Raw genomic sequence first — 113,977 nt, 5'->3', positions numbered from 1 at the left:
TCGCGGCGCTGCTAATGACGTTCTTCTTTACCCAGATGCGGCCCATGATCGACGCGGGCCACCTCTACCTCGCCTGCCCGCCGCTGTATCGCCTGACGCAAGGCGCCAAACGCGTCTATTGTCTGGACGAGGCCGAGCGCGACGCATGGATGGAAAAAGGTCTGGGCGGCAAAGGCAAGATCGACGTGTCCCGCTTTAAGGGTCTGGGTGAGATGGACGCCAAGGACCTGAAAGAAACCACGATGGACCCCGCGTCCCGGAAATTGATCCGGGTCACCATCGACGAGGACGAACCCGGCGAGACCGGCGACCTAGTCGAGCGTCTGATGGGCAAAAAACCCGAACTGCGGTTCCAATACATTCAGGAGAACGCGCGATTTGTGGAGGAGTTGGATGTTTGAAACGAGCTTCAGCCGATAATAGATTTCCCCCACAAAAAAAGATGAACGCCAAGGAAGAAATCCGAGCAATCAATCGCACGATAGCAGTTTTTAGTACGTGTTGGGCATTGACTGTAATCTGGGTCTTGTTCTTTCCTCACCTATTTCCAACTACCGGCATCTCGCTATCCAAAGCGTACATCTTTATCTTTGCTTGGTGGCCAGCGGCGTTGTTGCTGTATCTAATAAAAAAGAGTGTGTACAAACGCCAATGAGGCAAACGCTTTCGCACATCAGAAAGGACTAACGTGGCGAAACCTGCGACCTTGCTGAGCGCCTGATGGGCAAAAAAACCGAACTGCGGTTCCAATACATTCAAGAGAACGCGCGGTTTGTGGAGGAGTTGGATGTTTGAGGAAGAAATCTAGTTCTTTCTCAATGGGTGCTGGGTAACTCTGAGTTCTGAATTTGCTCGCCTATCCAGTCGGGTATACCTGACTAGGTCGTGTTGACAAAAGGGCCAAACAGATCATTTTCTGAAAGCTACAAACCACGATATGAAACTCAATCGGTGCAAGGCCTTTCCGCCAAATGGAGCGGTGCAGAGTTCAAATCCCAATACATGGCGCGCAAAAGCTTACTGTTTCATATTTTTGCAAACACTTACGGAATCGGCGGGTACGCCTTCAATGTCGGTTTGGCAGAAGACGATCGTATCGTGGCCATTGAGGCGAGTTGGACTGGAAATCACTGAAGTAGCTGTATGTTCTCAGCGCTGCCCAAAACGCTTCGCGCCCGCCTTAAGGGGCGGGTCGAGCGCGTGCTTGATGCTTTGCATCAAGCATTGTGTGAATAGTTTAGTACGTCTCCACTATCCGTAGGCCGGGCTTCAGCCCGGCATCACCGACACCCCGTCCAACCACTCCGCAATCTGCCCGACTGGCCCCTCCCACCCGGGCTCCATGAACAGAAAATGCGCGTGGTTCTCGACCGGCAGAAACGTCGCGCGGTCTCCGTAGAGCTTCGCCAACGCGCGGCAGGTGTTGGGGTTCACGGCCCGATCCTCGGTGCCCGAGACGATCAGAACCGGGCAGTCGACCTTGTCGATATCGACCTTCATCGCATGCTGATCGTCGAACATCCAAAAGAACATCTCGAACATCACCCGGCCGCTTTCCGGGCCAAGCTGGTCGAACACCTCATGCCGCTGCGCCTCGGGCATTTTGTTGAGTGCAAAGGGCGCCATCAGATCGAAATCGACCCGCATGGGCTGTTTCCAGAACGCCCCGCCCTCCATCAACGCGCGCGGCACAGCGCGTTCGTCGTCGGTTTCGGGCAGCGTGCCCCATGGCGCGTTCGGATTGATCAGAACGATGGCGCTGGCCAAGCCGCGCGCTGCCAATTGCTGCGCCACTACGCCTGCGATGGCGTGACCCAGCAACACCGGTTTGCTGTCCAGCCCCTGCACGAACTCTGCAATGTCGTTGGCATAATCGGTGACGCTGACGTCGGTCAGACCCGGATCGGGTTCGGCCTTGGGGTCGCCGCCATGGTACCGCAGAGCAGGCGTGTGCACGGTCCAGCCCCGGTCGCGGAAGAACCCCGCATAATCGGCCATACACCACGGTCCGGCAAAGGCTCCGTGGATCAGAACAATCTCTTTGGTCATGGAAACGCCCCCTCACCTGCCTTCACTATGAGAGATGAGGGAGCGGATCGGCAAGAGGCTTACAGCGCCGCTTTGAACAGCGCTGTCAGGTTGTCCTCGGTCAGTTCAATCGGATTGCCGCCGCAAGAGGGGTCGATGATCGCCCCCTTGACCAGTTCGGGGATTGCCGCATCGGTCACTTTCATATCCGAGAGTTTGCGGGGGATACCCAGCGAGTCATTAAACTCCTGCACAAAGGCGCGGAACCCGTCAAAGCCTCCATCGATGCCCAGATAGGCCGCGGCCTGCTGGAACCGGTCGGCGATGGCGGGGGCGTTGAACTCTAGCACCGCGGGCATACAGACCGCGTTGGTCGTCCCGTGATGGGTGTTGAACACCGCGCCAATCGGGTGGCTCATCGCGTGGATCGCGCCGAGGCCTTTCTGAAACGCCGTAGCACCCATCGCTGCCGCGCTCATCATTTGCGCCCGCGCTTCGATATCGGTGCCATCGGTATAGGCGCGCGGCAGGTAGTCCTTGACCAGCCGCATCCCCTCGAGCGCGATGCCGTGTGACATCGGGTGGTAATGCGGGCTGGAGAACGCCTCGACACAATGCGCAAATGCGTCCAGACCAGTGCCAGCGGTGATGAATTTCGGCATTCCCACGGTCAGTTCCGGGTCACAGATCACCACGGTTGGCAGTACCTTAGGGTGAAAGATAATCTTTTTCGCGTGGGTTTCCGAATTGGTGATGACGCTGGCGCGCCCCACCTCTGACCCGGTGCCAGCGGTGGTCGGAACCGCAATGATCGGAGCAATGACATCGGCATCGGCGCGGGTCCACCAGTCGCCAATATCTTCGAAATCCCAGACCGGGCGCGTCTGACCGGCCATGAAGGCCACCATCTTACCCAGATCCAGCCCCGAGCCACCGCCAAATGCGATCACCCCGTCATGATCGCCTGCCCGATACGCCGCAACGCCAGCCTCAAGGTTCTTCTCATTAGGGTTCGGGTCCACTTCGCTAAACAGGCCACGCCCCAGACCCGCAGCCTCAAGAATATCCAGCGTCGCCGAGGTGATCGGCAGATCAGCCAGCCCCTTGTCCGTGACCAGAAGAGGGCGTTTCATTCCGGCCGCAGCGCAGGCTTCGGGCAGTTCCTTGATGCGGCCAGCGCCGAATTTGATCGCGGTCGGATAGGACCAGTTTCCAGACAGGCTCATGATGTCACCTTCTTCAGATGGTAGGATTTGGGGCGGGTAAGGTTATGATAGCCGATGACAGAAAGACCACCGCCACGCCCGGTATTCTTGCAACCGGTCCAGCACAGGCCCGGATCCAGATAATCGGCGCGGTTCATGAAGACGGTGCCAGTTTCAATCTGGTCACCGACCCGCGCGGCCCGGTCCACGTCGCGGGTCCAGAGGCTGGCGGTCAGGCCAAACTCGCTGTCATTCATCAGCGCGATGGCTTCGTCATCCGACGACACTTTCATGATACCAACTACGGGGCCGAAACTCTCATCCCGCATCACCCGCATGTCGTGTGTGACATTGGTCAGGATTTGCGGGGTCAGATATGCCCCCCCATCATCCTCGGGGAAAGTGTCGATATGGGTAACTGCGCCATCCGCGACTGCCTCGGCAATCTGCGCGCGGACCTCATCGGCAAAGCGTATATTGGCCATCGGTCCAATCGTCGTCTCTGCATCCAGCGGATTGCCCAGCTTATAGCCCTGAACAATCTCAACCGCTTTGGCAACGAACGCATCATACAGGCTTTCGTGCACATAAATCCGCTCAATCCCGCAGCAGCACTGGCCCGCGTTGAACATCGCACCGTCGATCAGCGTATCAACAGCTGCGTCCAGATCGGCGTCGTCCATGACATAGCCTGGATCCTTGCCGCCCAACTCGGTACCGACCCCGGTGAATGTGCCCGCCGCCGCACGTTCCATCGCCTGACCACCACCGACCGAGCCAGTGAAGTTCACGAAATCAAACGCATTTCCAGCGATCAAATCGTTAGTCACATCATGACTCAGGAACACATTCTGGAACACATCCTCAGGAACACCTGCCGAATGGAAAGCCTGCGTCATCCGCTCACCCACCAACAAGGTCTGGGTCGCGTGTTTCAGCACCACGGTATTGCCCGCAATCAACGCCGGGGCCACCGTATTGATCGCAGTCATGTACGGGTAGTTCCAGGGCGCCACGACAAAGACAACCCCATGCGGAATGCGTTTGATATAGCGCCTGAAGATCTCATCCTCGCCCACCGCAATATCGGCCAGTGCACCCTGCGCGATCTCGGCCATATGGCAGGCGCGCTCGTTGAACCCGCCGAACTCTCCGCCGTAGCGCACTGGGCGCCCCATCATATGGGCCAATTCGAGCACGATTTCGTCATTCATCGCACCAACAGCGGCGACACCCGCCATCACAAGATCAATTCGCTCTTGTAATGGGCGTGCTGCCCAGGCTGTTTGCGCTTCCCTGGCCCGCGCAGCCACCTCAAACGCTGCTTCGCGCGATAAGGTTTCGCGCTCAGCATAAACCGATCCATCGATCGGCGAGATGCATTTCAACATCTGCCCCATCTCCATTCCATCCTCTAAAAAGCAGAATCTCCTGCTTTATCTGGCCAACACAAACCTCGGGGGCCGTCATTGATGCGCCATTGGTTCAAGCACCAATAGCGGCAGGCAAGGCCCCCAACTTCGTCCACCCTCAGGCCCTTTCGAACCCGCGGGCAATTTCCCAATCAGTAACCACGCTTTCGAATTCCTCGATTTCCACCTCGGCGGCGCGCGCATAGTGATCAACAACTTCGTCCCCCATAGCGGCCCGCAACATGGTTGAGCCAAGCAGGGCATCCCGCGCAGCGGGCAGGTTCCCGGGGATCATGCCGGACTCGCTCTGATACGCATCGCCTTTGGTTGGTGGCTCAAGCTCCAACCCTTCCTTGATGCCCGCGATACCCGCCGCCAACATACCAGCAATCGCCAGATACGGGTTCATATCCGAGCCCGGAATACGGCATTCCACGCGAACCGATTTGGTTCCATCACCACACAGTCGGAAACCGGCGGTGCGGTTGTCGACCGACCAGATGATCCGCGTCGGCGCAAAACTTCCTTTTTGGAAACGCTTGTAGCTGTTGATGTAGGGGGCCATGAAACACGTATAATCGGCAGCGTATTTCAACAACCCGGCCATATAGCTTTTCATTACTGCCGACATGCCGAGCGGATCTTTTTCGTCGAAAAAGATTGGCCTTCCCTCAGACCACAGCGACTGATGCACATGGGATGAACTACCAACCTTGTCATGATGCCATTTCGGCAGGAACGTGGCCGCATGCCCGTGCTGCCAGGCGATTTCCTTCACCGCATTCTTGGCGATCGAGTGATACTCGGCCGTTTCCATGGCGGCGGCGTATTTGATGTTCAACTCTTCTTGACCGGTCTCGGCCTCGCCCTTCGTATTCTCGACCGGGATGCCCGCGTTCCACAAATGATTGCGGATGGGACGCATCACATGCTCTTCCTTGGTGGTCTGCAGGATATGATAATCCTCATTATAGCCCGAGATCGGCGCCAGATCGCGAAAGCCTTCCTTGCGGATCTGGTCAAAGCTCTTCTCAAACAAAAAGAACTCCAACTCGGTGGCGCACATCGCGTCGTAACCCATGGCTTTCAGGCATTTGACCTGTTTCTTCAGGATCGACCGGGGCGCGTGCGGGATCTCTTCATGCGTGTGGTGATCCAGAACATCGCACATCACCATCACCGTGCCCTCAAGCCACGGCACCGGGCGCAAAGTGCTGAGATCAGGTTTCATGACGTAATCGCCATAGCCCCGCTCCCAGCTGGTCGAGGCATATCCGTCAGGCGTGCCCATTTCCAGATCTGTCGCCAACAGATAATTGCAGCAATGGGTCTCTTGCCAAGCGCCTGCCACAAAGTGACCGGCATGAAACCGTTTGCCCATCAGCCGCCCCTGCATGTCCACCATGCAAACAAGAACGGTGTCTACTTCACCTGCTTCAACCTTGGTTTTGAGGTCCGCCAACACAACATCATGACCCATCATGTTCATCCTTCATCACAATCGGGCCCACCGCGCCCCTGTTCCCATCGACGGCCGTTAGTCTTCGGCCGCTTCTTTCTCCATTTCCATAACCAGCCGCGTTTCCAGAACCTGTCCGCTTTTGTAGAGGATCGGATAGGCGATGGCCGCAATATGGCCGTGCAGATCGCGCATAGCGCGCAGTGCCTCCAGATGCAGATCGCTGGACTGGAAACTTTCCGTTTGACCACGCTCCAGCCGCTTTAGATGCGCCTTGCGGCTGTCGCGGGACATCCTTTTGATCTCGGCCTTGTCCAGAACAAGACGGCGGGCACAGTCGACGTCATCTACTAACAAAACGTGTCGCGCCAGCGAAAAACTTTCCTGAATGGTGGCGTGTAAATCCTTGAGTTCTTTCCACCCCTGGGCGGAAAACTCGGCCCTTTCCATGTGTTTAATCTTTGCTGAACGCGTCATTCTGTTCGACACGACATCTCCAGCGGCCTCGAGCCGAATAGCGTATTCCACCAGACCACGGGCGGCTTTGATCTGAGACTTGCTCATATTCTGCCGCGGCAACCGCGCGACAAAGCGTCGGATTTCCGTCAACTGGGCGTTTACCATTTCATCCTGCTGCGACAGGGCAGCAATGGTATCAATGTCGTCACGCTCATAGATATCCAGCACCGGGCGGAACATGCGTTCGACCTGAGTGACCATCTGCAACAATTCGTGGCGCACCGAGGACATCGCAACATCAGGGCCTGTGGCACTGGGGTCGCCTAGCGGATTAAGAGCACCCGAGAACTGATCTGCCACACCAGATTCAGGGTCGGTCTCGGGCATGAGCAAAGCCATCGGCGCTTCCATCCGGGTGACGAATCCGGTTGCCAGCAGAAACACCACTAGGTTGAAACCGATATGGGCAAAGATCAACGATTGCCCCGGTCCGCTGATCATCAATGCGGCATGGGTCCCGGTGACGTTGACAGCAAACAGCATCACAAGCGCCGCACTGCCGCGCAGCAACAAGTTGGCTATCGGTATCCGGCGGGCCGAAACGATCTGGTCGCGCGTCAACCAGATCGGAATAAAGGCCGAGCCCAAATTGGCCCCCAATACCAACGACAAACCCGCCGCGAATGGGATTGCCCCGATCTGTACCAGCGTCACGCACATCAGGATTGTCGCAACCGAGCTGTGCATGACAAAGGCAAGCACAGCCCCAACGATGAAGGCACTGAAATAGTCGCTTTCAAGATAGCCCGCGATGGCCGGCAAAAAGGCGCTTTCGCGGATCGGATCGACAGCATCGCGCAAAAATTGCAGTGATACCAAAATGAAGGCCACACCCAGAACAATCCGCCCCATCAGGCGAACATTTGCCCGATCGGATTTGAGGTAGAGCCACCCGCCCAGCGCCAGCAACACCGGCTGCAACCATCCCAAATCATAAGACAGTATCTGAATGACCAGAGCCGATCCCAGATCGGCCCCCAAAACCCCCGCCAGGGCGATGCCAAAACTGACCATTCCGGCCGCCGCAAACCCTGTCAGCAAAACCGCCACGGCGGCTGAACTTTGCAGGATCGTGGCCAGAACCATACCCGCGCCACCGGCGACAAAACTGTTTGAATGTCGGGTCAAAAGCGATTGAAATAGCGCGCCAAATCGCCGCTCAATCCCCGTACGAACCAAGCGAACGGCGAAAAGCAGCAACATGGTTGCGGCAAAAATCTCGATCAGAAAACCAGCGATGGCCATGTGTTCATACCCCGTCCGACCGGTGAGCAGCACTGTGCATCCGGTTTCGCATCTCTGTTATTGGGATTGATATGAACATAAGAGGTGTCGCCAGGTGATGTCCAATCCCGACGCGAGAGGAGTTACCCGCGTCGGGAAGTTGCTTATTATCCGTAACGATAAGGCCGTCCGGCCTTGAGCATGTCGGCGTTGTATTGCTTGAATATCTCAACAACCCTCGCCTTGATCTCAGATTCTGCCGCAATCTCATCCCAGAATGCGATTGCCGCGCCTTCGACCTGTGCCCATTCCTCATCTGGGATCGTGGTCAGCTGCATCTTGTCGCCATTGACCCGCAAGCTGGCCTCGCCGCCCCAGTACCACCACTGGCGGTAGTAATGCGACTGATCACAGCAAACACGGAACAGGGTTTGCAGATCTTCCGGCAACTCGTTCCAGCGATCCATGTTGGCAAAGAAAGACCCGGCCCAGGCGCCTGAGATGTTGTTGGTCAGGAAGTAGTTGGTCACATCCGCCCAGCCGACAGTGTAATCCTCGGTGATGCCCGACCATGCGATGCCGTCCAACTCGCCGGTCTGTACGGCGACCTCGATATCTTCCCATGGCAGTGTAACTGGTACCACACCGAACTGGCTGAGGAAGCGACCCGCTGTAGGGAAGGTGAAGACACGCTTGCCTTGCAGGTCCGCCAGGCTGTTGATTGGATCCTTGGTGGCGAAATGGCACGGGTCCCATGCGCCAGCCGAGATGTGCTTGACCCCGACTTTCGAGTATTCTTCGTCCCAGATTTCGTTCAGACCGTACTGATTGAACAGAACCGGTACATCCAGGGAATAGCGCGAGGCAAACGGGAAATAGCCGCCGAACACTGTGACATCGGTGGGCGACGCCATCGAGTCATCATCGGACTGTACCGCATCAATGGTGCCTTTCTGCATGGCACGGAACAGTTCGCCTGTCGGAACAAGCTGGTCAGCATAGAACAGCTCGATCTGCATCCGGTCACCGGCAATCTTGTTGAACATCTCGATTGCCGGGTCGATCACATGCGCAGCAAGCGCAGGACCGGCATAGGTCTGCATGCGCCACGTGATCGTGCTTTGAGCCAGCGCTGGTGCGGCCAGAGGTGCGGCTGCGACCCCTACCCCGGCGGTTTTCAGAAACTTACGTCTTGTCGTCATGTCAATTTCCTCTCTGTTGAAGTGCTTCGTGCCTCTTCGAAAGGCATTCTTGTTAATTTCCATAGACATAGCCGGGCAGCCAAAGAGCCAGTTCCGGGAAGATCATGATAATCGTAAGCGCCAGAACCATCACGGCGACGAACGGAAAGATCGAACCATAGATATCCCTCAGCGTGATTTCTGGCGGTGCCATCGCGCGCATCAGAAATAGGTTATAGCCGAAAGGCGGTGTCATATAGGCGATCTGTGTGGTGATCGTGTACAGAACCCCGTACCAAATCAAGTCAAAGCCCAGCGCACCAACCAGCGGTACATAAAGCGGTGCCACAATCACCAGCATCGCGGTGTCGTCCAGAAACGTGCCCATGACAATAAAGCTGAGCTGCATCAAGATCAGGATCATCCAGGGTGACAGGCCCAACTGGTCGGTGAACAAGTTGTCGATTGCCTTCACCGCACCAAGCCCGTCGAAAACCGCGCCAAAACCAAGTGCTGCAAGGATGATCCACATGAACATGCACGATATCGCCAGCGTATGCTTGGTACAGGTTTCAAAAATCGCCCAGGTCATTCGACGTTTGGCCACCGAAACCACCAATGCCGCCAGCGCTCCGATGGCCGAACTTTCAACCAGTGACGTCCACCCGTTCACAAAGGGCACCATCATCGCAGCGAAGATAATCAGCGGCAACGCACCCGCGCCCAGCAACCGGATTTTCTCGGCCCGCGGAACCTCGTGCGCGTCTTTCATCGCTGGACCAAGCTCGGGCTGAATGCGACAGCGGATCCATATATAAAGAATGAACATGCCAGCCATCATCAAGCCGGGCACGATCCCCGCCAGCCATAACTGCCCCACAGGTTGACGGGCGATCATCGCATACAGCACCAGAACCACCGAAGGCGGTACAAGGATACCCAAACTGGACCCGGCCTGAATGACACCGGTCACCATGGTTTTGTCGTACCCGCGTCTCAACAGTTCAGGCAAAGCAATCGTGGCTCCAATAGCCATCCCGGCCACGCTGAGGCCATTCATGGCAGAAACCAAGACCATCAAACCAATCGTCCCGATGGCAAGCCCGCCATTCACCGGCCCCATCCAGACATGGAACATGCGATACAGGTCATCCGCCAGCCTGCTTTCGCTGAGCACATAGCCCATGAAAATGAACATTGGCAGGGTCAGCAGCGGATACCACTTCATCAGCTTCATCGCGGCTGAAAATGTGATGTCCTGCCCTCCGGTTCCCCACAATGAAAGCGCCGCGATCGTCGCAACCGCACCGATCGCACCAAAAACGCGCTGACCGGTGAACAGCATCAGCATCATCAACGCGAACATGAAGATGGCGATATATTCCTGGCTCATGCCCGCTGTACCCCGATTTCCTGCCCGTTGATCCGCGCAATGTCTTTGAAAAATTCCGAGACTGCCTGCAGCAACATCAGGAAGAAGCCGAAAACCATGATGGATTTGACCGGCCAGATATACGGTCGCCACGCAGTCGACGAACGTTCAAGCCGACCGATCTCTTCACTGCCGGTCAGCAGTCCGGTGAAGTAGGAAACGGGTTCGTCGCCCCAATAACCAAGGCTATACGCCGTCGATCCCAACCCGCCATAGAAAAGCACACCCAGATAGAGGATCAGCAAAAGCACGGTAAATGCATCGAACCACGCTTTTCGTTGGGGGCTCCAGTTGTGATAAAACAGGTCCATGCGCACATTCGACCCTAGCTGGATCGAATATGGCCCACCCATGATGTAATAGGTCACCATCGCAAACTGTGCCATTTCAAGTGTCCAGAGCGACGGTAGGAAGAAGGTCTTTGATATCGAAGACCACAGCAGGATGCCCATCATGACAAACAGGCCCCACATCATGACCCGCCCGATCCGATAGTTGATCGCATCCACGATACGGACATATGCGCTCATCGCTTTGATCACGCTGACGCCCCTTCCTGAAAACCGGACAGAACACGCGCAATCCAGGGCACCAGGCAATCGGCCATCTCTGCCTGCTGCTTAGGCGTGCGGATCAAGTCATTGCGGATCTCGATCATCACGTTCAGCAAGCGGTGGGGCAGCGCCTGGGTATCCAGTGTATGAGCTACTCCATCCGCCGCAGAATAAGGCTCATTCAGCCTGATGATAAAGGGGCTGCCGATAGCTTCGTCAGCCATCATCGCTGTGGCAAACTGGTTGTCCACACCGTGCAGAATACCCAGTTCGACCTGCCGTTTCTGCCCCAGATAGATCGGTGTGAAACTGTGGATTGTCACCATCAGCCTAAGTGAAGCGCTGTGCTGATCGATCAAATCCGACAGAGCGGCGCAAAACGGCTGATACACGTTTTCGATTCTGGCCACTCGCTGCTCGGGCGACATGTTGATGTTCGTCGGGATTTCGTAATCCTCGCTGCGGATCGGCATTGCACCCGCCGCCTCGGGCGGGCGATTGCAGTCATAGACCAGCCGAGACACCCCGCCATGGACCAAAGGTGCTGACATGCGCTTGGCCATAGCCTGCGCCACGGCCAGTGCGCCTGGATCCCAGGCAATATGACTTTCGCGTGCTTCAGCGCTTAACCCCATATCACCCAGAAAAGCCGGGATACGATTAGACGCATGTTCGCACACCAGCACGACCACAGGCGCATTGCCCGCCAAATCCGTATGAACAACTTTGCCGAAGTCCAATCTACCGTCCTGCGATTCCAAAATGAGACATTGTGGAAAAATTTCCACAGACCGCATCATCCTGTCAATATTTTTTCTGTATAAATTTTTCCAAGCTTGATCTTGCTGAAAAATTATTCACATTATGGTCTGGTCGCATAATAGGAGGACACGCCAGTGCGGGTGACAGACAGGCTTCTGGCCCATCGGGACAAGATGACCCCGTCTGAACGGCAACTGGTCAGCGTTCTGCTGGATGATTACCCGATGGCCGGGCTGGGCAGTATCACCGAATTGGCCAGTACCGCCTCAGTCTCGACCACTACGGTTGCACGGATGCTGCAAAAGACCGGTTTTGACGGATATCCTCAATTTCAGGCCGCGCTGCGTCGTGAGGTCAAAGAAATGATCTCGGGGCCAGTAGCCAAACGTGATGTCTGGCAGAATGACCTGCCCGAAGAACATATCCTCAACCGCTATTCCCAGCGTTCTCTGGCCAACCAGAAGCGCACAATCGACGAGATCGACCCCGACGAATTCGATAGCTTCTGCAGCCTGTTGAGCGATCAGAACCGGCGTATTTTCATCACCGGTGGCCGCATTACCGGAACACTGGCGCAATACCTGTATCTGCACCTGCAAATGATCCGACCGGATGTCCGCCTGTTGCCGGTCGCCGCATCCTGGACCCATGATCTGTTGGACGTGCGTCAAGGGGATGTGCTGATCGCGCTGGATGTCCGGCGCTATGAGAACGCGAGCCTGCTGATTGGTCAGCTCTGCCACGAGCGCGGGGCCGAAATCGTGCTGTTGACCGATCAGTGGCGCTCGCCAATCCACCGGCTGGCCAAACACACATTCGCGGCGCGCATCTCGGTGCCTTCTGCCTGGGATTCGATGGCTGCGATACTGACCCTGATGGAATGCGCCATAGCCGAAGTTCAGGAACGGCTTTGGGATTCGGTCAAAGATCGCACGGTCGAACTGGAACAGGCCTTTGATCGCACCAAGCTGTTTAGGAAATTCGGCCAAAGTTCGGGCTCATAGCTTCGGATTGTTCCAAAACTACAACTGCCCGTGAGGAGTGTTGCCACTTGACCGGCGGTTGGTCACTTTGTTTCCATGACATTTATTACCGAAAACCAGCTGCCGCTGCTGATTCTGTTTTTTCTGATCGGCACAGTTGGCACAGCATTCCTGTTTCGTAAACCAGCCGGGCATCGCGCATGGAAACTGGCTGATCTGGTCTGGGTGGTTCTGGGCGGGGTCGGCGCATTGGTTGCGGTGATGGCCGGGCTTTATACAGCGGACAGTTCCCGTCTGGACCGGCAGATTGACGTTGCCTATGCCGCAACGCTTGCCTTTGACCGCGACGCCGCGCGGTTTCGTTTGCGGTTCTGCGACCCGGCCTATGACAAGGATATCGGAGCGCTGTGCGAAAAAGTTGAGTTCCTTTCAGCCTCAACCGCAAGCAACGCTGACCTGCCGTTGTTTATTGCCGTAACAAACGAAGTCGCCCCTCTGAGGGGGCTACAATTCCTGTTTGGACGGCAGGCCCGGGAAGAGCGCGATGACATGCGCGCGATGACATCGAAGGTGCACTCATTCGACGTCGACCAGTTTCTGGTGTTCACAACGCTGGATGACTCGACACAGGAAGCTATCGACAATCTGCGCAGGAAAGTTCCCGCAATCGCAGGCGACTATTTGATCTTGGCTCAAAGTTACGATGATCTTGTCACTCAGGTTGGCAAGCTTAAGGATGAATGGGAATATTTGCAGGAAAACGGGCATATTCTGGTGCTTCAGATCATTGCGCTGTGCCTTGTCAGTTTCGCCGCCCCGTTCCGGCTGGGCAAATCCATTGTCGAACTCAGAACGACGCTTACTGCCGGTACGCCCGCGCCAACCGCTCGGGATCAGCGCCCAGAAGATAGCGGGTCAGAGTCCACAGATTCCGACCACCTCGACGCAACCACCCCGCCCGTTCATACCGGTCCGCGCTCGTAAAGGCGCGGGCGGACAACAGCGTGATGCGGCGCAACTTTTTGGCAAGCGCCACGTCTTCCATCAAGGGCTGGTCCGGGAAACCGCCTGCATCTTGATATTCAGAACGCCGGACTAGCAAGCCCTGGTCACCATAGGGCAACCCAAAGATCCGGCTACGAAGATTGGCCCATCCGGCAACCCAGGATGGCGCAAAGCCCGCGGCCACAAAGGCCAGTCTGAACGCCGCAGGTCGCCCGGAGGGCAGATGATCCCGCACAACATTGCTCCACCCGTCCTGCAAAACCGTATCCGCATGAAGTACCAACAGCCAATCGGCTTTGGCGGCTGCACAGCCACGGCGCAGCTGCCCCCCGCGCGAGGCTTCTCCGGTCACGATCCTGGCCCCGGCATTCTCGGCGAATTCATGGGTTTTGTCGGTAGAGCCTGCATCCGACACAATCAATTCGTGGATCAACCCTGCGCGCAGCCCCTCCATCAGCGCCCCAAGTGTCGCAGGCAAGGTTTCGGCCGCGTTCAGGGTTGGAATTACAATACTGATCGGTGCCGGCACGTCGGATATCCTCTGGTCTTATGAGCGACTTCTCATATATCACGAGCACCATGGAAAAGACGAGGACTCTGCCATGCCCAATCGCCGCATTCTGCGCCTAACCGGTGCCGACGTTGACAGCTTCTTGCAGGGGCTGGTGACCAATGACATTGCCGGGCTTGATCGGGGTCTGGTCTATACGGCGCTGCTGACCCCACAAGGCAAGTATCTGGCCGATTTCTTTCTGAAACGCGAGGGCGACGATATCTTGCTGGACGTCGCCGAGGTTATTGCCGACGGGTTGATCAAACGTCTGAGCATGTACAAGCTGCGCGCCGACCTGACGATCGAAGCCAGCGGCCTGAATCTGCAACGCGGCACTGGCCTGGCACCCGATGGGGCCCTGCCCGATCCGCGCCATTCAGATATGGGCTGGCGCGCATATACCGAAGATGCCGAAAGCGAGGACGGAACCGATTGGAACGCGATCCGCGTGCTCCATTGCATTCCCGAAACCGGAATCGAACTGACCGAAGACAGTTATATTCTGGAATCAGGGTTCGAGTTGCTGAACGGCGTTGATTTCAAAAAAGGGTGTTATGTCGGTCAGGAAGTGACCGCGCGCATGAAACACAAGACCGAGCTGCGTAAAGGGCTGCGCACGGTACTTGTCGCAGGCACCACGCCTGTCGGAACCGAAATAACTGCTGACGGGAAATCCGTGGGGCGCCTGTTTACCCAAGCGGATGGCCAGGGGATCGCATATCTCAGGCTCGACAGGGCCAAGAGCGATATGCAGGCGGGCGACGCGACCGTGCGCCTGACGGAATGAAATTTCTCGAATACAGCCTGGCCATGGCCCCGCCAGCCCCGGAACCATTTGATCCGCCCAGCACAGGCTGCCAAACTAGGTTTGGTTCAGTGATCCGGGTGAGTTGATGTTTCGTCTGTATAAAGCAATTTGGCGTGCCAGTTCCGCCCGGCAGATCATCCTTATCATCCTGTCTATTGCGGTTGCCGCTCTGGCAGCGGTCCCGCTGGAGTTTCAGCGCGATATCATCAACCACCTGACCTCGGACGATGTATCTGTGGACCGGATGATCCTGCTTGGTGCGGGCATGATGGTGGTTATCTTGCTGAGCCTGGGGCTGAAATGGCTGCTCGGCTATCGGGCGGGAACACTGGGCGAGGATATGATCCGCCTGATCCGGCAAAGGCTGCTGGTCCGGTCCGCCGATCTGGATGAAACCGGCGAGACCATGCGCAAGGGGACCATGACTACCGCCATTTCTGCCGAAGCAGAAGAGCTGGGTAAATTCGCAGGCGGTGCCTTTTCCGACCCCGTGGTCCAAATCGGCACTCTGATCAGCGTGATTGGCTATATCTCGTCTACACAGCCGGGGCTGGGTTTGATCGCTTTTTCAATGGTCGCGCCGCAGATCATCATCGTTCTGGTTTCACAACGCAAAGTAAACGTCTTTGTCGCCGAACGCGTTCGTATCCTGCGCCGTGCCACCGACAGTTTGACAGCAGAAAAGATTGACGCGGCCGCGCACGAGATCGAAGCGGAATTCGACAAAATCTACGAAACTCGCCGAAAGATGTTCATCTGGAAGCTCTCGGCCAAATTCCTTCTAAGCGTGATCAACGGCGCCGGGACAGTTGGCGTTCTGATGCTGGGTGGCTGGCTTGTCCTTCAGGGCAGAACCGATGTCGGCACAGTTGTTGCCGCCACCAGTGGGCTCAGCCGTATTCAAGGCCCCACGGCCTTTCTGATCGCCTATTATCGTCAGGTCAGCGCAAACCGGATCAAATTCGAACTGATGCTCGAACTATTTGGCCCGAACCCAGAAAAATACCGACGCGTCAAAGACTAAAAATAGAAAGAACCGCGCAGCGCGGGCTGTCGCGGTTCTCGGTGTCTTGAAGCAGAAGTGCAGTTACGCGCGTTCCGAATAGTCCATGGTTTCAGTATTCACCACGATCATTTCATCTTGGCCCACAAATGGTGGCACCATGACTTTTACACCATTGTCCAGAACGGCCGGTTTGAACGAGTTCGCAGCGGTCTGACCTTTGACCACAGGCTCGGTCTCGACGATCTTGCACGTCACTTTCTGTGGCAGTTTGGCGTTCAGTGCCTCACTTTCGTAAAATTCTACGACGATAGTCATGCCGTCCTGCAGAAACGGGCGGCGATCACCCAACAGATCAGCGGACAGTTCGATCTGCTCATAGGTCTCGGAATCCATGAACACCAACATGCCGTCGGATTCGTATAGAAACTGCTGGTCTTTCTGTTCCAGGCGAACACGCTCGACCTTGTCAGCTGAGCGGAAACGTTCGTTCAGTTTGGAACCATTGCGCAGATTGCGCAGTTCGACCTGTGCAAAAGCCCCGCCTTTACCGGGCTTTACATGATCAACTTTGACAGCGGCCCATAGCCCATCGTTATGCTCAAGCACATTGCCGGGGCGAATTTCGTTCCCATTTATCTTGGGCATGACTTAAATCCTTCACAAACGGTTGATGCGTCAGTCGCGCACCCTATATCTGGCGTGGCCGCACCTGACAAGACAACGACACCTTGTGCTGCAGCCGCAGCAAGCTATGCGCGTGACGCAACGCAACTATGCACATTAGGTGTATCCGAATCGCACTTAATAGGTCATAAGAACCGTCACGCCGAAAATGCAAGAGCAAGAACAACAAGGAAGACGAGATGAGAGATTTCGTTGACGGCACCGCCTTTAACAATGAGCAAGGCAACCGTGCTCGTAAACTTTTCGCAGCTGTCGTTTTGGCTGCGCTGGATGATGCTATTGCCGACGATAAAAAGTATGGCAATGGCCCAGAACAGATCGCCCGCTGGGCACGCTCGCGCGATGGGCGCGAAGTGCTGTCTTGCGCGGGTATCGACCCAAATGAACGGGTTGTCAGCGGATTGATGGATTTCGTTGGTCGCGGTGTGCGGACTTCGGTCGCTCTTTCGCGCGAAGAAAGCGAGCGCCGCAACGCCGCCCAACAGGCCGAAGCCGCCTGATCACAGGCACGAGTCTGTTTGAAAAAACGCGCCTCCTATTGATGGAGGCGTGTTTTTTTGTTGCATAGACCCCGAATATGAGTTCCGGTGCGAAACTGCTCCCTCACCCGATGACTGAAAAATGATGGCAATGCCGCATCATCCGGGGCTTTCCCTTCACGGTCAAATCAGGTCATCTGCGCGTTAGCTAACAGGAGACTCGGCATGGTTCGCGCCATCATGATTCAGGGCACAGGCAGCAATGTTGGAAAATCGGTTCTGGTGGCCGGATTGGCACGCGCCTATACGCGCCGAGGCCTGCGGGTTGCCCCGTTCAAACCGCAGAACATGTCGAATAACGCCGCAGTAACCGAAAATGGTGGCGAGATCGGGCGCGCGCAAGCCCTACAAGCGTTGGCGGCACGACGCGCCACACATACGGATATGAACCCAATCCTTTTGAAGCCTGAAACAGATACAGGCGCGCAGATCGTCATTCAGGGCAAACGCGCCGGAACGATGCAGGCTGGCGATTACCGCAAGGATAAATCCAAGCTGATGACAGCCGCGCGCCAGAGTTTTGACCGGCTCTGCACCGACGCTGATCTGGTGTTGGTTGAAGGGGCCGGAAGCCCGGCCGAGACCAACCTGCGTCAGTGTGATATTGCCAATATGGGCTTCGCCTGCGCCGCGGGTGTGCCGGTCGTACTTGTCGGCGATATTCACCGAGGTGGGGTAATTGCTCAGATCGTCGGGACTCAGGCCGTGCTGGATGCTGGCGATCTGGCAATGATCCGAGGCTTTGCCATCAATCGCTTTAAGGGCGATGTATCCCTATTCGACGAAGGTCGCGATGACATCGCCGCTCGAACAGGCTGGGCCTGTATCGGTGTTGTGCCCTGGTTCGACGATGCATGGAAACTGCCAGCCGAAGATATGATGGATATCCGGTCCCACAGTGGCGGTTCCTGTAAGGTTGCAGTACCTCAGTTGGAACGGATGGCCAATTTTGATGATCTTGATCCGCTATCGGCAGAGCCTGGCATCACGGTCGAGATCGTGCCCGCTGGCCGCGCGCTGCCCGGCGATGCGGATTTGGTCCTGCTTCCCGGAAGCAAATCAACCATTGGCGATTTGGCTTATTTTCGTGCGCAGGGCTGGGATATCGACCTTTATGCCCATGTGCGACGTGGCGGTCACGTGTTGGGATTATGCGGTGGCTACCAAATGCTAGGTAACACCATTGCTGATCCCGATGGTGTGGACGGGCGGCCAGGTACAGTCGATGGATTGGGGCTGTTGGATGTGGATACCGTTATGGTCGGCGAGAAAAAGGTGACCCTGCGGACTGCACGCGCCCTGCCGGGGCACCAACCGCTAACCGGATATGAGATCCATATGGGCCGCACCGAAGGCAACGATTGCACCCGCGCTTGGCTGGAGGTCGAGGGCCGCCCGGAGGGCGCAGCTGATCGGACTGGCCGGATACGCGGAAGCTACCTACACGGTATATTCTCATCCGATCAATTTCGGGCCGACTACCTACAGCTTTTGGGAGTCTCTTCCACCCTGCACTATGAGGACGGTGTCGAAGATACGCTTGATCGTCTGGCCGACCATCTGGAACGACATATGGATCTGGACCGCTTGCTGGAACTGGCTGAAACGCCGATTAAAGGCTGACTTTCACTCGGCTTTTTGCTCGGCCAACGCACGGTAGATTTCGCGGCGAACCATTTTTCGAACGTTCCGCGTAATGCGTTCACCCAGTACGCCCTGCAGTTCTTCACGAACAACCTGCGCAATCAAAGAGCGCAAGCCATCGTCATCAAGCCGGGACATGGCAGCATCTGCTTCTGAACCTGTTGTATCCGCGGCAGCCGATACCTCTGGGTCCCGTACAAACACTGCCTTTTCAACAGTCTCAGTCTCTGCATCTGGGGCTTCGTCTTGGGGTTGCCATTCCAACGGTTGATTTGGTGTTCCGGAATAGGCATCTACGCTGTCTCCGTCCGGCTCCCACTGATCTTCGGTCCGGGCGATCGCGGCTTCCAGCGCCTCAATTTTGGCACTTAGACTTTTGGCTATGCCCTCTTCCGCAACTGGATCAGGTGAATGTTCTGTAGCCGACTCCGCTTCATCACCCGCAACAACATCGCAGGCGCGCAGAAGCATCGGTTTCACCGATTTTTCAGCGCTGTACTCAGCATCCAGCTTTAAAGGCTGCGTCTCGACACCTGTTTGCTCGCCAACCCTGAGCGCATCAGTCAGAACAAGCCGCCCTGGCTTTCGCTCTGACTTGGAACGCACCAGATCGGGAACTTTTCGACCTTCTTCGCTGACCAGCCGCTTGACCGATGACAGTACGTCTTCGATCCCGGAGTTCACGACATTGTCTGTCATTGTTTTCTACCGCTCTAACCTCAGGTCCGAGTGTAGCCAAACAATGCAGACCTCACAACAGGCAGTATTGGGTGTTTAGTCCCGACGCAGTGCTTTCAGGACCCGATCCAGATCTTTGCTCTGCTTGCTGACCTGCGCGGGGGCTTTCTTCACCAGATTATAGTAAAGGGTCGGATCGTAAATCTGAACCGCCAGACCCAGACGCTCGGCCGTGAGCAAACCTTGGGCCTGCAGCAACTGATAAGCCGCCAGAGATCGCTCGGTTCTGGAAGCAATTTCGGCAAGCTGCGCGTCCAGCAAATCCTGCTGAGCAGCCAGCACGTCCAGAGTGGTCCGCGCACCCAAAGTTGCCTCTTCGCGGATACCGTCAAACGCAACTTCCGAGGCGCGCACACGTTCCGAAGAGGCCCTCAGGCTTGCGCTTGCAGTTTGAAACCGGACATAGGCATCAGACACGCCCTGCGTAATGTTCTTTTGAACATTCAGCAGATTGGCACGCGACGCGTCCCGCGATGCCATTGCGCGGCGCACGCTTGCCGCGAGTCGACCACCCGCATAGATCGGCTGGCTGAAGTTCAGCGAGATACTCGCATCATTCACATAATCGTCGTCATCATAGCTCTCGGTGACGCCCGCATCAGCGTTCAGGCTGACATTCGGACCCAGGCCCGCGCGCTGCTGCTGAACGACCAGATCAAAAGCCCGCACTTGGTGCTGTGCGGACAGAATGGACGGGTGATTGCGTTGTGCCAGGCTGACAGCCTCGGCCTCGGAGCGGGGCAAGTTTGGCAGGCTGGGCTGACCAGCAGTACGGCCCGGCAGTTTGCCGACTGCGTTCACATATTCCGCCTGAGCAGTGCTCAGATCGCCGCGCGCATTCGCCAGATCGGCCTGCGAGCTTGCAAGCTGAGCCTGAGACAATGCGACGTCTGTGCGGGTAACTTCCCCAACTTCGAAACGATCCTGCGAGGCGCGAAGCTCTTCTGCGGACAGTTCAACGTTGTTTTGACGAATCGATACGGTCTCTTCCTGCAGCAGAACACTCAGGTAAGCGGTCGCTGCGCGGAACAGGACCTGCTGTTCGATATCGATCAGCGCCTGCCGGGTCGACAGCACCGTTTCCTGCGCTGATTGCTTGCCTAGAATCGAGGCTCCGCCATCATACAACAGCTGGCTCAGCGTCAGGCCCGAGAAGAAGTTCGAAGGATCAACACTGTTCGTAACACCACTGTTTCTGCTGCGCGTATAGTCTTGGCTAACCGCGACGGTCCAGTTGATAATAGGGCGCAAAGCCGATAGCGCGATCGCCACATCCTCGTCCGCAGCCCGCAGCAACGCCCGGTTCTGTTCCAGCAAACCACTAGTATTATATGCTCCGATGAACGCGTCGGTCAGGTTGTCGGCCCAAACCGCCCGTCCAGGCAACGTGCCCAAAGCAATACCTGCAGTCACTGCCAGAGTCCTGACCAGCTTTCCTCCTGCTGCAAAACGCATGGCGAAATCCTCTCAAATCAAAATAACGCAGCCCTCAGGCCAGTTTGCGTCTTTGTGTTGAACTAATCAAGGCAGCAGATATATCTGCCCGCCGACTATAGCGAAAATGCACTCTCGGCCGAGAAAGCCTTCAGAACTGGTGCACTTGCGTTGAATGCCTGGCGCCAGGTAACGCGATCGCCTGATTTGTGGCCTATACGGACGGTCCCAAGATCACCTTCCATGAACAGGCAGGCGATACGCCCATGATCCTTAAGCTGGTCAATCAATGCAGACGGAACATCTTCTACACCGCCCTGGATCATGACCACGTCATAAGGCCCATGCTCGGCAGCGCCCTCATCCAGCGGCCCCACGTGAACAACCACATTATCCGCGTCAGCCTCCATCAGCAGCGTTTGCGCTTCGGCAGCTAGCGCTTCATCCGCTTCCACCGCTACGACCAACTGCGCCATACGGGCTGCAACAGCCGTCGAATATCCCAGCGCCGGAGCAATATCCAGAACAACCTCATCATTGGTAATGTTCAGCACATCCAACATCTTGGCCAGTGTTCTCGGTTCCAGAATGCAGCGTCCAGCCTCAAGTTCTATCATACCCTCGACATAGGCGGCTTCGCGTTGCGCGTCTGGCACAAAATTCTCGCGCTTGACGGACAGCATGGCATCAATGATCGGGAACTTGGTAACGTCCGAAGGCCGGACCTGCGTATCGACCATGGTGCGGCGGCGGGCTGCGAAATCTGTCATTGGATCGCTCATTCATTTCCCAAGGTTGATGGGCTTGTGCCACATCCCGGGCAAACCAGCAACGGCCCGCAAGCGGAAACTTTCGTCTGTCGTGAAGATTTTAGAGTGATCAGAATGGGTGATCCAATTTTCAGTACCTCAAATTTAGACCGAACCCACTGGACGCCCCGGATTAAAGCTGCTAAAACGCCTGTCACACCACGGCAAGTATTTGATATTACTTGAAAAGGCGAGTTGGCGGAGTGGTGACGCAGCGGATTGCAAATCCGCGTACACCGGTTCGATTCCGGTACTCGCCTCCATTTAATTTCAGGTACTTAGCCGAATTCCAGAAGCTATACGCGAATTTCAAACACGGATATTTGAAACAACAGCGCTGAGCCACCCCTGTGGCTAGTATCCTCAACGCAAGCGCGTTGGCGAAAAAATCGAGGCGACTGCCTTATCTTGAGAGGACAATCAAGAAACCAAGACACAGACTTCTTAAGCAGTTTCTCAGCATCGCTGCCGTTGAGCGAGAGACAGTCTAATGTCAGGTATGCGGACGAAGTAGTCATCAGAAGCTGTGGCTAGTATTCACGAGACCCTGGAATGCTCCCGCATGCGAGTATCAAGTTCGATATCTCAATGATGATTGGCATCTAACTAACGCCTTTACGTGATTGAGCCAAATCAATGCATCAAAGCACCAAACCGGTAGCATGAGATGGCTTGGGAGGGTGATACATGATTGCGATCGAAGATATTGAAGACATGTCTGCGCTGACGCGGGTCGAGATTGAAGCGCTAGCTGAACATGAGCATATCACAAAATACGATGCTGCTCTTATGGGCGAATACTTGATGCATACGCATCACGGGCCCCAGAAGGTGCATGAGATGATTTGCGACGATATTCGCGCCGCGTTGCACAGAGATGACTTGCAGCATGCAACAGAGCTCTTTGCGGTTCTGCGCGGTTTTCTGGCCGAAAATCCCGAAGCCGCCCGAGGCGTCCGCAGATAGGCCAGACAATGGTCAAATGCGCGTGTGCCGGCACTGTTAGCTGCCGTTCTCGGCACTCTGTTTTAGCGACCGCTAAGCGGGACTTTTCAGACTTTCGTTGTTGCAGTTTCAACGGTCGTTTCCGGCACAAACTAGACTGCCATGCTTACTAAGGCGAAGGATTGGAAAGAACTCTTGGTTTCAGATGCAAATTCAACAACCGTGGGACGTTTAGGTGGGAAGCAGACAATTGGTGTTGGCGAAAGCATGATGAGTTCATGGTTTGAAGGCCGACGCCGCCATCCTCTTAGTCTGAACTTGTATTCATCGCTCTCTGGCTTGGTTTTAGCGCGAAAAAATGCGACGGTTCTTACTACTAAATATCCTAAATGCTCGCGTCAAAGCCACGTAAACCGGGAATCTGTCAGCCATTCTATATTTGTGATTGCCAGTCGAAGACGGCAATGTATAGACGTCGTGAACAAAATGCCTGCAATTGGCAGATAAACCATAAAAAACAAGGGCATTCTCCTCGAAAACATCACCCTAGGCGATGTTTGTAAAGCCGAACTCTGGTCAATGGTAGTCAAAAATCGCATTGTTAATCCCAGAGCTTAAATCGGGAGAGTTGATAAGTGGAGACGGAAGTAGGCCCGGTTCACGCGTTCCTTGAGACGACGGTCAAGTCATTTAAGCAATCATTGGGTTATTTGGATATGGGCTCAGTGGTTTGGTCGTTGATCGGCATTGCTTTGGTCTTCTTGATACGCAAACCATTATCCGCGTTAAGTTTGGTAGGTTTCAAAGCACTTCTGGCCCGGTTTGGAGTAAATCTTTCGGACGATGTGGAGGCACAACTAAAATCCGCCGCCGAAATTCTGTTCGTTACTCTTGCGGTTTACGTAGCTATCCGCCTAGCCTTTCCCACCGATGAAACGGGGCTCTTTCTAACCAGGGTTTTGAGCTCAGTTGCCATTGTTACTGTCTTTGGCGCTTGGTACCGCCTCAGCGGCCCTTTTGCGTCGTTATTGCGCGATGACACCTCCAGTCTGGTTGCCAGCGAAACAGATTGGGTTGAAAGAGTAACTCAATTTGCAGTCATATTGTTTGGCCTGACATCGCTTCTGAAAGTCTGGCAGATTGATATCTCAGGAGCGCTCACCGGTGTTGGCGTTCTGGGCGCTGGACTGGCCATTGCAACGCAGGATTTGCTCCGCAACCTTGTCGCAGGCATGACGAATATCAGCGAGAAACGTTTTGAGACGGGCGATGCTATTCAGGTGGAGGGGCAGTTTGTTGGCACTGTAAGAAGGATTGATTTACGCTCAACACTGGTTGTGGGCTTTGATCAAATCCCGCGACATATCCCCAACTCTGATTTGTCGAACTCAATTGTTCTGAACTACTCTGCGCTGAAACACAGGCGTATCATGCTGAAAGTGCCCCTTCAGCTGTCTGCCACCCAGTCGCAGATTGAGGCAGTGCGGGATGGGATACGACATCATCACCGGACGTCTGGGGACTTTGAACTTGGGGATGATGCGCCCAAGCATATCTTTGTCAGCGATTTCGGGCCGAGCTCAATTGATATCCTGATTTACGTTTTGACACGGGGACCAAACTATCAAGAGTATCTGCAAGTCACTGAACGCTTAACGTTAGCGATTCTAAGCATAACTCGCAATGCGGGCACGACACTCGCCTATCCTACCCAAACAGTGAAAATAGACGCCAGCATGGAAAGCCAAGGGCTACAGGACAACACATTTGATCCCAATTCCTAGAGCTGGCGTCTTTGGTTGACGGCTTGCAAAACCAGTCAGTAAAACGGGCTTGAACCTAGGTTGTTTTCATTTTGTCGTATGCGGCTTTCATTTTTAGCCCCAACTGGCGGGCAGATTCACCTACTTCTTCCGCTGACTTGTCAAACTCTGATCGAGATAGAAACTTGTCCCACTCGGCCTGAAGTTCTTCCCATTCGTCTTCGGCTTCTTTCGAAGCAAGATGAAGCTGCAGTTTGAGCTCATCGCGGCGTTGTTTAAGCTCTTTCACAATCTCGGTTACGTCGATCATTCGTTTGTCCCTTCGTTAATTAAATCCATGTGCGACGTTGTCCGCAAAACCTATAGAAGTCAAACAACTGCGGCCCCTCCTTGTGGCAATGAAGGCTTGCAGCGACGTGAGTCACGTCGGGCAATCTTGCCTTCGCCGCGAAAAGCCACCTGCACCGTTTACACTACTTTATGTTCTGCCACGCACCCACGACCATGTGAGCGACGGCTGAATACAAACGACACGCACACTTTTTTGGGAATGAGGGGCCTGGGAGCCTTTTTAGTTGGTCCTTTGAAACATGGGTAGTACAGTGTAAAGTAGTGTAATTACCGGTCAAACGATACGGCAACGACTTCAGAAGACGAGGCATATCGGATGACCAACGAAAAAATTATGGGCAAAAATACATCAAACACGTCGGCTGTTCCTACATGGTTTTTGACCATCGTCTCATTTCCCATCATAGTTGGATTGCTTTGGTTTGGCCGCGATTTCCTGATCCCACTCGCTTTGGCCACATTGCTTTTTATCCTCAATATCGCGCTGATCGAACGTTTGAACTCTGCAACATTTTTCGGGCGGGATATACCTCGCTGGGCGGCCTACATTGGGGTGACGGCCGGTTTGTTCCTTTTGCTTGTGGGTTTTGGTTACGTTTTATCAAACCAAGCTGCGGCGGTCGCAGATGCCGGACCCAGATACACAGAGCGCTTGCAGTCGCTGGAAACTCAATTTGACGCTTTCGTTGGAGCAGAACGAGCCGCCGCGATCGAAAAATCCATTCTGTCTATCGACATCGAAAGTTGGCTAACAGGATTTGCGGCGTCAACTGCTGGCGCAATTGGGAATATTGGGCTGATCCTGCTCTACGTCGCATTTATGTTGGGTGACCGAGGCGCGTTCGCTGAAAAACTTCCAAGGCTTTGTGCAACGCCGGATAGTGCCAGGCAGGTCGAAAATATCCTAAGGTCGATTTCAATCGGCGTCCGACAATATATGTGGATTAATGCATCCACCAGCGCGATGAGCGGTACACTGGCTTTTATCGTTATGACGGTTTTGGGAGTCGATTTCGCGCTTCCGTTAGCTCTATTGGTTTTTTTCCTCAACTTCATTCCCAGCATTGGTTCATTCCTCGCCGTATTATTCCCGACGACGGTGGCTCTTCTTCAGTTTGAATCTATCGTACCGGCTTTGACCGTTGTTGCAGTATACGGCGGCGGTGACGCTATTATTGGAAACATCGTGCAACCAAAGCTACAGGGAAAATCCCTTAACTTGAGCACCTTCGTTGTCATGGTGGCGCTCACCTTCTGGAGCCTTATGTGGGGTGGAATTGGAGCATTTATCGCCGTGCCACTGACAGTCGTCATTATGATTGTCTGTTCGGAAATTCCGGGCTTGCAACCCTTTGCCAGATTGCTCTCAAGCGACGGTGTGTTGCCAAAGGAACAAAATGTGAAAGTCGATGATACACCGCATTCTGTCGCACGGCCGTCGAGCCGCAAAAGCGTAAGCTCTGATGCTGGTACGAGACAGCCCCATTCTGAAACAGAAGAAGAGCTTGCGTTGATGAAACAAGAGTTGCTCGAGCGGAAAGAAGCCAGACAACGCAAGTCTGAACCGTCACCCGGCGCCAATCCCAAAACAGATACGAGCTGATTTAGCCTGTCCCCAAGAAGGAAAAATTACAGACATTCCGCCGCTGAAAAGCTTTCGCGTGTCAGCCCTTCTTTTTCAATGCGGCCGTCAAGACCGGCACCAAAAGCGCTGCAGCGGAACCAAGCGGATTAGATCCCAGTCCTTTGATTGCATTAACCGTCTGGCGTGCTTCCAGTGTCATTCCTTCGAGTTCTGCTTCGAGATCGGTTATTGCCATATCCCGCACTTCGATCGCTGGCGCGATCTCGTCATCCACACTCATGCGTCCGGCCACTGATGCAAGCAACCCGGCGAGTGCAAGATTGACGACAGCAAGCGTGCCAGCAGCAACTGCTGGGGAAAGCCACTTGGTAAGGACAAAGTAGAACGTGATATTCAATAAGATAAGTCCAGCTAGTGCCGCCAATCCAGCAAGCGCCATCAAGACCGTTTGTTGTTGGACTACTGCGATACGACGGCGTGTTATCAGCCGTTCTGTGCGATAGATTGTGGTTAGATTTCTGCTAATTCTATTCATGCATTCTATCCTACTTAAACGTCCGGCCAGCAACAAACCCAAGGACGAAGATGCTCAGGAGGACCGCTATTGGATACTCCTTTTGAAGCTTTGTGAATTCATCCGTCAACTGCGTGCGCAAGGCATCAATATTTTCACCATCGATGCCGTGCTCGTCCAGAAGCTGTTTCAGATCACTGATCGCATCTGTTTCGCCCGGAGGATCATCCGCCACATCCATCGTGGGTGAATCGCTGGTCTCCGAACGTAACGTTTCGTTTTGTGCACGCAGGCGCTCAAGCTCCGCTTCCAACTCCATTTTGGTTGCCATGACGAAGAACTCCCACGATGAATTTCAAACTTTTCTGCGTTTCTTATCGGCGCCGACCAAACTTGAAGATCAAATCGCCAGTTGCGACAACACTGGCTGTCAGCACCTAGTAACCACAATCCGAGGCACACTGCGCTACGTCAAGTATCCAAAACCGAGGCCCCGCTTGGATGCTGTGTTCTGGTGGATTGGTGGACTGCTCCAGAATCCATAATGCAGCTTGTACAGGCGACAGCGTTCGCCCGTACAAGCTGTGTTTATTCGAGCAATCAGGCCTCAATCTTGGCCGCTGCCTTGCGCAAAGAGGCTGCGAGTTTGTTTTTGCGCTCTTGCCAATCTGCCTTGATCTCAGCTTTGCGTTTTTCAAACTTGGCCTTCGTTGTATCAGAGGCTCGTTCAATCTGCTCTTCGATGGCTTCGAGCCGGGCTTCAAACTCCTGATCGAGCTCTTCCATGCGAGTGTCGATCTTTTCACCACTTTCTTTCATTTTGGACTTAATGCCGTCCATCTTTTCTTTGAAAGCAGCTTTTCTTTCGTCACTTGCGGCCTGCCATTCTTCCTCCATCGCGTCCCATTCGCGATCCAGTGCGTCCATTTCCGCTGCCATTTCGTCGTCAACTGCATCAGCTCGCAACTTTCGGAAAACAGTTCCACCAAACTCGCTCATCTTTGTGTCCATCGGCGTAGTCCAAACTTCGTCAACTGAAGCGACAACACAGGATTTTCCTGGTAGAAGTTCTGTGCTGATATTGTCCAGCATTACGGCGTCCATCCCCGAAACCCAAAGATCCCGGTATGCACCAAAGAGCCCGCCAGTCATGCCGCCAACAGCCATGCCACTCGCGGCGGCTGATGCTGCTGCCGCAGAACCGGCAAGTGCGGCGCCCGATGCAACTGCCACAGGACCAGCCAAAACCCCGACCATAGCTCCCAACATTAATCCAAATGCAGTCCCGATTGGGCCTTCATCTGCGCTCGATTTCAGTTCAACTTCTCCGTCTGCATCTTTTGTGATCACACCCGCTGCAAAGACAGCAAGCTCTCCGTTTTGATGAAGAGCACGCATTGCCTCTGCACCTTTAAAGGCGGCTTCCTCGGTGTCAAAGACAACCGCTACAAATTTGTCCAACTTAGTTCTCCATTTATTTTTCTGATTGAGGATTAGGTGTCATTTGAACTGCATATTAACGGCAAAGTAGATTTGCTGTTTCGGCAGCCCGCTACCGCTATCGCTCACCGACCACTGCGGTTCGACGAACACGTTGTAAACGGTCTTGTTCTTCTTGAAGACTTTGCCCAAGCGAATGCCCACCGGGACAGAATAGTTATCGTTTTTGAAGTTGTAGGACCAGATAGGCGCACCGCCCGTGTACCAGCCGTCACCAAGCTGGTAAAAGACGAATGGTTGAAATGCGCCGAGACTGACGCGCTCGCGACCATTTGTGTCACCCACTCCACCGCGCCATGTCAAAAGGTAGCCATATTGCACCTTTGCCGAACGAGCGTTGAAATAAACATTCGCGAGACCGAGCTGCCATTGTTCCGATCCCAGACGGTCTTCGGTTGCAGTAGGAGCAACGACCTGTGGACCTATAGCAAAGCTGACAGCGGGATCACCAGTGTTGATTTGATATGCAGCAAAAATATCGAAGTCACCGATCCCGCTTTCCGTCGATCCGCCATCACCAACAGGGAAACTATTGAAGGGGAGCGATGCTCGGACCAGCCAGTTGCTATTACCGATTTGAACTGGCTTGGCGTATCTCAAGACAAACTGGTTTGCATCGAAATCCCCCGGTCCGGTCAATTCGTTGATATAGTAATTCTGGATGTTAAAAGCAGTGATGTCGGCCAGTGGGTTGTTCGCCTGAGCTGCATCTGAAGCGGCATCTGATTGTGCTTGGGCCTGCGTGTTGAACAGGCATACAGACACTGCACAAACCAAGGACAAAATATGGAACATCTTCATGGTCAGTCTCCAAAGGGAACGAGAATCTATTGTCATCCGAGTATTCCAATCATTGTGGCATCACCTCGGGCAGTGGCACGCCGGTGGTCCCCGAAGGAGGTTTGGTGCCTAGATAAGCCGCTAGCGTTGGCGCGACATCAACCGTCTCGACGCGGCGTACAATTGTCCCCGGCGTAATGCCTGGGCCGGAAAATATCAGGGGGACGTGGGTGTCATAGGCCCAAGGTGAGCCATGTGCCGACGCAACCGTTAATCCGTCGAAATCGGCGACAAACCAGTGTGGTTCAAACACTACATAGATGTCACCGGACCTGTCAGGATGAAAGTTCGCCAAAACAGCTTCTGTGATCTTGGTGCGCGGGACTGATCCGCTGCGCAATGCAGAGCTGCCGACCGCATAGGCAATTCCGGGTAACTTCTGAAGCTCCTCGGCAATCGCCAGTTCAACGGCAGTTGGATCAAGCCCCCTTTGGCCAATCAATTCCTGATTCAGATAAAGATAGGGATTTGAAAAATTCTGGATGAGATCGCGGGAAGCTCCGAAATCCAGCTGCAAGCGTACAAACCCCGGTTCGGTGTCCACACGCTGAAAGTCAAACAACCCGGCCTCGATACCGACTGTCGCGAGATAATCCGGGTGTTCGGGTGCGCCGTGATCCGCCGACAAGACAATCAGGGTTTTGTCCAGCCCAACTGTGTTATCCACATGCGCCAACAGATCGGAAATGCTTCGGTCCAGACGGGCAAAGTTGTCCTCCGCTTCCAGACTGGAAGGACCAAAAACATGACCAACATAGTCCGTCGAGGAAAGACTGATCGACAAATAGTCCGTCACACTGTCTGTTCCGATCTGTTCGGCATCCATCAGCGTTTTTGCGAAGTCGACCGTGATCTCGTCCCCTGCCGGGCTGAGAGTTAGGAATGTAGTGAAATACTTGTTATCGTCAGGGCCCCAGTTATGGGGAAATGTGCGACCAAAACCCGGCAATTCGGTTTCCCATGCTTGATCGTCGTGATCAGCAAAAGCGTAAAGCTCACGATCCCGCAACAGGGTCCAGTCCTGATTTGCGTACAACGCCACTTTGCCTTGCGCCTCCCAGTCCGCGATCCAAGCCGGATAGTCGTCGCGATAAAACGTGCTGGTGACAAATCTGCCTTCGGCTTTCGAAAACCAATAAGCCTGCCCTGCGTAACCCGCCATTGCAATGGCACCGCGATCCTTGACCGACACGCCAAAGATTTTGGAAGCCGGACCAAAATGAATGGCAATTTCGTCAGATATCGTTGAACTGATGATATTGCGCGGAGACCGCCCGTCAGTTGTCGCAGCGCGTTGCGTCGGGTCAATCTCATTAGCTGCATCGATCCCTGCTGCCCCTACAAGTGGATACTCGATGTCTTGAACATTGTAGAACGGGGTGCCTGTTTTTCGATCGAACCACAGGTTGGCAACCATGCCGTGGATTGCCGGGTCCGTGCCAGTGGACAATGTTGTATGACCGACAATGGTTTCGGTGTTAGCATGGCGATGATGGGCATTTGAAAAAATGACCCCGTTTTGCATCAGATATCGAAACCCGCCTTCGCCAACATGTGTCCGATATCTGTCAATCAGGTCACCGCGCAACTGATCTACCGTTATCTGGAGCACCAGCTGGGGTTTTTCTGTGGCAGTTGCCGAAGTTGCGAACGAGAACACAATGCCAACGGCAATTGTGCCCCCGACAGCAAGTTTTGAAAAGATGCCGACCATGCTTTCCCCTTGAAAAAAGAGCTGCGTTTTAGAGCGGGATTTTAAAGACATTAAGTTGCCCCACGGATGCTTAAGTTGCTCTCGCCGCATTGCTCTTAAGACCGTAGGCAAATCGGACGTATCCGGCGCCCTCGCCAATCAATGAAAATCCGGCCATTAACCCAAGCAGAGCAACACTGATTTCGGGATAATTCATCATGAGATAACCTGAAACCAGAACGGACAGGATTCCGCCGAATATCACCCAGCCAGACCCAGTTTCCGGGCGTGCCGCGATACCCATTGCGATACGGATCAAGCCGCTGACGAAAACGCCAGCAATCAAAATCAGTGTTATGGCCACAAGGCCTTCGAGCGGTCGAAACAAAAGCAATGCACCGGCCATGGTAGTGAACAGCCCCAGTATCAGGTAGATCATCCGGGCATTCCATCCGTCCTTAGTGGTAAACATTTGGACCAGCATCAGGGCGCCACCTGCAACAAAAGAGATGCCTACGATCTGTTCGACAATCACGGAGACTAGGAAAGGAGCAAAGACCGCACTTACCCCACCGATTATCATCAAAATGCCCAAAGCAAGAAACCAACCCCAGCTTGTTTGTACATCTCCAGATGCGCTAATCTTTATATCACTCATTCTCTTGGTCCTTTGATTTCGGTGCGCTTAGTTTTAAACAATAAGCGGAGCCTTTTTGTTTTGGTTGGTCAGAAGGCGACTTGGACCCACCTTCCAACCGATCGCCCGGCATGTTCAGACATGCCGGGCGGTTGTGCTGTAAAGACAACTGCGGTTTGAGGTCCTAGTTTCGTGCGTAGTAAAACCGCGGCAAGCTTTTCAGGTTGTCTTTTGTCGCGTTGGGCAACAGTAGATCGCCATCAGCGTTGATCTCGAAAGCGCCGGCAGGCAACGCAATCAGCTTTTCGCCGATGTTCAGAAAGCCGGCAACATTGACGATCACGAAGGTCGTATCACCATCCGGCAAAACCAGCGCATCATGAACATAGCCCACAAAATCACCGCCAGCATTGTAAACATCGCCGCGCAAAAGCTGGACAACACTCCAGCCGGAAGCAACCACAGCGATGTCCAGATTGTTGTACTCAACAACTACTCCACCCGCCACATGGGGTGCAGACTGTGCGGATGCAGGCATAGGGGCTCCAAATGCGAATGCGCACAAGATCGCCGCGGTTGTCAGAAGCTCTTTCATTTCACTTTTTCCGTTCTCGATTTTTGAACTTTGATTTTCCGGCGGCAAGATGCTCCGGCCGCCGGCCTCTCCAATCAACTTGGTCAGCTTCAGGACAGGGCTGCGCGAAGCTCGTTTTCATCGCTGACAGACAAGGACGTCTCGATGACCTCGCCCTTCATGCCTTCCAATTCGCTCAGCAGTTTCGTCGGCCGGTTCGACCAACCGATCACGGCCAATGCCGACGAGTCAGGCTTCATCTTTGCACCAACACGGGCCGCTAGCGCGTCTTCTTCGTCTGCCTGATCCAGCATTCCTGCCAGCGTCCCGGAACCGGCACCTACAGCCGATCCCGCAACAAAACCTGCAGCCGGGTTACCAGCCATAGCCCCGATCAGGGTACCGGTCAGAGCGCCAAGCGATGTCCCGCCCAGAAAACCCGCTGCGGTCAATGTGTCGGAGTTTCGGGTGCGCACGACCCCGTTTTGATCGCGGGTCATCACAACGACTTCGTCGAGGTCGACTTCCCAGTCCATGCTCATTTTTTGCAGGCGCAAAAGCGCTTCGTCTGCTGTGTGACGACCTTCAAATACGATGACTACTAAATCGCTCATAAGTTCATTCTTCAGATTGAGTTAAGTTTCGCTTCCCGAAGCCGCATGCCAGGCACGCGGCTCCAAGTTGTGTGAGCGCTGGGAAAAGTTCATCTTCACGAGCAAAGCTCCCAGCGGCTCAATGTTTGACCGCGTTATTGCCGAGCACCGGGCATGATGGTTTCCAGGTTTTCCAGACGTTGAAGTGCCTGCACTTTGGTCAGGAAGTCATAGTTGATCCCGGCTGCCGACAAGCTTGAACCTTGCTGGAATGGGTAGCCCTTGAGCGAAAGAAGGAACTCTTTGATTTTCGCTTGGATAGGGACGAAGATCCACATCGTGTTCTCGGCATACCAACGCAGATACATCTCGGATTCATGCACGGCCTTTTCGTACGGGTCGGCCTTTAGATTAACCACGAGAGGCCAAGCAGGGACCTGCCGAACTGCGGTGTTGATTCCGCCTTCAAGTGTTGCAAAGTGCGCCTTGAAGTCCTGAACACGGACGGCGTTCAGATTTGCGCCCTGATCAAAATAGAAGATCGAGTCACGTGGGCTCTCGTCTGTTTCACCAGACAGGTATTCAGTCAGATCATGACCATCCAGATGGACGCGGAAGTCTTTGCCGTTGAACGTTTTTCCCTCTTTGAGGTCCTCAACCAGCGTGGTCTCTCCAATCGCTGTGGCAAAGGTCGGCATCCAGTCTTCATGGCTGACAATCTCGTTAAACTTTTCTCCGGGCTCGATAAGGCCGGGCCACTTCACGATAAGCGGGACGCGGAATCCACCTTCCCAGGTTGTTCCCTTTTCACCGTGGAATGGCGTCGTACCACCATCAGGCCAGGAAATCGTCTCGGCGCCGTTATCGGTCGAGTACATGATAATTGTGTTTTCCGCGATACCAAGCTCATCCAGCAGATCGAGCAGAACGCCCACTTGGTCATCATGCTCAGCCATGCCATCTGGGTAGAGGCCAATGCCTGTGCGCCCTACAGCTTCATCTTTCAGATGGGTCCAGACATGCATTCGCGTTGAATTATGCCATAGGAAAAACGGCTTTTCTTGTTCGTTTGCTCGCTTGATGAAGTCGACGGAAGCCGCAAGAAATTCGTCATCAGCTGTTTCCATACGCTTGCGCGTCATTGGGCCTGTATCTTCGACTTTCCCATCAGCAGTCGACTTGATCACGCCACGTGGACCAAACGTCTCTCTGAACGCAGGGTCTTTGGGATAATAATAGCTTTCGGGTTCTTCCTCGGCATTCAAGTGGTACAGATTGCCAAAGAACTCGTCGAAGCCATGGTTGGTTGGCAGGTGGCGATCCTGGTCGCCAAAGTGGTTCTTGCCGTGTTGAGCAGTCATGTAGCCATGCTCTTTCATCACATCGCCGATTGTCGGGGTCCAATCTGGAATCCCGTGCTCGGATCCGGGCATACCGATCGTCAGAAGTCCTGTACGAAATGGGTGCTGACCGGTCATAAATGCAGCGCGCCCGGCAGTACAAGACTGCTGTGCATAGGCATCTGTGAACATCGCACCTTCACTTGCAATGCGGTCGATATTAGGGGTCTTGTAACCCATGATTCCGTGATTGTAGGCGCTGATGTTGTGAACACCGATGTCATCACCCCAGATTACCAGGATGTTTGGTTTGTCTTGAGCGAACGCCGGGCCCGCGGCAAACAGCACCACAGCTGACATAACCGCCGTCACTGCCGTCTTTGTCGAATTAAGAATAGGTCGCATGTTTCCTCCAAAATTGTCTCGGTAGTCCGCGCCACTCGCACCCAAACTTCGCAACATTTGAGTTGATCGCCTCCAAGAAACACATGAAAAATATGAGATGGAAAAAGTCGCATTGTCGGAAAATGCGAATCTAACCGACAAAAATTCGAAAACTGCCCGTGCAAACCTTTGCTTCGCTTTGGTCATGTCCTGAATGAGAGCTGATGGACCAACTGTCGATCTAACGACAACGCAGCCAAGACCTTGACAACTTGCAGTGTTCTAAGTGCATGGTGTGCACCTCCGACAAACAAGACTATTGAATAGGGCCTCCCATGGCAGAAGAAACCAACGAATTTGCCATCAGAGCGGGTGCGTTTCACGGGCCCGCAGCAATTCTCGCCGGTGATCCGAGACGCTTCGAACGGACACTCCGTTCACTCGATTTACCTACAGATGCGGAACAGATCATCGGGGCGGATGAGTATCTGAGAGGGATAAATGACATTGTTCGCAAGGCAGAAGATAATTACTTTTTTCTCCGAGTTAGCCTTGAACAGGATGTGGGCGAACTGGGCGTTTTTGGCAGAGCAATCGTCTCATCGGATACGCTTTGGGAGGCCTTGCAAACCGCTACGACGGCGCTTCGCTATTTTCAGAACAACTCCGAACTCGTGATCAGAACGTATCGTGGGAAATGCCGTATCTGGTACTTTACGTTGTTGAATTCTCATGATGGCAAGCAGGACATCCAGTATACAATAGGGCTGCTTACAAAAGTTGTCCTGATGGCCCTCGGCGAAGTCGGTCCGCAGATCACGGTGGCTTATCCTGGCGCCTCTTCGGAGCATTTTCAGAATAATTCAGCAGTTGAGTCAGTCAGAGACTCAAATCAGGGCTATATCGAATTTCACGAAGACTTGCTTCGGGCGAAAATGCACCGTTCAGACAGCGTTCGAGCGGATATCCTTTCGCGCTATCTGCGTGGCAAGAAACTTATGCAAGCACCTCAAGTGAACAGGGCAGACCTAGTCGCCGGTTTGATCAAGGCGTCATTTGGCATTGCGCCATGGTCGCTGTCTGACACCGCACAGGTACTTGGAGTAGGCCCTCGGACTCTTCAGATTCAGTTAAAAAATGAAGGTACTGCATTTAGAGATATCCAAAAGATTGAACGCCACAAAGAGGCCTGCCGCTTGCTGACCTCTGGGGCCAGCATTGATGATACGGCAAATGCAATTGGTTTCGAGCATCGGCAGAGTTTTTCGGAAGCGTTCGTTGTCTGGGAAGGCTGTGCGCCTTCGACGTATGCAAAGAGCAAAGTTCTTTCCTAAGACAGCGCTCCCCCAAGCTTCGACGTTCGTTCACGCCTGCGATGCCAGTTCATGATGAACAAAATCCATCCGCCGAAACCCAATACACTTTTCTCGCCCTGTCACGCCTCTGCGTCGGACTTTTTTATTGCAATAAGTCGGCCATTAAACTCAGCACCAATCACAAAGATCACCGCCATCAGATTCATGAATACAAGGGCTGACATTACTCCGGCCAAGCCGGCATAGGTGACGCTGTAAGACGAAAAATTTGCGACATACATCGCAAATACCTTTCCGGCAGAAATCCAGAGTGCCACCGTTAGGACAACCCCCGGATAAACCTGCTTCAGTGTGTGATGGCGACCAGGAAGCCATAAATGACAGGCAAAGACCGAAAAAATCAACAAGCCAAAAGAGACACCCAGCCGTAAGATATCATAGGTTCCCTCGCCTTCCCCGCCGCGGTAAACAGTATCGACATAAATAGGTACCGCAAACGTCAAAACTGCGGCCACGGTCAAGATTGCTGAGCCGCTCAAAACGAATACGACACACAACGCGCGCGATTTCCAAAGGGGCCGCGGATCGTGCTCACGATACGCATCCGTGAGGGCTTGGCGCACTGCATCGACCCCATTAGAGGCGAAGAAAACCGCCAATAGGCCGCCAATGGTCATCGCCTTGACGCTGCTGTCTTGCAACACGGCCCGCACCTCTTTGACGATGGGTTCAGCGATGCTGTCAGGCCATGTCCCATAGATGAACTCAACTATATCCAAAGTCGAAAAATCTACCGACGCCGCCTGTGTCAACGACAGCGCAAAGATTGTAAACGGAAAGAGGGCCAGCATCATGGACATGGCAATATGACTGCTTCTTGACCAGCCGTTCTTTGCATCGAACCAGACCAAAGCCGTCCAGAGTGCCCCCGCCGCTTGCCGTGCCGTCATTTTACGGATCCTCTCAACCTAGACCTTCGGCTTCGACTAGCACGCCGAAAGTCTAGATTGATACAGGCGATTTTCTCACGTCTTTCCGCACCAGCCGAGAATTCGGATTTCGGAAGCTACTCAGGAGTCTATCTTCATGGTAACCCATGACTTGCCGACACAATGAAACATGGACGGGTCTGCTGCCAAAGATCAGGGAAAGGTCACATACTATCGAGTTTCGGCAAAGCCATGTTCAGGGGCTGCCTTGCAGATGGACCTCATCTGTTGTCAATTAGTCCGTGCAAATGGTCGAATACGCAGCCGGAGCCGTTAACAAGGACCGCTTAAACAACCGAAAATTAGGAATATCAATGGGCTCAAATATTATCATACTGGCGCTGATTTTTCTGGAAATTGTTGCCTTCTGGTTCGCCTGGCGCGCCGTCTCGTCTGCCCGAACATCCCAAGGCGCTGTTGGGTGGGTCGTGTTCCTGATCACTGCACCATACCTAGGCGTGCCGCTGTACCTGTTTTTGGGGCACCACAAATTCAAAAACTATTTGATCGCCCGGCGCGATAGCGAAGAAGTCATTGAAGGTCTTCGGACTTACCAAATGGCCAACGCGCCTGTGAAAACACCTGAGCTTTCAGTTCAACCCTTTGAAAAAATATCAGAAATGCCCACGGCTCGTGGTAACAACATGATATTGCTTGTTGATGGGAAAGCCACATTTGACGCAATATTCTGTGCCATTGACGCTGCTGAAACCTATGTCCTCGTTCAGTTCTATATCATTAACGATGACGCGCTGGGACAAGCCCTCCAAGAACACTTGATTGCCGCTGCGGCGCGTGGCGTCGTCGTACGGCTTATGTTTGATGCTGTCGGCAGCGCCAAACTGCCCAGAGCTTACTATCAACGCCTGCTGGAAGCTGGTGTACACGTCGTGGATCCCAAAAAAACACGAGGCCCCAAGAACCGGTTTCACATCAATCTGCGCAATCATCGAAAGACCGTTATCGTTGATGGAAAAGTCGGATTCACCGGCGGCCTGAACGTCGGCGACGAATACATGGGACTTAACCCGAAATTTGGTGATTGGCGCGATACTCACGCCCAGTTGAAGGGCCCAGTTGTGTCTCAACTACAGCTGGTTTTTGGCGAAGACTGGCATTGGGCTACCAATGAGGTGCTTATTAACGATCTGAATTGGGAAGCTCCTCATGCGACCGAAGACATGACGGCAATGATTGTTGCGACCGGCCCCGGTGACGAAATGGAAACTGGCGCGCTCTTCTTCTTCTCGGCCATCACTGCAGCCAAACACAGAGTCTGGATTGCATCGCCATACTTCGTTCCTGATACCGACGTACTGACAGCGATGAAGCATGCTTCACTGCGCGGCGTAGATGTGCGCATTCTTGTGCCCGAGGTAATAGACCACAAGATTCCTTGGCTGGCGGCGTTTGCCTATTTTGATGAGATACGTGAGGCGGGAGTGCAGGTCTGGCGTTACAAACCGGGTTTCATGCATCAGAAAGTGGTTTTGGTGGATGACGACTTTGCCGCCATTGGCACGACAAACCTGGACAATAGGTCGTTTCGGTTGAATTTTGAGGCTATGGCAACTTTCTTTGATTCCCGTCCTGCGGCCGCAACTGCTGCTATGCTTGAGAATGACTTTCATCGAGCTTGGATGCTGAACAAGACCCTTGCCGAACAACCCTTGGGCATCCGTGTAGGTGCCCCGATTGCCCGCCTGTTCGCGCCTGTGCTGTAGCTTTGGCCATTTGTTCGTGAGGTCGAGATTTCGGGCTAAGAATTTTCACTTGGCACACGCGGGCTTAAACTTTCAGTAGGGCCCGACCTAGCCCGCTGTATTCGGGTTGGGAGTTGAAGGAAATGTTCCTTAGGCAACCAAATTTCATCCTGATTACGGAGCAAGTTCGGACCCCGTATCCGAACACCAATGAAACAGTTCCTTATGTCCAAGGGTTGAAAACCGCTTCAGTGATTAAAACGATACCCGCTCTGTTAGCAAATTAGACACTCAACTAGAGGTCCAGTGCTGCGGTGCAGCTGACGATGGTTTGGTCCGCAACTTGGACATCGGCACCCAAAAACTCGCTGCGCTGTGAACGAACGGCCGGTTTTCTCTCTGCATCGCGGCTGACGCCTTTGTTGGTAGCCTTGCTGCACTTGCGAGTATTATAGCTGTGCCACTTCCGGTATGGGCTCTTTCCCGGCATTCTCTGCAATCGACCTAAAGGTCCGCTTTGGCGCCCACAAATATGGAAAACCCGATGCATCAAGTAGAATAGGGCCCCTGCGATCTCACAATCGCGGCGTAAACCGGCCCTACATACTTGTTACTTCACGAAGGCACGCCTGCCGCTCAATATGATCTACCTTTCATAAAGCGTAAATATGATCTGCGGATCATACGGCATGAAAGGCAGCCGCCCGACGTCGCACGCCAGCAACAATGGCTTCCGCCAATGGTTGTGGAAACTCATCCGGCAGGTCGGCTAGTGTTTTGTCCAGGGCGGGTTCAAGCTCTGTCGCGACGTTCGACAAGACCTCTTCCGCCAGCGCCACACCAAAACCTGCCGCCTTCGCAGCCTGCAGGAAATGACGCGGCACGACCTCGTTGATCCGGTAGTGACCGTCGACCGCCATCGCGAGGCGCATCCGGTTCTGGCGGATTTGACCATCATCCACGGCTTTCTGGGCGCTCAGCACATCATAAAGCGGGGTCATGCGGAAACCTCCGGGGCGCAATGCAATGCTGAAGTTCTTGGCGTGCCCGTCCGTCGCTCCCAAAAGCCAAAACAGCACCTGCGCGCGAAAGAAGGCACGCTGATCTGCTTCAGGGTCATCACTACCAGTCAACATCCCGATCCCTTCAGTGATCCCCGGCCCGCCATCCATTTGGTATTTCTGGCTGGGTGGAACTGTGAGCGCCTGGCAAAAGTCTTCCTGCGGGAGGCGGATCAACCGGCCATCTTTGGTCCAGCGCCGATCGAACCGGGTCACAACAAGGCTCCGCACGTCCTCGAAGTCGGCAATCTCGACTTCAGCCACATCCATGCCCATGGCCCGACAGAGGTTCATGCAGAAAAATTCGTTCTCAACACTGTCAGACAAATCGATCCCTGCGGGCAGAACGCCAAGCTGCGTCTTGAGGATATGGGTCGTGGGGGTGAGCCCCGATGGACGGATCCACGCTCCCTCATGGCGCAGCAGCGCCGTTTTCTCCTGCGCCCCTGCGATGGAAATGCGGAAGTCGTCTTCCTCATCCAAGCCAAGCGGAGCACTTGCAAGGTTACGCAGCATATCCGCTATCTGCGCTTCAGATACGGGTTCCCCCTCGAGTGCGCCAACTTCGGAGATCTCACCCGAAACAAACTGCAAAGCCCCCACGCAATCGCGCCCGATCTTCTCCAGCATGTGCCACGCGTCCGTGCCGCCCGCACGCACCCGTGCAGCAACGCGTTCTCGTATCGCCTGATTGTCCGGCAGCAGGTTTTCCAAGTAGGCGATAACAGGGCCGCCCTGGTGTGCCTCTTCACGCAAAGGCAGCGAAAGCGAGATGGGCATGGCATGTTCCCATGCCAACCAGTCCGGATCATAGGTAAAGCTGATCGCGCCTGAACCAGCGAGACGCAAAGCCCCCACCAATCGCCCGTTCAGAAGCACCTGCATCGTGCCGCTACGCCCGTGTTTGGCCATCAGAAGATATCCTCAATCTCAAGCGAGCCACCGCGCTCCACCAATCGGAACTCAAGCCCAAGTGCCGCCATGACAGCGAGCACCGTGGCGAGCTTGGTTCCCGCGTCGCCATTCTCGAGCGACGAAATCGTCGCGACGCGCAAATTCGTACGCGCGCTGATGTCGCTTTGGGTCCAGCCGCGCGCTTTGCGCGTCCGGCGAAGTGCCTCGCCGATCTGCTCGGCCGTTCGTGCTGTGAGGTCCATGATGCGGCTCCTTTTACGGCACAGCGTAAATCAAAATAAATTACGCTGCAACGTAAATATCTACTTATTACGCCATGGCGTAATAATCGATCTACATTCAGGTTCGCAACAAATCCGTTTCCTCGCGCTCGAAAGCTGTCGCCCTCGGCCTCTGCCATTCTGCCTTCAAAGCGCCACATCACCGTCCTGCCCTAGGTATCCGGCGCAAAATCCCCAAACCGAGCAAGTATTGTCTGCCCAGCCTCAGGAGACTACGTGTCTTTTTTCCAGCTCGAAGAAATCTCAAGGCGTCGCTGGCAACGGGAGATTACGACACCTAAGTTGAGTTCATGACTTTGAGAAATTACTGCAAGCCAATTCGGAGAAAATTCAGATGCAAGACGTTGAGTACGTGAAGTCCGTTCTGGCCCAAGAATATGAAACGTCGCATCCTCATGAAATTAAATATCCGGATTTAAGCGACGTGATTGATGGCAATGAATTCGACTACCCCGCTGGGACTGTGTTTGGCGAAAAACCGAATGGCAGTAAAAGCCCCGAGGGACATGATTATCTCTGGTTCAAAGACGGAGAGAAATCGATCCTGACACATCGGTTCATTGTGGCTGTAACTATTGGCAAGTGGGTACCGAGGGATTTCGATGTGGACCACATCAACCATAATCCATCTGACAATAGACCGGAAAATCTTCGCGTCGTCACTAGACGCGACAACAACGGAAATCGGCGCAAAGTCCGATTGTCTGAGCTTGCTGACCTCAATGAGGTTACTTCCGCGATGGCTGATCGCAAGGCGAAGAAGACTCAAGAAATTCTGGAACCGCAAGAAACGATTGAAGACCCATTTGCTGAAATCCTGAACACCGGTCCCGTAACCGAGCCTTTTTTCACCGGCGAAACGAAGCCCGCTGAACATAGCAACGGAACATGGCATAAAACAAACTTGGGGTCTTGGCATCTTAAATTCGAATGACGATTGTATCGCCAATGCGGTCGCAGAAAATATGCGCAAGAAACGCATTTTCACACGCTCCTTCTCACGCTCGCAGCCCCGCCGCGCGCACCTGCTCAGGCGTCACCAGCTTTGACGCGATCAAGTCCTCAATCTGCCGGTTGGTAATATGGCGGCACAGGGGATGTCGCTCGTGGATCCACTCGGCGAGGCTGGCGCGGCCTTTGGCTTCGGCTTCTCGCGCTTTCTCACGAACCGCCAGTATCTGGGCAAGGCCCTTCTCCCACCGGCGCATCTTGAACCAATTGTCCGAGAAACAGACCTTGCTCCGCGTGTAGCCTTCGCTTTCCTTCGCATAGGCTTTGACCGCCTGAAGCAGGTCATCGGGCTCCGCCCCGGCCTTCACGGCCGCTGCGATCAGGCGCAACGTAGTTCGTCGGTCCCGGATCCTGTCTTCGGGATAGGCCGCCAGGATCTTCTCAGCTTCAAGATCTTCAACCTCCTCCGCCGCCTCGCGCCTGCGCGTAGGTGGTTTATGGATGGTTTTAGGATGGTTTGGGGTCCACCGTGAACCCCGTACCCCGTTCACTGTGGACCCCGTACCGGGTTCAGACTGGACGGGGTTCACAGTGACCCCCGTCTCAATGTCGGGCTCAGCCGTGGGCTCGAGCGCGGCGACGCGTTCCAGAACGATGCGGTAAATGACGGTGTAGCCGTTCTTGCACTGCCGCCGCCCTGTCTCGATCAAAATGCCTTCCCGCAGGAAGTCGATGATGGTGCGCTTCACTGTGCTCTCGCTGAGCTCTGTGTGGCGCTGGATCGTTCCTTTGGAGCACCAGATGCCCGAGCCATCATCGCTCGCCTTATCCGCCAGGAACATGATGATCTGCTTGCGCGCGGCGCTGCCAAAGCGGCGCTCGGCGCATTCGTTTGCGATGCGCCAGCTCATTGGACCACCTCGCCGGTCAGAGGTCGCGAAAAAGCCGACTGAGCGTTTGCGGAGCGGTAGTGGCCCGTGCTAACGTCTTCCGAAAGCTGACAGGCTTTTTCTAATTGGCCCCAGTTCACAGTTGCCGCTGTGACGGGGCCTTTTTCGTTTTGAACCGGCGAAGTTGGCTTTGAAACTTTCGCTTTTTGTTCACTTTTTGTCAGGGGGTGTTTTGCACCCTTAACCTGTTGTTTTCGCTGGCGCTCTTTCTGGATTGCAAATCCGTGTACACCGGTTCGATTCCGGTACTCGCCTCCAATACTTTCAAACAGTTGCTTCGCATTCGGCTTTTCGAGCCTGCGACATGCCGTCTCGCTACGGCAGTGCTCTGCTGAGTGAAGCTTGACACCGGATTGATCAGAAGGCGGTGGACTCACTGGCTCGGCCGGTAAATTTGACCGCTCTATCGAATCCACGCGATATGCCCTTTGAAGTAACTGGCCCGCGAATCCTTTCGTCTGGATATCTTCGAGGCGCAAAGCCCAAACTCGCCTGCCGTCATTTTGCATGTGGCTGACCAAACATGCCGCTGACAGGCATTGGCAGGTCGCTTTTCCATTCTCGATGATTTCCGTGCGTCTGCCGCGCTTGACAAGCCCCCTGCCCGTGCCGCATGTCCCATCCGTTGGTGTCTGCACATGCAGATGAAAAGGGAATGCGTCAGCGGTCATCCGTCAAACGCAGCCGCCCCCGCGACCGTGACCGGAGAGGGTGCCCAAAGCCACTGGCCAGACAGGCCGGGAAGGCGGGACATCTGCCAGAGGCCAGCCTCTGACATCCGCAAGCCGGGAGACCTGCCAACATCCGAAGTTGAAACCGGACGGGGTGATCCGGTGTCGGGCCCATGTCGCAATACGTGGCCCGCATGAAACCCCGTCCCCCGCGAAGAGGATTTGGGGGGATGAGAGACATGACCGAGACCACACCTGTTGAACTGCTGGTGTGCACGACCTGCCGCCGCGGCCTGCCCGTCGAGAATGATGCAGATCGTCCTGGGGCGTTGCTGCACAAGGCGTTGGAGCAGGCAGAACTTCCTGATGGCGTCACTTTGAAGGCAGTAGAATGCCTTTCAAATTGCGATCAGGGCTGCTCGATTGTGCTGCGTGGCGGACCCAAACGTTGGACCTTTGTCTATGAGCATCTCGATGAAACCGATCATGTCGAGACCATTGTTGAAGGCGCGACCAAATATCTCGCGACCCAAGATGGCCTCGTTAAATGGCGCGAACGTCCTGAACATTTCCGCAAAAACTGTGCGGCCCGCATTCCCCCGATTGGAGCTTAGATATGAGCAATCTCGAAAAACTGCCCGTCACTGTGATCACCGGCTTTCTGGGCTCGGGCAAGACCACGCTCGTGCGTCATCTGATGCAGAACCCGCAGGGCAAGCGCCTGGCCATTGTGGTCAACGAGTTTGGAGATGTTGGCGTCGATGGCGATATCCTCAAATCCTGCGCGATCCCCGATTGCCCGGCGGAAAACATCATGGAATTGGCCAATGGATGCATCTGCTGCACCGTGGCAGATGATTTCATCCCGACCATCGAGGCGCTGATGGCGCTAGAGCCGCGCCCCGATCACATTCTGATCGAAACCTCTGGCTTGGCCCTGCCCAAGCCGCTGCTGAAAGCGTTCGACTGGCCGGATATCCGCTCGAAAATCACCGTGGATGGCGTAATTGCTCTGGCCGATGCCGAAGCTGTGGCCGCCGGTCGCTTTGCCCCGAATGTCGCTGCGGTGGATGCCCAGCGCCTGGCCGATGACTCGATTGATCACGAAACGCCGCTATCCGAGGTGTTCGAGGACCAGATCTCCTGCGCCGACATCATTCTGCTGACCAAGCCTGATCTTGCTGGCCCCGAGGGGGTCGCCAAGGCCAAGGAAATCATCGCGGCAGAGGCTCCGCGCCCGCTGCCCGTGGTCGAAGTGGCCGAAGGCGCTGTGGATGTACGTGTTGTGCTGGGGCTTGAGGCCGCTGCCGAAGATGACATGGAGGCACGTCCCAGCCATCACGATGGCCACCACGATCACGAGCATGATGATTTCGAAAGCATCATTGTCGAGCTGCCGGAACAGACCGATCCGGCCCAGCTGGTCGCCAATATCGAACGTCTGGCGAATGAACTGAACATCCTGCGGGTCAAAGGCTATGCCGCTGTTACCGGCAAACCCATGCGCCTTTTGGTGCAGGCAGTCGGGGCCCGTGTGCGTCATCAGTACGACCGCCCGTGGGAGCCAGGTGAAGAGCGTCGCTCGCGTCTGGTGGTCATCGCCGAGCATGACGACATCAAAGAGGCTGAAATCCGCGAAATCCTCGTGGGTGTGACCGAGGCCGCCGAGTAAGCCATGCACGTCGTCTTCCGCGAAAGCCATGGGTTAGAGGAAACGGAGACCCCAACCGATCTGGGCCAGAGCCCGGCGGATCTGGTGGTGCTGTCCTTTTCCGACAGTGACCTTGGCGCTTTCGCGGCAGGCTGGCATCGTGGTGGCGGACCCGAAGGTCGGATGCCGACCCTGCGGCTGGCCAATCTAACGGCGCTGAAGCACCCGCTTTCTGTCGACACCTATGTCGAGCAGACGCTGGAGGGCGCCAAAGGCATTCTGATCCGCCTGATCGGTGGCGTGCCCTACTGGTCCTACGGATTGCAGCAGGTTCTGGCACTGGCCCACGCCAAAGGCATCGCTGTGGCAGTCCTGCCGGCGGATGGACGTGAAGATACGCGCCTGGATGACTATTCTACCCTGCCCGTTTCAACCCTGCGGCGGCTGGCGCATCTTTGCGACACAGGCGGTGAGGTCGCAGCGCAGGCTGCGCTGGCGCAAATGGCGCTGGCCGCGGGGCTTTATTCTGGCCCGGTGATGGGGGCCAAGACGATCCCGGAATGTGGCGTATGGTGCCCGGATCGCGGTGTGATCCCGGCGGATACCGCATTCGCCGGTGATGCCAAGCGCATCCTCGTGACCTTCTATCGCGCCTATCTGACCTCGGCAGACACTGCCCCGGTCGCGGCCTTGATCCACCGCCTGCGTGCGCGTGGGTTTCAGGCTGTTGGCCTATTTGCGCCGTCGCTCAAAGCCCCTACCGCCGCTGACTGGCTGCGCGAACAGGTCGTAGCGCTGGCCCCCTCGGCAATCATCAACGCCACCTCCTTTTCGGGCAAAGGCGCCTCGGGAACGTCTCCACTGGACGCCGCCAATGTGCCGGTATTTCAGGTCGCCCTGTCCACCGCACGCCGCAAGGCCTGGGTCGATGCAGAACGCGGGCTGTCCCCCGCCGACCTCGCCATGCATGTGGTCCTGCCCGAGGTGGATGGCCGCATTTCGGCGGGCATCGCTTCGTTCAAGGAACCGGGCAAGCGCGACCCGTATCTGGAATATTCCCGTTTTGCCCACCGCCCCGAGCCGGAACGGGTTGAGGCGATCATTGATCGGGTGGACGGCTGGCTGCGCCTAAGCGACAAACCCAAACCAGATCAGGTCCCAGCGTTGGTGCTGTCGACTTATCCCGGCAAGGACTGGCAGATGGCCCATGCGGTTGGCCTGGATGCATTGGCCTCGGCCGAGGCGATGCTGTCCGATCTGCAGGCTGAAGGCTATGACACAGCACCCGGCGAACCGATAGCCGAGACGCTTTTGGATGCGCGACTTGCTTGGCCGCTCGCGGCCTATAAGACCGCGCTGGCAGACTTGCCGGAACAATTGCAAACGGATCTGCAATCCATTTGGGGCAAGCCTGAGGACGACCCGGTTTTTGCCGATGGTGCGTTCCACTTTACCGCCTTGAACCGGGGCAAGACACTGATCGCGCTGCAACCGGAACGCGGCACGCCCGAGCTGCGCGATGACGACTATCACGATCTTTCGCGCACCCCGCGCCACAGCTATGTTGCCTTCTATCTCTGGCTGCGTAAGGGGCATGGCGCGGACGCGCTGATCCATATCGGCGCGCATGGCACGTTGGAATGGCTGCCAGGCAAATCGGTCGCCCTGTCCCAAAACTGCTGGCCTGAGGCGTTGGTCCGAGATCTGCCGGTGATCTACCCCTTTATCGTGAATGACCCCGGCGAGGCCGCACAGGCCAAGCGCCGGATCGGGGCGGTTACACTGGGCCATATCCCGCCCCCGATGCGAACATGTGACACGCCGGACCGTATGGTGCGGCTGGAATCCCTGCTTGACGAATTCTCGAACGCCGACGGGCTGGACCCCAAACGCCGCGACCGACTACAAGAAGACATACGGGATGAGGCGCAGGCCATTGGTCTGGAAAGCGATCTGGGTCTGGATCAGGCAACCTGTACCGCCGAAGCGATCACCCGTATCGACCGATTTGTCTGCGACATCAAAGAAAGCCAGTTCGGCGACGGCTTGCACGTCTTTGGCCGCGTCCCCGAAGTGACCGGCAATTTTGATGCCACGCCTTCAGCGCATGCGGAACGTCAATCACTTTTGGACGCACTGGCCGGGAAACGGATCGAGGCTGGCCCGTCTGGCTCACCCTATCGCGGGCGCTCGGACGTGCTGCCGACAGGGCGAAATCTTTACACCACCGATCCGCGTTCGGTTCCAACACGCGCGGCATATACCCAAGGTGTCAAACTGGCCGAGGAACTAGTGCGGCGGCATCTGCAGGAAGAAGGCGATTACCCCAAGGGGCTGATTGTCGACCTCTGGGGCTCGGCCACGATGCGCACTGCGGGTGAAGAATTCGCCATGGCGCTTCACCTACTGGGTGTGAAACCGGTTTGGGACAAGGGGTCGGAGCGGGTTTCCGGTATTGAGGTGCTGCCAATCACTGATCTCAGCCGTCCACGGCTAGACGTGACCTTGCGTGTCTCGGGCCTGTTCCGCGATGTATTCCCAACGCTTTCTGCGCTGTATGGCCAGGCAGTGCGAGCATTGTGTGAACGGGACGAGGCCGCAGACTGGAACCCATATGCCGGGCAGGCACCGGCCGCCCGTGTCTATGGCCCCGCCCCCGGCAGCTATGGCCTGAACATGACGCAGCTATCCGAAATCTATACGGACGAAGCGCGCACACAGGCCGGTCAGGCTTGGCTGGACGCCAGTTCCTTTGCGCTTGAGGGCGAGCAAATTGCACGGGATGTCGATGGTATAACCCAACGCGTTGCCCACGCCGATAGCTTTGTTCACCTTCAGGACCTGACCGAAACCGATCTGCTGTTGGCCAATGACTATGCCACGCATGAGGCCGGTTTTGCCGCCGCCAAGAAAGTCACTGGCGGTACTGCGCAGCTGTACCATCTGGACAATACCAACCCAGACACACCCCGCGCCCGAACCCTCTCTGAGGAAATCAGCCGCGTTGTCCACGCGCGCGCGGCTAATCCTGACTGGATCGCAGGAATGCAACGGCACGGATTCCGCGGCGCCGCCGAGATCGCGGCAACGCTGGATCATATGGCAAGCTTTGCCCATCTATCGGGAACCGTTGCACCGCATCTGTTTGACATCTACCACGATGCCACACTGGGTAACGCCGAGGTTGATGCCTTTCTGCAAGAGAAGAACCCACAGGCGCATCAGGCCATGCAGGATCGGTTCCGTGCGCTGCTCGAGGCTGGCCTGTGGAACACGCGCCGAAACTCGATCCGAGCCGATCTGGAGGGGTTGGGATGAGTGCACCGATCGTTCAGGGCTGGTGCCCCGGCGCCCATCGCCCGATGATGTCGGGGGACGGGTTGGTCGTGCGGGTTCGGCCGCGGTTGGCGCGCCTTGAGGCAGCGCAGATGTTAGGCCTGTGCGAACTTGCCGACCGGTTCGGCAATGGCACCATTGACCTGACCAACCGGGCCAATCTGCAACTGCGCGGTGTGGCCGAGGCCGATCACCAACCTTTGCTAGAAGAACTCGCTGCGCTGAACCTTTTGGATGCGGAACCGGGTATCGAGGTGCGGCGCAATATTCTGGTGACGCCGCTCTACCAATCCGGCGATCTTACCGCACGACTGACGCAGGAACTGATCGACCGGTTGGGTGAATTGCCGTCGCTACCAGCCAAGTTTGGGTTTGCCATCGACACCGGACCAAATCGCCTGTTGGTCGGGGATTCGGCGGATATCCGGCTGGAGACAGGCCCCGACGGGCTGATCCTACGCGCTGATGGGGCCGAAACAGGGCGTCGCGTGACCGAAAAAATCGCCATCGACCACCTGATCGCGCTGGCCGAATGGTTCGCGGATCACCACACTCCGGAGGCCCGGCGCATGGCCCGCGTGGTTGCGTCACAGGATTTGCCGTCAGAATGCCAAGGCAGCGCACCGGGTGATGTTGGCGCTCTGCCTGAACCGGGCATCGTGGAACTGGGTGCGTTTTACGGAGCCGCGTTCGGTCAGTTGCCAGCGCGCGGGCTTGCGGGGCTGATTGAGACCTGCGGTGCCTCTGCGCTGCGGGTCACCCCTTGGCGGCTGTTCCTGATGGAAGGCGGGGCGGCGATACCCGCCCCAGCGTTCGTCACCGATGGCACCGACCCGCTGATGACCACTGACGCCTGCCCCGGCGCCCCGCTCTGCCCGCAGGCGCAGGTGGAGACCCACGATATCGCCCGCGCGCTTGCCTCGCGTATTCCCGGCCACTTGCATGTCTCGGGCTGTGCCAAAGGATGCGCGCGCATGAGACCAGCTGATGTCACCCTGGTCGGCCACGATGGTCGATTTGATCTTGTCAAACAAGGCCGCGCGGGAGATGAGCCAAACCTGCGCGGGTTAAGCCCCGAAACACTTATGACCATGGACTTCTCCTGATGCCCTATGAATACGAAACCGACGGCGCGGCGATCTACAAACAAAGCTTTGCCACCATCCGGTCCGAGGCCGATCTGGCACGGTTCGACGCCGATGAGGAACAGGTCGCCGTTCGGATGATCCACGCGGCAGGTATGGTGGGGTTGGAAGAGTTCGTGCATTTCTCACCCGGTTTTGTGACCTCGGCCCGTGCCGCGGTGGAAGACGGCGCACCGATCCTGTGCGACGCCCGCATGGTCAGCGAGGGTGTCACCCGGTTCCGCCTGCCCGCCGATAACGAGGTGATCTGCACCCTGCACGACGAACGTGTGCGTCCGCTGGCTGCCGAGATGAGCAACACCCGGTCCGCCGCTGCGCTGGAGTTGTGGCGCCCGCATCTGCAAGGCGCCGTGGTGGCCATCGGTAATGCGCCCACCGCGCTGTTCCACCTGCTGAACATGCTGGAAGACCCCGACTGCCCGCGCCCTGCGGCCATCATCGGCTGCCCGGTGGGCTTTGTCGGTGCGGTCGAATCTAAAGACGCTCTGTGGGAGGCGCAGCCTGTGCCGTCCTGCATCGTCAAGGGCCGCCTCGGCGGCAGTGCCATCACAGTCGCAGCCATCAACGCCATCGCGAGCCGCGCCGAATGAACGCGGGCAAGATATACGGCGTGGGCCTCGGCCCAGGCGATCCGGACCTTATGAGCGTCCGGGCTGACCGCCTACTGCGCACTGCCCGTCACGTGGCCTTTTTCCGCAAACCGGGTCGCAGTGGTCAGGCGCGCAAGATCGTCAATGGCATGATCCCCGAAGGCGCGGTGGAATTCCCGATGGAATACCCCGTGACCACAGAAATTCCATTGAGTGATCCGCGGTACAATGAGCTGCTCTCGGCGTTTTATGAAGATTGTGCCGCGCATCTGAAGACATTGTCGGATCAGGGCGAAGACGTGGTGGTCCTGTGCGAGGGTGATCCGTTCTTCTACGGATCATTCATGCATCTTTACAATCGACTACGCGGCGAAGCTGAAGTTGAAGTCGTGCCTGCGATCACCGGTATGTCCGGCGCGTGGACCGCAACCGGCGACCCCATCACCTGGGGAGACGACGTATTGACCGTGCTGGTCGGCACATTGCCCGAAGACGATCTGGCCCACCGAATGGCCCAAACCGACGCGCTGGTAGTGATGAAGATCGGGCGCAATATAGACAAAGTGAAGCGGGCCCTGAAGACGGCCGGTTTGTATGACCGTGCTTGGATCGTGGAATACGCTCAGATGCCCAATCAACGCGTGTGCAAATTGTCGGAAAATTGCGAGGGGATCACTCCGTATTTCTCGATCATCATCGTTCACGGACAAGGGCGGCGGCCATGAGCGGTTGGGTCAAGATAGCAGGACTCGGGCCAGGAAACGAGGCTTTGGTGACGCCCGAAGTAACCGCTGCGCTGGCTGAGGCGACGGATGTCGTCGGCTACATTCCTTACGTCGCGCGCATCGCCGAACGCCCCGGCCTGACTCTGCATGCCAGCGACAACCGGGTTGAGATCGACCGCTCTCAGCATGCGTTGCAAATGGCGGCCGAAGGGAAGCGCGTAGTGGTCGTATCCTCGGGCGATCCGGGCGTATTTGCCATGGCAGCAGCGGTGTTCGAAGCGCTGGAAAACGGCCCCCGTGAATGGCGCGACCTACCGGTTGAGGTGCTGCCCGGGATCACTGCGATGCTTGCGGCCTCCGCCCGCGCTGGTGCCCCGCTGGGGCATGATTTCTGCACCATCAACCTGAGTGACAACCTCAAACCTTGGCCTCTGATTGAGAAGCGCCTGCGTCTGGCCGCGCAAGCGGATTTCGCGATGGCGTTTTACAACCCCCGCTCGAAATCCCGCCCCGAAGGCTTTGTCAAAACTCTGGAAATCCTGCGCGAAGAATGTGAACCCGAGCGGCTGATCCTGTTCGCCCGCGCTGTCAGCCGGGCGGATGAGGCAATCCGGATTTCAACCTTGGTCGAGGCCACGCCTGATATGGCCGATATGCAGACCGTTGTCATCGTCGGCTCATCGCTGACCCGCGTGATAGAACGCGCCGGTGACCCGATCGTCTATACGCCGAGGTTCACCCCGGAATGAGCCAGCCAGTCCAGAACCTGCGGAACGCTCGACAGTTCCAGCCGCTGCGGCAGGGCTGGACGGTCGATCATCAACACCGGTATGTCCAGAGCCCGCGCGGCGTCCAGCTTGGCGCGCGCGCCGGCGCCGCCCGCGTTCTTGGATACCACCAGCTGCGTGCCGTGGCGCTGCATCAACGCCCGGTCATCAGCCTCGGCAAAGGGTCCGCGCGCCACGACAACCTCGCAATTCGGCAAGGGCAGGACATCGGGTTCATCCACCAGCCGCAACAGGTAATGGTGCTGGGGCTGGCTGACGAAATCTTCGAGATGCATGCGCCCGACCGCAAGAAACACGCGCTGCGGATTACCGGACAAAGCGGCCACCGCTGCGGCGATATCCGGGACGCGCAGCCAGGTGTCACCGGGCTGCGGTGCCCATTCGGGCCGTGTCAGCGCAACAAGTGGAATCTGCGCCGCATGGCAGGCCTCAATCGCGTTACGGCTCATCCCGGCAGCAAACGGGTGGGTCGCGTCGATAACGTGGCTTATGCTGTGGTCATGGATATATTTCACCAGCCCTTCGGCCCCACCGAACCCACCAACACGCACCGGCAGGGCTTGCGGGCGCGGGTTGTCCACGCGTCCTGCATAGGAGTAGGTCGCGGGAATACCCCGGTCGGCAATGGCTTTTGCCAGCGCGTTGGCCTCGGTCGTGCCGCCCAATATCAGGAGGTTGGACATGTCTGAAGCTCCGTGGCTGACCGTTTTGGGTTTGGGCGAAGATGGACTGGATGGCTTGCCCCCCGCAAGCCGTCAAGTGCTGGAACGCGCTGAAATCATCATGGGGCCACCGCGACACCTGTCCTTGGTTCCCGATTTCGGAGCCCAGCAGGTGGAATGGCCTGTGCCCTTTGCCGATGGTCTGCCGATCCTGACCGGTTTTCGCGGACAATCAACCGTGGTTCTGGCCTCGGGTGATCCGTTCTGGTTCGGCGCCGGATCCGTGATCGCGCGGAATTTCGAAGCCGGGGAATGGGCCGCCCTACCCGGCCAATCCACTTTTTCGCTGGCCGCTGCGCGGTTGGGTTGGCCGCTGGAAAGCACGCAGACATTTGGTCTGCATGCAGCCCCGCTGACCCGCCTGCGCCCCCATCTGGCCCCCGGCCTGCGCGCGATTCTGCTATTGCGCGATGGCAAGGCCGTGACCGAGCTGGCCACCTATCTGACCGACACTGGTTTTGCCGACACACATCTGCACGTGATGGAGGCCTTGGGTGGCCCGCGCGAACGGGCGCGCAGTGTCTCGCTGACCGAGGCGCTGCTGGGTGGGTTCGATCACCCGGTCTGCGTCGGGCTCGAGGTTGCTGGCGGCGGGCAGGCCTTTCCGCGCGCCTCTGGCAAACCGGATGAGATTTTTGAGACCGACGGCCAGATCACCAAACGCCCTATCCGTGCGCTGACCCTTTCGGCGCTGGCCCCGCAGCGGGACGAGCATCTGTGGGACATTGGCGGCGGCACCGGGTCAATCAGCATCGAATGGCTGATGTGTGATCCAACGCTCAGCGCCACAACGATCGAACCCCGCGAAGACCGCGCCGAGCGCATTCGCCGAAATGCCGACGCGCTGGGTCAAGACCGGCTGCAGGTGGTGCACGGCACCGCCCCGGATGCGCTGAACGGCCTGCCCCTACCCGATGTCGTGTTCATTGGCGGCGGGCTGAGCAGTGAGCTGTTGCAATGGCTGCATACAACCCTGCCCTCCGGCACGCGGCTGGTGGCCAACGCGGTGACGCTGGAGAGCGAAGCGCTGCTGGCGCAATGGCAGGATATGCTGGGCGGTGAGCTGCTGCGGATCGAATTGGCACAGGCTTCGGCCCTGGGGCCACGGCGCGGTTGGAAATCGGCCTATCCGGTGGTGCAATGGAGCGTCACGTTATGATCGTCGCAGGCATCGGATTTTCCTCGACCGCTACGCTGGACAGCCTGCGCGCCGCCTATGATCAGGCGAGTGCCGGCCACGCTGTGGACGCGCTGGCCACAGTTGCCGACAAGGAAGGTCACGCCGCGCTGACAGATTTTGCCTCGACCATTGCCCTGCCGCTGCATTTCATTGCCCCCGCCGATCTGGCCGGGCAGCGCACCCTCACCTGCTCGACCCGCAGCCGCGCCACCTATGGCACCGGCAGCGTCGCCGAAGCATCCGCCCTTGCCGCCGCCGGAACTGGTGCGCGGCTGATCTCACCCAGACAGATTTCAGACGACCGGCTGGCCACCTGCGCCATCGCCATCGGAGGACAGACATGACCGTTCATTTCATTGGCGCCGGACCGGGTGCCGCCGACCTGCTGACCTTACGGGGGCGCGATATCATCGCCGCTTGCCCGGTCTGCCTATATGCGGGTTCGCTGGTGCCAGAGGAAATTCTGGACCATTGCCCCGACGACGCCAAGATCGTGAACACGGCGGCGATGGATCTGGATCAAATCATGGCCGAGATCGAGACCGCACATCAGGCCGGTCTGGATGTTGCGCGACTGCATTCCGGCGACCTGTCGGTCTGGTCGGCGATGGGCGAACAAATCCGCCGCCTCAAGGAATTGGGCATCCCGGTCAGCGTGACCCCCGGCGTGCCGTCTTTTGCCGCTGCGGCTGCATCATTGGGCACGGAACTGACCCTGCCCGGACTTGCGCAATCAGTGGTCCTGACCCGGACACCGGGACGCGCATCGTCGATGCCCGAGGGCGAGACGTTGGCGAATTTTGCGCGTACCGGGGCGACGCTGGCCATCCACCTGTCGATCGGCAATCTGGACACTGTTATCGCCGATCTGACCCCGGCCTATGGCGCCGAATGCCCGGTGGCCGTGGTCTACCGTGCCAGCTGGCCCGATGAGCGGATCATCCGTGCGACGCTGGCGACGCTGAAAGACACGCTGGACGAGAGCATCTCACGCACAGCGCTGATCATGGTGGGTCCAGCACTGGCTGGTGAAGGGTTTGACGAAAGCTGCCTGTATTCTAAGGATTACGACCGCCGGTATCGCCCGCAAAGCGCGGACAGCCCTTGGTCAAGCTGGAGCCATGGTGATGACTAACCCTCCGGGCATTCTGATTTCGGCACCGTCTTCGGGGACTGGCAAGACCACCGTGATGCTGGGCCTGCTGCGTGCGCTGGCCGAGGATGGCCTGACCGTCCAACCATTCAAAAGCGGCCCTGACTATATCGACCCGGCCTTTCACCGGGCGGCGGCTGGGCGCGCCTCGTTCAATCTGGACAGCTGGGCGATGGGCGATCCTCTGCTGAACGCAATATCGGCACAGGCTGACGGCGCGGATATCGTCGTAGCCGAAGGATCGATGGGTCTGTTCGACGGTGTCGCCAAACCCGGTGAGATTGGCCATGGTTCTAGCGCGGAAACCGCGCAGCGTATGGGCTGGCCTGTGGTGTTGGTTCTGGATGTCGGCGGTCAGGCGCAATCAGCTGCAGCCACGGCGCTGGGGTTTCGGATGTACAACCCCGACCTGCCCTTTGCCGGGGTAATTTTGAACCGCTGCGCCAGCCCGCGCCACGAGCGTCTGACCCGGTTGGGTATGGAACGTGCAGGCCTGCCGGTTCTGGGCGTTCTGCCACGACGCGGAGACCTGACACTTCCCGAGCGGCACTTAGGTTTGATCCAGGCAGTGGAACATCCCGATCTGGAAAGCGCTATTGTCGGCTATGCTGCGTTCCTGCGTGAACATGTCGATCTGGAGGCGATCAAGCGGGCGGCTTCCTCAAGCCCAGATAGGCCATCGTCAGCCGTGCCGCCGCGCCCTCCGGCGCAGCGGATCGCACTGGCCCGGGATGCTGCGTTTTCGTTCACCTATCCGCATTTGCTGGAAGGCTGGCGCACGGCGGGTGCAGAAATCCTACCGTTTTCACCACTGGCGAATGAAGCCCCTGCCCCGGATGCCGATCTGGTCTGGCTGCCGGGTGGGTATCCCGAGTTGCACGCAGGCACATTGGCCGCCGCCAACACCTTCCAGACTGGGCTGCGCAAACATGCCGAGACAAGACCTGTGCATGGCGAATGCGGGGGCTACATGGCGCTGGGTCAGGCGTTGATCGACAAAGAGGGTGCCCGGCACGAAATGGCGGGCCTTCTGGGCCTTGTGACCTCCTATGAAAAGCGCAAGTTCAACCTGGGTTATCGCAAGGCGGAATTATTGGCCCCAATGGCCGGATTTGCCGAAGGCACAGCGCTACGCGGGCATGAGTTCCACTATTCCTCGATCATCGAACAGCCTGACGCCCCGCTGGCGCGCGTGTTCGACGCCGAAGGCGCGGAAGGCCCGCAAACCGGATCGGTGCGAAACAATGTCACCGGGACATTCTTTCATCTGATCGCCGAGGCCTCGGCATGAGTGGTTTTGTGTCCTTCATCGGTTCAGGCCCCGGCGACCCGGAATTGCTGACGCTGAAGGCGGTGGACCGGATGCAGAAAGCTGATGCGGTGCTGTTTGATGACCTCAGCAGTGGCCCGATCCTGAGCCACGCGCGTGAGGATGCCGATCTGGTTGGGGTCGGCAAACGCGCCGGGCGCCCCTCGCCCAAGCAGGATCACGTCAGCCGCTTGTTGGTCGAATATGCACAAACCGGTCAGCATGTTGTGCGGTTGAAATCCGGTGATGGCGGCATGTTCGGCCGGCTTGAAGAAGAACTGGTGGCCCTGCAAGAGGCCGGGATCGACTATGAAATCATCCCCGGCATCCCCTCGGCGGTAGCGGCGGCGGCAGCGGCGGGCATTCCGCTGACCCGGCGACTGACCGCGCGGCGTGTCCAGTTCGTCACCGGCCACGATGTCAGCGGCAAACTGCCCGAAGATCTGAACCTGGCAGCTCTGGCTGATCCACAGGCTACGACCGTCGTGTTTATGGGCAAGCGCACCTTTCCCCTCTTGGTCGGGGCCTTACATTCCCACGGCCTTTCGCTGGATACACCTGCATTGATGGCCGAATCCGTCTCGACCCCCGAACAAAAGCTGCAACGCTCGACCATCGGTGCCTTGTCGCAGCAGTTGGAAACGGAGATCGGCACCGCCCCGGCCCTGATCCTGTATGGACCTCTGGCAGAGTTCGAAAATGATTGACCTGACGCTGATCGGTATTGGCACCGGCAACCCGGATCATGTGACATTTCAAGGGGCGCAGGCGATCCGTTCGGCGGACCTGATCCTGATCCCCCGCAAGGGCGAAAACAAGGCCGATCTGGCAGGGCTGCGCGAGCAGATCATCGCTCAGGTCGCGGATACTCCTCCGCAAATCGCGTATTTCGACATTCCCAAACGCCGTGCCGATGATGGCTATTTACGCGGAGTGGACGAATGGCACGACGCGATTGCATTGCGCTGGCAGGAGGCCATCGCAGCCCACCCGAAGGCCCGTCATGTGGCGCTGCTGATCTGGGGGGATCCGTCGCTGTATGACAGTTCGCTGCGAATCGCGGCACGTTTGACCCCTCAGCCAGAAACACGCGTGATTCCCGGCATCACAGCGCTGCAAGCGCTGACGGCGGCCCATGCGATTCCGATCAACGAACTGGGCGCGCCCTATATCGTCACAACTGGTCGTCGCATCCGGGACGAAGGATGGCCGGAAACCGCAGAAAACGTGGCGGTGATGCTGGATGGTGAATGTTCATTCCAAAACCTGGACATGGAAGACTTGGACATTTGGTGGGGCGCATATGTCGGCATGAAAGAGGAAATCCTGATCAAAGGCCCTTTGGCCGAGGTTGCGCAGCAGATTCTGGACCGCCGCGCCCATGCCCGTGCCGACCATGGTTGGATCATGGATATTTATTTGCTGAAAAAGCGCATAATCTGACACAATACGTCGCAAATGATGATTGCACCGCCACAGCTATAGCGGCTAAATGGGGGTGTCTGGTCCTGCCGGAGAAATCCGGATGCTAAGAGGGAATTTGGTGCGACTGCCTCGGTGGTCAACTCCAAAGCCGCCCCCGCGACTGTAAGCGGAGAGCCCCTGTTCAACCAGCCACTCCCGGTTCTCCGGGGGGAAGGCGAACAGAGGCATCGACCCGCAAGCCAGGAGACCTGCCAGGCGCAAAAACGAAACACCGGCCGTCGGGTGCGGCGGCAGAGGAGAATACAAAATGGCAACACAAACGAAAACAGCATCCGCCGCGCGTACAGGCTTTGTTCCGGTCATGTTTGCAGTGGTTCTGGGTCTGGGCCTCATTACGCTGACCGGTCACGTTCAGGCAGCGGCCCTGCATGATGCAGCGCATGACGTGCGTCACGCGACCGGCTTCCCCTGCCACTAAGACCGTGTTCAGTCGTATATTGACCAGCGCGTTGTTCGCTGGTGCTGCAGCGGGGCTGATTGCCGCCTTGCTGCAGTTGGTATTTGTGCAACCAGTATTGTTGCATGCCGAGCTTTATGAATCCGGAGAGCTGGTGCATTTCGGGGCCGAGACCGTATCGGCTCATCCCGAGCTGCCGCGCATGTTCTCTGAACTGACGCGTGATGCGCTGAGTGTCATCTTTACCATGCTGACCTATACCGGCTATGCGCTGGTGATGGTTGCGCTGATGTCGGTAGCCGAAGGTCAAGGGCATCAGATTGATGGCCGGACCGGCGTTCTTTGGGGGTTGGCCGGATTTATCGCTTTCCACCTTGCACCAGGTTTCACCCTTGCGCCCGAAGTGCCGGGTGTCGCGGCAGCCGATGTCTATGCGCGTCAGGTCTGGTGGTTCGCAACAGTTGCAGCAGCCCTTGTCGCCATGTGGTTGATCGCCTTTGGAGGTAACCTGATCAGCTATGTGATCGCCGCGGTACTTCTGTTGGTGCCACATCTTATCGGTGCACCCGAGCCCGATGTTTTCACCGGCCCTGTGCCGACTGAAATTGGAGCGTTGTTCGCGGCACGAGCTTTTGGAATCGGTCTGGTTGCATGGGTTCTGGTTGGCGCGTTCGCTGGCTATTTCTGGCAGAAAGAAGCGCAACATTCCGAAGCAACGGCCTGATCGCACTTAGATTGAACGCGCCGGGTGTAAACTTGGCGCGTTTCCCTATGTTTTCAAGGAAATACAATGACCCGTTCACTTGCTCTATTCGTGATCGGTCTGGTCTTTGGCGGCGGTGCAGGATTTGTAATTGCTGCTGCAAATGGCGTCACATTTGATGGCCACGACCATTCTGATCCGTCTCTTCACGGAGCCTCACACACTGAGACCATGGCCCACGATCATTCCACGGCCCTGAACCTACCGGCAGGCACAGATGCACCTACACTGGACATCGCACTGACACAGGATCCTATGTCTGGCTGGAACCTGCATGTCATGCCAAAAAACTTTACCTTCGCACCGCAGAACGCATCGACCGCAGACATGGCGGGCGAAGGGCACGCGCATGTTTACATCAACGGAGAAAAGCTCGCCCGGCTTTACGGCAGTTGGATGCACATTGATCAGTTGCCCAAAGGCGAGGTCGAGGTTTCGGTTTCGCTGAATTCCAACAGCCATAGCCCGCTTTCGGTAGATAACGTGCCGGTTCGTGCTGCGGTTACGGTTCAGGTCGATTAAAGCGCCGGGATACGCGCACGCAAACACATCCGAAGCCGCCCGCAGGGTCGGGCGTCTTCGATCCAACCCTGGGGGCTGTTCAGGTAAGTACGGCAAGTTTCAGCGATATCCGCAGCATCCGCCACCACATCGACACCCGAAAACACATAAGATGCGCGCCCCAGCGACTGTATAGCCAGCGTCGTGGGTTCCGCGCAGCTGCTGAAACAGGCGTGTTCGCTCAATTCGACCTGATCCGTCAATCCAGCCCTTTTCAGTGCGTCCTTCACAGCCTGCACCTCGGCCGCCCGATCGCGTGCGGTGCCACAGGTTTTGCAGATCATCAGGCGCATCCGATCCAGACCTTTCCCTTCGTCCTGCGCCCGTTTCTGCGGCTTTAAGCGGCGCGGCGCAATCCCGAATGCGCACAAGATTGTGAGTGCGGCGTTCTCACATTTCTGGCAGGATTCCTGCAGACACCTTAAAAGGAGGCCTCTGGATGAAACTGCTTTGGACCGTCTTCGCCCTGCTGGCCCTGCCCGCCTGGGCCGACGAACCGCTCTCGGGATGGGCCGTGTATCCAACGGGCAAAAGCTATGATGAATTAGTCTCGGACACCAAATCGGCGGTTAAGGCAAACGGTCTGATCGTGGTCACGCAGGCCGGCCCCACCAAAGCCGCCGCCGCGCGGGGAATTACAATCCCAGGCAATCTGGTGATCGGCGCCTTCAACAATGACTATGCGGTGCGCGTGCTGGAAACCTCGGTGCGCGCAATGATCGAAGCACCGATCCGGTTTTACGTGACCGAAAACGAAGACGGCACCGCCACCCTATCCTATAAAACGCCCAGCTTTGTATTCGCGCCCTATATCTATGAGGGCGGAGACCCCCTGAGGGACATTGCCCAGGAATTGGATGACACCTTTCAGATCGTGGCCGAAGCCGCTGTCAAATAGTCACACTGGCGTGATGCGCCTTGCGTCCGGGTCTGTCCTCCGCAATCTGCGTTGAAACAGTTTTCGGAGCTATACTGATGCAGGACTCGACGCCCCGCGCTGCGGACATTCTGGCCCAACGGCTTTATGAGGCTGGCTGCCGCCACGCTTTTGGCATGCCAGGTGGCGAGGTGCTGACCCTAGTGGATGCGTTGGAAAAGGCGGGGATAACCTTTCACCTGACCAAACACGAGAACGCGGCCGGCTTTATGGCCGAGGCGGTGCATCACCGCGACGGCGCCCCAGCCATTCTGGTGGCCACACTCGGTCCAGGCGCGATGAACGGGATCAATGTGGTCGCCAATGCGTTGCAGGACCGGGTGCCAATGATCGTGCTGACCGGCTGTGTCGACGCAGATGAGGCGCTGACATACACCCATCAGGTCATGGATCACGCACGGGTCTATCGCTCGATCACCAAAGGGACGTTCATGCTGACCGCCAAAGGCGCGGATATTATCGCAGACAAAGCGGTGTCGCTGGCCAATCAACCGCGCCCAGGACCGGTGCATATCGACGTGCCGATTTCGGTTGCGGATGCGCCTGTGACCGATGTCAAACGCCGCCGTCTTGTCAAACCTGCCGCCGTCGCGCCCGAGGGGGATTGCGTTGAAAAAGCCCGCCGCTGGGTGGCACAGGCCGAACGGCCCATCGCGATTATCGGCCTGGATGTTCTATACGACGACTCGCGCAATGTGGTGCAGGCGTTCCTTGAACATTTTGGCATTCCTTTTGTGACAACCTACAAGGCCAAGGGCGTGGTTCCCGAGGATCATCCACTGTGCCTTGGCGGCGCGGGCCTGTCGCCGCTTGCTGACACCCATCTGGTGCCGCTGGTTGAACAGGCCGATCTGGTGTTGTGTCTGGGCTATGACCCGATCGAAATGCGCCCTGGCTGGCGCGAGATATGGGACCCCGAAGAAAAGCGCGTCATCGACATTTCGGCGGTTCCGAACGATCACTACATGCATCAGGCCGGGTTGAACCTGGTGGCTGATACCGGTGCGACCCTCGAGGCCGTTGCAAAGGGCAACCCTGCCCGCGCCACCTGGCCCGGCGGTGAGCCCGAACAGGTTCGGGCCGCCCTGGCGCGAGCCTTCCCTACTGATGACGTATGGGGTCCCGCCGCGGTAATTGCGGAAACCCGCGCGGTTCTTCCTGCCGAGACATTGGCCACCGCTGACAGTGGCGCACATCGCATCCTTCTCAGCCAGATGTGGGGATGTTCCGAAGAACGCGGGCTGATCCAATCTTCAGCGCTCTGCACCATGGGCTGCGCTCTGCCAATGGCCATCGGGCTGAAACTGGCCGAACCCACGCGCCCGGTCATCAGCTTTTCCGGCGATGCCGGGTTCCTGATGGTCGCCGGAGAACTGTCGACCGTTGCCGAGATGGGTGGTAACCCGATTTTCCTGGTGTTCGTCGACGCCAGCCTTGCCCTGATCGAATTGAAACAGCGTCAGCGGCAAATTGGGAACGTAGGCGTCGATTTCGACCGCCACGACTTTGCAGCTATTGGCCGGGCCTTCGGCGGGAATGGTCACACGGTGCGCACCCGCGCCGAACTGAGGGATGCTCTGGAAGCGGCAACCAAGTCTGATAGGTTCACCGTAATCGCTGCTGAGATTGATCGCGGAGGATATGATGGCCGGATCTGAAGGACCGCTGAAGGGCGTCAAGGTTCTGGACCTGTCTCGCATTCTGGCCGGACCGACCTGCACACAGTTGCTGGGCGATTTGGGTGCCAGCGTTATCAAGATCGAAAACCCTGCCACTAAAGGGGACGACACGCGCCAGTGGGGCCCACCCTATGTCGCTGATGCCGATGGGGTTCCATCGGATCTTAGTGCCTATTTCATGTCAGCCAACCGCAACAAGAAATCGGTCGCCATCGACATCACCACACCCGAAGGTCAGGCGGAAATTCGGCGGCTGGCCTCGTTTGCGGACATTCTGATCGAGAATTTCATACCCGGCGGGCTTGCGAAATACGGGCTGGATTACAAATCGCTCTCGAAGGAATTCCCTAGCCTCGTCTATTGTTCGATCTCAGGCTATGGGCAGGATGGGCCTAACGCATCAAAGCCCGGATATGATCTGATGGCGCAGGGCTATGGCGGTGTCATGTCTCTGACCGGCGATCCCCAAGGGGCGCCGATGAAAGTTGGAGTTGGTATCGCTGATGTCATGTGCGGTATGTATGCCTGCGTTGGCATTTTGGCAGCATTGCGCCATCGGGACCAGACCGGAGAGGGACAGCAAATTGATCTGGCTCTGGTCGATTCCCAGATTGCGTGGCTGATCAATGAAGGCGTGAATTATCTGACATCCGACAATGTGCCACAACGCCGTGGGAATGGTCATCCAAATATCGTTCCATATGACGTTTACGAAACCGCTGATGGCCATGTGATCCTTGCTGTAGGTAATGACAGTCAGTTCCGCCGGTTCTGCGAATTCATCGGCCAACCTGATCTGGCGGATGACGTCCGCTTTGCGACGAATCCGGCGCGGCTGGAAAACCGGGATGCGTTGAACGCCCTATTGCGCCCTGCGGTTCAGTCATATGACACAACAACCGTCATCGCAGAACTTGAGGCACGCAAAGTACCAGTTGGGCCGGTCCAGACCCTGGATCAGGTTTTTGACACCGAGCAGGTCGCGGCGCGGCAAATGCAGATCGCGATGCAGGCTGCCCCGGCCGAGGTAAAACTGATCGGAAACCCGCTGAAATTGTCGCGGACACCGGTTACCTACCGGACGGCTCCGCCACAGTTCGGAGCGGACACTGCAGCAGTCTTGAACGCTAAGAACCCATTTGAAGATTGAAACACAATGCCTTACTAGGCGGCATATTGCTGAAACATGCCGTTGAATCGGCGGATTTTTTCACGTTTTCCACACACAGCTTTTCACCAATTCGAGAGCAGGGCCGATACTGATACGACCCCGCCTGACTCTCTGCTAAATCGAATAAAGTAATAAATCGCAAATGGATTGGATCCCGCGCATGAAACAAGATGTTTTCGGACAGATGAACACTCTTTGCCATTCGGCCAGTGTCGAGGCGTGGAATGGTGTTCTGCTTGGTTTCATGGCGCATTCAGCTGTCACACCCCAGCATCTGGGCAAAGTGCTAGAGCTTGAGCCCGATTTCGCGCTTGGTCACGCCATCAAAGGCCTGTTCCTGGTCTTGCTGGGTCGGCGCGAGATGATGCCAGTTGCAGCGGAAGCGTTGAATGCTGCCAACACCGCTATGGATCGCCAACCGGTAACTGAGCGCGAGCGGCTTTATGTCGACGCGTTGGCCCTTTACCTGTCCGACCTGCCCTCACATGCAATCCAGAAGTTTGAAGAAATTCTGCGCCTCCACCCACAGGACTCGCTGGCGATGAAACTCAGCCACGCAACACGGTTTGTCTTGGGAGATGCCGCTGGTATGCGACGGTCGATCGAACGTGTCCTGCCTGCTTATGAACCCGACCACGCCGGCCGCGGATATCTTCTGGGGTGCCATTCCTTCGCGCTTGAGGAAACCGGGGCCTACGAAAAAGCCGAAATCGCCGGACGTCAGGCACTGTGGATGGTGTCGGATGATGCCTGGGGTCTGCACGCAGTGGCCCATGTGCACGAGATGACCGGCAATGCGCAGCAAGGTCTTGATTGGCTGGCCGGACGCGAGGATGCCTGGGCGCATTGCAACAACTTCCGCTATCATGTCTGGTGGCACAAGGCGCTGATGCATCTGGACCTGGGTCAGGTCGATCAGGTTATGGAACTGTATGACCAGTATGTCCGGCAGGACAAAACCGACGATTACCGTGACATATCGAATGCCACGTCGCTTTTGTCCCGGCTCGAGCTTGAGGGCGTCAAAGTTGGAAACCGTTGGGAGGAACTGGCCGACCTCAGCGCCGCCCGGACCGAAGATGGCTGCCTGATCTTCGCCGATCTTCACTATCTGCTGGCCCTGACCGGCGACAACCGGACCGAAGCGACCGGCAAAATGCTGCAGCGCATCCAGAAAGATGCCCAGCGCAATCAGGGCGACACTCCGATCCGGATGTCGGATCCCGGTATTGCCGCAGCCAAAGGGCTTGAGGCTTTTGGCGACGGCCTTTACGGCGAAGCATTTGATTTCCTGTCGAATGCACGGGACGGAATGCAACTGGCCGGTGGTAGCCACGCCCAACGTGATGTATTCGAGCGCATCACTATTGATTCCGGCCTGCGTGCCGGCCGTTTGGATGCTGTCGAGCGCATTCTAGACGACCGCCGTGCCAAGCGGGCCGGGGGTGAGGACAATTATGCTATGGCGCGCCGCGCATTGATCGATGCGGCCCGCGATAACCAAGACGCACAAAGCGTTCCGGCAGAATAACAAAACAAAAAGACTGAAGAAGGACAGAACTCGTATGGCGACTCTATCGCCCGCTTCTGATTTTGCACCTGTGGCAGCCACCTCGGCCGCCCCTGTTAGTACGCGCGACCCGCGTCTGGATTTCTATCGCGGAATTGCGATGTTCATCATCCTGATTGCGCATATTCCCAACGACCCCTGGGCCAAGTGGATCCCTGCCCGGTTTGGTTTTTCGGATGCAACCGAGATTTTTGTTTTTTGTTCGGGCATGGCCTCGGCCATCGCCTTTGGCGGCGCGTTCCTGCGCAAGGGCTGGTGGATGGGCACTGCGCGGGTATCATACCGGATCTGGCAGGTTTACTGGGCGCATATCGGCCTGTTCTTCTTTGTCGCGATGACGATGGCTGCGCTGAATCAAACAGGCCTGTTTGAGAAGAACTACATCTCGTCCCTGAACCTGCAGCATTTCTTCAATGATCCTGCGCCGCAGATCGTCGGCCTGTTCACCCTGACCTACGTGCCGAATTATTTCGACATTCTACCCATGTATCTGGTGGTACTTGCAATGATGCCGCTGTTCATGGGCCTGTCCCGCATCGGATTCTGGGCGGTTGCAGCCACATCCGTTGCTATCTGGCTCGTGGCGCAGACCGACGTTCTGGACCTGCCTGCCGAGCCCTGGTCGGATCGTCAGTGGTTCTTTAACCCTTTTGGCTGGCAGTTGCTGTTCTTTACTGGCTTTGCATTCATGCGCGGCTGGATCCCGGCCCCTCCGGTGTCAAAAACGCTGATCTGGGCAGCGGCGCTGTTTCTGATCTTTTCAATGCCCTTCGGGTCGTGGAAAGTGTTCACATGGGTGAATGCCGCAGCCCCGGACTTGGCCGATGAAATCCGCAAAGTCTGGCCCATCACGAAGGAATTCCGCGACAAGACCGATTTCGGTCTGTTTCGCTACATGCATTTCCTGTCGCTGGCCTATCTGGGCTGGGTCGCTGCTGGCGAGCATGGACACCGCCTGATCGCAACCGGTCAGAGCGCAGGCGCCAAAGCTTGGCAAATCGTGCTGACCCTGGTCACCAAAGTGGGTCAGCAATCACTTGCCGTATTCGTATTTTCCATGGCAGCAGCACGACTTATCGGCGTTGGGCTCGATTTGTTTGGGCGGGATTTTGCCACTGTCTTTTTCGCTAATATGATTGGCTTTGCCATGATCATCAGCGTCGCCTATTTGGCTGCGTGGTTTAAGTCACAACCCTGGAAATCAAAGAAATGAAATTCACACGTCGCGCATTTCTGGCCACGACTTCGGCGCTTGCCTTCGCCCCGGCCACCTTTGCCGTGGGCGGAGAGGTCCCGTTTGACCGCAGTGACGTGATCTCGCTGGCGCGCGAGTTGGCCGCAAAGCCCTTTGCCGAGCGCAAGATGGTCCCGCAGGAATGGCAGGACCTGACCTATGAGCAATACCGCTCGATCCGGTTCCGCCTGGATCGTGCGCTTTGGTTCGAATCTGAGACGCCTTTCAACGTAGATTTCTTTACGCCCGGGCTTTATTTTCCGCGTACGGTTCAGGTCTCGACCGTCGAAAACGGCATGGCAAAACCCGTAGCCTTCGATCTGTCGATGTTTGACAAGTCGACCGAGGTCCCTCAGTTGCCCGTCGACGACACGCTGGGTTTTTCGGGCCTGCGCCTGCGGACTGAAATGCACCGCCCCGGAAAAACCGATGAGTTCTGTGTGTTTCAAGGCGCCAGCTATTTCCGCGCCATCGGCCTGCACGAGGTCTATGGCCTGTCGGCCCGCGGTTTGGCCCTGAAAACCGGCGACCCGGACGGTGAGGAATTCCCTGAATTCATCCGTTTCTGGCTGGAACGTCCCAAGCCCGGTCAGCGCAACATGGTGGTTCATGCCCTGATGGACAGCCCCAGCGTGACCGGTGCCTATCGGTTCAACGTCACGGCCGGCGCGGATTGCGTGATGGAGGTCGAGGCGACGCTGTTCCCACGCACCGAGTTGACCCATGTCGGCATTGCACCCGGCACGTCGATGTTCCTGTTCGATCAGACCAATCACAGCCGTTTCGACGATTTCCGCCCTGCGGTGCATGACAGCGACGGGTTGTTGATCCGCAACGGCGCTGGCGAGGTCCTGTGGCGGCCTTTGGCAAACCCGACCCGCCTGCAGTTCTCGTCCTTTGTTGACATGAACCCGCGCGGGTTTGGCCTGATGCAGCGGAAACGCGCGTTCTCGGATTATGCCGATCTTGAAGCGAGTTACCACAAACGCCCCGGCCTCTGGGTCGAGCCAACTGGCGATTGGGGCAAAGGCGCGGTCACTCTGGTCGAAATCCCGGCTGATCAGGAAATCTACGACAATATCGTCGCCTATTGGCGTCCGATGGAGCCCTATGCGGCCGGAAGCCAGGTGGACCTGTCCTACCGCCTGATCTGGGGTGAGGAACCAGAGCGCACCCCGATGCCACGCGTGATCAACACCGCGATGGGTGACAACACATTTGGTCACGGCCGTCTTGCAGTGATTGACTTTGAGGCCAGCGAGCTATTCGACGAACCTGAGGCGATGACGATCTTTGTGGACTCGCCCCATGCAGAGACCTCGGAAGGCGTCCTGCAGCGCAACCCCGATACTGGCGGCCTGCGGTTGGCCTTTTCCTTCGAGCCGGGAGACCGGAACCATGTGGAACTGCGCGCACAGTTGCTGAAAGACAAGCAGCCTGCCTCCGAAGTCTGGCTGTATCGTTGGACATCATGAGCAACGATCTGCATATCATGCCGCCTGAGGCACCCCTGGCGATGCCGGAGCAGAATTTCAGCGCTGGGTTCCGTGACGCTCAGGCGCCCCGCAGTAGGCAGGCATCTGCGGGATTCTGGCGTGCGCTGGCGTTCTCGCCTGCGATGGCGGCTACGCTGGGCTTGCTTTGGGTCATGACCGACTGGTTCGGAGCCGAAGGGATCAATCTGATCGAAGCGATTCTGTTGGCTCTGATCTCATTCAACTTTTTCTGGATCTCTTTCACGGTCTGCACCGTTTTGTTGGGTATGATTTCCCTGTCGCGGCAGGAACAGCCCAAACGTCAGGGCCGCCCACAGGCGCTGCGCGTCGCGCTTCTTATGCCGGTCTATAATGAAGTACCCTGGAACGTGCTGGGCAACGCCCGCACCATGCTGGAAGACCTGCGCGCGCGGGATGGTCAGCACCACTATGCGATGTTCATCCTCTCTGACACCCGCGACCCCGAGATCGCGGCACAGGAACAAGCCAGCGTCGAAGCGTTGCGCACCACCCTCGCGCCGGGACTGGAACTGTATTATCGTCGGCGAGAACAGAACACAGACCGCAAGGTCGGAAATATCGCAGATTGGGTCAGCCGTTGGGGTGCGGATTGGGATGCGATGCTCGTGCTGGATGCCGACAGCCTGATGACCGGCCGCGCCATCCTGCGCCTGACGGATTCTCTGGCGCGAGACCCCGGTGCGGGCCTGATCCAGAGTTACCCTCAGTTAATTGGTGCTCAGTCGGTTTTTGCCCGGATGCAGCAATTTGCCAATGGCGTTTACGGTATCGCCTTCGCCGAAGGTCTAGCCCGCTGGTGTGGTCAGGAAGGTAACTATTGGGGCCATAACGCGATCATCCGCACCAAGGCTTTTGCCAACTGCGCGGGGCTGCCAAGACTGCGCGCAATGAATGGTCAGGAAAAACTGATCATGAGCCACGATTTCGTCGAGGCCGGCCTCATGCGTCGCGCCGGATGGGGCGTGCGGTTCCTACCGCGCATCCGAGGATCCTATGAAGAAACCCCACCAACGCTGATCGACCACGCGTTGCGTGACCGGCGCTGGTGTCAGGGCAATTTGCAACACCTGAAGTTGCTGGGCTCAACCGGATTCCGCGCTGTGTCGCGGTTCCACATGTTCCATGGAGCAGTCGGATATCTGATGTCGCCGCTTTGGTTTGCCTTGCTGGTGATGTGGGCGCTGATCGGTCAGGGCGAGGATGCCTCGGTCCTGCATTATTTCAGCCCCGACAATCCGCTGTTCCCGCAATGGCCCGAGATGTCGGAAACCCGCCACGTGCTGATCATTCTGGTCATGTATGCTATGTTGCTGGCCCCCAAGGTACTTGGCGTACTTGCCCTGCCACTTAGCGGTGTGCGCTATGCGGATTTCGGTGGCGCAGGTAAATTCATGACCTCATTCATCTCGGAAGTCATCCTGTCGATCCTCTATGCGCCGATCCTTATGGTGCAACAGATGATCGCCGTCTTCCGGACAATTCTTGGTATTCAAAAAGGCTGGTCTCCTCAGGCGCGGGATGGTGGCAGCTATGGACTGCGGACGCTGATCTTATGTCACACGCTGGAAACTATCAGCGGTATAGCCTTGGGCGCCGGCATCCTATCGGGTCTGGTGTCAATCTGGCTGGCTCCGATTGCCATAAGCCTGGCCTTTGCCATCCCGCTTTCCGCACTCAGCGGTGTTTCAACCTCACCGGCGCGGCGCATGGTCGGAATGAAAGAAGATGTTCAGGAACCGGCAATCACCCGGTCCGCCCGTCTCCACAGGGATGAATTGAAGCGCCTGGTCGAAGGCAAAACCGTCATGACTCCTGCCGAGTGATCAACCACCCGGCAGGCCCTCGTACCACTCTACCATCATATCCGACCATCCCTGCGGCACGTTGTGACCACCTGGGAAAAGTGCGAATTCCAACATCGCGCCATCGGCGCATCCGGTCCATTTGCGGCGCATGAATTGCCCGGTCGTGGAAAATCCGCTGGGTTTGGTATCGGCGCATTCGTTTGCGACCCGCCAAATTTCCAGACCGGCAAAGATATCGCCCTGATGGAATCGACCACCGCCCAAAAGACGCCCTTCCAGCGGGACTACATTGTCGATCCAGCCATGGGTGTGAAACATGCGCACCGGGCCATCGCAGGCCTCGGGATGCGGTCGCCAAAACCCACCTGAAACCGGAGCATAGGCCGAAAACGTATCCGGCGCCGCGCAGGCGAGGTAGTAGACCATGAAGGCCCCCGCAGAAAACCCGCCCAACACGACGCGGTCATCATCGACCCCGAACCGGTCCGACGCATCCTGAACCACCTCGCGCAGAAAAGCCGTTTCGTCACGCCCTTCCCAACCCGGGAAGAAATTCCAGCTTTGGCGGCCGTTACGCTCGGACCCCTCCGGTGCCATAACCGCATATCCGCGCGCAAGCAGAGGATCAACCAAGCTGCGGTTCTTCAGCGTTCCGGTCGCAGTCCCGCCATAACCGTGCAGAAACACCACCAGCGGTGGGTTTTCGGTTTCGGGAAGTTCGATATGGTACCCACCCGACGGCGTTTCGCACATGTCTTCCTGATCGACACAGGCGGCCATTCCTGCATTCGCGATCACGGCCATCCCGACCGACAGAAACAAGCTTCGGATCATTCTGCTTTCCCATCATAGTGTTGAACCGGCAGGCCTGCCCTGACCCAGCCCGGCCCTGCTGCTGAGCCTAACATACCCTCGGGCACGTCGATGATATTTGCGAACCCCGCCTCGGACAGCTGGTTGCTCAGCCGGGCCGAGCGCACACCGCGCGCGCAGATCAGGGCGATTGGGGCATCGTGGTCTCCGCCGACAATCTGCAGCAGCGCCTCTTCAAAATCATCGCGACGCATGTCTAGGGGATGCGCGCCTTCGCCCACGCCCGAGGCATCCCATTCGCGTGGGGTACGGATGTCCACCAAAAATATATCTCCAAGCCTAGCTTGTTGATGCGCATCCCCGACACTGATCCGACCGCCCGCATAGCTTTGCGGGATCAGGCGGTATTCACGGACTGCAAAACCGCCCAGAACAGCAGCCGCACCAAACAGCAGAACCTTTCGCCGTGTCCGGTTTGCCCCAGCAGCCACTGTAATCCCTCCTGATCCGATGCGGTCCTATGTATCACAGCAGCTTATCCAGTTCCGTGTCGAAATTAACCTGCCTGTTCAAGTTCGTGTCATCGCCGCTTTACCTGTACCATCCTCTGCCTTGGGGCCCCTGAACAGGCAGAATGGCTTGCAATCGCTGGACACTCCGCGAATTATCCTTACAAAATCAATAGCACTTTTGACCGCCCAGACCGGAGTATCGCAGTTGTCCCTATTCCTCATCGCGGCCCTTCCCTTCCTCGGAGCTGTATTCCCAGCCCTTTTGATCCGGGCTGGACGAAACGCAGCAGCCTCGGCCGCTGGGTTGACCACTTTTCTGGCGCTGATGGGGCTGTTGATTCACATCCCAACCGTGATGCGCGGCGAGGTCGTTACCGCCCGGTTCGACTGGATTCCGGCACTGGGCCTAAACGCCAATTTCATGTTGGACGGCCTTGGGTTTCTGTTCGCGCTGCTGATCCTTGGCATCGGTTTGCTGATCATCCTCTACGCCCGGTTCTACCTGTCGCGCGAAGACCCGATGGGGCAGTTTTACACCTATTTGCTGCTGTTTCAGGGCGCGATGGTGGGAATCGTTCTGTCGGACAATATCCTACTTTTGCTGATATTCTGGGAACTTACCTCGCTTAGTTCATTCCTTTTGATCGGATATTGGAAACACCTCCCTGAGGGACGACAGGGCGCACGTATGGCGCTGGCTGTGACCGGCTCTGGCGGCTTGGCGATGATTGCGGGGATGCTGATCCTGGGCAATATCGTTGGCTCTTATGACCTAAGCGTCATTCTCCAGAACAAAGAACTGATCCAGTCTTCACCCTATTACATGCCAGCGCTGATCCTGATTTTGCTGGGGTGTTTCACCAAATCGGCACAGTTCCCCTTCCATTTCTGGCTGCCACACGCGATGGCCGCCCCTACGCCAGTATCAGCCTATCTGCACTCGGCCACGATGGTGAAGGCAGGGTTGTTCCTGATGGCCCGCATGTGGCCCGTTCTGGCGGGTACTGATGCGTGGTTCTACATTGTGGCCACAACCGGCCTGGTAACCATGCTGATCGGGGCCTGCATCGCCCTGTTCAAAGACGATCTCAAGGCGCTGCTGGCGTTTTCGACCGTGTCGCATCTGGGCCTGATAACCATGCTGCTGGGGTTTGGAACCAAGATCGCCGCCGTTGCTGCCATCTTCCACATCATCAACCATGCGACGTTCAAAGCAGCCCTGTTCATGACCGCCGGGATCGTGGATCACGAAACCGGTACGCGGGATATCAAGCGACTGGGCGGATTGCGCCATTTGATGCCCATCACCTTCACCATCGGGACGATTGCCGCACTTTCCATGGCCGGTCTACCTCCGCTGAACGGGTTTCTGTCCAAGGAGATGATGCTGGAGGAAACGGTCCACACAACCTGGCTGCATTCGCATTATCTTGTGCCCGGACTGGCGCTGCTGGCGGCCTTGTTCTCTGCAGCCTATTCGTTCCGCTTTGTTGGTCACGTGTTCCTTGGTCCAGTACGCGACGATTACCCAACCCATCCACATGACCCACCGGCCGGGCTTTGGCTTGCACCCGCTTTCCTGGTCGTGCTTGTCGTCCTGATCGGTCTTTATTCCAACGCCATCGTAGGTCCGCTGGTGGCAGTTGTTTCAAGTGCGGTAATCGGGGGCGAGAAGCTGCCCTATTATTCGCTGAAACTCTGGCACGGGTTTACGCCTGCCTTGTATATGTCCGCGTTCGCCACACTGGGTGGCCTGGCCTTGCTGGCACAGCATCGGCGTGGTGAGTTCATCTGGAATGCCCTGCCCAGACCCGAGGCGAAAACCATTTTTGACGCAGTGATCGCTGCGCTTACGGCGACCAGCCGCTGGGTCACAGATACTCTGCATAACGGGGTCCTCAGCCGGTATGCGGCCATCCTGATCGTCTTTACGGTTGGGCTGGGATATTATGCATTCGCCACCGGATCTATTGGCGTTGAAACACGCACGCCCCTACCCGTTCAGATCATTCCGTTCATTGGCTGGATCTGCCTGATCGCCGCGACGCTGGCCATCATGTGGTTCCACCGCAACCGGCTGCTGTCCTTGGTGCTGATCGGAGTCGTTGGCCTGATCGTCTCGATGGCCTTCAACTATCTGTCCGCACCCGACCTTGCCCTGACACAGATTTCTGTCGAGGTAGTGACGATGATCCTGCTGTTGTTGTCACTGAACTTCCTGCCCACGGACACGCCCTGGGACAGCAGCGCGGCGCGGCGTTGGCGGGATGCGGCAATTTCGGTCGTGGCAGGCATCGGATCAGGTGCGTTGATCTACGCGTTGATGCTGCGGGATTTCGGTTTCCCGAGCATTTCCGAATTCCATCTGGCCAACTCGTATAAGGGCGGCGGAGGCACCAATGTGGTCAACGTGATCCTGGTGGATTTCCGTGGCTTTGATACCTTCGGCGAAATCATCGTCCTGGGCATCGCCGCCCTGATCATCTTTGCCCTGACCGAGGCGGTTCTGGAAACCAATGTCCGGGGGTATTTGCTGAACCGTAAACCGCACTGGCCGCAATCGGGCGACTCTCATCCGTTGATGATGGTCGTGGCGACAAGAGTGATGATGCCGATCGCGCTGATGGTCGGGGCCTATATCTTTTTCCGCGGCCATAACCAACCAGGCGGAGGGTTCATCGCCGGTCTCGTCGTCGCCATCGCCTATCTGATGCAATATATGGCCAGCGGCTATACCTGGGCCATCGAACGGCAACGGTTCTATTACCACGGCACAATCGGCTGGGGCGTTCTGATCGCCGCAGCAACTGGAATTGGCGCATGGTTCAATGAACGTCCCTTCCTTACCAGCGATTTCGGATATCTGAACTGGCCGCCACTGGAAGAGTTCGAATGGGCAACCGCCATGCTGTTCGATACCGGCGTGTTCCTTGCGGTTTTGGGCGCGGTGATGCTGGCACTGGATAGCCTGTCCCGCTTGGCCTGGCAGCCCGGCATGGCGCAGGAATTCCCAATGGATATCAACCCGCTGCGGGACGATCCGCCTGAAGAAGAACAAGAAGAAAAGGAGCAGGTCTGATGGAAGCGCTCGTAGCCTCTGCGGTTGGCGTGATGACCGCCGCCGGGATTTTCCTGATCCTGCGTCGCCGGACTTTTCCGGTCATTCTGGGCTTGTCTCTGCTGACCTATGCGGTGAACGTCTTTTTGTTTGCCACCGGGCGGCTGGCTTTGGACGCGCCGCCGGTTCTGAACAAATATGAAGAGGTCGCCTATACCGATCCCTTGCCGCAGGCCCTGGTGCTGACCGCCATCGTGATTTCATTCGGGATGACTGCGGTGATCGTGATGATCTCGCTTTCGGCTTACCTGTCGGCCAAGGATGACCACATCGACATGGCCGCTCATGACAATACGGACGCGCCGGGAGAAGACGCATGAACCATTGGATCGTTGCGCCAGTCGTCCTGCCCGCGATTCTGGCTCCGTTCATCATCATGGTCCTGCGATACCACCTTGATTTGCAGCGCATATTCTCGGTCGCCGGTGTCGTGGCACTGCTTGGCATCGCCCTGACAATCACCGCACAGGCCGCAGGTGGAGACATTCTGGTCTATGAGTTGGGCAACTGGCCAGCGCCCTTTGGAATCGTGCTGGTGCTGGATCGGTTATCTGCCATGATGGTCTTGCTGACCGCGCTTTTAGCCCTTCCGATAGTGCTTTATGCGATTGCCTCCGGATGGGATGCACGCGGCAAGCACTTTCATCCCTTATTCCACTTTCAGCTTATGGGCGTATGCGGTGCCTTTCTGACAGGTGACGCCTTTAACCTGTTCGTGTTCTTCGAGGTATTGCTGATCGCGTCCTACGGTTTGATGACGCACGGCGGTGGAGCCGTTCGGCTCAAGGCAGGCGTGCAATATGTCGCCTACAACCTTTTGGGCTCAACGCTGTTTTTGTTTGCCCTTGGCACGCTCTATTCAGTGACCGGCACGCTGAACATGGCGGATATGGCTGTACGGATTGCCGAGCTTCCGTTCGAAGACACCGCTCTGATAAGAGTGGGTGCTGCCCTGTTGCTGCTGGTATTCTGCATTAAGGCTGCAGTTCTACCGCTGCATTTCTGGCTACCGGCCAGCTATGCGAATGCTCCTATGCCAGTTGCAGCGCTGTTTGCGATCATGACAAAGGTCGGGGCCTACTCGATCTTGCGCATGTACACGCTTGGCTTTGGCCCCGAGGTATTGGTTGCGCATGATCTTGTGATCAACTGGCTGCAACCTGCCGCTTTGGTAACTCTGGCCGTTGGTACAATCGGCATATTGGGCTCACGACACATCGCGCGCCTAGTGGCTTTTTGCGCCATCGCGTCAATGGGTACCCTGCTGATCGCAATTTCCCTGTTCACAGAAACAGCAACCGCCGCCGCTTTGTTCTATATCTACCATTCGACGCTTGCGACGGCGCTGTTGTTCCTGATTGCTGATCTGGTGATCGAGCGGCGCGGAGGCGCGATTGCCCCAAAGCACCCTATGGCACAGACCGGACTGATTTCCGCACTGTTCTTTATTGGTGCGATTGCTTTGGCCGGGATGCCGCCCCTGTCCGGGTTCATTGGCAAACTGCTGGTCCTGGACGCCGCGCGAGATGCACCAGACGCAAATACGGTCTGGGCTGTGGTATTGATCGGCTCATTCGTAACCATAGTAGGGCTAGCCCGCGCCGGAACTTTGATCTTTTGGAAAAGCCATGACGCCAGCTTGGCCACCGACCAAGCCGATACAACTGGCGGCGAGACCGCCTTTCAGGCAGCCCCGGAACCTTCGCCCGGGTTGGCCTTTACGTCGGTATTTGCTTTGATCATCGGTCTGGTCATGCTGACATTGTTTGCCGGGCCTGCAATGAACTACGCTACCAGCACAGCGGAACAGTTGTTTGCACCCGAAAACTACATCTCGGCCGTGTTAGGGGTGGAAGAATGAAAAAACTGCTTCACCGGATATTCCCGCACCCGCATCTGACTTTCCTGCTGACGGTCGTGTGGATTTTGCTGGCAAACACACCATCGCTGAATTCACTGGTGTTTGGCCTTGTGCTGGGGATTATCATCCCCTTCGTCACACAGCCGTATTGGCCAGACCGGCCCATTCTTCGGAATTGGCCGATGATCGCCGAATACATATTGGTGGTTCTATGGGACATTGTTGTCGCCAACATGACAGTTGCTAGGATCATCCTCTTCAAATGGGATTCCGACCGTGAACCGAACTGGGTCTGCATTCCGCTGGAACTGCGCACACCAGAGGCGATTACGGTTCTGGCCGGGACAATCACCATGACCCCCGGCACCGTCAGTTGCGATCTGTCCGCGCAGGGTCACAACCTGCTGGTCCACTGCCTCGATGCGCCAAACCCGGACGAAGTACGCGATCAAATCAAGCAACGATACGAGCGCAGGCTAAAGGAGATTTTCGAATGATCGAGCTAGCAATCTACTTTGCCTTTGCCTGTTTCGGCGCAGCCATCATGATGTGCCTGTGGCGGATCATTACGGCCGATGGAGTGGGCACCCGGGTTCTGGCGCTGGACACGATGGTGATCAACACAATTGCCCTTATGGTGCTTTACGGGCTGTTTCTGGGGACCGAAATCTTCTTCGAGGCTGCCATGATCATCGCCATGCTCGGCTTTGTCTCAACCGTTGCCTACGCGCGCTTTATGCTGCGCGGCAATATCATCGAGTGAGGGCGACATGTCGGTAATCTTTGAAATTCTGGTCGCCTTCTTCCTGGTTGTTTCAGGCATATTTGGTTTTGTCGGATCGTACGGGATGATCAAGCTAAAGGACCCGATGTCCAGGCTTCACGCCCCCACCAAAGCGACAACGCTTGGGGTGGGTGGCGTTCTGATCGCCTCAATCATCCATTCCGTATTGATCGAACATCACCTGTCTCTGCACGAGCTGCTGATCACGCTGTTTCTGTTCCTGACTGCTCCGATCACGGCCCTGTTTATTGCCAAATGGCATATTCACCGCCATGAAAAGCCCCAGGATCTGCCGGACGCGGGTGAGGACAAAATCTGGGCTACACATGCGGTCGAACAGGTCGAAGACGTTCCTGATCACAGAAACACCTGATACCTATGCATAGACCTCCACTACCCCTGACCCGCGATCTGGTTCTTATCGGCGGCGGTCATACGCACGCGCTGGTGTTGCGAAAATGGGGAATGAACCCCCTGCCTGGCGCGCGCCTGACGGTCATCAACCCCACGCCTTCAGCCCCCTATTCAGGGATGCTGCCCGGTTTCGTTGCCGGTCATTACCGCCGGGGTGACCTGGATATTGATCTGGTGCGTCTGGCTCGCTTTGCCGGGGCACGGGTGATATTGGGTGCCGTCGAAGGGTTAGACCCTGACCGGCAAGAGGTACATGTGCCCGGCCGACCGCCCGTCGCCTATGATGTAGCCTCGATTAATGTTGGCATTACATCCGACATGCCGGCCCTGCCTGGATTTTCCGACCATGCGGTCCCCGCAAAACCGTTAGGGTCTTTTGCCGCCAGGTGGGCCGAGTACCAATCTGGCGCAGGCGCCGCCTCGGTTGCCGTGATCGGTGGTGGTGTTGCCGGTGTCGAGTTGATCATGGCGATGGCGCACGCTCTGCGTTCCGCAAACCGCAGCGCCCGATTGACCCTGATCGACAATGCTCGGGCCCTGACCGCGATTGGCGCTAAGGCGGCCTCGATCATTCGCAATGCGATGGCTGACCTTGGCATCGACGTGATCGAACAGGCCGCCATCGTCGAAATTCATGCGGATCACATCCGGTTGGAGGACGGGCGCCAGATTGCGGCTGGATTCGTGACGGGGGCGGCGGGGGCCAAACCCTATGGTTGGATGGCGCAGTCCGGGCTGGATCTTCACGATGGCTATATCACGGTGAATAGCCGGCTGCAGTCCAGCAATCCTTTTGTGTTCGCAGCCGGCGATTGTGCCCATCTGTCAGAAAACCCCAGACCAAAAGCAGGTGTCTATGCCGTCCGAGAAGCCCCGATTCTTTACGACAATCTTCGGGCCTCGCTGGGTGTCGGAAAGATGCGCCCCTATCATCCGCAAAAAGATTACCTCAAGCTGATATCGCTGGGTGGGAAATCCGCATTGGCCGAGCGATTGGGAACCTCGCTCAGTGGTCCGTTGATGTGGAAATGGAAGAACCATATCGACCAGAATTTCATGAATAAGTTCCGGAATCTGCCGCAGATGAAAGCAGCAGAGTTGCCCCGCGACCACGCTTTGGGCGTGCCCGAAGTCCTGGGTGAAAAGCCCATGTGCGGTGGGTGCGGCGCAAAGATTGGGCGTCGCGCTTTGCGCAGTGTTCTGTCTGATTTGCCGCCCCCCGATCGGCAAGACGTTATACCGCTTTCAGGTGACGATGCGGCTTTGCTTCTCACCGGCGGCGCGCGACAGGTGATGACCTCGGACCATTTGCGCAGCTTTACCAATGATCCGGTTTTGATGACACGGATCACGGCCATTCACGCATTGGGTGATATCTGGGCGATGGGTGCGGCACCGCAGGCCGCCACCGCAACGATTATTCTGCCTCGGATGTCACCCGCACTGCAACAACGTACAATGTCAGAAATCATGGCCACCGCCAGTGACGTCATCCGCGCAACCGGGGCCGAAATCGTCGGAGGCCACAGTTCGATGGGGGATGAGATGACCATCGGGTTCACTCTGACCGGCCTGTGCGAAAACGACCCGATCATCTTGTCCGGAGCCCGCAAGGGCGACGCTTTGATCCTGACCAAGCCGATTGGCAGCGGCGTGATCATGGCCGCCGAAATGGCCGGTTTGGCCAATGGCATCTGGGTCGCCGAGGCGTTCCGCCACATGGTCCAGCCCCAGGGCGAAGCCGCGCGCATTCTGTTCAGCGCCCATGCTATGACCGATGTGACCGGGTTTGGTCTGGCAGGGCATCTGCAAGGTATTTGCGGTGCCTCGGGCTGCGGTGCGGTAATTGCTCTGGATGCGGTTCCCGTGATGGCCGGGGCTGTGGAGCTTAGCGCAAGCGGTGTTCGGTCCACGATCTTCGAAGACAACCGCGCCATTGCGCCTGAACTCGCCAACGGACCCAAGGCTGATCTTCTTTTCGACCCTCAAACCGCCGGAGGGCTATTGGCCGCTGTCCAAGCCGATGACGCGCCAGGCCTGTGTGCAGACCTACGTGCGGCTGGATATCCGGCATCAATCATCGGCATGATCGACGATACGCCGGGTTTAAAACTTCAGAGCTGATCCAGGACCTGTTCGACCCGCACAGCGACCTCTTTCAGACCGGTACTTGCCAGCGAGGGAACCTGGATCGAGGCCACAATCTCGGTGCTGTGTACGCGCGCGGACTTGGCATAAGCTGGGTCGTAATGCTGTTCCATAAGTGACCGTGTAAGGGCCAACTTGTTACCGCCGTCAATCAGCGCAAACCACCCATCCACCACCTCATGCCCACGGTGAGACCTCAGCGGCGACAGGAGATCTTTCAACCGCTCGGCATCGCTGAGGACATCGTCATATGCCGAGACCAGATATTCCGCGCGCGCTTCTATCGGGGCATCAATCTGAATGCGCACGGCCGCACACATGGCGGACCAAAGCCTCGGCGGCAGGATCAAAGAGCCGATTTTGGACGATTCCGCTTCGACTACGACGGGACGGGTGGGGTCAAAACCACAAAGTTCTGCGGCCAGCGCGGATTCGAATGCCTTTTGACTGGGTTGTCCGCCCGGCATTGCCCCCAGCAACGACCCCCGGTGATTGGAAAGCCCTTCGAGATCCAGAACCTGGACACCACGTTCCTGAAGGTGTGTAAGCAGCTCGGTCTTTGCTGTGCCCGTATACCCATCCAGAAGGACGAATTGAAACTGCAACGGATCGTCATACAGATACCGGCTCACCAAGCGGCGATAAGCCCGATAGCCGCCCTCGACAACCTCGGCCCGCCAGCCAATCTGTTGTAGCATCCAGGTAAACGAACCAGATCTCTGCCCACCGCGCCAGCAATATACAAGGGGTTTCCACCCCCCTTCGTGATGGGACAGGCTGTGTTCAATGTGGTTGGCCGCATTCCTGAAAACCAGAGCCGCCCCCAGCTTGCGGGCCAGAAACGGGCTTTCCTGGACATAGATCGTCCCGACGCGCGCCCGTTCGTCGTTATCCAGAACTGGCAGGTTGATAGACCCGGGCAAATGATCCTCGGCAAATTCAGCCGGGCTGCGCACGTCTATGGTTGTGTCGAACTCATGCGCGTATAACTGCTGAAGGTTGGTGATTTTCAGAACCATGTCAACGATCTAACCCGCGTTGAACCGGATGGAAAGGCACGGTGTCAACCTGTGATGGGATCGACAAGCGTCGGTCCACTGGCCCGATTGGAATTGACGCGCGGATCGACACGATGAAAGCCAAGAATATCTTCCTGCCCCGGAGACAACAGCCGCGCAGCCCCCTTGCCCACTTCACCCAGCCATAAAGGCCAGTTTTCAGGTTCAACAATCAGGGGCATGCGGTGATGAATTATGCCCAGATTGCGGTTCGCTGGTGTCGTAACGATAGCGCATGTTCCCTTCTGGTCGCCCTCGGGTCCCCAATCTTGCCATACCCCGCCAAAAGCAATCGGGGCCCCGTCTTTTCTGAAAATATACCAGGGCAGCCGGTCTCCGCTCTCGGTTTTGGTCCATTCATAAAACCCGCTGGCAACGATCAGACATCTGCGTTCTCTGCAGGCCACCCTGAACGCCGGTTTTTCAGCTAGCGTTTCGGCGCGGGCATTGATCAACAATGGCCCAGCGGTTTTGGACTTGTACCAGTGTGGTAAAAACCCCCAACGCAAGGCATCCAACTGACGCCCGGTTTCGCCTGCCCTGACCACATGCACCTGACATGTCGGACAAACGTTGAAATTCGGGACAACAGGCAGAGCATTGGCCGGGCGCGCAGAAAACAACTGGGCCATGGCATCATTTGGAAGGGTTATTGCAAACCGTCCGCACATAGGTAATGAACTTTCAACAATCGTTTTCTACAGGCACAGGTTCTCACGGGGTCATATGCAAAATCAAACGGCGAAAACCTTAAAAGTCAAAGCTGTCGCAGCGCTGGAAGAAGGCAAATTCCAGGCTGCGCTGAAAAAGGCTCAACTTGGCGTAAAAAAGTTTCCGACCGACTCGGATTTTCATGCCATTTCCGGTTTTGTTCTGACCGAGATGAAACAGTATAAAAGGTCGATCCCGCATTTTGTCGAAGCCGCGCGGATGAAACCTGACGATCCGCAATTCGTCGAAAACCTCGCCAATGCTCTTATGCAAACCGGCCAGATGGCCAAAGCCTTGGAATATGCCGAACTCAAGGCCGAAAAATTCCCAGCCAGCAAGGAACTGAACCGGGTCATTGATGAGATTACGCTGAAAGGACAGAATTGGCGCCTGATCATTGATCACGTGACCAAAAAACTTCAAAGCGACCCTGAAAATGTCAGCCTGTTGTCGACTCGTGCCCGCGCCTATGGCCGCATCGGTTATATCGAGCACAACTCACGCGATATAACCAAGGCGTATGAATTGGCACCGGACAACGAAAAGATAGCCTTTCAAAAAGCCGTAAATCTGCACCAGAGTGGCGACAAAAAGGGATGCGCCAATATTCTGCAGGGCATCTACGCCAAAGAACCCTTCCATGTTGCCACCCTTCTTCAGCTTTCGACAATGTCCAGCAAAGAGGACGCCCCGAAACTGATGGAGGCGGTTGAAGCAGCGATATCCGAAAGCGTACACGAGCTGTCGGAACTGGAATTTGCCAAGGCCCACCTGATCCAAAAAACCGATAGCCTTGGCGCAGCACTGCCGCAATTTGCACGTGCCAATGCCATCCAACACAACGTCAAACCCTATGATTTAGAGGCGGAAGAACAGAAGTTCGAACGTATCACTGGCCTGTTCCCTGTAGGAGGAAGAGTTCCTTGGTCCGAACAAACCGATCAGCCGGTTCCGATCTTCGTTCTGGGCCAGCCGCGCTCTGGCACGACGCTCATGGAAATGATGCTGAGCTCCGCGCCAGACATTGCTGGCTGCGGCGAACTGACGGTTGGGGCCGATCTTTCGCGCGACTACGCACAACATCGCAAGACCTTCGATTCCACTGCCGCAGCGAAATATGCCAAAGAGTTCCGAGAGTTGATGCCGCCGATCCCCGATGGCTCGACCGCTTTTGTTGACAAGATGCCCCACAATTTTCAGCGGGTCGGCTTCCTGTTGTCGGCATTCCCAAACGCCAAGATAATAAACATGCTGCGTGATCCGCGCGATGTTGGTCTTTCGAAATGGATCCGCCGGTTCCCTGCGGGTGGCATGAACTATGCCTCGAATCTTGAGACCATTGCCCATTCTGCCAACCTATATCGTCGCTATATGGCGCATTGGGATGCTGTTTTTGGCGACAAGATCCTGACCGTTCCATATGAAAAGCTTGTCGCGGACCCCGAAACCTATAGCAAGCAGGTCGCCGCTTTCTGCGACCTGGAATGGACCGAGACGATGATGCATCCGGAAGAGAATACCAAACAGGTCCGGACTGCCAGTATCGACCAGGTTCGCAACAAAATCTCAACCAAATCCATTGGGGGATGGCGATCTGTGTCGGAACATATCCAGCCCATGCTTGCGGGTTTTGATACAGGGCTTTGGCCGGAATACGATATCGATCAAGGCTGAAGGTTAGCTGAATGAAATAGGGCCGCATCCCAAGGTGCGGCCCTTTTCGTTTCGCTCTGGTCGCCTTACTTTTGCTTGATGCGACCGTCCAGATAAGGCTGGTAAGGCGCGTTTTCGGCTAGGTATTCCGCCGTGACATCTGCAAGATCCGGGCCAAAGTCATAGGCATTTTTATCGTCGCCTTCGAACATACTGTACCCGTCACCGCCATTTCTGACGTAGTTATTGGTAACGACAAGATAAGTCGCCGCCGGATCAATCGGGGTAAGCCCATCGCCGTTGGATACCATGACCTCTGATACGCGCCCTTCGTTTGGTGCCACCGATGCGTCCCAAACAAAGGTCAGACCGGCAACCTGCGGAAAGCGGCCCTTGACCTCTTCTACCTGGCTCACGCCGTTTTCAAGCGCGTCAACGATGCCTTGTCCGCTGATCTCAAAGGTTGAAAGCGTATTCTGGAACGGCAGCACGGTCAGAACTTCACCCATGGTCACGTCGCCAGGGTCAATCGAAGCACGCAAGCCGCCAGAGTTCGCAATCGCGATATGAACGCCCTGATCAGCAACCCGCGCAAGCATAGCATCAGCGACCAAATTGCCCATCTGACATTCCTGAACACGACAGATCGAACGGTCACCCTCAATCGCCTCAGACGTGCTGGCCACGACCTTATTGCGGATTTCGTCCAAAGGAGCGGCCAGTTCCGCGATACGGTCCAGCGAGGCCTGATCTTCGGCCACGTTGTTGTCCATGATCAGCGGCTCACCAGCCGCCGCGACAACATTTCCGTCGTCATCAAAAGTGACATTCAGCTCGCCCAGGAATTTGCCGTAGGCATAGGCCTGAATGATCTGCACGCCATCGACCACTGTCGGATAGGGACCAACAGCCTTGTCGGAAACGTTGGACAAATATGTATTGGAATGCCCACCTACGATTACGTCAACGCCGGTCGTTTCCTGTGCAACACGCTGGTCGACAGCATATCCCGAATGGCTGAGAACGATGATCTTGTTCACGCCTTCCGCGGTTAGCTTGTCCACTTCGGCCTGAACCGCGGGAACCGGGTCCGAGAATGTGATGTTCGGGCCAGGAGAGGCCAGTTCATGCGTGTCTTCCGGCGTCAGACCAACAAGGCCGACTTTTTCTCCGCCGACTTCAATCACTGTAGACTTTTTGATCTTGCCGTTCAGCAATTCTTCGCCGGAAAAATCCGCGTTCGACATCAGCACCGGGAAATCAACCGTGTCAATAAAGCCGCGCAGGACTTCCGGGCCATCATCGAATTCGTGGTTGCCCACGGTCATAGCGTTATAGCCCAATTTGTTCATGAACTCGGCCGCGACCTTGCCCTTGTAATAGGTATAGAACAACGAGCCCTGAAACTGATCGCCGCCATCTACCAGGATCGAGTTTTCGGCACGTCCGCGGGCTTCTTCCACTGCTGTTACGAGACGGGCAGATCCGCCAAAACACTTGCCTTCGGCGTTGTCATCTGAACTACAGCCACTGTCATATTTGTTGATCGGCTCGATACGCGAATGAAAGTCGTTGGTGTGCAGAATGGTCAGTTTATATTCGGCGGCGGCCATTCCTGCAGTCAAACCCAGCACAGCAGCCGAGGCTAGGAAACGGGTGAACATATTTTAACTCCCTTTGTTAATTGCCAAGATGTTGCGCCGCCTTCAGCAAAGAGTCAAAGGGGGAAATCCGGCTTGAATCTAGCCGCAGCGCGGGGCATGACCGTTCTATGCTGATTTACAAGATTTTCCGCGCCAACGAATGGACGGCGCTGCAGACCGATGGCGCCACGGATGGTGCTCCGATTGATGTTTCGGACGGTTTTGTCCACTTTTCGACAGCTGAACAAGCTGCGGAAACCGCTGCCAAGCATTTTGCCAGCGCCGAAGGTTTGACGCTGTTGGCCTGCGATGCTGACGCGATGGGCGAGGAACTGAAGTGGGAGGTTTCGCGCGGGGGCGCTCTGTTTCCGCATCTCTACCGTCAGATCCGCATGACCGACATAGCTTGGTCCTGCCCCCTGCCCTTTGACGGCAACGCGCATCGCTTCCCGGACGACATGAAATGACGGAATATATCGACCCGGATCGCGCCCAGTTCGAAGCCTTCAAGGTGCTGGATCGTGACCAGTCTATTGAGATGCTGAACCTGGTGAGGTTCCGCAGCCGGGCCGAATATCCATCGGGGCACGAACTGGCCAGAAGCGGTCTGTCGGGCGCTCAGGCCTATCGCAATTATGGGATCGAAACCGCGCCGATTATTACCCGCCTTGGGGCAAAGATCATTTGGCGCGGCGCGTTTCAGACTACGTTGATTGGCCCGAAGGATGAGGCATGGGACGCGGTATTTATCGCGCGTTACCCATCGGCCCATGCCTTTCTGGAAATGATATCCGACCCTGACTACAAACAGGCGGTCGTGCATCGTCAGGCTGCGGTGAAGACCTCTCGCCTGATCCGGTGCGCGCCGACCGAAGGCGGAGAAATCTTTGGATGAAACTGACTGAAAAGCTGGGGCTGGCTGCCCTGCACCGCTTGGACCCGGAAACTGCACATGCCCTGTCGATCAAAGCCCTGAAGGCAGGGCTTGCGCCTGCACCAGGGCCGGTCACGTCACAGCGTTTGCAGACCAAAATCGCCGGGCTGGATCTGCCCAATCCGGTTGGTCTGGCCGCAGGGTTCGACAAGAACGGAGAGGTTCTTGGCCCCCTGTCTCGCGCCGGGTTTGGGTTCATCGAAGTCGGTGCCGTTACCCCACGCCCGCAGCCCGGCAATCCCAGGCCGCGCCTGTTCCGCCTGACCGAAGACAAGGCTGCCATCAACCGCTTTGGCTTTAACAACGAAGGGATGGAGGCCATGGCCCGTCGTCTGGCGGCGCGCCCCAGGGATGCGGTGATCGGACTGAACCTTGGTGCGAACAAAGACAGCGATGATCGCCCCGGCGACTTTGCCAAGGTACTGGCCCATTGTGGGGCGCATCTGGATTTCGCTACGGTCAACGTGTCATCTCCGAACACTGAAAAGCTGCGGGATTTGCAAGGCAAAGCGGCGCTGAGCGCTCTGTTGAGCGGCGTGATCGAAACCCGAAACACCCTAATGCGCCCTCTACCAGTATTCCTCAAGATCGCCCCCGATCTGACCGAGGATGAGCTGCGGGATATCGCCGAAGTGGCCCATGAATCGGGCGTTGATGCGGTCATCGCCTCGAACACCACTTTGTCGCGCGATGGGTTGCGCAGCGCACACAGAGACGAAGCAGGCGGCCTGTCCGGCGCGCCTTTGTTCGAAAAATCCACCCGCGTTCTTGCCCGGTTTAGCCATTTGACCGACGGTCAGATTCCGTTGATCGGCGTTGGTGGCATCAGCACAGCAGAACAGGCCTATGCCAAGATATGCGCCGGTGCTTCGGCCGTGCAATTCTACACCGCGATGGTTTTCGGTGGTATCTCACTTGCAGCGGAAATCGCGCGAGGCTTGGATGACTTGCTGGCGCGCGATGGGTTTGAAACAGTTGCGCAGGCCGTTGGAAGCAAAAGACAGGACTGGATATGATCGAATACTGGCACAATCCCAGATGCTCTAAGTCTCGCGCAGGGCTCGCTTTGCTTGAGGAAAACGGAGCGCAGGTCGAAATTCGCAAATACCTTGAGGATACGCCCTCGGCAGACGAAATCCGGGCCGTACTTACACGCCTTGATATCCCCGCCATCGACCTGATGCGGACTAGCGAAAAGCTGTTCAAGGAACTGGGCCTAACCAAGAATACCGCTCAGGATGACCTGATCACAGCAATGGCGGCCCATCCGATTTTGATCGAGCGTCCGCTTGCAATCAAAGGGGACAACGCAGCCATTGGTCGCCCTACGGAATCCCTTCTGGACCTTCTTTAGGCGACCAAAGCCTCAAGCTTGGGGTATCGCCATCCCAGCGTGCAGGCACGCGCGATGTTCAAGATCATCAGCGCGGCCCAAAGGCCGTGATTGCCGAGCGCAGGCACCAATATGAACAGGGCCAAAACATAAATCGCAACCGAATGGATCATCGCATTGCGCATTGCGCGCGTCCAGGTCGCGCCTATGTAGATGCCGTCAAACATCCAGCTTGCCACACCGATCACCGGCGCCAGCGCCGCCCAGACCAGATACTCGCGTGCGGCTAGTCGCACCTCAGGTGCAGTTGACATCAGGTCGATCAACGCTGGCCCGGCCAGATAGAAAACCGCACCAAGTACAAATGCACCCCCTACCCCCCATTGCGAAGCCATGGCCGCGGCTCGGCGCACCTGATGCCGATCCCGCGCGCCAATGGCGCCGCCGACCAGTGCTTCGGCGGAAAAGGCGAACCCATCCAGTGCAAAGGCGGTAATTTCGAGAAACTGCAGCAAGACCTGATTGGCTGCCAGATTAACATCCCCCAGATCCGACCCGACGAAGAGGAATGTGGTAAAGGCGCCGGTCAGCAATACCGAACGGACCATGATGTCGCCATTCACCTGCATCATCCGACGCAGACGCGTGGGATCAAAAATTCGCGGCCAGTCACGCCATTGATTCCCGGTAAAAGCACTGCGGCACAGCCAGAGACCCAGTGCCAGCCCGCTCCACTCGGCGATGAGCGTCGCGATGGCCACCCCCTCGACGCCCCAACCCAGACCAAGCACAAACCACAGATCCAGGAGAATATTCAGCCCGTTCATCCAGACCTGCAGGACAAAGACCCCACGCGTACGTTCAATCGCAATCAACCAGCCAGTGATGGCGAACAGCGCAATCGTTGCCGGCGCACCCCAGATGCGTATCCGCAAATAGTCGCGGGTCAGCGCCTCAACCTCGGGGCTGGCGGGGGAAAGGGCAAAAGCCCCTTTGAACAAAAGGACTTGGGCCAATATGAAAACCATACCTGCCGCACTGCCCAGCAATATGCCCCGCATCAGCAGCGCACCGGTTTCTGCAGTGTCACCTGCCCCGCGCGCCTGCGCCGCCAGGCCGGTGGTCCCCATCCTCAGAAAGCCGAATATCCAGTAGATCGAGGCCAGAATCACGGCCCCCATCCCAACAGCCCCAATCGGCGCAGCCAGACCCATCTGCCCGACTACGCCAGTATCCACGGCCCCAAGGATCGGAACCGTGGCATTCGACAGCACGATGGGCGCTGCAATTTTAAGCACGCGCCTGTGCGTGATTGGTGCCGAGGCGTCTTGCATGGAAATCTACTCAGCTTTCGATTTGGACTGCGGCATCAGAAAATGCCCGCTGGCCTGTGCGAAAGGTCGCTGATGATTGTCCTGCCACGCTTCGACACGAACCGACGCATACCGGCGCCCTAATCGGCGAACAAAGGCACGCGCATAGGCATCCCGAGGCAAGCCCGATCGCAGGTAATCAACAGTGAAATCGACTGTTTTTGGAAACATGATGGTTTCATCTTGAAAGACCGTGCTGGCATCCAATTCGCCGTTTTCGATCCGGGGAAAGAAATACTCCCAACTCAGGGTGATAACCGCGGTTACTTCCAGAAAGGCAGCCGTCACACCACCATGAAGCGCCGGAAGCATCGGGTTTCCGATCAGCTTTTGGTCAAAGTTCAGTACCCCGGTCAACTCATTTCCCCGCCGGTCAAATTCGATTCCGAGAAACTGAATATATGGAACACCATCCACGATTGCCTTCAGTGCTGCATCGCGACGCTGTTCGATAAGCTGCATGGCTTCGGGCCGAGGTCGTGACATCATCGGCTCTCCACTGTGAATGAACCGGTGGCGGTTGCCACGGGCAGGTCCTTGTCCTCATCCATCGCAGTTGCGCGGACAAAGGCCACGTTTCTGGTGATGTGATAACAGACAGCATGTGTCGTAATGCTCTGCCCTGGCGTCGCCGGGCGCATGTAGTCTATCCGCAGATCTATTGTCGCGGTGGCGCCGGGCGAAGAAGGATGGCACATGACCGCGGAACCGCAGCAGGTGTCAAGCAGGGCAAAAACCGCCCCGCCATGGATCACACCCGTGCGTGGATCACCGATCAGTTCGGCCTTGTAGGGCATCGAAATCTCGGCCTCGCCATTACCCATTTTGGTGAGTGTCAAACCCAAAGCTTTGGCATGCGGAATGGCCTCAATAAACTGTCGTGCTATAGCAGCTTTGTCGACCATCTACTTGTGTCCTCTCTGTTTCTCCCTTTATGAGCGTCAGGCTAGCAAAAGAGCAAGCCCGCCTGTTGCGCTTGAACTCGCCACGTCCTACGCTGTTTCGAAGGAGACCAGGAATGCCCGACAACCGTTTGTCATTCAAAGAGATGTGCGCCGAGTTTGACGTGACTCCACGTACCCTGCGCTACTATGAATATATCGAACTTCTGCAGCCTGACCGCGAAGGCCGAACTCGCTTTTACGGGCCTAGGGAATGCGCTCGGATGACGCTGATCATGCGGGGACGGAAATACGGATTTCCACTGGAAGATATCCGCCAGTGGCTGCTGATCTACGAAGATCAGGGGAATCAGGCACAGATGAAGGCCTTCATCGAAATGGCCGAACATCAGCTTGTCGAACTGAACAATCAGAAAAAACAGTTGGATGAAGCCATAGATGCCTTGGAACAAATGCGTGACCAGACCGCGAAATTGTTAGACTAGGCATTGCTGCCCAGTTGATCGCGTTTACTATCGGATTTGCCAAAGCCAAAAACAGACCCTTCCTGGGCTCTTTTACCCTTTCAGCATGCTTTCCCGTGTTTGGAAAATTGCATCTGGAAGGTGATCTGACGTGACGTCCTGAAATTCCCTGCAGTAGAAACCTTGACGCGAACGGAAGTTACGTCAACTTATTTGTGACGCAGCGTTCGCGTTACGTGAACGGCATCTACGTGCTGTAAGACGCGCATCGACTGCGCAAATCAGCTTAACGAAGGCCAGTTACAAGAGTGCAGAAACCATGACCGAAGATCTGATGACCATTCGTGAAATGTGCGAGACCTATGATGTCACGCCGCGCACATTACGTTTTTACGAGGCAAAGGAACTTTTGTTTCCGATCCGCGAAGGGCAGAAACGACTGTTCACCAAAAGCGACCGGGCGCGTCTCAAGCTGATCCTGCGAGGCAAACGCTTTGGCTTCAGCCTGGAAGAAATTCGCCAGCTTCTTGATTTGTATCACGTAGGTGATCAGCAGGTTACACAGATGACCCGCACCTATGAGATCGCGTGCGAGCGGCTTGCCGATATGGAATCCCGGCGTGAAGAGCTGACCCAGGCCATTGACGATCTAAAAGAACAGTTGAGATGGGGCGAGAAAGTGATCGCCTCGATCAAGAGCGACAAAAAGGCCGCAGAATAACCCCGGCGGCACCCACCCACCGGACAAGCGAAACTAAGGAAGTTCCCAATGCCCGTATACAATGCACCAACCAAAGACATGCAGTTCGTATTGCACGAAGTGCTCAATGTATCGGGATCGGACATCCCGGGTTATAGCGAGCTTGAACCTGATTTTACCGGCGCTGTTCTAGAAGAAGCCGGTAAGATGGCGACAAATGTTCTGCACCCGCTGAATACAATCGGTGATACCGAAGGATGTCGTCTGGAAAACGGTGTGGTATATACCCCCACTGGCTTTAAAGACGCATTCGGTCAGATGAAGGAAGGCGGCTGGACCGGCCTGGACATGCCCGAAGAATTCGGCGGCCAGAACATGCCTTATGTCATCGGCTCTGCCGTGGCCGAGATGTTTTCCGCCTCGAACCAGGCGTTCACCATGTATCAAGGTCTGACCCACGGCGCAGCCTCGGCCATTCTGGCGCACGGCACCCAAGAGCAGAAAGAAACCTATCTGCCGAACATGGTTAGCTGCGATTGGACCGGCACCATGAACCTGACCGAACCGCATTGCGGCACCGACCTGGGTCTGATGCGCACCAAGGCTGAACCGCAGGCGGATGGCTCCTACAAGATTTCCGGTCAGAAGATCTTTATCTCGGCTGGTGAACACGACATGGCCGACAACATCATTCACCTGGTGCTGGCCAAGATCGTGGGCGGCCCCGAAGGCATCAAGGGTGTATCCCTGTTCATCGTTCCTAAATTCATGGTGAACGAAGATGGCAGCCTGGGTGAACGCAACGGCGTATCGGTCGGCAACATCGAAGAAAAGATGGGCATCCACGGCAACTCGACCTGCGTCATGAACTATGACGAGGCAACCGGCTATCTTTTGGGCGAAGAGCATAAAGGCATGCGAGCGATGTTCACCATGATGAACGAAGCCCGTATGGGTGTAGCCATGCAGGGTCTGTCCCAGGCCGACGCGGCCTATCAGAACGCGGTGGAATACGCCAAAGACCGCCTGCAGGGCCGCGATGTGACCGGTGCGAAAAACCCGGACGGTCCAGCCGATCCGCTGATCGTGCATCCCGACATCCGCCGCAGCCTGATGGATCAGAAAAGCTTTACCGAGGGTGCCCGTGCCTTTGTTCTGTGGGGAGCGACCATGATCGACAAGGCCCACCGCTCTGGTGACGATGCCGCCGATGGCCTGATCTCACTGCTGACGCCGGTCCTCAAAGGGTTCCTGACCGACGAAGGCTATGACATGACGGTCAAGGCCCAGCAAGTCTATGGCGGCCACGGCTACATCGAAGAATGGGGCATGTCGCAATATACCCGCGACGCCCGGATCGCGATGATCTACGAAGGCGCAAACGGCGTTCAGGCGCTTGACCTTGTGGGCCGTAAACTTGCCCAAGATGGCGGCAAACACGTCATGGCGTTTTTCGAAATGGTCAAAAACTTTTGCAAGGAAAACGCAGGTCAGAACGAAGCCTATGATACGGCGTTTATCGAACCGCTGAAAGCGGCCTCCAAGGATCTGCAGGCCGCTGCCATGTACTTTATGCAAAGCGGCACCAAGAACCCCAACCATGCGCTGGCTGGGTCGAATGACTTCATGCACATGTTCGGTCATGTCTGCCTGGGCCTGATGTGGGCACAGATGGCAAAAGCCTCTTATGCCGCACTTGAAGCCGGGACTTCGGACACCGAGTTCTACGAGACAAAGATTACCACCGGCCAGTTCTACATGGCGCGTCGCTTGCCAGCCACCGGTCTTCATCTGACACGCATCCAGAGCGGTGCGGATACTGTCATGGGCCTGGACGCGGCAAGCTTCTGATCTCTGACCGGCCCCAGACCATCTTGGGGCCGGCCATTCGAAAGGCTCGATATGCCAAAACGATTTCGCCTAACACGCCGTTTCCCGGTCGCCATGACCGAAGACGGCTATCGCAAACTCAGAGGGTTCGCGCGCGAGGCTGGTCTGGACGAAGGTGAGGCACTGTCATTCCTGTTCGAGAACTTCAACAGTGTCATCGACGAAGAGAGCCTGACGCACCGTTTGCGTATCTTCAATTCCGAACTTGAAGAGCGCAAACGATAAGAAAACAGACCCGCCCAAAAAAGGGCGGGCTACATGATACAGCACATCGCACTGACTCATGTGCCAAGGGAGGCAAATGATGACCATCAAACTGCATTGTTTCGGCGTCAGCGGAAACTCGTACAAGGCGGCGCTGGCTCTGGAGTTATCAGGGTTAGAATGGGAAGCCGTCGAAGTCGACTTCTTCAAAGGAGTGACACGCACTCCCGAATTTCGTGCCACTATCAACGAAATGGGTGAAGCGCCCGTCATGATTGATGGCGACTTTCGCACCAGTCAGTCCGGGGCCATTCAGACTTATATAACTGAAAAAACAGGCATGTTCGGAGGAAAGACGCAGGAAGAGAAATACGAGGTACTGCGCTGGGTGCTGTGGGACAATCACAAACTCAGCTCGATGGCAGGCCTGACCCGTTTTTTGATCAACTTTCTGCCGGAAGAACATCGCAACCCAGATGTGATCGCATTCAACCAGGGTCGCCTGAAGGCTGCGTATCAAGTCCTGGATGCACATCTGAACGGTCGCGACTGGATCGTTGGGGACGGCGTAACCAATGCTGATCTCAGCTGCTGTGGCTATCTCTACTATCCTGAACCCTTCGGCTTTGACCGCACCGAATGGCCAAATATCGACGCCTGGCTGACACGCTTGTCCCAGCAGCCTGGCTGGAAACACCCCTACGACCTGATGCCCGGCTCTGTGCCGGATCGAGCTTAAGGAGAAAACTATGACCGACGCATATATCTATGACGCCCTGCGTACTCCGCGCGGCAAAGGCCGCAAGGATGGCAGCCTGCACGAGCTGACTTCGGCGCGCCTGTCCTCGCTGACATTGAACGCCGTAAAAGAGCGGAACAATCTAGAGGGCCACGCCGTAGAGGACGTCATCTGGGGCAACGTAACCCAGGTTATGGAACAGGGCGGCTGTCTGGCACGAACCGCAGTGCTGGGTTCTGATCTGGATGAATCGATCCCCGGGCTGGCGATCAACCGGTTCTGCGCGTCCGGCATGGAAGCCGTGAACCTGGCTGCTAACCAGGTCAAGGGCGGCGCAGGCGACGCATACATTGCAGGCGGTGTCGAGATGATGGGCCGCGTGCCTATGGGCAGCGATGGTGCCGCGATTGCGGTTGATCCCTCGCTGGCGATGAACACCTACTTTGTGCCGCAGGGTATTTCGGCTGACATCATTGCCACTGAATACGGTTTCTCTCGGGATCAGGCCGACCAATTGGCGATGGAATCGCAGCGCCGTGCAAAAGCTGCGTGGGACGACAACCGGTTCTCGAAATCGGTCATCACCGTTAAGGATCAGAACGGCCTGACCATTCTGGACCATGATGAATACATGCGCCCCGGCACGGACATGCAAAGCCTGGGTGGCTTGAACCCCGCATTCCAGATGATGGGCGAGCAAATGCCCGGCTTCGACAACGTCGCAAAGCTGAAATACCCGCATCTGGAAAAGATCAATCATATCCACCACGCGGGTAACAGCTCGGGCATCGTGGATGGTGCAGCGGCAGTTCTGATCGGCAACAAGGAATTCGGCGAGAAGTACGGCCTGAAGCCGCGCGCACGCATCAAGGCCACGGCCAAGATCGGCACCGACCCCACCATTATGCTGACCGGTCCGGTTCCGGTGACCGAGAAAATCCTCGCCGACAACGGCATGAAAATCAGCGATCTCGACCTGTTCGAAGTGAACGAAGCCTTTGCCTCGGTTGTTCTGCGCTTCCAGCAGGCATTCGATGTCGATCCGGCTTTGGTCAACGTCAATGGCGGCTCGATCGCAATGGGCCACCCGCTGGGCGCGACCGGCGCGATGATCATCGGCACCCTGCTGGATGAGCTTGAACGTCAGGACAAGGAAACCGGGCTGGCCACGCTTTGCATCGCATCCGGCATGGGTGCAGCAACGATCATCGAGCGCGTCTGATGCCAAAGCTGGATCTCTCTCAGATTCCGTTTCAGGGCGGCTCGGCCTATCCGGGCAAGCTGGCCGAGGCGACCGCAGGCCGTTTTGTTCAGCGCCTCGGTGATGCGGGCGGGCTGACCCAGTACGGGGTCAACATCGTACGGCTTGAACCGCAAGGCATGTCCTCGCTGCGCCACTACCATATGGAGCAGGACGAGTTTGCAATCATGCTAAGCGGCACCTGTACGCTGATCGACGACGATGGCGAGCATGAAATGCAGCCCGGCGATTGCGCCGTATGGCCCGCAGGTGAAGCCAACGGCCATCACCTTGTGAACAACACCGATGCGCCTGCGACCTTTCTGGTGGTGGGCACACGGACCCCGAACGAGACCGGCTATTACAGCGACTTAGACATGATGGTGAAGGATGATGAGAACGGATTCTCCTTCACCCGGAAAGATGGCAGCCCGCTAACGGCTGACCAGATTGGAGATGACAATGACTGATTTCACTCTGAGCAAAGACGCGGACGGCGTCGCCATTATCACCTGGGACGTCCTAGGAAAGTCCATGAACGTGATGTCTTTTGACGGCTTCGCACAGTTGAGCGATTGCATCGATCAGGCACTTGCCGATGACGAGATCAAAGGCATCGTTATCACCAGCGGGAAAGAAGGTTCGTTCGCCGGTGGCATGGACCTGAACCTGCTTGCGGTGATGAAAGAACAGGCGGGCGACAACCCCGCCAAGGGCCTGTTCGAAGGCACCATGAATATGCACGGCGTGCTGCGCAAGATCGAGCTGGCGGGCATGGACCCCAAGACCAAGAAAGGCGGCAAGCCGATTGCAACCGCCCTGCCCGGTACAGCCGCAGGCATTGGCATGGAACTACCGCTGTCGACGCACCGCATCTTTGCAGCCGAGAACCCAAAGGCGAAATACGGCCTGCCTGAAATCATGGTTGGCATCTTCCCCGGCGCTGGTGGCACCACCCGTATGGTCCGCAAGGTCGGTGCGATTGCAGCCGCTCCGCTGTTGCTGGAAGGCAAGATGCTGGACGTCAAAAAGGCGAAAAGTGCAGGCTACATCGATGAGATCGCCGAGGATCCAGTTGCCGCAGCAAAAGATTGGGTGCTGAACGCCAAAGATGCGGACATTGTGAAGCCTTGGGATGCCAAGGGTTACAAAATGCCCGGTGGCGCGCCTTACCACCCTGCCGGTTTCATGAATTTCGTCGGCGCCTCGGCTATGGTGAATAGCAAAACCCAGGGTGCGTTCCCTGCCGCCAAGGCGTTGCTAAGCGCTGTTTACGAAGGTGCACTGGTCGATTTCGACACCGCGCTAAAGATCGAAGCACGCTGGTTCACCTCGGTCCTGCTGAACCCGTCTTCGGGTGCCATGATCCGATCACTGTTCCTGAACAAGGAAGCCTTGGAAAAAGGCGCCGTGCGTCCTGCGGGCGTACCGGATCAGTCAGTCAAGAAGATCGGTGTTCTGGGCGCTGGCATGATGGGTGCGGGTATCGCACTTGTATCGGCGCAGGCCGGTATGGAAGTTGTTCTGATCGACCGCGATCAGGAAGCCGCAGACAAAGGCAAAGCCTATACCGAAACGTACCTGGACAAAGGTATGAAGCGCGGCAAGGTTACGGCTGAAAAGAAAGAGGCCATGCTGGGCCGCATCACCGCGACCCCTGACCTTGATCATCTGAAGGGCTGTGACCTGATCATCGAAGCCGTCTTCGAAGACATGGGCGTCAAGGCCGAGATGACCAAAAAGGTCGAGGCGATCATTCCCGAGGACTGCATCTTTGCCTCGAACACCTCGACCCTGCCGATCAGCGACCTGGCCAAAGCTTCGGTGCGTGCGGATCAGTTCATCGGCATCCACTTCTTCTCGCCCGTCGAGAAGATGTTCTTGGTCGAGATCATCAAAGGCAAGGAAACCGGTGATCGCGCAGTGGCCAAGGCGCTGGACTATGTGCGCCAGATCCGCAAGACGCCGATCGTGGTCAACGATGCCCGCTTCTTCTACGCCAACCGCTGCATCATTCCCTACATCAATGAAGGTGCCCGGATGGTGACCGAAGGCGTCAGCCCGGTTCTGATCGACAACGCGGCACGCCAGTTGGGCTTCCCTGTCGGGCCGATCCAGCTGACTGATGAGACCTCGATTGATCTGGGTGCCAAGATCGCACGCGCGACCAAGGCCGCGATGGGCAACGAATATCCTGAAAGCCCGTCCGATGATCTGATCTTCTGGATGGAAGAACAGGGCCGTCTGGGCCGCAAGGCAAACGCGGGCTTCTTCGACTATGACGAAAAAGGCAAGCGCGTCGAATATTGGAAGGGTCTGCAGGACAAGTATCCGCTGGCAGAGGATCAGCCCGACCTGATCGAAGTGCAGGAACGCCTGATGTTCGCTCAGGTTCTGGAGGCCGTCCGCGCATTGGAAGAAGGCGTTCTGGAAGACATCCGCGAGGGTGACGTCGGCGCAATCTTGGGCTGGGGCTTTGCACCTTGGTCAGGTGGCCCACTGAGCTGGCTGGACATCATCGGCACCCCTTATGCGGCCGAGCGCTGCGATCAGTTGACCGCACAATATGGGGAACGGTTTACCTGCCCGCCGCTGCTGCGTGAGATGGCAGATAAAGGCCAAAGCTTCTACGGGCGTTTCAACCCCGAAGCCAAGGCTGCCTAAACAGTTGGTGCTGGCGTAAGAGACCTTACGCCAGCACCCTGCTTGTCGTGTTTGGTTGGTCTGCCGTTCAGATCACTGGGAGAGGTCGGCCCGGACGACCCGGGCGACGCGCGCCCCTGCTGGGTCTCAAAGGGACAACTTGTTCCAGCGAGATGGGTGCAGGCAGCGCACCCAACGGGTTGGCAAGGGCTGCCACGCGGCCCTCGGTTCGTATATCTTCGACCAATTCCGCCGCTGTTTCGCTTTCGGCAATTTGATAGCCCGCACTTGTGCCGCTGTGGCCGCCGAATCGCCCTGACGGGCAGAAGGCGCGCATGCCGCCTTCCATATAGACCACTTCATCCTCGTCAAAGAACAGTGCGCTGACATCGAATGATGATGCCGGGACGTCCGACTTGATGCGGAACAAACCGCTCAACTTTCGTGCTGCCACAACAGTCAGATCTGCAGTGCCATGCTCCAATGCTATACCCTGTTCAGGCATGATCCAAATCGTACCTGGGCTGTCGACGGCACTTGGGGGTACGCGGACTGGCAAATACTCGATCCGACTTTCTTCAGTAGGAACCGAAATCGTATCGACAGAAATGCGCCTTACTGCCTTAAAGCCGTTCTCGACTGTCCGGATCAGATCACCAGGCTGAATGTCTTCAATCGGCGTCCAGCCGTCGACAGTTGCAACCCTGGTCCCGTGGATCAAGCCGCCACGGCGCGCGTTCAGTTCTACTCTGGTTTCGAATTGTGTCCGGCTTTCCGGAACATCTGAAATACCCATGTCACTCACTACTTCAAACACGTGCCTCCCCCCCTGCTGGCACCAAAAACAATAGATATTCATTAGCATCCAAACCGATCACGCGTCCAAATTTTGACACATTTGAGCCTGATTTGGGTCCCAAACCCCGTTGGATAACGCTAAAAACGGAACAACGATCTGCAATCGCCCTGTATTAAGTCCCACAGGGAAACGATATTTCTGTCATCTAATCAAAAGAGTATCCGAATCTGTCTATATCTTCAGCGCAAGCCTCGGCGATGGCCTCCTGTGATGCGGCTGAATAATAGCTGCGGTAATCTTTCGCCCGCTCTGATCGATTCAGATGCGGCAGTGTGATCCGGAACCCCAGGTGGTCAAACAGAGGCTCTGCGTCCTGATCAAACGCTTCGAGTCTGATGAAATACTGGCACTGCTCGATACCATCGGCTCGCGTCACGTAGTGCCGCGCCGGATGTTGACGGAGCGATTGTTGCGTCGCAGGGTGGCAGACAAATCCTTCAAACGAATGGGCGCGGGCCAGCGCGATTGCGGGGTGATCAAAGCCTTGCACCTTGAGCCAGTGATAATAGCTGACAAGCCGATCCCAGGGATTTCGGACCAGGGTAAAGACTGTCATCCCCGACAACTCATCCGGTGAAAGAACACCTTCGATATCGGCGAGGGTTGAATGTTTCCAAAGGCGGCCACGCGCCGATAGCTGTTTGATCCGCCTATTGCGTTTCTTTGCCTTGGGCGTATCTCCCAGCAAAATATCATCCTTCATCGCGCGCTGTTCCAAAGCCAGCGACAAAGATGTCCCTCCAGTTTTGGGAATGTGGACGAAGATATAAGAGCGACCGCGCGAAATGATCACGATGCGGCCTCTGTAGCGGCGGGACGCGTGGACCGCCAGGCCAGCAGAACTCCGGCCGTTGCGATCAGGCATATGCCGAGGATCTGCAGAACACCGATATTCTGCCCAAAGACCCTCCAGGCGAACAAGGGTCCAAATATCATCACCGAGTATTCAAACACCGCCACATAAGAGGTCTCACCGATCTGATAGGATTTGATCAGCATGAATACCGCAATCGTCGACCCTATTGCCTGAACTATAATCCAAGGAATTGCCGGTCCCATTTGCCAGACCCAGCCACGGGTGACGAAGCCCTCCGGCCCAGCGACCGGAACCCCCGGAAACAAGGATAACACGATCAGCCCTACCGCTCCGGCCACTCCCAAGGTTGTCACCATAGCCGCCAGCAATGCCGTCGTGCTTTCCTGCGCGCAGTGGCTTCGGGTGATGACTGAACTGAACGCGTAGAACAGCCCTCCGGCGACCGGCAACAGCGTTTTTGCATCAAACTCGCCGGGATTCGGCTGCAACACGCACAAAATCCCGGCAAACCCTACTGCAACGGCCAGAATACGCCATGGGCCTATCCGTTGCTTCATGGCGACGGTTGTAATCAACAGCACAAAGATCGGCGACGTGAACAAACCCGCCAACGCCTGCGCAATCGGCATCAGCGCAAGCGAGGCAAAATAGAACAACATGGCCAATGTGATGAGAACACTACGCAGGATCACGGGGCCAAGCCTAATCGGGCGCAAGCGGCCCAGCCCAAGCAGTGACAGGCCCATTATCAACGGTAGCATGAGCAGTGCCCGGCTGAAATGGAACTGCCACAGACCGATCGTTTCGGCCACCAAGATGACCACATTATCAATCACGCCGATGATTGCCATAGCACTGACCATCAGCACCGAGGCCAAAACCGGTGAAGTCTGGGTGTCCGCCTGCATCATTTTCCCCGCGGCATGATGGAAAGCGGTAACAGAATATTCCGCTCGTCTAGGTATCCAGCACATTTCCTGAACATCGCGCAACAGGTTTGCGCCGGTTGAATTTAGCGTGTTAAGCTGGCTCCAATTAAGAACGAGCAGACATCACCCCGATGACGGCACTGAAACAGTTCCAGCGGATCGAAGCCACCGGTCTGTGGCGCCCCTCGCCCGATGTTCAGCGGCGCGAGGTTGTTGTGTCGATTGGCGAAGCGACGCTGACGATATCGGATTTCAACGACCGGGCACTGACGCATTGGTCGCTGGCCGCGTTAGAGCGCCAGAACCCCGGTGTTTTCCCTGCAATTTACCACCCGGATGGCGACCCGCAAGAGACGTTGGAACTGGCCCAATCCGAAACCACGATGATCGAAGCCATTGACCGTCTGCAGCGTGCCATCGACCGGTCACGCCCCCACCCCGGGCGTTTGCGGTGGTTCAGCGTGGCCGGGGTTGTGGCTGCTGTGGCCGCGCTCATGCTGTTGTGGTTACCGTCAGCATTACAAAACCATGTCGTATCCGTCGTTCCCGAAATCAAACGTATCGACATCGGCGACACAATCCTGAGGCGCATCGAAAGAGTGTCAGGCCGCGCCTGCGTGTCCGAGGGCACTCAGGAAGCACTGGATCATCTGGCGGCAAGAACGGGCGTGCGCTCAATCGTTATCCTACCAGCCGGAGTACAGACCAGCCTGACCCTGCCGGGTGGAATTGTCCTGTTGAACCGATCTTTGGTCGAAGATCACGAGGACCCCTCGGTCGTGGCCGGGTACATCCTTGCGGAACGTGCACGTGCGCAGGCACAGGACCCACTGGATGATCTGCTGGACCGGACCGGCATCAGATCTGCGTTCCGCCTGCTGACAACCGGTGAGCTGACACCTCAGATTGTCGACAGTTATACCGAAGAAGTTCTATCAGAACCCCGTCCTGCTGTACCCGACGAGAACCTGCTGGAAATTTTTGCCGAGGCAGCTTTGCCCTCAGTCCCCTTTGCTTATGCGACGGACGTCACAGGTGAAACCGTGCTGGGCCTGATCGAGGCTGACCCGATGGCGGGTCAGCCCCTGCAGCAGATTCTGCCAGATCGCGAATGGGTCCGGCTGCAGAATATATGCGGCGGATAAGCCCGCTTATTTGGTCCCGAACATCCGGTCACCCGCATCGCCCAGACCCGGCATGATATAGCCTTTTGAGTTCAGCTCACGGTCCAGTGCGGCGGTGACGATGTGAACATCCGGGTGCGCCTCTTTCATGCGGGCAACGCCTTCGGGAGCGGCCAGCAGGCACAGGAACCGGATATCCGTCGCGCCAGCCTCTTTCAGCAAATCAATCGCGGCGGCCGAACTGTTGCCGGTTGCCAGCATCGGGTCGACAGCAATGACCAAACGGTCCTTCAGCCCCTCTGGCGCTTTGAAGTAATATTGGACGGGCTTCAAAGTCTCTTCATCGCGGTACAGGCCAACAAAGCCAACACGGGCCGAGGGGATCAGTTCCAAAACGCCGTCCAGCATTCCGTTACCGGCGCGCAGGATAGAGACCAACGCCAGTTTCTTACCGGCCAGGATGGGGGCGTCCATCTCTTCCATCGGGGTTTCAATGTGCCGGGTGGTCAATGGCATTTCGCGCGTGATCTCATAGGCCAGAAGCAAGGTGATCTCACGCAGCAACTGACGGAATTCGGCGGTCGAAGTGCCCTTGTCCCGCATGAGCGTCAATTTGTGCTGCACCAACGGGTGGTCGACGACGGTCAGGTGTTCGCTCATGATATCTCCAGTCTTTTCTTGACCCGCGCACGGGTCGCTTCATCGCAAAAAGCCGCATTCAGGGCGGTTTCATTCAGGGCGGCAAAATCCTCGGCCTCCCAACCGAAAGCTTTGGCCAACATCTCATATTCACGCCGCATTGTGGTATGGAAAAACGGCGGATCGTCGGTTGACACGGTGACCTTGACACCTGCCTCGCGCAACTTGGAAATCGGGTGGCTGGCAAAGTCAGGAAACAGGCCCAGAACCACGTTCGAGCCTGGGCAAACCTCGAGCGTCACACCACGATCAACGATCTCATGCACAAGGTCGGGTTCTTCGATCGCACGCACGCCATGGCCGATGCGTTCAACTCCCAGATCACGGATCGCATCGCGGACACTATCCGGCCCACCGAACTCTCCGGCATGGGTGGTCAGGCATAGTCCGGCCTCGCGCGCGCAGTCAAACGCCCACTTATAGTCGCCCTGAACCCCCATGGATTCATTGCCCCCCATACCGAACCCGGTAATCCAGTCGCCCGCAGTTTCAGCAGCACAATATGCACTGAGCTTGGCCTGTTCGGGTCCGAAATGCCGGACACAGGTCACCACGCCGCGCAGAGTGATATCGTATTTCCGCTCGGCTTCATCAGCGGCATCCTGAATGGCACTTAGATAGTCGCGCCAGGCCACCAAATCGCCACCGCCACAGAAATCGGGGCTCAGAAAGCTTTCCGAATACACCACCCCGTTCGCCGCGCTTTCTTCAAGAATAGCCAACGTCAGACGGCGGAAATCCTCGGGCGATTTCAGCACTTCACAGGCGGCCTCATATACGCTGAGGAAATGGGCGAAATCCCGGAAATCATAAGACCCGTCATGTTTGAAAATCCCGCTCAGGTCGATGCGCTTTTCATGCGCCAGCTGACGGATGAAGGCAGGCGGCGCGGCACCTTCGTGATGCAAGTGCAGTTCGATCTTGGGTAGGTCAGCGACAGTCATAGAAAGCTCCGCCCCGGCCCTTGTGCCGGGATATTCAGGTGATGTGCGATACTGGCGGCAATGTCGGCGAATTTGACCTGACCGATCTGCCCCGCACCCTGCCCTGCAATCAGGACAGGTACTTGCTCACGCGTGTGGTCGGTGCCGATCCAGCTTGGGTCGTTGCCGTGATCAGCAGTCAACAACATTAGGTCATCGGGGCGCAACCGGGTCAGAATTGCACCTATCTCTTGGTCAAACCATTCCAGCGCGCGGGCATAGCCGCTGATGTCGCGCCGATGGCCATAGAGACTGTCGAACTCGACAAAATTAGCGAATGTCAGGCTGCCCTCTTCGGCCTCATCGACCAGATCGGACAGATGACCCATCAAGTCAGCATCCGACCCTTTGCGCAGCGTGTCGATTCCCTGCATGGAAAAGATATCGCCGATCTTGCCCACTGCATGAACACGGCGGCCCGCATCCTGACACCAGTTCGTCAGCACCGGAGCGGGCGGCACGATGGCAAAATCCTTGCGGTTGGTCGTGCGGGTGAACCCTTGTTCGGGCGAGCCGACAAAGGGCCGTGCGATCACACGCCCCACTTTCATCTGGTGCAAACGTGGGGCCAGCGCGCGGCAGAGGTCAAGCAGACGGTCTAGGCCGAAACTTTCTTCATGCGCGGCGATCTGAAAGACACTATCGGCCGAGGTATAGCAGATCGGCCAACCGGTTCGCATATGCTCGGCCCCCAATTCGGCGATGATCGTGGTGCCCGAGGCGTGGCAATCCCCCAAAACCCCTTCGGTTCCGGCGGCCTCGGCTGCGGCCTTGCTCAGATCAGCCGGAAATGATGGTGTTGTATTGGGAAAGTAATGCCAGTCCCACGGCACAGGCAGCCCTGCTAGCTCCCAATGCCCCGATGGCGTGTCCTTGCCCGGTGAATCCTCACAGGCGCAGCCCCACAGACCTGTCGGCTGGGCCAGCAAACCCGGCGTTTCCGCACCCGAGGCCAGCCGTGCCGCAGCACCCAACCCCAGCGCATCCAAATGCGGTAGATGCAAAGGCCCGGATCGCCCCTCTTCCGCCTGACCTTGTGCACAAGCCTGCGCGATATGGGCCAGAGTGTTTGCCCCAGTATCCGGCATGTCGCCATTAAAGAACTGATCAGCATCGGGCGCACCGCCGATACCCACAGAATCCATCACCACAAGGAAGGCGCGGCTCATGGCGTGATCCTCTCGTGGACAAGGGATGGCACCACTGGTTTACCCGTTCCAAGCGTGATCGCCTTTTGAACAGCATCAGCCGCACGTCGCGCGGCATCCTCGCGGGCGGCATGGACGACAGCCAATGGCGCGCCTTTTTCGACCCGGTCGCCCAGTCGCACCAGATCTGACAGCCCGACCGCAGGGTCGATCACATCGCTTTCAACCTGACGTCCGCCACCCAATTCGACAACCGCAAGGCCCAGAGCCTCTCCGTCTATCGTGGTTACATAGCCCGCAGCGGGAGCAGACACTTCGAGGATCACGCTGGCTTCGGGCAAATAGCGCGACCAATCGTCGACAAAGTGAATGGGTGCCCCAACTGCGGCCATCATGCGGCCAAACCGTTCTGCGGCACGGCCATCGCGGATGACCTTGGCGATTTTGTCCCGGCCTTCTTCCGAAGTGGCAAACATACCGGCGTCAGCCAACAGAACCCCGCCCAGCTCGGCAGAGATCACAGCCAACGGCGCATCAGGCGCTTGGGTCAATACCTTCATGACCTCATCCACCTCAAGTGCATTGCCCAGCGCAGAGGCAAGCGGCTGGTTCATATCGGTTATGACTGCCGAAGTCCGACACCCTGCAGCGTTGGCGGTTTCTGTCAGCGCCTGTGCCAGATTGCGCGCGTCATCAAGGGTTTTCATAAAGGCCCCACTGCCAACCTTAACGTCTAGCACCAGTGCATCCGGGCTGGCTGCAAGCTTTTTCGACAGGATCGACGCGGTGATCAGGTCGAGGCTTTCAACTGTCGCCGTGACATCCCGAATGGCGTAAAGCCGTTTGTCCGCTGGCGCGATTTGCCCGGTGGCGCCGACAATGGCTGCCCCCGTTTCGTTCAGCACCTGCACCAGCCGGTCCTGGCTGATCTGGGTGGTCACACCGGGGATGGATTCAAGTTTGTCCAACGTGCCGCCCGTATGTCCCAGTCCCCGACCAGAAATCATTGGCACATAGGCCCCAAGCTCGGCCAGTGCGGGGGCCAGTACCAGGCTGACGCTGTCGCCCACACCCCCGGTCGAGTGTTTATCGATTACCGGACCTTCCACATCCCAGTTCAGGACATCGCCGCTGTCGCGCATCGCAATGGTCAGATCGGCGCGGCCCTGCGCGCCCAACCCGCCCATGCAAACCGCCATGGCAAAGGCCCCTGCCTGCGCGTCACTGACCCCACCATCGGCAAGCCCCTGTGCAAACCAGTGCAGTTCTTCGGCGGAGGGTATATCCTTGCGGCGCAACTTTGCGATGATCGAGCGGGCGTCCATGGGGTCAGACATCCTCCATATGCGAGGCGTCAAATGCGCCTGGCAGCAGATCCCCGATAGTGGTTTTCAACTCCGCCCCGTCCAAGCTGGCCAATACCACCTTGACGTCACGCTTGCCGAACTCGGCCAGTTTCTGGCGGCACCCCCCGCACGGCGGTACTGGCTGAGGAGAGGACGCGACCACGTAAACCTCGGTCAGTTCCTGCTCGCCAGCAGCGACCATGGCGGCAATGGCTCCGGCCTCGGCGCAAGTGCCTTCGGGATAGGCCACGTTTTCCACATTGCAACCGGAGTAGATCTGCCCCGACAGGGACCGGATCGCCGCGCCGACCTTGAAATTGGAATAAGGCGCATAGGCGTTTTCCCGCACGGACAAGGCTGCGTCTTTCAAGCTCATGGCGATTCCCTATTTTTTGATCATCTGGTCAGAAAGTCATACCCTAAATGAAAGCCCCCGGGGAATTGAAGCCCCGAGCGCAGAATTCCTGAGCCAAAATGCTTAATCCAGAACCGTATTGAACACGCCAGGCAGCGTGACCTCAAGCAGTTCAACATCATCGGTCGGATCAGACAGGCGTGTGCGCATACCCGGCGGGATGACAAAGGCATCGCCCTGTTCCAGCCGATAGGGGTCACGCCCCTCGCCTTCGAGCGTCAACTCACCGTTCATAACGAAGGTGAAATGAATATCGGTATCATGTGTAGCCCAGGCGGTGTCACCCTGCCCCCGACGCACCACCTGAACGCCTGCGACACCCATCGTGTTCTGGGCAATCGTGGTGTTGCGACAGATATAGCCCGGCAAACGGAACGGCCCCCATTCTGCTCCCTCGGCCCGGTTGTAGACAAAGCGCTGGCCCTGCCATTCGCGATCCGGGCGGTATTGCGGGGTCGGCAACTGCATTTCGTGGTCGATTTCGGTGACATGTTCGGCAGGAACACCAATTTCGATCACCTGCACATTGTCCGATGCTTCCAACACACGATGGCGGATTTCGGGCGGCTGGATAAAGCAATCGCCGGCGGTCAGGCGCATCTTGTCGCCCTGATCCTCGTAAACCACATCAACCCAGCCATGGATGCAGAAAATCAACTGAAACCCGACCTTGTGGAAATGCACCATGTCTGGAACCGGACCGCCATCAGGAATGCGGATATGGCTGGCAATGATCGACCCGCCCAAGCGATCGGGTACCAAATCGCGATAATGCATTCCGGCGCGCCCGATGACCCACGGGGCCTGATCCTTGAGTCTGCGCACGACAAAGGAATGCACGGTATCCGGCATCACCATCGGCGGGTTCAGCTCATCAATTTCGACACGCGTCCCGTTCGGCGCGACCAAACTGCGCTGGCCAGCCGCAAACTCATCCGGATTTTCGGTCAGAATGCGCAACATTCCGGGCGCCTCGGGTGCATCCTGTTCGATCCGTAATCGCAATCCATGCCCCGAGAACACGGCGACCCGAGGGTCATCAGCCGGATAGATCATATCCATCCGCATCCCCAGTACCTTGGTAAAAAACGGGATGTCGTCACGTAATTCCTGCGTCGGCAGACGAATCTCAGCTTTGGTCTGATTGCTGGTCATTCAAGTTCTCTTCGGTCGTGGCTTTGGGCCATCCGATCAGAACAGAAGCCAAAATGCCAATCGAAAAGAACATCTCAAGCGTTTCTTCCAACACAAACAAACGCATGATCATCTGGTCCGACAGGTCGTCTTTCAGTGCGCCACTGACTTCTTCCAACCCCTGCGCAACCACCGCACACATACCGGCCAGAAAGAACACCATTAGAAACGGGACCCGATGCTTGAACGCACGCCACCCGTTTGGCACCCCGTGCCAGAGCAAGCCGCCCAGAACCAAAACAGCCAGGATGACGCGAACCGCGTTCATATCGAGCAGCGTGTCCAGCCCATTCAGAATCCCATATGGCAAGCTATCTACGGCATAGATATCCGCAGCAAGTTCGCGCTCTGCCAGCAGCAAACAGACGAGACCGATATAGAGACGGGAAATCCCGCGATACCGGAAAAGCGCAATGCCCCCGGCCAGAACAAGCGCCGCGGCCGAAATGGATTCGAACGGGCCACCCTCATGGCTGAGGGACATCGCCTGCACCGACCAGATACAGAGGACCACCAAGATCAGCAACGCAACTCCAATCGCTGCACGAAACAGCGGCTGGTCCAGCCCAAAGGACCGCTTGGTATCGGTTGTGACGGGTATCGACTGAGATTGTTTTTCCGGGGTCATCTTGGGCCTTCGATCTCCTGTGGAAGCGGTGCCGAATATGAAGATGCGCGACCGTAACCATATTAGAACATAATTCAACCTACGGCCGTGTTTGGCAAAAATCCATTTATGAAGTGACGTCACGTAGCCAAGGCGCCAGAAATAGTTTAACCCTTCAACCAAATTCGGAACGGAGATGAATTGCCTATGTCTGACACTCCCAACCTGCGACAGGCCGCGCTTGATTATCACGCTCACCCAAAGCCTGGAAAGCTCGAAATCAGGGCTACGAAACCCATGGCCAACGGTCGGGATCTGGCGCGCGCCTACTCGCCCGGCGTCGCCGAGGCCAGCCTGGAAATCAAGGCCGACCCATCCAACGCCGAGCTTTACACTGCGCGGGGCAATCTTGTTGGCGTGGTCTCGAACGGAACAGCAGTGCTGGGCCTGGGCAATATAGGCGCTCTGGCTTCTAAGCCGGTGATGGAAGGCAAAGCGGTTCTGTTCAAGAAATTCGCAGGGATCGACTGTTTCGACATCGAGGTTGACCAATCCAACCCCGAAAAGCTGGCCGATATCGTTTGCGCGCTGGAACCCACGTTCGGGGCAATCAATCTTGAGGACATCAAAGCCCCCGATTGTTTTATTGTCGAAAAACTGTGCCGCGAGCGGATGAACATCCCCGTTTTTCACGATGACCAGCACGGCACCGCAATCGTCGTGGGCGCCGCTGCCAAGAACGCGCTGTACGTTGCCGGGAAAAAGTTCGAGGATATCAAAATCGTCTCGACCGGCGGAGGCGCGGCTGGGATCGCCTGCCTGAACATGCTGGTGAAGCTGGGTGTGAAACGCGAAAACATCTGGCTGTGTGACATTCACGGGCTTGTCTATGAAGGGCGAGCCGAGGACATGAACCCGCACAAGAGCCAATTTGCGCAAAAGACTGATCTGCGCACGCTGGATGACGTGATCGGGGATGCCGATCTGTTTCTGGGGCTTAGCGGACCGAATGTCCTGAAACCCGAAATGGTCGCGAAAATGGCCAACAGACCAATCATCTTCGCGCTGGCTAACCCGACGCCCGAGATTCTGCCGGACGCAGCTCGCGAAGTGGCCCCCGATGCGATCATCGCAACCGGTCGCAGTGATTTTCCCAATCAGGTGAACAACGTTCTGTGCTTTCCTTTCATCTTCCGGGGCGCCCTGGATGTTGGTGCGACCGAAATTAACGACGCTATGCAGATCGCCTGCGTAGACGGTATCGCTGATATGGCCCGGGCAACGACCAGTGCAGAAGCCGCCGCCGCCTATAAGGGCGAGCAACTGACCTTCGGACCTGACTATCTGATCCCAAAACCTTTTGACCCGCGCCTCGTCGCTGTTGTGTCCTCGTCAGTGGCCCGGGCGGCTATGGACAGTGGCGTTGCCAGGCGTCCGATTCCAGATATGGAGGCCTATAAAGAGCGCCTGAACCAGACGGTTTTCAAATCCGCCCTGATCATGCGCCCGGTTTTCGAGGCCGCAGCAGCTGCGTCGCGCCGAATAGTATTTGCCGAGGGCGAGGACGAACGTGTGCTGCGCGCCGCTCAGGCCATTCTGGAAGAAACCACGGAAACACCGATCCTGATCGGACGTCCCGAAGTCATCGAAGCGCGATGCGAGCGCCTGGGCCTGACCGTGCGTCCGGGCGAGGATTTTCAGATCGTGAACCCTGAACATGACAATCGCTACTATGATTACTGGACCTCATATCACCAGATCATGCAGCGCCGCGGTGTCACCCCTGATCTGGCCAAGGCCATCATGCGCACCAACAGCACAGCCATTGGGGCGATCATGGTCCAGCGTGGCGAGGCCGACAGCCTGATCTGCGGAACCTTTGGCGAATACCGCTGGCACCTAAGCTATGTCGAACAGGTGTTGGCCAATGGCGACCTGCGCGCACATGGCGCTTTGTCTCTGATGGTTCTTGAGGACGGCCCCTTGTTCATCGCCGATACACATGTGAGGCAATTACCAACGCCTGCAGAGCTTGCCGAAACCACCCTGGGCGCGGCCCGTCATGTCCGGCGTTTCGGGTTGGAGCCAAAAATCGCGTTCTGTTCGCAATCTCAATTCGGCAATCAGGCCGAAGGCTCGGGCAAGCGCCTGCGGGCCGCTTTGGAGATTCTGGACTCGGAGCCGCGCGATTTCACATATGAGGGTGAGATGAATCTGGACGTAGCGCTTGACCCTGAACTGCGGTCGCGCATCTTCCCGCATTCACGTCTAGAAGGTGTCGCCAACGTCCTGATATTTGCCCACGCAGATGCCGCCAGCGGTGTGCGCAACATCCTGAAGATGAAGGCCAACGCGCTGGAAGTTGGCCCGATCCTGATGGGTATGGGCAACAAGGCACATATCGTGACCCCCTCGATCACCGCACGCGGGTTACTGAACATGGCGGCGATCGCAGGAACGCCTGTCGCTCATTACGGGTAAAGGGTCACGGATCCCCTCCGGGCACCGAAACAGGTGCCCGGACTGATTCCTTCATATTTGCACCAATACATTTGCAGTTTTGCAAAACTGTGAATTCGGCGCGCAAAATCCATAAATTGCCGACAGGTTTGCAAAAATTAGCAGGGAAATTCTTATACATCTGCAAATATTTTGCGATAAAGTGACGCCCCGTCACTTCGACCGCTTGTCTGCCCCCTATACCCCGCCCTAGACACGGTGCAGGGATTTTTCGGAGGAGACCAAAGTGGCATATCAGGACGTTTACCAGAGCTGGAAATCCGATCCAGAGGCATTCTGGATGGAAGCTGCAAAAGGAATTGATTGGGTTCGGCCACCCAGCAAGGCTTTGTTTGACGACAATGCTCCTCTTTATGAATGGTTCTGTGATGCCAGGGTCAACACCTGCTGGAATGCAGTTGATCGCCATGTCGAGAATGGTCGCGGTGAACAGACGGCCATCATCTATGACAGCCCAATCACCCACACCAAGCGCGAGATCTCATATGTCGAACTGCGCAATCGGGTCGCTACTTTGGCCGGGGCATTGCGGACAAAAGGTGTCGAAAAGGGCGACAGGGTTATCATCTATATGCCGATGATCCCCGAAGCGCTTGAGGCGATGTTGGCCTGTGCCCGGCTGGGTGCGGTGCACTCGGTTGTGTTTGGTGGCTTTGCAAGCAACGAATTGGCGGTCCGTATTGATGACGCCAAACCAAAAGCAATCATCGCCGCTTCTTGCGGGATGGAGCCGGGCCGTGTGGTGCATTATAAACCGCTGCTTGACGGTGCCATCGAACTTGCCAGCCACAAGCCCGATTTCTGCGTGATATTCCAGCGCGAACAAGAGGTTGCGCATTTGATCGAGGGGCGTGATTTCAACTGGCACGGGTTCCAGTACGGTGTTGAGCCTGCGGAATGTGTTCCTGTCGATGGCAATGATCCAGCTTATATCCTGTATACATCAGGCACGACCGGAGCGCCCAAAGGGGTCGTACGGCCGACGGCCGGCCATCTGGTCGCGCTGAACTGGACGATGAAGAACATCTATAACGTGGATCCCGGCGACGTATTCTGGGCGGCTTCTGATGTCGGCTGGGTCGTTGGCCACTCATACATCTGCTACGCGCCGCTGATCCACGGAAACACCACGATAGTGTTCGAGGGCAAGCCGGTTGGAACCCCAGACGCGGGCACCTTCTGGCGGGTGATATCCGAGCATAATGTTCGCAGTTTCTTCACTGCTCCCACCGCAATCCGCGCGGTCAAACGTGAAGATCCCAAAGGGGAATTAATCCCTGAATACGACCTCTCCTGCCTGCGAGCCCTGTTTCTGGCCGGAGAGCGGGCGGATCCCGACACGATCGAATGGGCTAAAGACGCGCTGAACGTTCCGGTTATCGACCATTGGTGGCAAACCGAAACCGGTTGGACCATCGCGGGCAATCCGCTGGGGATTGAAGAACTGCCAACCAAGCTAGGGTCACCTGCCAAGCCGATGCCCGGTTACGATGTGCAGATCCTGGACGAAGGTGGCCACCCGATGAAACCCGGAGAGCTGGGTGCGATTGCGGTGAAACTACCCCTGCCCCCGGGCACCCTGCCGACGCTGTGGAACGCCGAAGACCGGTTCAAAAGCTCGTACCTGAACCACTTCCCCGGATACTATGAAACCGGCGATGCGGGCATGGTCGATGAGGACGGCTACCTTTATATCATGGCGCGCACCGATGACGTGATCAACGTCGCCGGCCATCGTCTGTCCACCGGCGGCATGGAAGAGGTTCTGGCCGCACACCCTGACGTTGCCGAATGCGCCGTGATCGGCGTGTCGGACCAGCTGAAGGGCCAGATGCCGGTTGGTTTCCTGTGTCTGAATGCGGGCTGTGACCGCGACCATGGTGACGTCGTTCAGGATGTCGTCAAGTTGGTTCGCGAAAAGATCGGACCGGTCGCTGCCTTCAAGCTGGCCGTGGTTGTCGACCGGCTGCCCAAGACGCGGTCGGGCAAGATATTGCGCGGAACCATGGTCTCGATTGCGGATGGCAAGGACTACAAGATGCCCGCCACCATCGACGATCCGGCGATTCTGGACGAGATCACCGAGGCCCTCAAATCCATCGGCTACGCCCAGTAGAAAATCGGCGCGCCTGCCGCCTCTTGCAACCTGACACCGGGCCTCTACTGTCTGACCAAGACAGTGAGGCCCCATGACAGAAACCGACATCTGGCGTCTGAACGCCACCGATCTGACCGCGTTGACGCGCAACAGGGAAATCAGCGCGGAAGAGGCCGTCAAAGCCTCCATCGACCGGATGCAACAGGTCAATCCTGCGCTGAATGCGGTTGTTGAAGATCTGAGTTCACAAGCGCTGGACCGTGCGCGAAATCTGGACAAGGCGGTCGGTGACGGAGAGCAGCCCGGCCCCCTGCATGGTGTGCCGGTCACCATCAAGATCAACGTCGATCAAAAAGGACGTGCGACCTCGAATGGGGTCGTTGCCCTGAAAGACGTGATCGCCCCGGATGATGCGCCGGTTGTTTCCAACCTGCAAAAGGCGGGCGCCATCGTCATCGGTCGCACCAACACGCCCGAATTTTCATTCCGTGCTGACACAGACAACGAACTGCATGGCCGCACGCATAACCCCTGGGGACGTCATATCTCGCCCGGGGGATCTTCTGGTGGCGCGGGCGCAGCTGTGATGGCTGGGATCGGTGCGCTGGCCCATGGCAACGATATAGGGGGCAGTCTGCGATTTCCTGCCGCCGCCAATGGGGCGGTTACCGTCAAACCGGGTCTGGGTCGTGTTCCGGCGTGGAATCCCAGCCAATCGGCAGAACGGGGCATATTGGCACAATCGATGTCGGTGCAGGGTCTGATCACGCGCTCCGCAGCGGACCTGCACCTGTCCATGCCCAGCTTGATTGCGCCCGATCCGCGCGATCCGTTTCACGTGCCGATGCCGTGGCGGGGTGAGGACCAAACCGGCCCGATCAAGGTCGCCTTCACCAAGCAGACCTTTGGATACGATTTGCATCCCGAAGTCGACAAGGCTCTGGATACGGCACGCGATGCATTGATCGAAGCAGGCTATGTAGTGGTAGAGGTCGCACCACCCGATATCTTTGAAGCTGGTCGTGGCGGGTACCGCGCCCTGATGGGCGAAGTTTTGACCTTGTTGAAAGCCGATATCGAGGCTGCGGGATCAAAAACAATCCGCGACATATTCGAGGTCTACTTTCAGGAATTCCCACCCATAGTTGGCACAGACCTTATCGAAATGCTGGCCAAGCGCAGCCACTATGCGCGCGAGTGGTCTCTGTTCATGCATAACTATCCTCTGGTCCTGTCACCATTCCTGCCACAGCCGTTCTTCAAACCGGACCGAGATACCGAGGGCGCCGAGGGCGTGCATGAAGTTCTGGGCTGTGCGGTCTATTCCTATGCGATGAACTTCATCGGCCTGCCCGCGGCATGTGTTCCGGCGCGGCTGGCCGAGCTGCCGCATGGGCCGCAGCCGATCAACATCCAGATCGCAGCCCGCAGATGGCGCGAGGATATGGCCGTAGACGCCGCCGCGGCGATAGAAGACCGGGTAGGGCAAATGTGCCTGCCATTGTGGAAGAAAATGGGGACGTCCTTCTAAATAGACGTTGTCCAAAAAAAATTGACCCCGGGGTTTTGTACCCGGGGTCCGCTTTCTAAAATATGCCTAGAAATCCGATAACGAGCGTAGCACCACCTACCCTCGCCCGCACATAAACTGCACGTTCATTTCGAAACCGCCGTTGATGGCCACTCACTTCCACCATGGCGTGTTCTCCAGGCAAGTTCACACTACCTTAATGTTAATCGGATTCGTGTGAACTGGTTCACACAAGCGCGATTAATTCGTACCTGGCCTTTCATTTAGGTGAACTGTTCCGAAATCAGACGCTCTTCCAGGCCGTGGCCCGGGTCGAACAGGATACGGTGCCGAATCGCCGGTTCAGATCGAATTTCGACCCAATCAATATCCGGAAATGAATTTGAATCCGCATCCGCCATGACCGGCCGCTTGTCCGCATCCAACACATCGAACCGCACCTGGGCGATTTTGGGCAGCAGTGCGCCCCGCCAGCGTCGCGGACGAAAGGCTGCAATCGCTGTCAGAGCTAGAACATCCGATCCAATCGGCAGGATTGGCCCATGCGCGGAATAGTTATAAGCCGTCGATCCTGCTGGCGTTGACAGCAAAGCGCCATCGCAAACCAATTCATCCATGCGCACGCGACCGTCCACACTGATCCTCAGCCGCGCCGCCTGAGGGCCTGCCCTTAGCAAAGAGACCTCATTGATGGCTAGCGCCTCATGAATCTTGCCGGACTGATCCATCGCGCGCATTGCCAGCGGGTTAATGACCTCTTCTTCGGCGGCGGAAAGACGGTCCATCAGGTCTTCTTCGTGGAACTCGTTCATCAGGAACCCGATTGTTCCACGATTCATGCCATATACGGGCGTATCGAGGTGCTGCATGTTGTGCAAAGTGTGCAGCATAAAGCCGTCCCCACCCAGTGCGACAATTACACCGGCATCACGCGGCGCCGCATTGCCATAGCGCCTGACCAGTTTGTCGCGTGCGGTTTGAGCCACCTTGGCGTCGCTGGCAAGAAAAGCGATTCTTTGAATCATCTATTGTGGTTTCCAGTGCTGCACATTTGGTTCCGAAACAATCATACCTTTCCCCTATAGACCAGACTTGACGCCACCGCTGGCCAAATCGTCGCTTTAAGCCTTTTGCCGATGTCCCGTTTCCGATAGGAAATCCGCAAGAAATCCCAGCATTGTGGAGCCCCCATGAACGCCAATCTACGTGATACCGGTTTTTTCACCCAGTCTCTCTCAGCGCGCGACCCAGAGCTGTTCGGCTCGATCACGTCCGAGCTGGGCCGTCAGCGCGACGAGATCGAATTGATCGCGTCCG

General features: G+C 56.8%; 109 protein-coding genes, 1 tRNA gene and 2 riboswitches (1 of these 112 cut by a window edge). Of the genes, 60 read left to right on the top strand and 50 right to left on the bottom strand.

All coding sequences use genetic code 11. From position 1 onward, the window contains the following. On the top strand, window positions 1-401 hold the end of the coding sequence (gene parE, locus AC2FFF_RS03175; RefSeq protein ID WP_281971854.1) for a DNA topoisomerase IV subunit B. 1,558 nt of this gene lie to the left of the window's left edge; 401 of the gene's 1,959 nt are visible here — the last part of the coding sequence; its start codon lies beyond the left edge, outside the window; it ends in the stop codon at window positions 399-401. Between the two features lie 868 nt (window positions 402-1,269). Here parE and AC2FFF_RS03170 read toward each other — a convergent pair. From AC2FFF_RS03170 to AC2FFF_RS03130, 9 genes are all read right to left on the bottom strand, one after another. Beyond that, window positions 1,270-2,049 (bottom strand): alpha/beta hydrolase, encoded by a 780-nt coding sequence (locus tag AC2FFF_RS03170; RefSeq protein WP_281971853.1) that lies wholly within the window; start codon window positions 2,047-2,049, stop codon window positions 1,270-1,272. A 59-nt stretch (window positions 2,050-2,108) separates the two neighbouring features. After that, window positions 2,109-3,254 (bottom strand): iron-containing alcohol dehydrogenase, encoded by a 1,146-nt coding sequence (locus AC2FFF_RS03165; protein WP_496692403.1) that lies wholly within the window; start codon window positions 3,252-3,254, stop codon window positions 2,109-2,111. Next, complete coding sequence (locus AC2FFF_RS03160; protein ID WP_496750384.1) at window positions 3,251-4,633, bottom strand: aldehyde dehydrogenase family protein; 1,383 nt, start codon at window positions 4,631-4,633, stop codon at window positions 3,251-3,253. Before AC2FFF_RS03160 ends, AC2FFF_RS03165 begins: the two co-directional genes overlap by 4 nt. 130 nt (window positions 4,634-4,763) lie before the next feature. Beyond that, window positions 4,764-6,125, bottom strand: a complete 1,362-nt coding sequence (locus AC2FFF_RS03155) for a glutamine synthetase family protein (RefSeq protein WP_496750382.1) — start codon at window positions 6,123-6,125, stop codon at window positions 4,764-4,766. A gap of 57 nt (window positions 6,126-6,182) precedes the next feature. Beyond that, window positions 6,183-7,868: a Na/Pi cotransporter family protein gene (locus AC2FFF_RS03150; protein ID WP_142632940.1), complete on the bottom strand. Its 1,686-nt coding sequence runs from the start codon at window positions 7,866-7,868 to the stop codon at window positions 6,183-6,185. A gap of 146 nt (window positions 7,869-8,014) precedes the next feature. Next, a complete protein-coding gene (locus AC2FFF_RS03145; RefSeq protein WP_142632938.1) occupies window positions 8,015-9,049 on the bottom strand; it encodes a TRAP transporter substrate-binding protein in 1,035 nt (344 codons plus the stop codon). A gap of 52 nt (window positions 9,050-9,101) precedes the next feature. Further along, window positions 9,102-10,421: a TRAP transporter large permease gene (locus AC2FFF_RS03140; RefSeq protein ID WP_281971849.1), complete on the bottom strand. Its 1,320-nt coding sequence runs from the start codon at window positions 10,419-10,421 to the stop codon at window positions 9,102-9,104. Then, window positions 10,418-10,990 carry a TRAP transporter small permease subunit gene (locus tag AC2FFF_RS03135; RefSeq protein WP_185956598.1) on the bottom strand — a complete coding sequence of 191 codons (573 nt, stop codon included), beginning with the start codon at window positions 10,988-10,990 and terminating at the stop codon, window positions 10,418-10,420. The genes AC2FFF_RS03140 and AC2FFF_RS03135 overlap by 4 nt, the downstream gene beginning before the upstream one ends. A gap of 8 nt (window positions 10,991-10,998) precedes the next feature. Continuing rightward, window positions 10,999-11,754: an N-formylglutamate amidohydrolase gene (locus AC2FFF_RS03130; protein ID WP_281971848.1), complete on the bottom strand. Its 756-nt coding sequence runs from the start codon at window positions 11,752-11,754 to the stop codon at window positions 10,999-11,001. A gap of 156 nt (window positions 11,755-11,910) precedes the next feature. On the opposite strand from AC2FFF_RS03130, the gene AC2FFF_RS03125 reads away from it, so the two are divergent. Next, entirely contained in the window at window positions 11,911-12,780 is an 870-nt protein-coding gene (locus AC2FFF_RS03125) for a MurR/RpiR family transcriptional regulator (RefSeq protein ID WP_281971847.1), read from the top strand. 838 nt (window positions 12,781-13,618) lie between these two features. On the opposite strand, the gene AC2FFF_RS03120 is transcribed toward AC2FFF_RS03125, so the two are convergent. Beyond that, entirely contained in the window at window positions 13,619-14,293 is a 675-nt protein-coding gene (locus AC2FFF_RS03120; protein WP_142632928.1) for a TIGR04283 family arsenosugar biosynthesis glycosyltransferase, read from the bottom strand. A 73-nt stretch (window positions 14,294-14,366) separates the two neighbouring features. Here AC2FFF_RS03120 and ygfZ point away from each other — a divergent pair, with 73 nt between their 5' ends. Next, window positions 14,367-15,104 carry a CAF17-like 4Fe-4S cluster assembly/insertion protein YgfZ gene (gene ygfZ, locus AC2FFF_RS03115; RefSeq protein ID WP_142632926.1) on the top strand — a complete coding sequence of 246 codons (738 nt, stop codon included), beginning with the start codon at window positions 14,367-14,369 and terminating at the stop codon, window positions 15,102-15,104. A gap of 106 nt (window positions 15,105-15,210) precedes the next feature. Next, window positions 15,211-16,149, top strand: a complete 939-nt coding sequence (locus tag AC2FFF_RS03110; RefSeq protein WP_271947939.1) for an ABC transporter transmembrane domain-containing protein — start codon at window positions 15,211-15,213, stop codon at window positions 16,147-16,149. 63 nt (window positions 16,150-16,212) lie between these two features. Here AC2FFF_RS03110 and efp read toward each other — a convergent pair whose 3' ends face one another. Continuing rightward, complete coding sequence (gene efp / locus AC2FFF_RS03105) at window positions 16,213-16,776, bottom strand: elongation factor P (protein ID WP_142632922.1); 564 nt, start codon at window positions 16,774-16,776, stop codon at window positions 16,213-16,215. A gap of 218 nt (window positions 16,777-16,994) precedes the next feature. Here efp and AC2FFF_RS03100 point away from each other — a divergent pair, with 218 nt between their 5' ends. Continuing rightward, window positions 16,995-17,315, top strand: a complete 321-nt coding sequence (locus AC2FFF_RS03100) for a DUF6280 family protein (protein WP_108785849.1) — start codon at window positions 16,995-16,997, stop codon at window positions 17,313-17,315. Between the two features lie 204 nt (window positions 17,316-17,519). Then, window positions 17,520-18,977: a cobyric acid synthase gene (locus tag AC2FFF_RS03095; RefSeq protein ID WP_281971846.1), complete on the top strand. Its 1,458-nt coding sequence runs from the start codon at window positions 17,520-17,522 to the stop codon at window positions 18,975-18,977. A gap of 3 nt (window positions 18,978-18,980) precedes the next feature. Here the strand turns inward: AC2FFF_RS03095 and AC2FFF_RS03090 are convergent, their stop codons facing one another. The 3 genes from AC2FFF_RS03090 to AC2FFF_RS03080 form a co-directional block, all read right to left on the bottom strand. Continuing rightward, on the bottom strand, window positions 18,981-19,697 hold the full coding sequence (locus AC2FFF_RS03090; protein WP_142632918.1) for a hypothetical protein: 717 nt from the start codon (window positions 19,695-19,697) through the stop codon (window positions 18,981-18,983). Between the two features lie 75 nt (window positions 19,698-19,772). Further along, window positions 19,773-21,191 (bottom strand): TolC family outer membrane protein, encoded by a 1,419-nt coding sequence (locus tag AC2FFF_RS03085; protein WP_281971845.1) that lies wholly within the window; start codon window positions 21,189-21,191, stop codon window positions 19,773-19,775. 95 nt (window positions 21,192-21,286) lie between these two features. Continuing rightward, window positions 21,287-21,940: a protein-L-isoaspartate O-methyltransferase family protein gene (locus AC2FFF_RS03080; RefSeq protein ID WP_496882878.1), complete on the bottom strand. Its 654-nt coding sequence runs from the start codon at window positions 21,938-21,940 to the stop codon at window positions 21,287-21,289. A gap of 228 nt (window positions 21,941-22,168) precedes the next feature. Between AC2FFF_RS03080 and AC2FFF_RS03075 the strand changes: the two genes are divergently transcribed. The 3 genes from AC2FFF_RS03075 (at window position 22,169) to AC2FFF_RS03065 (ending at window position 24,708) form a co-directional block, all read left to right on the top strand. Continuing rightward, window positions 22,169-22,242, top strand: a tRNA-Cys gene (locus tag AC2FFF_RS03075). A gap of 424 nt (window positions 22,243-22,666) precedes the next feature. After that, entirely contained in the window at window positions 22,667-22,945 is a 279-nt protein-coding gene (locus AC2FFF_RS03070; protein ID WP_281971844.1) for a hypothetical protein, read from the top strand. A 614-nt stretch (window positions 22,946-23,559) separates the two neighbouring features. Beyond that, a complete protein-coding gene (locus tag AC2FFF_RS03065; RefSeq protein WP_281971843.1) occupies window positions 23,560-24,708 on the top strand; it encodes a mechanosensitive ion channel family protein in 1,149 nt (382 codons plus the stop codon). A gap of 55 nt (window positions 24,709-24,763) precedes the next feature. Here AC2FFF_RS03065 and AC2FFF_RS03060 read toward each other — a convergent pair whose 3' ends face one another. Then, window positions 24,764-24,997, bottom strand: coding sequence for a hypothetical protein (locus AC2FFF_RS03060; protein WP_281971842.1), 234 nt, complete (start codon window positions 24,995-24,997; stop codon window positions 24,764-24,766). A gap of 357 nt (window positions 24,998-25,354) precedes the next feature. On the opposite strand from AC2FFF_RS03060, the gene AC2FFF_RS03055 reads away from it, so the two are divergent. Continuing rightward, window positions 25,355-26,641, top strand: a complete 1,287-nt coding sequence (locus AC2FFF_RS03055; protein ID WP_281971841.1) for an AI-2E family transporter — start codon at window positions 25,355-25,357, stop codon at window positions 26,639-26,641. A gap of 61 nt (window positions 26,642-26,702) precedes the next feature. Here AC2FFF_RS03055 and AC2FFF_RS03050 read toward each other — a convergent pair whose 3' ends face one another. The 9 genes from AC2FFF_RS03050 to AC2FFF_RS03010 form a co-directional block, all read right to left on the bottom strand. Next, on the bottom strand, window positions 26,703-27,158 hold the full coding sequence (locus tag AC2FFF_RS03050) for a hypothetical protein (RefSeq protein WP_281971840.1): 456 nt from the start codon (window positions 27,156-27,158) through the stop codon (window positions 26,703-26,705). 10 nt (window positions 27,159-27,168) lie between these two features. Next, complete coding sequence (locus tag AC2FFF_RS03045; protein WP_281971839.1) at window positions 27,169-27,468, bottom strand: hypothetical protein; 300 nt, start codon at window positions 27,466-27,468, stop codon at window positions 27,169-27,171. A 269-nt stretch (window positions 27,469-27,737) separates the two neighbouring features. Beyond that, window positions 27,738-28,598 (bottom strand): DUF1269 domain-containing protein, encoded by an 861-nt coding sequence (locus AC2FFF_RS03040; RefSeq protein WP_281971838.1) that lies wholly within the window; start codon window positions 28,596-28,598, stop codon window positions 27,738-27,740. Between the two features lie 39 nt (window positions 28,599-28,637). Continuing rightward, window positions 28,638-29,438 carry a transporter gene (locus AC2FFF_RS03035; RefSeq protein ID WP_281971837.1) on the bottom strand — a complete coding sequence of 267 codons (801 nt, stop codon included), beginning with the start codon at window positions 29,436-29,438 and terminating at the stop codon, window positions 28,638-28,640. 49 nt (window positions 29,439-29,487) lie between these two features. Beyond that, entirely contained in the window at window positions 29,488-31,191 is a 1,704-nt protein-coding gene (locus AC2FFF_RS03030; RefSeq protein WP_281971836.1) for an alkaline phosphatase family protein, read from the bottom strand. A gap of 70 nt (window positions 31,192-31,261) precedes the next feature. Beyond that, window positions 31,262-31,828 carry an HdeD family acid-resistance protein gene (locus AC2FFF_RS03025; RefSeq protein WP_281971835.1) on the bottom strand — a complete coding sequence of 189 codons (567 nt, stop codon included), beginning with the start codon at window positions 31,826-31,828 and terminating at the stop codon, window positions 31,262-31,264. A 163-nt stretch (window positions 31,829-31,991) separates the two neighbouring features. After that, window positions 31,992-32,480, bottom strand: coding sequence for a PRC-barrel domain-containing protein (locus AC2FFF_RS03020; protein WP_281971834.1), 489 nt, complete (start codon window positions 32,478-32,480; stop codon window positions 31,992-31,994). An 11-nt stretch (window positions 32,481-32,491) separates the two neighbouring features. After that, window positions 32,492-32,995 carry a DUF1269 domain-containing protein gene (locus AC2FFF_RS03015; protein WP_281971833.1) on the bottom strand — a complete coding sequence of 168 codons (504 nt, stop codon included), beginning with the start codon at window positions 32,993-32,995 and terminating at the stop codon, window positions 32,492-32,494. Window positions 32,996-33,129: 134 nt separating this feature from the next. Further along, on the bottom strand, window positions 33,130-34,905 hold the full coding sequence (locus AC2FFF_RS03010) for an arylsulfatase (protein WP_496882847.1): 1,776 nt from the start codon (window positions 34,903-34,905) through the stop codon (window positions 33,130-33,132). A 128-nt stretch (window positions 34,906-35,033) separates the two neighbouring features. On the opposite strand from AC2FFF_RS03010, the gene AC2FFF_RS03005 reads away from it, so the two are divergent. Continuing rightward, window positions 35,034-36,032 (top strand): AraC family transcriptional regulator, encoded by a 999-nt coding sequence (locus AC2FFF_RS03005; RefSeq protein WP_281971831.1) that lies wholly within the window; start codon window positions 35,034-35,036, stop codon window positions 36,030-36,032. Window positions 36,033-36,133: 101 nt separating this feature from the next. On the opposite strand, the gene AC2FFF_RS03000 is transcribed toward AC2FFF_RS03005, so the two are convergent. Next, on the bottom strand, window positions 36,134-36,964 hold the full coding sequence (locus AC2FFF_RS03000; protein ID WP_281971830.1) for a YihY/virulence factor BrkB family protein: 831 nt from the start codon (window positions 36,962-36,964) through the stop codon (window positions 36,134-36,136). Between the two features lie 287 nt (window positions 36,965-37,251). On the opposite strand from AC2FFF_RS03000, the gene cls reads away from it, so the two are divergent. Beyond that, window positions 37,252-38,727, top strand: a complete 1,476-nt coding sequence (gene cls, locus AC2FFF_RS02995) for a cardiolipin synthase (RefSeq protein WP_281972386.1) — start codon at window positions 37,252-37,254, stop codon at window positions 38,725-38,727. Window positions 38,728-39,386: 659 nt separating this feature from the next. Here cls and AC2FFF_RS02990 read toward each other — a convergent pair. Then, the gene (locus AC2FFF_RS02990) at window positions 39,387-40,679 is read right to left on the bottom strand and encodes a type II toxin-antitoxin system HipA family toxin (RefSeq protein ID WP_496882846.1); all 1,293 of its coding nucleotides are present in this window, start codon (window positions 40,677-40,679) and stop codon (window positions 39,387-39,389) included. Continuing rightward, on the bottom strand, window positions 40,679-40,924 hold the full coding sequence (locus AC2FFF_RS02985) for a helix-turn-helix domain-containing protein (RefSeq protein ID WP_036560649.1): 246 nt from the start codon (window positions 40,922-40,924) through the stop codon (window positions 40,679-40,681). Before AC2FFF_RS02985 ends, AC2FFF_RS02990 begins: the two co-directional genes overlap by 1 nt. A gap of 373 nt (window positions 40,925-41,297) precedes the next feature. On the opposite strand from AC2FFF_RS02985, the gene AC2FFF_RS02980 reads away from it, so the two are divergent. Further along, entirely contained in the window at window positions 41,298-41,897 is a 600-nt protein-coding gene (locus tag AC2FFF_RS02980; RefSeq protein ID WP_496813285.1) for an HNH endonuclease signature motif containing protein, read from the top strand. 64 nt (window positions 41,898-41,961) lie between these two features. On the opposite strand, the gene AC2FFF_RS02975 is transcribed toward AC2FFF_RS02980, so the two are convergent. After that, entirely contained in the window at window positions 41,962-42,825 is an 864-nt protein-coding gene (locus tag AC2FFF_RS02975; protein WP_496813283.1) for a hypothetical protein, read from the bottom strand. Then, window positions 42,822-43,373 (bottom strand): hypothetical protein, encoded by a 552-nt coding sequence (locus tag AC2FFF_RS02970; RefSeq protein ID WP_496882845.1) that lies wholly within the window; start codon window positions 43,371-43,373, stop codon window positions 42,822-42,824. The genes AC2FFF_RS02975 and AC2FFF_RS02970 overlap by 4 nt, the downstream gene beginning before the upstream one ends. 100 nt (window positions 43,374-43,473) lie before the next feature. After that, window positions 43,474-43,680, top strand: a riboswitch (cobalamin riboswitch). Between the two features lie 94 nt (window positions 43,681-43,774). On the opposite strand from AC2FFF_RS02970, the gene AC2FFF_RS02965 reads away from it, so the two are divergent. Genes AC2FFF_RS02965 through cobJ form a run of 7 tightly spaced genes read left to right on the top strand, consistent with a single transcriptional unit; the run spans window position 43,775 to window position 51,731 of the window. After that, the gene (locus AC2FFF_RS02965; protein ID WP_142632902.1) at window positions 43,775-44,149 is read left to right on the top strand and encodes a DUF1636 family protein; all 375 of its coding nucleotides are present in this window, start codon (window positions 43,775-43,777) and stop codon (window positions 44,147-44,149) included. Window positions 44,150-44,151: 2 nt separating this feature from the next. Beyond that, window positions 44,152-45,207 carry a cobalamin biosynthesis protein CobW gene (gene cobW, locus AC2FFF_RS02960; RefSeq protein ID WP_142632900.1) on the top strand — a complete coding sequence of 352 codons (1,056 nt, stop codon included), beginning with the start codon at window positions 44,152-44,154 and terminating at the stop codon, window positions 45,205-45,207. Window positions 45,208-45,210: 3 nt separating this feature from the next. Then, window positions 45,211-48,504, top strand: coding sequence for a cobaltochelatase subunit CobN (cobN, locus tag AC2FFF_RS02955; protein WP_281971827.1), 3,294 nt, complete (start codon window positions 45,211-45,213; stop codon window positions 48,502-48,504). Beyond that, window positions 48,501-49,628, top strand: a complete 1,128-nt coding sequence (cobG, locus tag AC2FFF_RS02950; protein WP_281971826.1) for a precorrin-3B synthase — start codon at window positions 48,501-48,503, stop codon at window positions 49,626-49,628. Before cobN ends, cobG begins: the two co-directional genes overlap by 4 nt. Further along, entirely contained in the window at window positions 49,628-50,257 is a 630-nt protein-coding gene (locus AC2FFF_RS02945) for a precorrin-8X methylmutase (RefSeq protein WP_281971825.1), read from the top strand. The genes cobG and AC2FFF_RS02945 overlap by 1 nt, the downstream gene beginning before the upstream one ends. Next, on the top strand, window positions 50,254-50,982 hold the full coding sequence (locus AC2FFF_RS02940; protein WP_142632892.1) for a precorrin-2 C(20)-methyltransferase: 729 nt from the start codon (window positions 50,254-50,256) through the stop codon (window positions 50,980-50,982). The genes AC2FFF_RS02945 and AC2FFF_RS02940 overlap by 4 nt, the downstream gene beginning before the upstream one ends. Further along, window positions 50,979-51,731, top strand: a complete 753-nt coding sequence (cobJ, locus tag AC2FFF_RS02935; RefSeq protein ID WP_142632890.1) for a precorrin-3B C(17)-methyltransferase — start codon at window positions 50,979-50,981, stop codon at window positions 51,729-51,731. The genes AC2FFF_RS02940 and cobJ overlap by 4 nt, the downstream gene beginning before the upstream one ends. On the opposite strand, the gene AC2FFF_RS02930 is transcribed toward cobJ, so the two are convergent. After that, a complete protein-coding gene (locus AC2FFF_RS02930) occupies window positions 51,704-52,453 on the bottom strand; it encodes a cobalt-precorrin-6A reductase (RefSeq protein WP_142632888.1) in 750 nt (249 codons plus the stop codon). The genes cobJ and AC2FFF_RS02930 overlap by 28 nt on opposite strands. Between AC2FFF_RS02930 and cbiE the strand changes: the two genes are divergently transcribed. The 9 genes from cbiE (at window position 52,452) to AC2FFF_RS02885 (ending at window position 59,301) form a co-directional block, all read left to right on the top strand. Continuing rightward, the gene (gene cbiE, locus AC2FFF_RS02925; RefSeq protein WP_281971824.1) at window positions 52,452-53,651 is read left to right on the top strand and encodes a precorrin-6y C5,15-methyltransferase (decarboxylating) subunit CbiE; all 1,200 of its coding nucleotides are present in this window, start codon (window positions 52,452-52,454) and stop codon (window positions 53,649-53,651) included. The genes AC2FFF_RS02930 and cbiE overlap by 2 nt on opposite strands. After that, window positions 53,648-54,016 (top strand): cobalamin biosynthesis protein, encoded by a 369-nt coding sequence (locus AC2FFF_RS02920; protein WP_142635069.1) that lies wholly within the window; start codon window positions 53,648-53,650, stop codon window positions 54,014-54,016. Before cbiE ends, AC2FFF_RS02920 begins: the two co-directional genes overlap by 4 nt. Then, complete coding sequence (cobM, locus tag AC2FFF_RS02915; protein ID WP_281971823.1) at window positions 54,013-54,807, top strand: precorrin-4 C(11)-methyltransferase; 795 nt, start codon at window positions 54,013-54,015, stop codon at window positions 54,805-54,807. The genes AC2FFF_RS02920 and cobM overlap by 4 nt, the downstream gene beginning before the upstream one ends. After that, complete coding sequence (locus AC2FFF_RS02910) at window positions 54,794-56,116, top strand: cobyrinic acid a,c-diamide synthase CobB (RefSeq protein WP_282021863.1); 1,323 nt, start codon at window positions 54,794-54,796, stop codon at window positions 56,114-56,116. Before cobM ends, AC2FFF_RS02910 begins: the two co-directional genes overlap by 14 nt. Next, on the top strand, window positions 56,113-56,841 hold the full coding sequence (cobA, locus tag AC2FFF_RS02905; protein WP_281971821.1) for a uroporphyrinogen-III C-methyltransferase: 729 nt from the start codon (window positions 56,113-56,115) through the stop codon (window positions 56,839-56,841). Before AC2FFF_RS02910 ends, cobA begins: the two co-directional genes overlap by 4 nt. Continuing rightward, a complete protein-coding gene (gene cobF, locus AC2FFF_RS02900; protein ID WP_281971820.1) occupies window positions 56,834-57,577 on the top strand; it encodes a precorrin-6A synthase (deacetylating) in 744 nt (247 codons plus the stop codon). The genes cobA and cobF overlap by 8 nt, the downstream gene beginning before the upstream one ends. Before the next feature lie 43 nt (window positions 57,578-57,620). Next, window positions 57,621-57,829: riboswitch (cobalamin riboswitch) on the top strand. Between the two features lie 37 nt (window positions 57,830-57,866). Next, the gene (locus AC2FFF_RS02895) at window positions 57,867-58,037 is read left to right on the top strand and encodes a CbtB domain-containing protein (RefSeq protein WP_142632876.1); all 171 of its coding nucleotides are present in this window, start codon (window positions 57,867-57,869) and stop codon (window positions 58,035-58,037) included. 4 nt (window positions 58,038-58,041) lie between these two features. After that, on the top strand, window positions 58,042-58,740 hold the full coding sequence (locus tag AC2FFF_RS02890) for a CbtA family protein (RefSeq protein ID WP_281971819.1): 699 nt from the start codon (window positions 58,042-58,044) through the stop codon (window positions 58,738-58,740). A gap of 66 nt (window positions 58,741-58,806) precedes the next feature. Next, a complete protein-coding gene (locus tag AC2FFF_RS02885; RefSeq protein WP_281971818.1) occupies window positions 58,807-59,301 on the top strand; it encodes a hypothetical protein in 495 nt (164 codons plus the stop codon). On the opposite strand, the gene AC2FFF_RS02880 is transcribed toward AC2FFF_RS02885, so the two are convergent. Next, a complete protein-coding gene (locus AC2FFF_RS02880; protein ID WP_281971817.1) occupies window positions 59,298-59,711 on the bottom strand; it encodes a DUF1636 family protein in 414 nt (137 codons plus the stop codon). The two genes, AC2FFF_RS02885 and AC2FFF_RS02880, sit on opposite strands and share 4 nt — an antisense overlap. A gap of 68 nt (window positions 59,712-59,779) precedes the next feature. On the opposite strand from AC2FFF_RS02880, the gene AC2FFF_RS02875 reads away from it, so the two are divergent. The 7 genes from AC2FFF_RS02875 to mdoH all read left to right on the top strand — a co-directional run bounded on the left by AC2FFF_RS02875 (window position 59,780) and on the right by mdoH (window position 69,271). After that, the gene (locus AC2FFF_RS02875; protein ID WP_271947979.1) at window positions 59,780-60,238 is read left to right on the top strand and encodes a DUF302 domain-containing protein; all 459 of its coding nucleotides are present in this window, start codon (window positions 59,780-59,782) and stop codon (window positions 60,236-60,238) included. Between the two features lie 77 nt (window positions 60,239-60,315). Beyond that, the gene (locus AC2FFF_RS02870) at window positions 60,316-61,935 is read left to right on the top strand and encodes a thiamine pyrophosphate-binding protein (protein ID WP_281971816.1); all 1,620 of its coding nucleotides are present in this window, start codon (window positions 60,316-60,318) and stop codon (window positions 61,933-61,935) included. Then, entirely contained in the window at window positions 61,922-63,106 is a 1,185-nt protein-coding gene (locus AC2FFF_RS02865) for a CaiB/BaiF CoA transferase family protein (protein ID WP_281971815.1), read from the top strand. Before AC2FFF_RS02870 ends, AC2FFF_RS02865 begins: the two co-directional genes overlap by 14 nt. A 181-nt stretch (window positions 63,107-63,287) precedes the next feature. Next, window positions 63,288-64,658: a tetratricopeptide repeat protein gene (locus AC2FFF_RS02860; RefSeq protein WP_271947985.1), complete on the top strand. Its 1,371-nt coding sequence runs from the start codon at window positions 63,288-63,290 to the stop codon at window positions 64,656-64,658. Window positions 64,659-64,692: 34 nt separating this feature from the next. Continuing rightward, window positions 64,693-65,910 (top strand): OpgC family protein, encoded by a 1,218-nt coding sequence (locus AC2FFF_RS02855; protein WP_281971814.1) that lies wholly within the window; start codon window positions 64,693-64,695, stop codon window positions 65,908-65,910. Beyond that, on the top strand, window positions 65,907-67,406 hold the full coding sequence (locus AC2FFF_RS02850) for an OpgD/OpgG family glucan biosynthesis protein (protein WP_281971813.1): 1,500 nt from the start codon (window positions 65,907-65,909) through the stop codon (window positions 67,404-67,406). Before AC2FFF_RS02855 ends, AC2FFF_RS02850 begins: the two co-directional genes overlap by 4 nt. Next, window positions 67,403-69,271 (top strand): glucans biosynthesis glucosyltransferase MdoH, encoded by a 1,869-nt coding sequence (gene mdoH / locus AC2FFF_RS02845; RefSeq protein ID WP_281971812.1) that lies wholly within the window; start codon window positions 67,403-67,405, stop codon window positions 69,269-69,271. Before AC2FFF_RS02850 ends, mdoH begins: the two co-directional genes overlap by 4 nt. Here mdoH and AC2FFF_RS02840 read toward each other — a convergent pair whose 3' ends face one another. Together AC2FFF_RS02840 and AC2FFF_RS02835 are read right to left on the bottom strand one after the other, a co-directional pair. Next, a complete protein-coding gene (locus AC2FFF_RS02840) occupies window positions 69,272-70,087 on the bottom strand; it encodes a CE1 family esterase (RefSeq protein WP_281971811.1) in 816 nt (271 codons plus the stop codon). It lies immediately after the preceding gene. Beyond that, window positions 70,084-70,557: a rhodanese-like domain-containing protein gene (locus AC2FFF_RS02835; protein WP_142632854.1), complete on the bottom strand. Its 474-nt coding sequence runs from the start codon at window positions 70,555-70,557 to the stop codon at window positions 70,084-70,086. The genes AC2FFF_RS02840 and AC2FFF_RS02835 overlap by 4 nt, the downstream gene beginning before the upstream one ends. Window positions 70,558-70,783: 226 nt before the next feature. Here AC2FFF_RS02835 and AC2FFF_RS02830 point away from each other — a divergent pair, with 226 nt between their 5' ends. The 7 genes from AC2FFF_RS02830 to selD are packed head-to-tail and all read left to right on the top strand — an operon-like array spanning window position 70,784 to window position 78,879. Then, complete coding sequence (locus tag AC2FFF_RS02830) at window positions 70,784-73,657, top strand: monovalent cation/H+ antiporter subunit A (RefSeq protein WP_281972385.1); 2,874 nt, start codon at window positions 70,784-70,786, stop codon at window positions 73,655-73,657. Continuing rightward, window positions 73,657-74,016 (top strand): Na+/H+ antiporter subunit C, encoded by a 360-nt coding sequence (locus tag AC2FFF_RS02825; RefSeq protein ID WP_142632852.1) that lies wholly within the window; start codon window positions 73,657-73,659, stop codon window positions 74,014-74,016. The genes AC2FFF_RS02830 and AC2FFF_RS02825 overlap by 1 nt, the downstream gene beginning before the upstream one ends. Continuing rightward, the gene (locus AC2FFF_RS02820) at window positions 74,013-75,557 is read left to right on the top strand and encodes a monovalent cation/H+ antiporter subunit D (protein WP_281971810.1); all 1,545 of its coding nucleotides are present in this window, start codon (window positions 74,013-74,015) and stop codon (window positions 75,555-75,557) included. Before AC2FFF_RS02825 ends, AC2FFF_RS02820 begins: the two co-directional genes overlap by 4 nt. Further along, window positions 75,554-76,054 carry a Na+/H+ antiporter subunit E gene (locus AC2FFF_RS02815; protein WP_496882844.1) on the top strand — a complete coding sequence of 167 codons (501 nt, stop codon included), beginning with the start codon at window positions 75,554-75,556 and terminating at the stop codon, window positions 76,052-76,054. Before AC2FFF_RS02820 ends, AC2FFF_RS02815 begins: the two co-directional genes overlap by 4 nt. Then, window positions 76,051-76,320, top strand: coding sequence for a K+/H+ antiporter subunit F (locus tag AC2FFF_RS02810; RefSeq protein ID WP_142632846.1), 270 nt, complete (start codon window positions 76,051-76,053; stop codon window positions 76,318-76,320). The genes AC2FFF_RS02815 and AC2FFF_RS02810 overlap by 4 nt, the downstream gene beginning before the upstream one ends. 7 nt (window positions 76,321-76,327) lie before the next feature. Then, window positions 76,328-76,714, top strand: a complete 387-nt coding sequence (locus tag AC2FFF_RS02805; RefSeq protein ID WP_271947999.1) for a Na+/H+ antiporter subunit G — start codon at window positions 76,328-76,330, stop codon at window positions 76,712-76,714. Between the two features lie 5 nt (window positions 76,715-76,719). Next, window positions 76,720-78,879 (top strand): selenide, water dikinase SelD, encoded by a 2,160-nt coding sequence (gene selD, locus AC2FFF_RS02800; RefSeq protein ID WP_281971809.1) that lies wholly within the window; start codon window positions 76,720-76,722, stop codon window positions 78,877-78,879. Here selD and mnmH read toward each other — a convergent pair. Continuing rightward, complete coding sequence (gene mnmH, locus AC2FFF_RS02795; protein WP_496882843.1) at window positions 78,870-79,922, bottom strand: tRNA 2-selenouridine(34) synthase MnmH; 1,053 nt, start codon at window positions 79,920-79,922, stop codon at window positions 78,870-78,872. The two genes, selD and mnmH, sit on opposite strands and share 10 nt — an antisense overlap. Before the next feature lie 44 nt (window positions 79,923-79,966). Then, window positions 79,967-80,632 carry an SOS response-associated peptidase gene (locus tag AC2FFF_RS02790; RefSeq protein WP_281971807.1) on the bottom strand — a complete coding sequence of 222 codons (666 nt, stop codon included), beginning with the start codon at window positions 80,630-80,632 and terminating at the stop codon, window positions 79,967-79,969. Between the two features lie 55 nt (window positions 80,633-80,687). Between AC2FFF_RS02790 and AC2FFF_RS02785 the strand changes: the two genes are divergently transcribed. Next, window positions 80,688-82,346: a tetratricopeptide repeat-containing sulfotransferase family protein gene (locus AC2FFF_RS02785; protein WP_281971806.1), complete on the top strand. Its 1,659-nt coding sequence runs from the start codon at window positions 80,688-80,690 to the stop codon at window positions 82,344-82,346. A 65-nt stretch (window positions 82,347-82,411) separates the two neighbouring features. Here the strand turns inward: AC2FFF_RS02785 and AC2FFF_RS02780 are convergent, their stop codons facing one another. Continuing rightward, a complete protein-coding gene (locus tag AC2FFF_RS02780; RefSeq protein ID WP_142632834.1) occupies window positions 82,412-83,989 on the bottom strand; it encodes a bifunctional metallophosphatase/5'-nucleotidase in 1,578 nt (525 codons plus the stop codon). Between the two features lie 107 nt (window positions 83,990-84,096). Between AC2FFF_RS02780 and AC2FFF_RS02775 the strand changes: the two genes are divergently transcribed. The 4 genes from AC2FFF_RS02775 to arsC are packed head-to-tail and all read left to right on the top strand — an operon-like array spanning window position 84,097 to window position 86,256. Beyond that, window positions 84,097-84,435, top strand: coding sequence for a DUF952 domain-containing protein (locus AC2FFF_RS02775; RefSeq protein ID WP_281971805.1), 339 nt, complete (start codon window positions 84,097-84,099; stop codon window positions 84,433-84,435). Then, window positions 84,432-84,863, top strand: a complete 432-nt coding sequence (locus AC2FFF_RS02770; protein WP_281971804.1) for a DUF1330 domain-containing protein — start codon at window positions 84,432-84,434, stop codon at window positions 84,861-84,863. Before AC2FFF_RS02775 ends, AC2FFF_RS02770 begins: the two co-directional genes overlap by 4 nt. Then, window positions 84,860-85,918: a quinone-dependent dihydroorotate dehydrogenase gene (locus AC2FFF_RS02765; protein ID WP_281971803.1), complete on the top strand. Its 1,059-nt coding sequence runs from the start codon at window positions 84,860-84,862 to the stop codon at window positions 85,916-85,918. The genes AC2FFF_RS02770 and AC2FFF_RS02765 overlap by 4 nt, the downstream gene beginning before the upstream one ends. Next, the gene (gene arsC, locus AC2FFF_RS02760; protein ID WP_142632827.1) at window positions 85,915-86,256 is read left to right on the top strand and encodes an arsenate reductase (glutaredoxin); all 342 of its coding nucleotides are present in this window, start codon (window positions 85,915-85,917) and stop codon (window positions 86,254-86,256) included. Before AC2FFF_RS02765 ends, arsC begins: the two co-directional genes overlap by 4 nt. Here the strand turns inward: arsC and AC2FFF_RS02755 are convergent. The 3 genes from AC2FFF_RS02755 to AC2FFF_RS02745 are packed head-to-tail and all read right to left on the bottom strand — an operon-like array spanning window position 86,253 to window position 88,513. Next, window positions 86,253-87,569, bottom strand: a complete 1,317-nt coding sequence (locus AC2FFF_RS02755) for an MATE family efflux transporter (RefSeq protein WP_142632825.1) — start codon at window positions 87,567-87,569, stop codon at window positions 86,253-86,255. The genes arsC and AC2FFF_RS02755 overlap by 4 nt on opposite strands. A gap of 6 nt (window positions 87,570-87,575) precedes the next feature. Further along, window positions 87,576-88,094, bottom strand: coding sequence for a PaaI family thioesterase (locus AC2FFF_RS02750; RefSeq protein ID WP_271948008.1), 519 nt, complete (start codon window positions 88,092-88,094; stop codon window positions 87,576-87,578). Further along, window positions 88,094-88,513, bottom strand: coding sequence for a PaaI family thioesterase (locus AC2FFF_RS02745; RefSeq protein ID WP_142632821.1), 420 nt, complete (start codon window positions 88,511-88,513; stop codon window positions 88,094-88,096). The genes AC2FFF_RS02750 and AC2FFF_RS02745 overlap by 1 nt, the downstream gene beginning before the upstream one ends. A 113-nt stretch (window positions 88,514-88,626) precedes the next feature. Here AC2FFF_RS02745 and AC2FFF_RS02740 point away from each other — a divergent pair, with 113 nt between their 5' ends. The 8 genes from AC2FFF_RS02740 (at window position 88,627) to AC2FFF_RS02705 (ending at window position 96,411) form a co-directional block, all read left to right on the top strand. After that, complete coding sequence (locus AC2FFF_RS02740) at window positions 88,627-88,995, top strand: MerR family transcriptional regulator (protein ID WP_142632819.1); 369 nt, start codon at window positions 88,627-88,629, stop codon at window positions 88,993-88,995. 298 nt (window positions 88,996-89,293) lie between these two features. Beyond that, a complete protein-coding gene (locus tag AC2FFF_RS02735) occupies window positions 89,294-89,695 on the top strand; it encodes a MerR family transcriptional regulator (protein ID WP_142632817.1) in 402 nt (133 codons plus the stop codon). A 48-nt stretch (window positions 89,696-89,743) separates the two neighbouring features. After that, window positions 89,744-91,525, top strand: a complete 1,782-nt coding sequence (locus AC2FFF_RS02730) for an acyl-CoA dehydrogenase C-terminal domain-containing protein (RefSeq protein WP_281971802.1) — start codon at window positions 89,744-89,746, stop codon at window positions 91,523-91,525. A gap of 51 nt (window positions 91,526-91,576) precedes the next feature. Beyond that, window positions 91,577-91,789 carry a hypothetical protein gene (locus AC2FFF_RS02725; RefSeq protein ID WP_142632813.1) on the top strand — a complete coding sequence of 71 codons (213 nt, stop codon included), beginning with the start codon at window positions 91,577-91,579 and terminating at the stop codon, window positions 91,787-91,789. A gap of 79 nt (window positions 91,790-91,868) precedes the next feature. After that, a complete protein-coding gene (locus AC2FFF_RS02720; RefSeq protein ID WP_281971801.1) occupies window positions 91,869-92,507 on the top strand; it encodes a glutathione S-transferase family protein in 639 nt (212 codons plus the stop codon). Window positions 92,508-92,517: 10 nt separating this feature from the next. Next, a complete protein-coding gene (locus AC2FFF_RS02715; RefSeq protein ID WP_281971800.1) occupies window positions 92,518-93,729 on the top strand; it encodes an acetyl-CoA C-acetyltransferase in 1,212 nt (403 codons plus the stop codon). Beyond that, a complete protein-coding gene (locus AC2FFF_RS02710) occupies window positions 93,729-94,217 on the top strand; it encodes a cupin domain-containing protein (protein WP_281971799.1) in 489 nt (162 codons plus the stop codon). Before AC2FFF_RS02715 ends, AC2FFF_RS02710 begins: the two co-directional genes overlap by 1 nt. Continuing rightward, window positions 94,210-96,411, top strand: a complete 2,202-nt coding sequence (locus AC2FFF_RS02705) for a 3-hydroxyacyl-CoA dehydrogenase NAD-binding domain-containing protein (protein WP_281971798.1) — start codon at window positions 94,210-94,212, stop codon at window positions 96,409-96,411. Before AC2FFF_RS02710 ends, AC2FFF_RS02705 begins: the two co-directional genes overlap by 8 nt. 67 nt (window positions 96,412-96,478) lie before the next feature. Here AC2FFF_RS02705 and AC2FFF_RS02700 read toward each other — a convergent pair whose 3' ends face one another. The 3 genes from AC2FFF_RS02700 to AC2FFF_RS02690 form a co-directional block, all read right to left on the bottom strand. Further along, window positions 96,479-97,207: a Hint domain-containing protein gene (locus tag AC2FFF_RS02700; protein WP_246097113.1), complete on the bottom strand. Its 729-nt coding sequence runs from the start codon at window positions 97,205-97,207 to the stop codon at window positions 96,479-96,481. A gap of 187 nt (window positions 97,208-97,394) precedes the next feature. Next, the gene (locus AC2FFF_RS02695; protein ID WP_281971797.1) at window positions 97,395-98,042 is read right to left on the bottom strand and encodes a sulfotransferase family 2 domain-containing protein; all 648 of its coding nucleotides are present in this window, start codon (window positions 98,040-98,042) and stop codon (window positions 97,395-97,397) included. After that, complete coding sequence (locus AC2FFF_RS02690) at window positions 98,039-98,974, bottom strand: DMT family transporter (RefSeq protein ID WP_142632801.1); 936 nt, start codon at window positions 98,972-98,974, stop codon at window positions 98,039-98,041. Before AC2FFF_RS02690 ends, AC2FFF_RS02695 begins: the two co-directional genes overlap by 4 nt. A gap of 152 nt (window positions 98,975-99,126) precedes the next feature. On the opposite strand from AC2FFF_RS02690, the gene AC2FFF_RS02685 reads away from it, so the two are divergent. Continuing rightward, complete coding sequence (locus tag AC2FFF_RS02685; RefSeq protein WP_281971796.1) at window positions 99,127-100,140, top strand: hypothetical protein; 1,014 nt, start codon at window positions 99,127-99,129, stop codon at window positions 100,138-100,140. 6 nt (window positions 100,141-100,146) lie between these two features. On the opposite strand, the gene upp is transcribed toward AC2FFF_RS02685, so the two are convergent. From upp to AC2FFF_RS02650, 7 genes are all read right to left on the bottom strand, one after another. After that, window positions 100,147-100,779, bottom strand: a complete 633-nt coding sequence (gene upp / locus AC2FFF_RS02680; RefSeq protein ID WP_142632797.1) for a uracil phosphoribosyltransferase — start codon at window positions 100,777-100,779, stop codon at window positions 100,147-100,149. Next, window positions 100,776-101,762 carry an adenosine deaminase gene (locus AC2FFF_RS02675; protein WP_281971795.1) on the bottom strand — a complete coding sequence of 329 codons (987 nt, stop codon included), beginning with the start codon at window positions 101,760-101,762 and terminating at the stop codon, window positions 100,776-100,778. The genes upp and AC2FFF_RS02675 overlap by 4 nt, the downstream gene beginning before the upstream one ends. After that, window positions 101,759-102,970, bottom strand: a complete 1,212-nt coding sequence (locus tag AC2FFF_RS02670; protein WP_281971794.1) for a phosphopentomutase — start codon at window positions 102,968-102,970, stop codon at window positions 101,759-101,761. Before AC2FFF_RS02670 ends, AC2FFF_RS02675 begins: the two co-directional genes overlap by 4 nt. Next, entirely contained in the window at window positions 102,967-104,274 is a 1,308-nt protein-coding gene (locus tag AC2FFF_RS02665; protein ID WP_281972384.1) for a thymidine phosphorylase, read from the bottom strand. Before AC2FFF_RS02665 ends, AC2FFF_RS02670 begins: the two co-directional genes overlap by 4 nt. Window positions 104,275-104,278: 4 nt before the next feature. Continuing rightward, window positions 104,279-104,671 carry a cytidine deaminase gene (locus AC2FFF_RS02660; protein ID WP_142632791.1) on the bottom strand — a complete coding sequence of 131 codons (393 nt, stop codon included), beginning with the start codon at window positions 104,669-104,671 and terminating at the stop codon, window positions 104,279-104,281. A gap of 102 nt (window positions 104,672-104,773) precedes the next feature. Beyond that, on the bottom strand, window positions 104,774-105,865 hold the full coding sequence (locus AC2FFF_RS02655; protein ID WP_282021872.1) for a cupin domain-containing protein: 1,092 nt from the start codon (window positions 105,863-105,865) through the stop codon (window positions 104,774-104,776). Beyond that, window positions 105,840-106,532, bottom strand: coding sequence for a hypothetical protein (locus AC2FFF_RS02650; protein ID WP_496882842.1), 693 nt, complete (start codon window positions 106,530-106,532; stop codon window positions 105,840-105,842). Before AC2FFF_RS02650 ends, AC2FFF_RS02655 begins: the two co-directional genes overlap by 26 nt. Before the next feature lie 186 nt (window positions 106,533-106,718). Here AC2FFF_RS02650 and AC2FFF_RS02645 point away from each other — a divergent pair, with 186 nt between their 5' ends. The 3 genes from AC2FFF_RS02645 (at window position 106,719) to AC2FFF_RS02635 (ending at window position 112,660) form a co-directional block, all read left to right on the top strand. Continuing rightward, a complete protein-coding gene (locus AC2FFF_RS02645; RefSeq protein ID WP_496882841.1) occupies window positions 106,719-108,992 on the top strand; it encodes an NADP-dependent malic enzyme in 2,274 nt (757 codons plus the stop codon). A gap of 265 nt (window positions 108,993-109,257) precedes the next feature. After that, the gene (prpE, locus tag AC2FFF_RS02640; protein ID WP_496882840.1) at window positions 109,258-111,147 is read left to right on the top strand and encodes a propionate-CoA ligase PrpE; all 1,890 of its coding nucleotides are present in this window, start codon (window positions 109,258-109,260) and stop codon (window positions 111,145-111,147) included. A 73-nt stretch (window positions 111,148-111,220) separates the two neighbouring features. Beyond that, entirely contained in the window at window positions 111,221-112,660 is a 1,440-nt protein-coding gene (locus tag AC2FFF_RS02635) for an amidase family protein (protein WP_281971793.1), read from the top strand. 263 nt (window positions 112,661-112,923) lie between these two features. Here AC2FFF_RS02635 and AC2FFF_RS02630 read toward each other — a convergent pair whose 3' ends face one another. After that, window positions 112,924-113,685, bottom strand: a complete 762-nt coding sequence (locus AC2FFF_RS02630; RefSeq protein WP_142632779.1) for an NAD kinase — start codon at window positions 113,683-113,685, stop codon at window positions 112,924-112,926. Window positions 113,686-113,977: the final 292 nt, after the last annotated feature.

It is taken from the genome of Ruegeria sp. YTSA226, from assembly GCF_059609905.1.
Note: the sequence above shows the minus strand (reverse complement) of the source record. Positions and strands in the feature narration are given on the sequence as shown.

Excerpts from the sequence above, each read along its gene's own strand:
- AC2FFF_RS03150 (WP_142632940.1), bottom strand. The coding sequence starts at position 7,868 with ATGGCCATCGCTGGTTTTCTGATCGAGATTTTTGCCGCAACCATGTTG.
- AC2FFF_RS02820 (WP_281971810.1), top strand. The coding sequence starts at position 74,013 with ATGAACCATTGGATCGTTGCGCCAGTCGTCCTGCCCGCGATTCTGGCT.
- AC2FFF_RS02715 (WP_281971800.1), top strand. The coding sequence starts at position 92,518 with ATGACCGACGCATATATCTATGACGCCCTGCGTACTCCGCGCGGCAAA.
- AC2FFF_RS02750 (WP_271948008.1), bottom strand. The coding sequence starts at position 88,094 with ATGTCACGACCTCGGCCCGAAGCCATGCAGCTTATCGAACAGCGTCGC.
- AC2FFF_RS03030 (WP_281971836.1), bottom strand. The coding sequence starts at position 31,191 with ATGGTCGGCATCTTTTCAAAACTTGCTGTCGGGGGCACAATTGCCGTT.
- AC2FFF_RS02765 (WP_281971803.1), top strand. The coding sequence starts at position 84,860 with ATGAAACTGACTGAAAAGCTGGGGCTGGCTGCCCTGCACCGCTTGGAC.
- AC2FFF_RS03090 (WP_142632918.1), bottom strand. The coding sequence starts at position 19,697 with ATGACAGACAATGTCGTGAACTCCGGGATCGAAGACGTACTGTCATCG.
- AC2FFF_RS03080 (WP_496882878.1), bottom strand. The coding sequence starts at position 21,940 with ATGACAGATTTCGCAGCCCGCCGCCGCACCATGGTCGATACGCAGGTC.
- AC2FFF_RS02710 (WP_281971799.1), top strand. The coding sequence starts at position 93,729 with ATGCCAAAGCTGGATCTCTCTCAGATTCCGTTTCAGGGCGGCTCGGCC.
- AC2FFF_RS02945 (WP_281971825.1), top strand. The coding sequence starts at position 49,628 with ATGCCCTATGAATACGAAACCGACGGCGCGGCGATCTACAAACAAAGC.
- AC2FFF_RS03070 (WP_281971844.1), top strand. The coding sequence starts at position 22,667 with ATGATTGCGATCGAAGATATTGAAGACATGTCTGCGCTGACGCGGGTC.
- cobF (WP_281971820.1), top strand. The coding sequence starts at position 56,834 with ATGATTGACCTGACGCTGATCGGTATTGGCACCGGCAACCCGGATCAT.
- AC2FFF_RS03010 (WP_496882847.1), bottom strand. The coding sequence starts at position 34,905 with ATGACCAAAGCGAAGCAAAGGTTTGCACGGGCAGTTTTCGAATTTTTG.
- AC2FFF_RS03035 (WP_281971837.1), bottom strand. The coding sequence starts at position 29,438 with ATGAAGATGTTCCATATTTTGTCCTTGGTTTGTGCAGTGTCTGTATGC.
- AC2FFF_RS03140 (WP_281971849.1), bottom strand. The coding sequence starts at position 10,421 with ATGAGCCAGGAATATATCGCCATCTTCATGTTCGCGTTGATGATGCTG.
- cobG (WP_281971826.1), top strand. The coding sequence starts at position 48,501 with ATGAGTGCACCGATCGTTCAGGGCTGGTGCCCCGGCGCCCATCGCCCG.
- AC2FFF_RS02770 (WP_281971804.1), top strand. The coding sequence starts at position 84,432 with ATGACGGAATATATCGACCCGGATCGCGCCCAGTTCGAAGCCTTCAAG.
- upp (WP_142632797.1), bottom strand. The coding sequence starts at position 100,779 with ATGAGCGAACACCTGACCGTCGTCGACCACCCGTTGGTGCAGCACAAA.
- AC2FFF_RS02825 (WP_142632852.1), top strand. The coding sequence starts at position 73,657 with ATGGAAGCGCTCGTAGCCTCTGCGGTTGGCGTGATGACCGCCGCCGGG.
- AC2FFF_RS03160 (WP_496750384.1), bottom strand. The coding sequence starts at position 4,633 with ATGGGGCAGATGTTGAAATGCATCTCGCCGATCGATGGATCGGTTTAT.
- AC2FFF_RS02725 (WP_142632813.1), top strand. The coding sequence starts at position 91,577 with ATGCCAAAACGATTTCGCCTAACACGCCGTTTCCCGGTCGCCATGACC.
- AC2FFF_RS03095 (WP_281971846.1), top strand. The coding sequence starts at position 17,520 with ATGGTTCGCGCCATCATGATTCAGGGCACAGGCAGCAATGTTGGAAAA.
- AC2FFF_RS02895 (WP_142632876.1), top strand. The coding sequence starts at position 57,867 with ATGGCAACACAAACGAAAACAGCATCCGCCGCGCGTACAGGCTTTGTT.
- AC2FFF_RS02815 (WP_496882844.1), top strand. The coding sequence starts at position 75,554 with ATGAAAAAACTGCTTCACCGGATATTCCCGCACCCGCATCTGACTTTC.
- AC2FFF_RS02675 (WP_281971795.1), bottom strand. The coding sequence starts at position 101,762 with ATGACTGTCGCTGACCTACCCAAGATCGAACTGCACTTGCATCACGAA.
- mdoH (WP_281971812.1), top strand. The coding sequence starts at position 67,403 with ATGAGCAACGATCTGCATATCATGCCGCCTGAGGCACCCCTGGCGATG.
- AC2FFF_RS02875 (WP_271947979.1), top strand. The coding sequence starts at position 59,780 with ATGAAACTGCTTTGGACCGTCTTCGCCCTGCTGGCCCTGCCCGCCTGG.
- AC2FFF_RS02860 (WP_271947985.1), top strand. The coding sequence starts at position 63,288 with ATGAAACAAGATGTTTTCGGACAGATGAACACTCTTTGCCATTCGGCC.
- AC2FFF_RS02745 (WP_142632821.1), bottom strand. The coding sequence starts at position 88,513 with ATGGTCGACAAAGCTGCTATAGCACGACAGTTTATTGAGGCCATTCCG.
- AC2FFF_RS02720 (WP_281971801.1), top strand. The coding sequence starts at position 91,869 with ATGACCATCAAACTGCATTGTTTCGGCGTCAGCGGAAACTCGTACAAG.
- cobJ (WP_142632890.1), top strand. The coding sequence starts at position 50,979 with ATGAGCGGTTGGGTCAAGATAGCAGGACTCGGGCCAGGAAACGAGGCT.
- AC2FFF_RS02635 (WP_281971793.1), top strand. The coding sequence starts at position 111,221 with ATGACAGAAACCGACATCTGGCGTCTGAACGCCACCGATCTGACCGCG.
- AC2FFF_RS02775 (WP_281971805.1), top strand. The coding sequence starts at position 84,097 with ATGCTGATTTACAAGATTTTCCGCGCCAACGAATGGACGGCGCTGCAG.
- AC2FFF_RS02940 (WP_142632892.1), top strand. The coding sequence starts at position 50,254 with ATGAACGCGGGCAAGATATACGGCGTGGGCCTCGGCCCAGGCGATCCG.
- AC2FFF_RS02975 (WP_496813283.1), bottom strand. The coding sequence starts at position 42,825 with ATGAGCTGGCGCATCGCAAACGAATGCGCCGAGCGCCGCTTTGGCAGC.
- AC2FFF_RS03045 (WP_281971839.1), bottom strand. The coding sequence starts at position 27,468 with ATGGCAACCAAAATGGAGTTGGAAGCGGAGCTTGAGCGCCTGCGTGCA.
- cobA (WP_281971821.1), top strand. The coding sequence starts at position 56,113 with ATGAGTGGTTTTGTGTCCTTCATCGGTTCAGGCCCCGGCGACCCGGAA.
- cobN (WP_281971827.1), top strand. The coding sequence starts at position 45,211 with ATGCACGTCGTCTTCCGCGAAAGCCATGGGTTAGAGGAAACGGAGACC.
- AC2FFF_RS02855 (WP_281971814.1), top strand. The coding sequence starts at position 64,693 with ATGGCGACTCTATCGCCCGCTTCTGATTTTGCACCTGTGGCAGCCACC.
- AC2FFF_RS03015 (WP_281971833.1), bottom strand. The coding sequence starts at position 32,995 with ATGAGCGATTTAGTAGTCATCGTATTTGAAGGTCGTCACACAGCAGAC.
- cobW (WP_142632900.1), top strand. The coding sequence starts at position 44,152 with ATGAGCAATCTCGAAAAACTGCCCGTCACTGTGATCACCGGCTTTCTG.
- AC2FFF_RS02840 (WP_281971811.1), bottom strand. The coding sequence starts at position 70,087 with ATGATCCGAAGCTTGTTTCTGTCGGTCGGGATGGCCGTGATCGCGAAT.
- AC2FFF_RS02755 (WP_142632825.1), bottom strand. The coding sequence starts at position 87,569 with ATGCAAGACGCCTCGGCACCAATCACGCACAGGCGCGTGCTTAAAATT.
- ygfZ (WP_142632926.1), top strand. The coding sequence starts at position 14,367 with ATGCCCAATCGCCGCATTCTGCGCCTAACCGGTGCCGACGTTGACAGC.
- AC2FFF_RS03170 (WP_281971853.1), bottom strand. The coding sequence starts at position 2,049 with ATGACCAAAGAGATTGTTCTGATCCACGGAGCCTTTGCCGGACCGTGG.
- AC2FFF_RS02790 (WP_281971807.1), bottom strand. The coding sequence starts at position 80,632 with ATGTGCGGACGGTTTGCAATAACCCTTCCAAATGATGCCATGGCCCAG.
- cls (WP_281972386.1), top strand. The coding sequence starts at position 37,252 with ATGGTCGAATACGCAGCCGGAGCCGTTAACAAGGACCGCTTAAACAAC.
- AC2FFF_RS02705 (WP_281971798.1), top strand. The coding sequence starts at position 94,210 with ATGACTGATTTCACTCTGAGCAAAGACGCGGACGGCGTCGCCATTATC.
- efp (WP_142632922.1), bottom strand. The coding sequence starts at position 16,776 with ATGCCCAAGATAAATGGGAACGAAATTCGCCCCGGCAATGTGCTTGAG.
- cobM (WP_281971823.1), top strand. The coding sequence starts at position 54,013 with ATGACCGTTCATTTCATTGGCGCCGGACCGGGTGCCGCCGACCTGCTG.
- AC2FFF_RS03025 (WP_281971835.1), bottom strand. The coding sequence starts at position 31,828 with ATGAGTGATATAAAGATTAGCGCATCTGGAGATGTACAAACAAGCTGG.
- AC2FFF_RS02650 (WP_496882842.1), bottom strand. The coding sequence starts at position 106,532 with ATGACCCCGGAAAAACAATCTCAGTCGATACCCGTCACAACCGATACC.
- AC2FFF_RS02735 (WP_142632817.1), top strand. The coding sequence starts at position 89,294 with ATGACCGAAGATCTGATGACCATTCGTGAAATGTGCGAGACCTATGAT.
- AC2FFF_RS03060 (WP_281971842.1), bottom strand. The coding sequence starts at position 24,997 with ATGATCGACGTAACCGAGATTGTGAAAGAGCTTAAACAACGCCGCGAT.
- AC2FFF_RS03050 (WP_281971840.1), bottom strand. The coding sequence starts at position 27,158 with ATGAATAGAATTAGCAGAAATCTAACCACAATCTATCGCACAGAACGG.
- AC2FFF_RS02870 (WP_281971816.1), top strand. The coding sequence starts at position 60,316 with ATGCAGGACTCGACGCCCCGCGCTGCGGACATTCTGGCCCAACGGCTT.
- AC2FFF_RS02780 (WP_142632834.1), bottom strand. The coding sequence starts at position 83,989 with ATGTTCACCCGTTTCCTAGCCTCGGCTGCTGTGCTGGGTTTGACTGCA.
- AC2FFF_RS03000 (WP_281971830.1), bottom strand. The coding sequence starts at position 36,964 with ATGACGGCACGGCAAGCGGCGGGGGCACTCTGGACGGCTTTGGTCTGG.
- AC2FFF_RS03145 (WP_142632938.1), bottom strand. The coding sequence starts at position 9,049 with ATGACGACAAGACGTAAGTTTCTGAAAACCGCCGGGGTAGGGGTCGCA.
- AC2FFF_RS03165 (WP_496692403.1), bottom strand. The coding sequence starts at position 3,254 with ATGAGCCTGTCTGGAAACTGGTCCTATCCGACCGCGATCAAATTCGGC.
- cbiE (WP_281971824.1), top strand. The coding sequence starts at position 52,452 with ATGTCTGAAGCTCCGTGGCTGACCGTTTTGGGTTTGGGCGAAGATGGA.
- AC2FFF_RS03100 (WP_108785849.1), top strand. The coding sequence starts at position 16,995 with ATGAGAGATTTCGTTGACGGCACCGCCTTTAACAATGAGCAAGGCAAC.
- AC2FFF_RS02690 (WP_142632801.1), bottom strand. The coding sequence starts at position 98,974 with ATGCAGGCGGACACCCAGACTTCACCGGTTTTGGCCTCGGTGCTGATG.
- AC2FFF_RS02965 (WP_142632902.1), top strand. The coding sequence starts at position 43,775 with ATGACCGAGACCACACCTGTTGAACTGCTGGTGTGCACGACCTGCCGC.
- AC2FFF_RS03055 (WP_281971841.1), top strand. The coding sequence starts at position 25,355 with ATGACCAACGAAAAAATTATGGGCAAAAATACATCAAACACGTCGGCT.
- AC2FFF_RS02785 (WP_281971806.1), top strand. The coding sequence starts at position 80,688 with ATGCAAAATCAAACGGCGAAAACCTTAAAAGTCAAAGCTGTCGCAGCG.
- AC2FFF_RS02630 (WP_142632779.1), bottom strand. The coding sequence starts at position 113,685 with ATGATTCAAAGAATCGCTTTTCTTGCCAGCGACGCCAAGGTGGCTCAA.
- AC2FFF_RS03155 (WP_496750382.1), bottom strand. The coding sequence starts at position 6,125 with ATGGGTCATGATGTTGTGTTGGCGGACCTCAAAACCAAGGTTGAAGCA.
- arsC (WP_142632827.1), top strand. The coding sequence starts at position 85,915 with ATGATCGAATACTGGCACAATCCCAGATGCTCTAAGTCTCGCGCAGGG.
- AC2FFF_RS02665 (WP_281972384.1), bottom strand. The coding sequence starts at position 104,274 with ATGGACGCCCGCTCGATCATCGCAAAGTTGCGCCGCAAGGATATACCC.
- AC2FFF_RS03135 (WP_185956598.1), bottom strand. The coding sequence starts at position 10,990 with ATGAGCGCATATGTCCGTATCGTGGATGCGATCAACTATCGGATCGGG.
- AC2FFF_RS02985 (WP_036560649.1), bottom strand. The coding sequence starts at position 40,924 with ATGGACCTCACAGCACGAACGGCCGAGCAGATCGGCGAGGCACTTCGC.
- AC2FFF_RS02645 (WP_496882841.1), top strand. The coding sequence starts at position 106,719 with ATGTCTGACACTCCCAACCTGCGACAGGCCGCGCTTGATTATCACGCT.
- AC2FFF_RS02865 (WP_281971815.1), top strand. The coding sequence starts at position 61,922 with ATGGCCGGATCTGAAGGACCGCTGAAGGGCGTCAAGGTTCTGGACCTG.
- AC2FFF_RS02930 (WP_142632888.1), bottom strand. The coding sequence starts at position 52,453 with ATGTCCAACCTCCTGATATTGGGCGGCACGACCGAGGCCAACGCGCTG.
- AC2FFF_RS02850 (WP_281971813.1), top strand. The coding sequence starts at position 65,907 with ATGAAATTCACACGTCGCGCATTTCTGGCCACGACTTCGGCGCTTGCC.
- AC2FFF_RS02660 (WP_142632791.1), bottom strand. The coding sequence starts at position 104,671 with ATGAGCTTGAAAGACGCAGCCTTGTCCGTGCGGGAAAACGCCTATGCG.
- AC2FFF_RS02655 (WP_282021872.1), bottom strand. The coding sequence starts at position 105,865 with ATGACCAGCAATCAGACCAAAGCTGAGATTCGTCTGCCGACGCAGGAA.
- AC2FFF_RS02740 (WP_142632819.1), top strand. The coding sequence starts at position 88,627 with ATGCCCGACAACCGTTTGTCATTCAAAGAGATGTGCGCCGAGTTTGAC.
- AC2FFF_RS02810 (WP_142632846.1), top strand. The coding sequence starts at position 76,051 with ATGATCGAGCTAGCAATCTACTTTGCCTTTGCCTGTTTCGGCGCAGCC.
- AC2FFF_RS02910 (WP_282021863.1), top strand. The coding sequence starts at position 54,794 with ATGGTGATGACTAACCCTCCGGGCATTCTGATTTCGGCACCGTCTTCG.
- AC2FFF_RS02670 (WP_281971794.1), bottom strand. The coding sequence starts at position 102,970 with ATGAGCCGCGCCTTCCTTGTGGTGATGGATTCTGTGGGTATCGGCGGT.
- selD (WP_281971809.1), top strand. The coding sequence starts at position 76,720 with ATGCATAGACCTCCACTACCCCTGACCCGCGATCTGGTTCTTATCGGC.
- AC2FFF_RS02920 (WP_142635069.1), top strand. The coding sequence starts at position 53,648 with ATGATCGTCGCAGGCATCGGATTTTCCTCGACCGCTACGCTGGACAGC.
- AC2FFF_RS03005 (WP_281971831.1), top strand. The coding sequence starts at position 35,034 with ATGGCAGAAGAAACCAACGAATTTGCCATCAGAGCGGGTGCGTTTCAC.
- AC2FFF_RS03110 (WP_271947939.1), top strand. The coding sequence starts at position 15,211 with ATGTTTCGTCTGTATAAAGCAATTTGGCGTGCCAGTTCCGCCCGGCAG.
- AC2FFF_RS02805 (WP_271947999.1), top strand. The coding sequence starts at position 76,328 with ATGTCGGTAATCTTTGAAATTCTGGTCGCCTTCTTCCTGGTTGTTTCA.
- AC2FFF_RS02990 (WP_496882846.1), bottom strand. The coding sequence starts at position 40,679 with ATGGCCAAACACGGGCGTAGCGGCACGATGCAGGTGCTTCTGAACGGG.
- AC2FFF_RS02730 (WP_281971802.1), top strand. The coding sequence starts at position 89,744 with ATGCCCGTATACAATGCACCAACCAAAGACATGCAGTTCGTATTGCAC.
- AC2FFF_RS02970 (WP_496882845.1), bottom strand. The coding sequence starts at position 43,373 with ATGCAAAATGACGGCAGGCGAGTTTGGGCTTTGCGCCTCGAAGATATC.
- AC2FFF_RS02980 (WP_496813285.1), top strand. The coding sequence starts at position 41,298 with ATGCAAGACGTTGAGTACGTGAAGTCCGTTCTGGCCCAAGAATATGAA.
- AC2FFF_RS03085 (WP_281971845.1), bottom strand. The coding sequence starts at position 21,191 with ATGCGTTTTGCAGCAGGAGGAAAGCTGGTCAGGACTCTGGCAGTGACT.
- AC2FFF_RS02685 (WP_281971796.1), top strand. The coding sequence starts at position 99,127 with ATGACGGCACTGAAACAGTTCCAGCGGATCGAAGCCACCGGTCTGTGG.
- mnmH (WP_496882843.1), bottom strand. The coding sequence starts at position 79,922 with ATGGTTCTGAAAATCACCAACCTTCAGCAGTTATACGCGCATGAGTTC.
- AC2FFF_RS02885 (WP_281971818.1), top strand. The coding sequence starts at position 58,807 with ATGACCCGTTCACTTGCTCTATTCGTGATCGGTCTGGTCTTTGGCGGC.